This is a genomic window from Pseudomonas sp. Marseille-P9899 (genome assembly GCF_903166565.1).
Classification (GTDB): domain Bacteria; phylum Pseudomonadota; class Gammaproteobacteria; order Pseudomonadales; family Pseudomonadaceae; genus Aquipseudomonas; species Aquipseudomonas huaxiensis.
This window is the reverse complement of the sequence record NZ_CAESCG010000009.1, coordinates 57,672-169,359: the sequence shown is the minus strand read 5'-3', so window position 1 is coordinate 169,359 and position 111,688 is coordinate 57,672. Positions and strand designations below refer to the sequence as shown.

At 62.2% G+C, this 111,688-nt stretch carries 106 protein-coding genes, 13 tRNA genes and 1 pseudogene (2 of these 120 only partly in view); 87 read left to right on the top strand and 33 right to left on the bottom strand.

Translation table 11 applies throughout. From position 1 onward, the window contains the following. The 6 genes from HWV67_RS28785 to HWV67_RS28760 form a co-directional block, all read left to right on the top strand. Window positions 1–406, top strand: partial view of an LTA synthase family protein gene (locus HWV67_RS28785; protein WP_175653682.1) — the 3' end only. Its footprint begins 1,679 nt before the window's first position; only the last 406 of its 2,085 coding nucleotides appear in the window; its start codon lies off the left edge, out of view; its stop codon occupies window positions 404–406. Between the two features lie 159 nt (window positions 407–565). After that, window positions 566–802, top strand: coding sequence for a hypothetical protein (locus HWV67_RS28780; RefSeq protein WP_175653681.1), 237 nt, complete (start codon window positions 566–568; stop codon window positions 800–802). 207 nt (window positions 803–1,009) lie between these two features. Next, window positions 1,010–1,339, top strand: a complete 330-nt coding sequence (locus HWV67_RS28775) for a ribonuclease E inhibitor RraB (RefSeq protein WP_175653680.1) — start codon at window positions 1,010–1,012, stop codon at window positions 1,337–1,339. 200 nt (window positions 1,340–1,539) lie between these two features. After that, window positions 1,540–2,949, top strand: coding sequence for a circularly permuted type 2 ATP-grasp protein (locus HWV67_RS28770; RefSeq protein WP_095155560.1), 1,410 nt, complete (start codon window positions 1,540–1,542; stop codon window positions 2,947–2,949). A 3-nt stretch (window positions 2,950–2,952) separates the two neighbouring features. Beyond that, window positions 2,953–3,903, top strand: coding sequence for an alpha-E domain-containing protein (locus tag HWV67_RS28765; RefSeq protein ID WP_095155561.1), 951 nt, complete (start codon window positions 2,953–2,955; stop codon window positions 3,901–3,903). Then, window positions 3,900–4,694 (top strand): transglutaminase family protein, encoded by a 795-nt coding sequence (locus HWV67_RS28760; RefSeq protein ID WP_110969325.1) that lies wholly within the window; start codon window positions 3,900–3,902, stop codon window positions 4,692–4,694. Before HWV67_RS28765 ends, HWV67_RS28760 begins: the two co-directional genes overlap by 4 nt. A gap of 3 nt (window positions 4,695–4,697) precedes the next feature. Here the strand turns inward: HWV67_RS28760 and HWV67_RS28755 are convergent, their stop codons facing one another. Next, window positions 4,698–5,498: a cytochrome c gene (locus HWV67_RS28755; protein ID WP_175653679.1), complete on the bottom strand. Its 801-nt coding sequence runs from the start codon at window positions 5,496–5,498 to the stop codon at window positions 4,698–4,700. Between the two features lie 534 nt (window positions 5,499–6,032). Here HWV67_RS28755 and HWV67_RS28750 point away from each other — a divergent pair. After that, window positions 6,033–6,761, top strand: a complete 729-nt coding sequence (locus HWV67_RS28750; protein ID WP_175653678.1) for an amidotransferase — start codon at window positions 6,033–6,035, stop codon at window positions 6,759–6,761. Here HWV67_RS28750 and corA read toward each other — a convergent pair. From corA to HWV67_RS28735, 3 genes are all read right to left on the bottom strand, one after another. After that, on the bottom strand, window positions 6,739–7,710 hold the full coding sequence (gene corA / locus HWV67_RS28745; protein WP_175653677.1) for a magnesium/cobalt transporter CorA: 972 nt from the start codon (window positions 7,708–7,710) through the stop codon (window positions 6,739–6,741). The genes HWV67_RS28750 and corA overlap by 23 nt on opposite strands. A 66-nt stretch (window positions 7,711–7,776) precedes the next feature. Beyond that, a complete protein-coding gene (locus HWV67_RS28740) occupies window positions 7,777–8,499 on the bottom strand; it encodes a lysophospholipid acyltransferase family protein (protein WP_095155566.1) in 723 nt (240 codons plus the stop codon). Window positions 8,500–8,623: 124 nt separating this feature from the next. After that, window positions 8,624–9,313, bottom strand: a complete 690-nt coding sequence (locus HWV67_RS28735; RefSeq protein WP_175653676.1) for a crotonase/enoyl-CoA hydratase family protein — start codon at window positions 9,311–9,313, stop codon at window positions 8,624–8,626. 289 nt (window positions 9,314–9,602) lie between these two features. Here HWV67_RS28735 and HWV67_RS28730 point away from each other — a divergent pair. Further along, window positions 9,603–9,692: transfer RNA gene (locus tag HWV67_RS28730), tRNA-Ser, on the top strand. A gap of 265 nt (window positions 9,693–9,957) precedes the next feature. Continuing rightward, the gene (locus tag HWV67_RS28725; RefSeq protein ID WP_175653675.1) at window positions 9,958–10,311 is read left to right on the top strand and encodes a hypothetical protein; all 354 of its coding nucleotides are present in this window, start codon (window positions 9,958–9,960) and stop codon (window positions 10,309–10,311) included. Between the two features lie 49 nt (window positions 10,312–10,360). Here HWV67_RS28725 and HWV67_RS28720 read toward each other — a convergent pair whose 3' ends face one another. The 3 genes from HWV67_RS28720 to HWV67_RS28710 all read right to left on the bottom strand — a co-directional run bounded on the left by HWV67_RS28720 (window position 10,361) and on the right by HWV67_RS28710 (window position 14,423). Beyond that, complete coding sequence (locus HWV67_RS28720) at window positions 10,361–12,514, bottom strand: TonB-dependent siderophore receptor (RefSeq protein ID WP_175653674.1); 2,154 nt, start codon at window positions 12,512–12,514, stop codon at window positions 10,361–10,363. A gap of 241 nt (window positions 12,515–12,755) precedes the next feature. After that, a complete protein-coding gene (locus HWV67_RS28715) occupies window positions 12,756–13,139 on the bottom strand; it encodes a hypothetical protein (RefSeq protein ID WP_110969332.1) in 384 nt (127 codons plus the stop codon). Window positions 13,140–13,235: 96 nt separating this feature from the next. After that, the gene (locus tag HWV67_RS28710; RefSeq protein WP_175653673.1) at window positions 13,236–14,423 is read right to left on the bottom strand and encodes an MFS transporter; all 1,188 of its coding nucleotides are present in this window, start codon (window positions 14,421–14,423) and stop codon (window positions 13,236–13,238) included. Window positions 14,424–14,530: 107 nt separating this feature from the next. On the opposite strand from HWV67_RS28710, the gene HWV67_RS28705 reads away from it, so the two are divergent. Then, complete coding sequence (locus HWV67_RS28705; RefSeq protein WP_175653672.1) at window positions 14,531–15,418, top strand: LysR family transcriptional regulator; 888 nt, start codon at window positions 14,531–14,533, stop codon at window positions 15,416–15,418. A gap of 4 nt (window positions 15,419–15,422) precedes the next feature. Here HWV67_RS28705 and HWV67_RS28700 read toward each other — a convergent pair whose 3' ends face one another. Continuing rightward, window positions 15,423–16,172, bottom strand: a complete 750-nt coding sequence (locus tag HWV67_RS28700) for a 3-oxoacyl-ACP reductase family protein (protein WP_175653671.1) — start codon at window positions 16,170–16,172, stop codon at window positions 15,423–15,425. A 123-nt stretch (window positions 16,173–16,295) separates the two neighbouring features. On the opposite strand from HWV67_RS28700, the gene HWV67_RS28695 reads away from it, so the two are divergent. Further along, the gene (locus HWV67_RS28695) at window positions 16,296–17,222 is read left to right on the top strand and encodes a LysR family transcriptional regulator (RefSeq protein ID WP_175653670.1); all 927 of its coding nucleotides are present in this window, start codon (window positions 16,296–16,298) and stop codon (window positions 17,220–17,222) included. A gap of 3 nt (window positions 17,223–17,225) precedes the next feature. On the opposite strand, the gene HWV67_RS28690 is transcribed toward HWV67_RS28695, so the two are convergent. Beyond that, window positions 17,226–17,708 (bottom strand): GreA/GreB family elongation factor, encoded by a 483-nt coding sequence (locus HWV67_RS28690; RefSeq protein WP_175653669.1) that lies wholly within the window; start codon window positions 17,706–17,708, stop codon window positions 17,226–17,228. 1 nt (window position 17,709) lies between these two features. Further along, complete coding sequence (locus HWV67_RS28685; RefSeq protein ID WP_175653668.1) at window positions 17,710–18,147, bottom strand: hypothetical protein; 438 nt, start codon at window positions 18,145–18,147, stop codon at window positions 17,710–17,712. A gap of 279 nt (window positions 18,148–18,426) precedes the next feature. Between HWV67_RS28685 and earP the strand changes: the two genes are divergently transcribed. Beyond that, window positions 18,427–19,554 (top strand): elongation factor P maturation arginine rhamnosyltransferase EarP, encoded by a 1,128-nt coding sequence (gene earP, locus HWV67_RS28680; RefSeq protein WP_175653667.1) that lies wholly within the window; start codon window positions 18,427–18,429, stop codon window positions 19,552–19,554. Window positions 19,555–19,602: 48 nt separating this feature from the next. Beyond that, window positions 19,603–20,172 carry an elongation factor P gene (locus tag HWV67_RS28675; RefSeq protein ID WP_095155577.1) on the top strand — a complete coding sequence of 190 codons (570 nt, stop codon included), beginning with the start codon at window positions 19,603–19,605 and terminating at the stop codon, window positions 20,170–20,172. Between the two features lie 60 nt (window positions 20,173–20,232). On the opposite strand, the gene HWV67_RS28670 is transcribed toward HWV67_RS28675, so the two are convergent. The 3 genes from HWV67_RS28670 to HWV67_RS28660 all read right to left on the bottom strand — a co-directional run bounded on the left by HWV67_RS28670 (window position 20,233) and on the right by HWV67_RS28660 (window position 22,293). Beyond that, on the bottom strand, window positions 20,233–20,652 hold the full coding sequence (locus HWV67_RS28670) for an organic hydroperoxide resistance protein (RefSeq protein WP_110969338.1): 420 nt from the start codon (window positions 20,650–20,652) through the stop codon (window positions 20,233–20,235). A gap of 169 nt (window positions 20,653–20,821) precedes the next feature. Further along, window positions 20,822–21,283: a MarR family winged helix-turn-helix transcriptional regulator gene (locus HWV67_RS28665; RefSeq protein ID WP_095155579.1), complete on the bottom strand. Its 462-nt coding sequence runs from the start codon at window positions 21,281–21,283 to the stop codon at window positions 20,822–20,824. A gap of 47 nt (window positions 21,284–21,330) precedes the next feature. Next, entirely contained in the window at window positions 21,331–22,293 is a 963-nt protein-coding gene (locus tag HWV67_RS28660; RefSeq protein WP_175653666.1) for a LysR family transcriptional regulator, read from the bottom strand. A 110-nt stretch (window positions 22,294–22,403) separates the two neighbouring features. Here HWV67_RS28660 and HWV67_RS28655 point away from each other — a divergent pair, with 110 nt between their 5' ends. Then, window positions 22,404–23,153, top strand: a complete 750-nt coding sequence (locus HWV67_RS28655) for a sulfite exporter TauE/SafE family protein (RefSeq protein ID WP_110969340.1) — start codon at window positions 22,404–22,406, stop codon at window positions 23,151–23,153. An 80-nt stretch (window positions 23,154–23,233) separates the two neighbouring features. Continuing rightward, entirely contained in the window at window positions 23,234–24,475 is a 1,242-nt protein-coding gene (locus HWV67_RS28650) for a winged helix-turn-helix domain-containing protein (RefSeq protein WP_175653665.1), read from the top strand. Here the strand turns inward: HWV67_RS28650 and HWV67_RS28645 are convergent. Continuing rightward, window positions 24,456–25,802 (bottom strand): class II 3-deoxy-7-phosphoheptulonate synthase, encoded by a 1,347-nt coding sequence (locus tag HWV67_RS28645; RefSeq protein WP_095155583.1) that lies wholly within the window; start codon window positions 25,800–25,802, stop codon window positions 24,456–24,458. The genes HWV67_RS28650 and HWV67_RS28645 overlap by 20 nt on opposite strands. Window positions 25,803–25,940: 138 nt before the next feature. Here HWV67_RS28645 and HWV67_RS28640 point away from each other — a divergent pair, with 138 nt between their 5' ends. Together HWV67_RS28640 and HWV67_RS28635 are read left to right on the top strand one after the other, a co-directional pair. Beyond that, window positions 25,941–26,693: a spermidine synthase gene (locus HWV67_RS28640; RefSeq protein WP_175653664.1), complete on the top strand. Its 753-nt coding sequence runs from the start codon at window positions 25,941–25,943 to the stop codon at window positions 26,691–26,693. A 320-nt stretch (window positions 26,694–27,013) separates the two neighbouring features. Further along, window positions 27,014–28,709: pseudogene (locus tag HWV67_RS28635) on the top strand (DEAD/DEAH box helicase). Window positions 28,710–28,785: 76 nt separating this feature from the next. Here the strand turns inward: HWV67_RS28635 and HWV67_RS28630 are convergent. Continuing rightward, entirely contained in the window at window positions 28,786–29,553 is a 768-nt protein-coding gene (locus tag HWV67_RS28630) for a DODA-type extradiol aromatic ring-opening family dioxygenase (protein ID WP_175653663.1), read from the bottom strand. A 104-nt stretch (window positions 29,554–29,657) separates the two neighbouring features. On the opposite strand from HWV67_RS28630, the gene HWV67_RS28625 reads away from it, so the two are divergent. Further along, a complete protein-coding gene (locus tag HWV67_RS28625; protein WP_175653662.1) occupies window positions 29,658–30,311 on the top strand; it encodes a thiopurine S-methyltransferase in 654 nt (217 codons plus the stop codon). A 55-nt stretch (window positions 30,312–30,366) separates the two neighbouring features. On the opposite strand, the gene htpX is transcribed toward HWV67_RS28625, so the two are convergent. Together htpX and HWV67_RS28615 are read right to left on the bottom strand one after the other, a co-directional pair. Beyond that, window positions 30,367–31,254 carry a protease HtpX gene (gene htpX / locus HWV67_RS28620; protein ID WP_175653661.1) on the bottom strand — a complete coding sequence of 296 codons (888 nt, stop codon included), beginning with the start codon at window positions 31,252–31,254 and terminating at the stop codon, window positions 30,367–30,369. Window positions 31,255–31,467: 213 nt separating this feature from the next. Beyond that, window positions 31,468–32,679 (bottom strand): pyridoxal phosphate-dependent aminotransferase, encoded by a 1,212-nt coding sequence (locus HWV67_RS28615; protein WP_175653660.1) that lies wholly within the window; start codon window positions 32,677–32,679, stop codon window positions 31,468–31,470. Between the two features lie 167 nt (window positions 32,680–32,846). Between HWV67_RS28615 and msrB the strand changes: the two genes are divergently transcribed. After that, window positions 32,847–33,239: a peptide-methionine (R)-S-oxide reductase MsrB gene (gene msrB, locus HWV67_RS28610; RefSeq protein ID WP_175653659.1), complete on the top strand. Its 393-nt coding sequence runs from the start codon at window positions 32,847–32,849 to the stop codon at window positions 33,237–33,239. 32 nt (window positions 33,240–33,271) lie between these two features. Then, window positions 33,272–33,757, top strand: coding sequence for a glutathione peroxidase (locus tag HWV67_RS28605; RefSeq protein WP_175653658.1), 486 nt, complete (start codon window positions 33,272–33,274; stop codon window positions 33,755–33,757). Here the strand turns inward: HWV67_RS28605 and HWV67_RS28600 are convergent. Further along, window positions 33,750–36,068 (bottom strand): hybrid sensor histidine kinase/response regulator, encoded by a 2,319-nt coding sequence (locus HWV67_RS28600; RefSeq protein ID WP_175653657.1) that lies wholly within the window; start codon window positions 36,066–36,068, stop codon window positions 33,750–33,752. The two genes, HWV67_RS28605 and HWV67_RS28600, sit on opposite strands and share 8 nt — an antisense overlap. A 124-nt stretch (window positions 36,069–36,192) precedes the next feature. On the opposite strand from HWV67_RS28600, the gene HWV67_RS28595 reads away from it, so the two are divergent. Together HWV67_RS28595 and HWV67_RS28590 are read left to right on the top strand one after the other, a co-directional pair. Next, on the top strand, window positions 36,193–37,083 hold the full coding sequence (locus HWV67_RS28595) for an ATP-binding protein (protein WP_175653656.1): 891 nt from the start codon (window positions 36,193–36,195) through the stop codon (window positions 37,081–37,083). Further along, a complete protein-coding gene (locus HWV67_RS28590) occupies window positions 37,080–37,562 on the top strand; it encodes a GAF domain-containing protein (protein WP_175653655.1) in 483 nt (160 codons plus the stop codon). Before HWV67_RS28595 ends, HWV67_RS28590 begins: the two co-directional genes overlap by 4 nt. A gap of 63 nt (window positions 37,563–37,625) precedes the next feature. Here the strand turns inward: HWV67_RS28590 and HWV67_RS28585 are convergent, their stop codons facing one another. Further along, window positions 37,626–38,393, bottom strand: coding sequence for a hypothetical protein (locus HWV67_RS28585; RefSeq protein ID WP_095155594.1), 768 nt, complete (start codon window positions 38,391–38,393; stop codon window positions 37,626–37,628). A gap of 332 nt (window positions 38,394–38,725) precedes the next feature. Here HWV67_RS28585 and HWV67_RS28580 point away from each other — a divergent pair. From HWV67_RS28580 to HWV67_RS28565, 4 genes are all read left to right on the top strand, one after another. Next, a tRNA-Glu gene (locus HWV67_RS28580) sits at window positions 38,726–38,801 on the top strand. A gap of 2 nt (window positions 38,802–38,803) precedes the next feature. After that, window positions 38,804–38,876, top strand: a tRNA-Gly gene (locus HWV67_RS28575). Window positions 38,877–38,985: 109 nt separating this feature from the next. Beyond that, a tRNA-Glu gene (locus tag HWV67_RS28570) sits at window positions 38,986–39,061 on the top strand. Window positions 39,062–39,065: 4 nt separating this feature from the next. Next, a tRNA-Gly gene (locus HWV67_RS28565) sits at window positions 39,066–39,141 on the top strand. Between the two features lie 178 nt (window positions 39,142–39,319). On the opposite strand, the gene HWV67_RS28560 is transcribed toward HWV67_RS28565, so the two are convergent. Together HWV67_RS28560 and HWV67_RS28555 are read right to left on the bottom strand one after the other, a co-directional pair. Then, entirely contained in the window at window positions 39,320–39,730 is a 411-nt protein-coding gene (locus HWV67_RS28560; protein WP_095155595.1) for a PA2817 family protein, read from the bottom strand. Between the two features lie 76 nt (window positions 39,731–39,806). Next, the gene (locus HWV67_RS28555) at window positions 39,807–42,254 is read right to left on the bottom strand and encodes an acyl-CoA dehydrogenase (protein WP_175653654.1); all 2,448 of its coding nucleotides are present in this window, start codon (window positions 42,252–42,254) and stop codon (window positions 39,807–39,809) included. Window positions 42,255–42,440: 186 nt separating this feature from the next. On the opposite strand from HWV67_RS28555, the gene HWV67_RS28550 reads away from it, so the two are divergent. From HWV67_RS28550 to HWV67_RS28540, 3 genes are all read left to right on the top strand, one after another. Then, window positions 42,441–43,064, top strand: a complete 624-nt coding sequence (locus HWV67_RS28550; protein WP_175653653.1) for a glutathione S-transferase family protein — start codon at window positions 42,441–42,443, stop codon at window positions 43,062–43,064. 145 nt (window positions 43,065–43,209) lie between these two features. Further along, window positions 43,210–44,142, top strand: a complete 933-nt coding sequence (locus HWV67_RS28545) for an ABC transporter ATP-binding protein (protein ID WP_175653652.1) — start codon at window positions 43,210–43,212, stop codon at window positions 44,140–44,142. Then, on the top strand, window positions 44,139–44,918 hold the full coding sequence (locus HWV67_RS28540; protein ID WP_095155599.1) for an ABC transporter permease: 780 nt from the start codon (window positions 44,139–44,141) through the stop codon (window positions 44,916–44,918). Before HWV67_RS28545 ends, HWV67_RS28540 begins: the two co-directional genes overlap by 4 nt. Here the strand turns inward: HWV67_RS28540 and HWV67_RS28535 are convergent. Continuing rightward, entirely contained in the window at window positions 44,886–45,425 is a 540-nt protein-coding gene (locus HWV67_RS28535; RefSeq protein ID WP_175653651.1) for a DUF2062 domain-containing protein, read from the bottom strand. The genes HWV67_RS28540 and HWV67_RS28535 overlap by 33 nt on opposite strands. A 155-nt stretch (window positions 45,426–45,580) precedes the next feature. Here HWV67_RS28535 and HWV67_RS28530 point away from each other — a divergent pair, with 155 nt between their 5' ends. The 8 genes from HWV67_RS28530 to murB all read left to right on the top strand — a co-directional run bounded on the left by HWV67_RS28530 (window position 45,581) and on the right by murB (window position 52,394). Next, window positions 45,581–47,791 carry a DNA internalization-related competence protein ComEC/Rec2 gene (locus HWV67_RS28530; protein WP_175653650.1) on the top strand — a complete coding sequence of 737 codons (2,211 nt, stop codon included), beginning with the start codon at window positions 45,581–45,583 and terminating at the stop codon, window positions 47,789–47,791. A 64-nt stretch (window positions 47,792–47,855) separates the two neighbouring features. Continuing rightward, a complete protein-coding gene (locus tag HWV67_RS28525) occupies window positions 47,856–48,494 on the top strand; it encodes a MotA/TolQ/ExbB proton channel family protein (RefSeq protein WP_175653649.1) in 639 nt (212 codons plus the stop codon). Further along, window positions 48,491–48,922, top strand: a complete 432-nt coding sequence (locus HWV67_RS28520; protein WP_175653648.1) for an ExbD/TolR family protein — start codon at window positions 48,491–48,493, stop codon at window positions 48,920–48,922. The genes HWV67_RS28525 and HWV67_RS28520 overlap by 4 nt, the downstream gene beginning before the upstream one ends. Further along, window positions 48,922–49,929: a tetraacyldisaccharide 4'-kinase gene (lpxK, locus tag HWV67_RS28515; protein WP_175653647.1), complete on the top strand. Its 1,008-nt coding sequence runs from the start codon at window positions 48,922–48,924 to the stop codon at window positions 49,927–49,929. The genes HWV67_RS28520 and lpxK overlap by 1 nt, the downstream gene beginning before the upstream one ends. A 38-nt stretch (window positions 49,930–49,967) precedes the next feature. Beyond that, a complete protein-coding gene (locus HWV67_RS28510) occupies window positions 49,968–50,153 on the top strand; it encodes a Trm112 family protein (RefSeq protein ID WP_028633616.1) in 186 nt (61 codons plus the stop codon). After that, window positions 50,150–50,914 (top strand): 3-deoxy-manno-octulosonate cytidylyltransferase, encoded by a 765-nt coding sequence (kdsB, locus tag HWV67_RS28505; protein WP_175653646.1) that lies wholly within the window; start codon window positions 50,150–50,152, stop codon window positions 50,912–50,914. The genes HWV67_RS28510 and kdsB overlap by 4 nt, the downstream gene beginning before the upstream one ends. Further along, the gene (locus HWV67_RS28500) at window positions 50,914–51,378 is read left to right on the top strand and encodes a low molecular weight protein-tyrosine-phosphatase (protein ID WP_175653645.1); all 465 of its coding nucleotides are present in this window, start codon (window positions 50,914–50,916) and stop codon (window positions 51,376–51,378) included. The genes kdsB and HWV67_RS28500 overlap by 1 nt, the downstream gene beginning before the upstream one ends. After that, on the top strand, window positions 51,375–52,394 hold the full coding sequence (gene murB / locus HWV67_RS28495) for a UDP-N-acetylmuramate dehydrogenase (RefSeq protein ID WP_175653644.1): 1,020 nt from the start codon (window positions 51,375–51,377) through the stop codon (window positions 52,392–52,394). Before HWV67_RS28500 ends, murB begins: the two co-directional genes overlap by 4 nt. A gap of 99 nt (window positions 52,395–52,493) precedes the next feature. Here the strand turns inward: murB and rne are convergent, their stop codons facing one another. After that, window positions 52,494–55,712, bottom strand: coding sequence for a ribonuclease E (rne, locus tag HWV67_RS28490; RefSeq protein ID WP_175653643.1), 3,219 nt, complete (start codon window positions 55,710–55,712; stop codon window positions 52,494–52,496). A 740-nt stretch (window positions 55,713–56,452) separates the two neighbouring features. Here rne and rluC point away from each other — a divergent pair. The 3 genes from rluC to HWV67_RS28475 are packed head-to-tail and all read left to right on the top strand — an operon-like array spanning window position 56,453 to window position 59,065. Next, window positions 56,453–57,409 carry a 23S rRNA pseudouridine(955/2504/2580) synthase RluC gene (gene rluC, locus HWV67_RS28485; protein ID WP_095155725.1) on the top strand — a complete coding sequence of 319 codons (957 nt, stop codon included), beginning with the start codon at window positions 56,453–56,455 and terminating at the stop codon, window positions 57,407–57,409. After that, on the top strand, window positions 57,399–58,079 hold the full coding sequence (locus HWV67_RS28480; RefSeq protein WP_175653642.1) for an HAD-IA family hydrolase: 681 nt from the start codon (window positions 57,399–57,401) through the stop codon (window positions 58,077–58,079). The genes rluC and HWV67_RS28480 overlap by 11 nt, the downstream gene beginning before the upstream one ends. Window positions 58,080–58,081: 2 nt before the next feature. Then, on the top strand, window positions 58,082–59,065 hold the full coding sequence (locus HWV67_RS28475) for a S49 family peptidase (protein ID WP_175653641.1): 984 nt from the start codon (window positions 58,082–58,084) through the stop codon (window positions 59,063–59,065). Between the two features lie 50 nt (window positions 59,066–59,115). Here HWV67_RS28475 and HWV67_RS28470 read toward each other — a convergent pair whose 3' ends face one another. Further along, window positions 59,116–59,694, bottom strand: a complete 579-nt coding sequence (locus HWV67_RS28470) for a Maf family protein (RefSeq protein ID WP_175653640.1) — start codon at window positions 59,692–59,694, stop codon at window positions 59,116–59,118. A 238-nt stretch (window positions 59,695–59,932) separates the two neighbouring features. On the opposite strand from HWV67_RS28470, the gene HWV67_RS28465 reads away from it, so the two are divergent. The 12 genes from HWV67_RS28465 to HWV67_RS28410 all read left to right on the top strand — a co-directional run bounded on the left by HWV67_RS28465 (window position 59,933) and on the right by HWV67_RS28410 (window position 69,667). Further along, window positions 59,933–60,460, top strand: coding sequence for a YceD family protein (locus HWV67_RS28465; protein WP_095155612.1), 528 nt, complete (start codon window positions 59,933–59,935; stop codon window positions 60,458–60,460). A gap of 13 nt (window positions 60,461–60,473) precedes the next feature. After that, entirely contained in the window at window positions 60,474–60,656 is a 183-nt protein-coding gene (gene rpmF, locus HWV67_RS28460) for a 50S ribosomal protein L32 (RefSeq protein ID WP_010447173.1), read from the top strand. 3 nt (window positions 60,657–60,659) lie between these two features. Beyond that, window positions 60,660–61,670, top strand: a complete 1,011-nt coding sequence (gene plsX / locus HWV67_RS28455; RefSeq protein ID WP_175653639.1) for a phosphate acyltransferase PlsX — start codon at window positions 60,660–60,662, stop codon at window positions 61,668–61,670. 125 nt (window positions 61,671–61,795) lie between these two features. Further along, window positions 61,796–62,734 (top strand): ACP S-malonyltransferase, encoded by a 939-nt coding sequence (fabD, locus tag HWV67_RS28450; RefSeq protein WP_175653638.1) that lies wholly within the window; start codon window positions 61,796–61,798, stop codon window positions 62,732–62,734. A gap of 15 nt (window positions 62,735–62,749) precedes the next feature. After that, window positions 62,750–63,490, top strand: coding sequence for a 3-oxoacyl-ACP reductase FabG (gene fabG / locus HWV67_RS28445; RefSeq protein WP_095155615.1), 741 nt, complete (start codon window positions 62,750–62,752; stop codon window positions 63,488–63,490). 195 nt (window positions 63,491–63,685) lie between these two features. Next, window positions 63,686–63,922, top strand: a complete 237-nt coding sequence (acpP, locus tag HWV67_RS28440; RefSeq protein ID WP_010223225.1) for an acyl carrier protein — start codon at window positions 63,686–63,688, stop codon at window positions 63,920–63,922. A 105-nt stretch (window positions 63,923–64,027) separates the two neighbouring features. Further along, window positions 64,028–65,272 (top strand): beta-ketoacyl-ACP synthase II, encoded by a 1,245-nt coding sequence (fabF, locus tag HWV67_RS28435; RefSeq protein WP_175653637.1) that lies wholly within the window; start codon window positions 64,028–64,030, stop codon window positions 65,270–65,272. Continuing rightward, window positions 65,272–66,087 (top strand): aminodeoxychorismate lyase, encoded by an 816-nt coding sequence (gene pabC / locus HWV67_RS28430; RefSeq protein ID WP_175653636.1) that lies wholly within the window; start codon window positions 65,272–65,274, stop codon window positions 66,085–66,087. Before fabF ends, pabC begins: the two co-directional genes overlap by 1 nt. 3 nt (window positions 66,088–66,090) lie before the next feature. Further along, complete coding sequence (mltG, locus tag HWV67_RS28425; protein ID WP_175653635.1) at window positions 66,091–67,206, top strand: endolytic transglycosylase MltG; 1,116 nt, start codon at window positions 66,091–66,093, stop codon at window positions 67,204–67,206. 19 nt (window positions 67,207–67,225) lie between these two features. Beyond that, a complete protein-coding gene (tmk, locus tag HWV67_RS28420; protein WP_095155619.1) occupies window positions 67,226–67,858 on the top strand; it encodes a dTMP kinase in 633 nt (210 codons plus the stop codon). Then, window positions 67,851–68,837 carry a DNA polymerase III subunit delta' gene (locus HWV67_RS28415; protein WP_175653634.1) on the top strand — a complete coding sequence of 329 codons (987 nt, stop codon included), beginning with the start codon at window positions 67,851–67,853 and terminating at the stop codon, window positions 68,835–68,837. Before tmk ends, HWV67_RS28415 begins: the two co-directional genes overlap by 8 nt. A gap of 41 nt (window positions 68,838–68,878) precedes the next feature. Next, a complete protein-coding gene (locus tag HWV67_RS28410; protein WP_095155621.1) occupies window positions 68,879–69,667 on the top strand; it encodes a TatD family hydrolase in 789 nt (262 codons plus the stop codon). Window positions 69,668–69,890: 223 nt separating this feature from the next. Here the strand turns inward: HWV67_RS28410 and HWV67_RS28405 are convergent, their stop codons facing one another. Then, entirely contained in the window at window positions 69,891–71,024 is a 1,134-nt protein-coding gene (locus HWV67_RS28405; RefSeq protein WP_175653633.1) for an aminotransferase class V-fold PLP-dependent enzyme, read from the bottom strand. A gap of 72 nt (window positions 71,025–71,096) precedes the next feature. Between HWV67_RS28405 and HWV67_RS28400 the strand changes: the two genes are divergently transcribed. The 4 genes from HWV67_RS28400 to HWV67_RS28385 all read left to right on the top strand — a co-directional run bounded on the left by HWV67_RS28400 (window position 71,097) and on the right by HWV67_RS28385 (window position 74,079). After that, window positions 71,097–71,735 (top strand): TetR/AcrR family transcriptional regulator, encoded by a 639-nt coding sequence (locus HWV67_RS28400; protein WP_042122274.1) that lies wholly within the window; start codon window positions 71,097–71,099, stop codon window positions 71,733–71,735. Window positions 71,736–71,861: 126 nt separating this feature from the next. After that, window positions 71,862–72,830, top strand: coding sequence for a GTP 3',8-cyclase MoaA (locus HWV67_RS28395; RefSeq protein WP_095155623.1), 969 nt, complete (start codon window positions 71,862–71,864; stop codon window positions 72,828–72,830). A 73-nt stretch (window positions 72,831–72,903) separates the two neighbouring features. Beyond that, on the top strand, window positions 72,904–73,506 hold the full coding sequence (locus HWV67_RS28390; RefSeq protein ID WP_175653632.1) for a DUF4823 domain-containing protein: 603 nt from the start codon (window positions 72,904–72,906) through the stop codon (window positions 73,504–73,506). A gap of 12 nt (window positions 73,507–73,518) precedes the next feature. After that, window positions 73,519–74,079 (top strand): DUF1285 domain-containing protein, encoded by a 561-nt coding sequence (locus tag HWV67_RS28385; protein ID WP_175653631.1) that lies wholly within the window; start codon window positions 73,519–73,521, stop codon window positions 74,077–74,079. Window positions 74,080–74,185: 106 nt separating this feature from the next. On the opposite strand, the gene HWV67_RS28380 is transcribed toward HWV67_RS28385, so the two are convergent. After that, window positions 74,186–74,261 (bottom strand) — tRNA-Asn (locus tag HWV67_RS28380). A gap of 64 nt (window positions 74,262–74,325) precedes the next feature. Further along, a complete protein-coding gene (locus tag HWV67_RS28375) occupies window positions 74,326–75,522 on the bottom strand; it encodes an amino acid aminotransferase (protein WP_175653630.1) in 1,197 nt (398 codons plus the stop codon). Between the two features lie 296 nt (window positions 75,523–75,818). Here HWV67_RS28375 and uvrB point away from each other — a divergent pair, with 296 nt between their 5' ends. Next, window positions 75,819–77,834 carry an excinuclease ABC subunit UvrB gene (uvrB, locus tag HWV67_RS28370; protein WP_095155627.1) on the top strand — a complete coding sequence of 672 codons (2,016 nt, stop codon included), beginning with the start codon at window positions 75,819–75,821 and terminating at the stop codon, window positions 77,832–77,834. Between the two features lie 63 nt (window positions 77,835–77,897). Here the strand turns inward: uvrB and HWV67_RS28365 are convergent, their stop codons facing one another. Then, window positions 77,898–79,388, bottom strand: a complete 1,491-nt coding sequence (locus HWV67_RS28365) for an MDR family MFS transporter (protein WP_175653738.1) — start codon at window positions 79,386–79,388, stop codon at window positions 77,898–77,900. 49 nt (window positions 79,389–79,437) lie between these two features. Continuing rightward, window positions 79,438–80,478: an HlyD family secretion protein gene (locus tag HWV67_RS28360; RefSeq protein ID WP_175653629.1), complete on the bottom strand. Its 1,041-nt coding sequence runs from the start codon at window positions 80,476–80,478 to the stop codon at window positions 79,438–79,440. Between the two features lie 143 nt (window positions 80,479–80,621). Between HWV67_RS28360 and gltX the strand changes: the two genes are divergently transcribed. From gltX to HWV67_RS28315, 9 genes are all read left to right on the top strand, one after another. Beyond that, complete coding sequence (gene gltX, locus HWV67_RS28355) at window positions 80,622–82,103, top strand: glutamate--tRNA ligase (protein ID WP_095155630.1); 1,482 nt, start codon at window positions 80,622–80,624, stop codon at window positions 82,101–82,103. Window positions 82,104–82,401: 298 nt separating this feature from the next. Then, window positions 82,402–82,477 (top strand) — tRNA-Ala (locus HWV67_RS28350). A gap of 77 nt (window positions 82,478–82,554) precedes the next feature. After that, window positions 82,555–82,630, top strand: a tRNA-Glu gene (locus HWV67_RS28345). A 53-nt stretch (window positions 82,631–82,683) separates the two neighbouring features. Next, a tRNA-Ala gene (locus tag HWV67_RS28340) sits at window positions 82,684–82,759 on the top strand. A gap of 44 nt (window positions 82,760–82,803) precedes the next feature. Then, a tRNA-Glu gene (locus HWV67_RS28335) sits at window positions 82,804–82,879 on the top strand. A gap of 168 nt (window positions 82,880–83,047) precedes the next feature. Continuing rightward, window positions 83,048–83,587 (top strand): TetR/AcrR family transcriptional regulator, encoded by a 540-nt coding sequence (locus tag HWV67_RS28330; protein ID WP_175653628.1) that lies wholly within the window; start codon window positions 83,048–83,050, stop codon window positions 83,585–83,587. A 22-nt stretch (window positions 83,588–83,609) separates the two neighbouring features. After that, window positions 83,610–84,443 carry an alpha/beta hydrolase gene (locus HWV67_RS28325; protein WP_175653627.1) on the top strand — a complete coding sequence of 278 codons (834 nt, stop codon included), beginning with the start codon at window positions 83,610–83,612 and terminating at the stop codon, window positions 84,441–84,443. A 43-nt stretch (window positions 84,444–84,486) separates the two neighbouring features. After that, complete coding sequence (locus HWV67_RS28320) at window positions 84,487–84,927, top strand: acyl-CoA thioesterase (protein ID WP_175653626.1); 441 nt, start codon at window positions 84,487–84,489, stop codon at window positions 84,925–84,927. Beyond that, window positions 84,924–85,367: a GNAT family N-acetyltransferase gene (locus HWV67_RS28315; protein WP_175653625.1), complete on the top strand. Its 444-nt coding sequence runs from the start codon at window positions 84,924–84,926 to the stop codon at window positions 85,365–85,367. The genes HWV67_RS28320 and HWV67_RS28315 overlap by 4 nt, the downstream gene beginning before the upstream one ends. Here HWV67_RS28315 and HWV67_RS28310 read toward each other — a convergent pair. After that, entirely contained in the window at window positions 85,345–85,554 is a 210-nt protein-coding gene (locus HWV67_RS28310; protein ID WP_175653624.1) for a hypothetical protein, read from the bottom strand. The genes HWV67_RS28315 and HWV67_RS28310 overlap by 23 nt on opposite strands. Before the next feature lie 274 nt (window positions 85,555–85,828). On the opposite strand from HWV67_RS28310, the gene HWV67_RS28305 reads away from it, so the two are divergent. Together HWV67_RS28305 and HWV67_RS28300 are read left to right on the top strand one after the other, a co-directional pair. Continuing rightward, a complete protein-coding gene (locus HWV67_RS28305; protein ID WP_175653623.1) occupies window positions 85,829–86,791 on the top strand; it encodes a tRNA dihydrouridine synthase in 963 nt (320 codons plus the stop codon). 114 nt (window positions 86,792–86,905) lie between these two features. Beyond that, window positions 86,906–87,349 carry an Hsp20 family protein gene (locus HWV67_RS28300; protein WP_095155636.1) on the top strand — a complete coding sequence of 148 codons (444 nt, stop codon included), beginning with the start codon at window positions 86,906–86,908 and terminating at the stop codon, window positions 87,347–87,349. Between the two features lie 67 nt (window positions 87,350–87,416). Here HWV67_RS28300 and HWV67_RS28295 read toward each other — a convergent pair whose 3' ends face one another. Both HWV67_RS28295 and HWV67_RS28290 read right to left on the bottom strand, forming a co-directional pair. After that, window positions 87,417–90,710: a PAS domain S-box protein gene (locus tag HWV67_RS28295; RefSeq protein ID WP_175653622.1), complete on the bottom strand. Its 3,294-nt coding sequence runs from the start codon at window positions 90,708–90,710 to the stop codon at window positions 87,417–87,419. A 62-nt stretch (window positions 90,711–90,772) separates the two neighbouring features. Next, entirely contained in the window at window positions 90,773–91,651 is an 879-nt protein-coding gene (locus HWV67_RS28290) for a LysR family transcriptional regulator (protein ID WP_110972200.1), read from the bottom strand. Window positions 91,652–91,781: 130 nt separating this feature from the next. Here HWV67_RS28290 and leuC point away from each other — a divergent pair, with 130 nt between their 5' ends. From leuC to HWV67_RS28195, 19 genes are all read left to right on the top strand, one after another. After that, window positions 91,782–93,215: a 3-isopropylmalate dehydratase large subunit gene (gene leuC, locus HWV67_RS28285; protein WP_175653621.1), complete on the top strand. Its 1,434-nt coding sequence runs from the start codon at window positions 91,782–91,784 to the stop codon at window positions 93,213–93,215. Beyond that, the gene (leuD, locus tag HWV67_RS28280) at window positions 93,212–93,859 is read left to right on the top strand and encodes a 3-isopropylmalate dehydratase small subunit (protein ID WP_175653620.1); all 648 of its coding nucleotides are present in this window, start codon (window positions 93,212–93,214) and stop codon (window positions 93,857–93,859) included. Before leuC ends, leuD begins: the two co-directional genes overlap by 4 nt. Window positions 93,860–93,912: 53 nt before the next feature. Further along, complete coding sequence (locus tag HWV67_RS28275) at window positions 93,913–94,677, top strand: methyltransferase domain-containing protein (RefSeq protein WP_175653619.1); 765 nt, start codon at window positions 93,913–93,915, stop codon at window positions 94,675–94,677. A gap of 63 nt (window positions 94,678–94,740) precedes the next feature. After that, entirely contained in the window at window positions 94,741–95,823 is a 1,083-nt protein-coding gene (leuB, locus tag HWV67_RS28270; protein WP_095155642.1) for a 3-isopropylmalate dehydrogenase, read from the top strand. Window positions 95,824–95,890: 67 nt separating this feature from the next. Then, window positions 95,891–97,003 carry an aspartate-semialdehyde dehydrogenase gene (gene asd, locus HWV67_RS28265; RefSeq protein WP_095155643.1) on the top strand — a complete coding sequence of 371 codons (1,113 nt, stop codon included), beginning with the start codon at window positions 95,891–95,893 and terminating at the stop codon, window positions 97,001–97,003. Window positions 97,004–97,221: 218 nt separating this feature from the next. After that, window positions 97,222–98,232, top strand: coding sequence for an aspartate-semialdehyde dehydrogenase (locus HWV67_RS28260; RefSeq protein ID WP_175653618.1), 1,011 nt, complete (start codon window positions 97,222–97,224; stop codon window positions 98,230–98,232). A 311-nt stretch (window positions 98,233–98,543) separates the two neighbouring features. Continuing rightward, the gene (locus tag HWV67_RS28255) at window positions 98,544–101,576 is read left to right on the top strand and encodes a FimV/HubP family polar landmark protein (RefSeq protein WP_175653617.1); all 3,033 of its coding nucleotides are present in this window, start codon (window positions 98,544–98,546) and stop codon (window positions 101,574–101,576) included. A 120-nt stretch (window positions 101,577–101,696) separates the two neighbouring features. Continuing rightward, window positions 101,697–102,539: a tRNA pseudouridine(38-40) synthase TruA gene (gene truA / locus HWV67_RS28250; protein WP_095155726.1), complete on the top strand. Its 843-nt coding sequence runs from the start codon at window positions 101,697–101,699 to the stop codon at window positions 102,537–102,539. Window positions 102,540–102,577: 38 nt separating this feature from the next. Next, window positions 102,578–103,198 (top strand): phosphoribosylanthranilate isomerase, encoded by a 621-nt coding sequence (locus HWV67_RS28245; RefSeq protein WP_175653616.1) that lies wholly within the window; start codon window positions 102,578–102,580, stop codon window positions 103,196–103,198. Window positions 103,199–103,473: 275 nt separating this feature from the next. Next, on the top strand, window positions 103,474–104,394 hold the full coding sequence (gene accD / locus HWV67_RS28240; RefSeq protein ID WP_095155647.1) for an acetyl-CoA carboxylase, carboxyltransferase subunit beta: 921 nt from the start codon (window positions 103,474–103,476) through the stop codon (window positions 104,392–104,394). Then, complete coding sequence (folC, locus tag HWV67_RS28235) at window positions 104,391–105,698, top strand: bifunctional tetrahydrofolate synthase/dihydrofolate synthase (protein ID WP_175653615.1); 1,308 nt, start codon at window positions 104,391–104,393, stop codon at window positions 105,696–105,698. Before accD ends, folC begins: the two co-directional genes overlap by 4 nt. Beyond that, a complete protein-coding gene (locus HWV67_RS28230; RefSeq protein ID WP_175653614.1) occupies window positions 105,682–106,359 on the top strand; it encodes an SPOR domain-containing protein in 678 nt (225 codons plus the stop codon). Before folC ends, HWV67_RS28230 begins: the two co-directional genes overlap by 17 nt. Before the next feature lie 98 nt (window positions 106,360–106,457). Further along, complete coding sequence (locus HWV67_RS28225; protein ID WP_095155650.1) at window positions 106,458–107,012, top strand: CvpA family protein; 555 nt, start codon at window positions 106,458–106,460, stop codon at window positions 107,010–107,012. A 41-nt stretch (window positions 107,013–107,053) separates the two neighbouring features. Further along, complete coding sequence (purF, locus tag HWV67_RS28220; protein ID WP_095155651.1) at window positions 107,054–108,559, top strand: amidophosphoribosyltransferase; 1,506 nt, start codon at window positions 107,054–107,056, stop codon at window positions 108,557–108,559. Window positions 108,560–108,575: 16 nt separating this feature from the next. Next, on the top strand, window positions 108,576–109,787 hold the full coding sequence (locus tag HWV67_RS28215; RefSeq protein ID WP_175653613.1) for an O-succinylhomoserine sulfhydrylase: 1,212 nt from the start codon (window positions 108,576–108,578) through the stop codon (window positions 109,785–109,787). Next, complete coding sequence (locus HWV67_RS28210; RefSeq protein WP_110972188.1) at window positions 109,784–110,557, top strand: SDR family oxidoreductase; 774 nt, start codon at window positions 109,784–109,786, stop codon at window positions 110,555–110,557. Before HWV67_RS28215 ends, HWV67_RS28210 begins: the two co-directional genes overlap by 4 nt. Window positions 110,558–110,755: 198 nt before the next feature. Beyond that, window positions 110,756–110,831: transfer RNA gene (locus HWV67_RS28205), tRNA-Val, on the top strand. A 79-nt stretch (window positions 110,832–110,910) separates the two neighbouring features. Then, a tRNA-Asp gene (locus HWV67_RS28200) sits at window positions 110,911–110,987 on the top strand. Between the two features lie 99 nt (window positions 110,988–111,086). Further along, a tRNA-Asp gene (locus HWV67_RS28195) sits at window positions 111,087–111,163 on the top strand. A 484-nt stretch (window positions 111,164–111,647) separates the two neighbouring features. Here HWV67_RS28195 and HWV67_RS28190 read toward each other — a convergent pair. Beyond that, a protein-coding gene (locus HWV67_RS28190) for a hypothetical protein (RefSeq protein WP_175653612.1) crosses the window boundary here: on the bottom strand, window positions 111,648–111,688 show its end. 460 nt of this gene lie beyond the right edge of the window; only the last 41 of its 501 coding nucleotides appear in the window; its start codon lies off the right edge, out of view; the stop codon is at window positions 111,648–111,650.

Sequence of the window (111,688 nt, the reverse complement as noted above, 5' to 3'; positions counted from 1 at the left end):
GATCGCACCGGGCATCCAGGACAAGTTCGGCAAGCGCAATCACACCGTCGGCACCCAGATCGACATCGTGCCGACCGTCATGGGCCGCCTGGGTGGCGAAACCCGTCACCAGTGCTGGGGGCGTGACTTGCTCAACCTGCCGGAAGGCGACCAGGGCATCGGCATGATCAAGCCTTCGGGCAGCGAGCAGATCGTCGGTCTGATCCAGGGTGATCGCGTGCTGATCGAGTCCAAGGACATGTCGCCGCGCCTGTACCGTTATCAGTTGGGCAGCGAGTTCAAGGCTGAGTTGATCGAGCATCCGGAGCAGGACGCCATGCTCAAGAAACTCGAATCCTTCATCCAGACCGCAACCAAGAGCCTGCTGGACAATACCGCCGGTGTTGTCCACGGCATCCCGGACTGATCGCCCTGGCGTAATCCGTTCGTTGCACAAGACCCCGGCCTGGCCGGGGTTTTTTATGGGGGCGCCGCCGGGCCAACCGACTTGAACAATGTCCGCAGGCGAGGGTCAACGGAAGACAGGCTGGAAACACTCCTGTACCTGCCATCGAGGACACGCCAGATGAAAGAGTGGGAAATCACTTTTGTGGACCAGAAGGGCGAACGCACTTCGTTGTTGCTTGCCGCCGCGGACCGCCCGAGCATTGAAGACGCAGCGCGGCGGATCAGGGGCCACCTGTTCCCGGTCATGGATGAACTCGACCTCAATGATTTCCAGGACCGTGCCGACTGTCCGACCGCGAAATGGCTGAAGGAACAGAACGGGGTGGAGATCACCGACATCACTGAACGGAGCTGAATCCACAGGCTGGCTGGCGTTGTGCCTCACCAGCCGCTACGCTGCATGCAGGGCCGTCGGTTATTGCGCCGGCCCTTGTCTCCCATTACCGCTACATTCATTACCGCAACATTGCTGCATTCGCTCGAGAACCCCACCCGCGTCCCGCGCCAGGGGTAAGTGCGCAAGCACTGAAAGTCTATCCATCGTGATTGAGGAGGACGATTCATGAGCAACTTGTACGAGGACATCAGCAGCACGGTATTGCGCCGCATGAAAGAAGGCGGTTTCAACTTCGCACAAATCCATCCAATCGAGTTCTATGCGGTATTCCCGGACGAGGAACGGGCGCGCAGGGCTGCAGGAAAGTTCCGGGGAGAGTCGTTGTGTGCCCAGGTGCATGAAAGTGACGATGGCTGGCAACTGGAACTGAGCAAGATCATGTACGCCACGTATGGTGGCATCGACGAATTCGAACAGGATTTCGAAGCCGTGGTCGTGCCACTGGGCGGTGAAGCTCAGGGCTGGGGAGTGAAGCAGGAGCGCGCGGTAACCTGAAATGCACCCCGGGGCGGCCAGGCCGTCCCGGGAACCCACACGCTTCGCAATGAAGCGCGTGCCCCATTCGCGTGGGGCTGGCTGCACAAGTCTGGTGCGGCGTCTTTTCCTGAATTCCCCAACCCGTTGATTGAAAAGGATTAATTCCGCTGGCACGGGCTTTGCGACAGTGCCTGTGCACGGGTGACAAGGAGTTCGGCATGATTCGCACGTTCTATGATGAGATGTACGCCGCCGACGGTCAGCTCCGTCCGCATTATCGGGAATTCGCCCGCTGGCTGGCGCAGACGCCGCCTGAGCAAGTGGCGCAACGCCGCCGCGAGGCGGACCTGCTGTTCCACCGCGCCGGCATCACCTTCACGCTGTACGGGGACGAGCAGGGCACTGAGCGCCTGATCCCTTTCGACACCATTCCGCGGGCCATCCCGGCCAGCGAATGGCGGGTGGTAGAGCGCGGCTGCATCCAGCGCGTCAAGGCGCTGAACATGTTTCTCGCCGACCTCTACCATGACCAGCGCATCCTGCGCGCCGGGATCATTCCCGCCGAGCAGGTGCTGGCCAACGATCAATACCAACTGGCAATGCAGGGCCTGAACCTGCACCGCGACATCTACGCGCACATTTCCGGGGTCGACCTGGTTCGCGACAGCGACGGCAGCTATTACGTCCTCGAAGACAACCTGCGCACGCCCAGCGGTGTCAGCTACATGCTCGAAGACCGCAAGATGATGATGCGGCTGTTTCCCGAACTGTTCGCCGCCCAGCGCATCGCACCGATCGACCACTACCCGAACCTGTTGCTCGACACCCTGAAAAGCTCCAGTCCGCTGGATAACCCCAGCGTTGTGGTGCTGACCCCGGGGCGGTTCAACAGCGCGTTCTTCGAACACGCCTTTCTCGCTCGCGAGATGGGTGTGGAACTGGTGGAAGGCGCGGACCTGTTCGTTCGCGACGAGCGGGTATTCATGCGCACCACCGACGGCCCCAAGCCGGTCGACGTGATCTATCGCCGGCTGGACGACGCCTTCCTCGATCCGCTGGCATTCAACCCCGACTCCATGCTCGGCGTGCCCGGCCTGCTGTCGGCCTACCGCTGCGGCAACGTGGTGCTGGCCAACGCCATCGGCACCGGGGTGGCCGACGACAAGTCGGTCTATCCCTACGTCACCGAGATGATCCGTTTCTACCTGGACGAAGAACCGATCCTGAAGAATGTGCCGACCTGGCAATGCCGCAAGCCGGAAGAGCTTTCCCACGTGCTGGCCAACCTGCCGGACCTGGTGGTCAAGGAAACCCAGGGCTCTGGCGGCTACGGCATGCTGGTGGGGCCGGCGTCGACCAAGGCGGAAATCGCCGCTTTCGCCGAACGCATCAAGGCCCGTCCGGCCGCCTATATCGCCCAGCCGACCCTGTCGCTGTCGACCTGCCCGACCTTCGTCGAGAACGGCATTGCGCCACGGCACATCGACCTGCGTCCGTTCGTCCTGGCCGGCCGGGAGACCCGCGTGGTGCCCGGCGGCCTGACGCGGGTGGCGCTGCGCGAGGGCTCGCTGGTGGTGAACTCGTCCCAGGGGGGCGGTACCAAGGACACCTGGGTGGTCGAGGATTGAATCATGCTCAGTAGAACGGCTTCGGACCTGTATTGGATGTCCCGTTATCTGGAGCGGGCGGAAAACCTCGCGCGGATGCTCGATGTCAGTTATTCGCTGTCGCTGATGCCGCAGGACGGTCGCGGCGATGGCCTGGACGAAATGGCGCTGGCGCTGCGCATCACCGGCACCCTGGACGATTACCTGGGCCGGCATGGGCAACTGCACGCCGAGCGTCTGTTGCACTTTTTTGCCCTCGACCCGGAAAACCCGGCCAGCATCTACAGCTGCCTGGGCGCCGCGCGGGCCAGCGCCCATGCGGTGCGTGGGCGGATTACCGCGGACATGTGGGAAAACATCAACGCCACCTGGCTGGAGATTCGCGGCATCGCCGAGCAAGGCCTGGGACGCTATGGCATGAGTCGCTTCTGCGAGTGGATCAAGGAGCGCTCGCACCTGTTCCGCGGCGCCACCTACGGCACCATCATGCGCAACGACGCTTTCCGCTTCATTCGCCTGGGCACCTTCATCGAGCGGGCCGACAACACCCTGCGCCTGCTCGACGCCCGCTACGAGATGTTCGGCGAGGACGCCGAAACCGTCAGCGACAGCTCTGCCCGCGGTTATTACCAGTGGAGCGCCTTGCTCCGCGCGCTGTCCTCGTTCGAGGCCTATACCGAGATCTACCGCGACGCTCCCACGGGGCGCCATGTTGCCGAACTCTTGCTCCTGCGTGCCGATGTCCCCCGTTCCCTGCGTGCCTGCACGGAAGAAATCGACCAGATCCTCGCCAGCCTGCCCGGCGCCAACGGCCGTCCGGCCCAGCGCCTGGCTGCGGAAGTGGATGCCCGTCTGCGCTATACCGGCATCGACGAAATCCTTTCGCAAGGGCTGCATCCCTGGTTGAACCACTACATTCCGCTGGTGCGTGAGTTGGGCAACGCCATTCACAGCGCTTACCTGGAGGTCGTATGAGACTGACCATTAGCCACGAAACCGCCTACCACTACGAAGACCAGGTGCGGACCAGCATCCAGTACCTGCGCCTGACGCCCCCGGACAACGAGCGCCAGCAGGTGCTGCAATGGGAACTGGACCTGCCGCGTCCCGCGCAGGCCCGGCGCGATCCGTTCGGCAATATCCTGCATGTGCTCAGCCTGGAAGAACCGCATGCCGACCTGCTGATCGCCGCGCGCGGTGAAGTCGAGATCGACCCGACCCGCGAAGCCGAGCACGAATCGCAGTCACCCTTGCCGTTCCTGCGCTTCACCCGCCTGACCGAGGCCGACGAGGCGCTGCGTGGGTTTGCCGGCCAGCAGTGCGGGCAACGCCGTGATCGCAGCGCGCTGATCGAGATGATGGGGGCGCTGCATGAGCGCATGGCCTATCGCCCCGGTGCCACTGCGGTGGATACCAGCGCCGCCCAGGCCTTCGCCGGTGGTGCGGGGGTCTGCCAGGACCACGCCCACGCCTTTATCGCCTGCGCCCGCAGCCTGCTGGTGCCGGCGCGTTATGTGTCCGGCTACCTGTTCGACAATGACAGCCAGCACATGGCCAGCCACGCCTGGGCCGAGGCCTGGCTGGACGGCGCCTGGTACAGCTTCGATGTGACCAACCAGCTTGCGGTACCCGAGCGCCATCTGAAGCTGGCGGTGGGCCTGGATTACCTCGACGCCTGCCCGGTACGCGGCATGCGCCGGGGCGGCGGGTACGAGCAGATGCACGCTAACGTGCTGGTGACATCCGGGTTTTCGGCGCAGCAGTAAGCGTCAGAGTTTGCGTTTGGCCATGTGGCCGAGGTAGGCGAGCAGGGCGTCGAGGTCGGCGTCCGGCAGTATGCTTGCGCTGAAGCCGGGCATCCGCGCTTGCGGCCACTGGCGCAGACTCTGCGGGTCGCGGATATAGCGACGGAGAAACTCGGGTCGGAAGTATTCGGTGGGGTTGTAGGGCAGGTTCAGGTCCGGACCGAACTGGGCATCGCCGGCGCCGTTGAGGCGGTGGCAGGCCAGGCAGTTCTTCTGGAACAGGGCGAAGCCGCGGCTCACCGGGTCATTCGCTGCCAGGCCGGGTGCCGGGAGCAGGGCGGGAAACCGCTCGGCCACCGGCGGCAGGCGACGGATGCTGGCGACCTGGAAGGGCCATTGCTCGGGGCTGATATTACCGGCCTCGGGGTGCGTCCAGACCAGATAGAAGGGACCGGCGCCGGGTTTGTCCTTGGCCAGTGGCGGCCACGGGTGAGCCGGGTCTTCCACCGCCAGCCAGGCTTGTGCCGGTCCTTGCTTGAGCAACGCGGCGGCGGGCATTTCGGCAGCGAAGCCATCGAGGGCCACGGCCTGCAGATGGTCATCCGGCTTGATCCCTTCCAGCAGGACCGCCAAAGGCACCGCGCGATACGTCATGGGCTTCTTGTACGACACATCCTGCTCGATACGGATGTCCCGGGCCTGCGGGTGCTGGAGCAGCTCCGCGGTTTGCCATTGCTTGTCGCTGTCGCCGAGTTGGAGGGTCAATTGCGCCGCGTGCAACGGCAGGCTCAGCACGCTGAGCAGGAGGGCGAAGCGAAGGCGCATGGACGGTCTCCAACCAGTGAGGGTCGGCAGCATATACCAGAGCGCAGGAACGCTGAGAATACCGGGCGCGATCAGCCGAACAGGCGCGTGAGGTTCGGCAGGATCAGCAGCAGTGTGGTGGCGAACAGAATGAGTCCGGCCTGACGTACTTTGTGTTGTTTGAACATGGCTGACTGCCTTCTTGTTGTTATTCCTGAGAGCGAGAGACATCCTTTTCCAGGGTCCGCTGGCCACGAAATGCACGGGATTTCCCGTACCGGCTACAAACCTGCTGGATATCGGTATACAACCAACCTTAGGGGCAACGTTACCGCTGTTTTAGATCGGTTTCGTCTCGACTTTAGTGTTGTTAATGTTTTTTCTTATGAGGCTTTATGCCATATGCGTAAGACGTGCCCGACTAGACGCGTGCGCGGGATACACACACGCTTTGCAATGAAATGACCGTTCGTCCGAGGCAATGCTTGCCTGTCGCCCATATTCGCGGCAGGCTCTACCGGTCTTTTTTCACCACTGTCGTTCAGGGCCAAGTCTATGTCGTTACGCATCTGCATCCTGGAAACCGACGTCCTGCGACCTGAGCTGGTCGAGCAGTATCAGGGCTATGGACGGATGTTCGAGCAACTGTTTACCCGCCAGCCGATCGCCGCCGAATTCACGGTCTACAACGTGATGAACGGTGAGTACCCGCCCGATGACGAGGTCTTTGATGCCTACCTCGTGACGGGCAGCAAGGCCGACTCCTTCGGCGACGATCCGTGGATCCAGACGCTCAAGACCTTTTTGCTGGAGCATTACCGCCGCGGCGACAAGCTGCTGGGTGTGTGCTTCGGCCATCAGTTGCTGGCGCTGCTGCTGGGCGGCAAGAGCGAGCGCGCCACCCAGGGCTGGGGCGTCGGCACCCATCGCTATGTGATGGCCGCCAAGGCGCCGTGGATGAGTCCGCAGGTTGAAGAGCTGACCTTGCTGATCAGCCACCAGGATCAGGTCACCGCGCTACCGGAAAACGCCACCGTGATTGCCTCCAGTGATTTCTGCCCTTACGCGGCGTATCACATTGGCGATCAGGTGCTGTGTTTCCAGGGTCACCCGGAATTTATCCACGACTACTCCCGCGCGCTGCTGGAGCTGCGTCAGGAGCATCTGGGGCAGGAGGTGTACCGCAAGGGCGTCGACAGCCTGGGCGTGGATCACCAGGGCCAGACTGTCGCGGAATGGATGATGCGGTTCGTGGCGCAGCCTAAAGCCAGCCAGAACGCTTGAAACTGCTGTACAGCGCGGTGCAACCCACCGCGATCACCCCCAGTACGGCGAAGTAGCCGTACTGCCAGCTCAGCTCCGGCATGTTCTGAAAGTTCATGCCGTAGATGCCCGCCACTGCCGTGGGAAACGCCAGGATCGCCGCCCAGGCGGCGAACTTGCGTTGCACGATGCTCTGCCGTGACGACTCCAGCAGCATGCCGATCTCGATGGTCTGGCTGGCGATATCGCGGATACCCGCCAGGTCTTCCATCTGCCGTGTGACGTGAATCTGCACGTCGCGAAAGTACGGGCGCATGTTCTTGTCGATGAAGGGGAAGGTCAGGCGCTGCAGTTCCTCGCTGACCTCGACCATCGGCGCCACATAGCGGCGCAGGCGCAGGATGTCGCGGCGCAGGCCGTGGATGCGACGGATGTCTTCTTCGTTCAGCGAGCCGCTGAGCACGCTCTGTTCCAGCTCTTCGATCTCGCCGTGAATGGCTTCGCTGACCGGCTGGTAGTTCTCGGTGACGAAGTCGAGCAGGGCGTAGAGCACGAAGTCCTCGCCGTGCTCCAGCAACAGCGGCCGCGCCTCACAGCGCTGACGGACCAGCGCGTAGGACTTCGAGTGACCGTTACGGCAGGTGATGATGTAGCCATTGCCGGCGAAGATGTGGGTTTCGATGAACTCCAGCTTGCCTTCATGGCGCACCGGCGAGTAGGTGACGATGAACAGCGCGTCGCCGAAGGTTTCCAGCTTGGGCCGGCTGTGCTTTTCCAGGGCGTCTTCGATGGCCAGCTCGTGCAGGTTGAACTGCCGTTGCAGGTTGGCCAGTTCCTGGGCGTTGGGCTCTTCCAGGCCGATCCAGACGAAGTGCCCCGGCTTTCTCGCCCATTCCGCGCCTTCGTCGAGGCTGATATTGGTGACTTTCCTGCCGGCGCTGTACACCGCCGCTGCAACGACTCGACCCATGGTTGTCCATTTCTCTGCGTTAACGTGACTGACAGCTTGGTCTGACCCTGGCGAATCGGCAAATGCTCAGCCGCGTCCGACCTCGCGCTCCATCAGATCGATGCAGTTTTGCATCTGCGTGCGGCATTGCTCCACCAGGGCCGCGACGTCCTGCTGGCTCAGGCCGGCGGTGGCAATCGGCGGCAGCGAGCGGATGATGACCCGCTGGCGGCGCCAGCCATTGATGCTCAAGCGCCGCGCATAGCGGCTGACACACACCGGGACGATGGGCACGCCGGCGTCGATGGCCATGTGGAAGGCGCCTTTCTTGAAGGGGCGCAACTGATCGTCCGGGTTACGCGTGCCTTCCGGGAACACCCAGATCGAGGTGTGGTTTTCCCGCAGGGTGCGGGTGGTGGTCTGGATGGCACGGCGGGCCTGGAAGGCGTTGCCACGGTCGACCAGAACGTTGCCGCCGAGCCAGAACAACTGACCGAACAGCGGAATCCAGCCCAGGCTCTTCTTGCCGATGCACACGGTGCGCGGCGGCACTACGTTGCCGAGCACGAACAGGTCGAAGTTGGACTGGTGGTTGGCGATGATCACGCAACCGGGTGGCTGGTCGAACAGCGGGCCGACTTCCGCCTCGATCTTCAGCCGCAGCAGCCAGCTCGAAGGCCAGGCATACACGCGGGCATATAGCCGGCTGTTATCGGGATTGAAGGGGCGGCACAGACCAATGATCACGCCGATCACGCCCGCCAGGATGAAATGGACACCCAGCAGGAGCATGCGAGGAAGGAAGAGCATCGTACGACTCACTCGATAAAACACGGCTCAGTGTACGGTTGTGCACTGATGGCGGCAAACGCCCTGTTCCATCGGGCAAATGGACAAGGGCCAAACGCGGCTGCGTCTGGCCTGGTGGCTGGATTCAGCCGAGATGTTCCTGGTCGCGGATGATCGCGTCGTCGAGCAGTTCCAGCAGTGCTTTGCGCACCTTGAGCTTGGTGTGCTTGTGCGCGTTCATATTGATCTTCTTCAACTGTCGCGCTGCGGTCAGGGCCGCCTCGGTCAGTTGCTCGGCAGGTACCACCTTGTCGAGGAAGCCGGCATCCACGGCGCTGACCGGATCGAACATCTCGGCGTTGATCACCGAACGGTGGAACGCCGCACGGCGCAGGCGATCGCGGGCCAGCTCGATACCGGCGTGGTGCATGGTCATGCCGATCTGGACTTCATTCAGGCCGATGCTGAACGGGCCTTCGACGCCGATGCGGTAATCGGCCGACAGCAGCAGGAACGCGCCCTTGGCCACGGCATGGCCGGGGCAGGCAACGATGATCGGGAACGGGTGAGAGAGCATGCGCCGGGCCAGGGTCGAGCCGGCGGTGACCAGGGACACAGCGGCCTGCGGGCTGGCGGTCATTACCTTGAGGTCGTAGCCGCCGGAGAGAATGCCCGGCTGGCCGGTGACGATTACCACCGCCCGGTCCTGGGTAGCGCGGTCCAGCGCCTGATTGAAGGCGGCGATCACATCGGGCGAAATGGCGTTGACCTTGCCGTTGTTCAGGGTCAGGGTCGCGATACCGTCGTCCAGTTGGTAGGTAATCAGCTCACTCATGGCGGTGTTCCTTTATAAGAAGTGGCAAAGACGTTACCCAGCCGCCGCAGTCAGGTAAAGCACGATGACTGACCGGTGGGTCACCGTATCGCCTGCCGTCCTTGCTCGACGGGGCTCGCCTGGCCCGGACTGGCAAAGCACTCCACAGATTGGCCAAATTGCCATTGCCACCCGCCATTTTTCGCGGATTGGCTTAAACGCATGAAAAATCTGAAAAAAACCTTTGCCATCGATAAACCTTTCGACTACATTAGCGCGCCTCGACAGGCTGAACTGCTTGAAGAGATCCGGTGAAGTGTCCGAGTGGCTGAAGGAGCACGCCTGGAAAGTGTGTATACAGGAAACTGTATCAAGGGTTCGAATCCCTTCTTCACCGCCACTTTCAAACGCCTCGCAAGTCATTGACTTGCCGGGCGCAAAGAACGGCGATTTGTAGGTCAACCCTGCAAATCGCCGTTTTTTATTGCCCGCGATTTTATCTCCTGGCCGTCCTGGTCATTTTGCTCCGCATTTTTCTCGACCCGCTGAACTCACTCCAAAAAGCACGGTCTTTGTATGCCTTCGTTGAAATTATGGCGCATTGCCATAATCCGCTGCATTCAAACGGATGGAGCCGGCGGCATGAACCTACAGGAGTACTTCGCGTGTTCGACAACAAGTATCGGGACCAGCGTGGCAAGTCGCACAACAGTGAGCAGGATGCCGAGCACGCCAACTCATCCTATTTGCGCGAGGAGGACAAACTCAACGAAGGCAATCTGTGCCGCGCCGACATTTTCATCGTCCTCGGGCTGCTGATTCTCTCGATGGGGATATTCGTTGCCATTCCCAAGGCGCTCTCCCAGGACAAGGTGTTCATGGCCTTCCAGATGCTCCTGCTGCTGGTGGGCAGTTGGGGGTTGTGGGGCCTGGGGGTCTGGAAAATCCCGGTCGCCTTCCGTGGGCCGCTGTATTTCGTTATTTTCATCGGCGGCTTGTTCTACCTGGGTTCGCGATAACTGCCCCGGCAGTCGATTGCGGGCCGCCTCCGGCCCGCAATCGGCGCGATCAGAAGTTCACCGACGCCGAGACCCGCGCCGTCCGCGGCGCGCCCTGGAACAGGTAGTTGTCCCCCAGGTACTCGCCGACATCCCGCCAGTAGCGGCGGTCGAACAGGTTATCCACAGTCAGCCGCAAGGTCGTGTCGTAGCCGGCGATTCGCGTGCGATAACGCGTTCCCACATCGAACACCGTATAACCCCCGGCTTCCACCGTGCCCGCGTAGTTGGCGTACTTGCTGGCGCTGTAGCGCATGCCGCCGAGCAGGGCCAAGCCAGGAACCGGCAGGCTGTAGTCGGCCTGCAGCGAGGCGCGCAGCCGCGGCACATTGAGCGCCTGGTGATCGTCGTAGGCCTCGGTGCCGCTGCCCTTGACCCGGGCGCGGATCGCCGCGGCGCTGGCGTTGATCTGCAGGTCGGAGGTCAGCCAGCCGCTGGCGGACAGTTCCAGGCCGATGTTCTTCTGCTGGCCCTGTTGCACATAGACGAAATCACTGCCGTCCGGTTTTGCGTACTGGTAAGCCTGGCGCAGTTGGAACAGCGCGGCGCCGAAGCTCATGCGCTGCCAGTCACGCTTGATGCCGAGTTCGATCTGGTGCGAGGTGGTCGGGGCGAGGATGTCTTCGTTATTGAGCGCGAACCACGGCGCCACGCCGCCAGACGACAGGCCTTTGCTGTAGCTGGCGAATAGCGAGATATCCGGCCGCGGTTTGTAGATCAATGCGGCGTTGGGCAGCAGTTCGTACTGGCGGGTCTGCCGGCGCAGGCTGCCATCTTCACCGAAGGCTTTTTCGTCAAGACGCACCACGCGGGAGCCGAGTACGGTCTGCCAGTGTTCGTCGAAGGTGATCCGGTCGCTGAAGAACACGCCGTACTGGCGGCTGTCGAGCCGGCGTTCGCTGTGGCCCGGCGTGCCTGGCGCTGGATCGACGGCGGGGGTGTCCTGATAGATGTTGCCGGTGCCGACCCACTCGTTGAAGGTCGGACGCTGATCGACGGTGCGCCGTTGCGCGCTGCTGCCGACGGTCAGTTCGTGGTCAACGCCGAGCGCGGCGAAGCGACCGGTCAACGTTGCCTGCGCTTCATCGGTGCGGCGGGTGTCGTCAGGGCTGCGGAAGTCATAGATGTCGTAGTCGCCTTCCGGGCTGAAGTAGTTGGGCACGGCGTCGGCGCCGCAACTGGCCGAACCGTAGCAACCCCAGGCAAACGAACTGTAGTCATCGATCACCACCCGGCTGTGCGACGCGCTGAGCGCTCCGGTCCAGGCTTCGTTGAAGCGGTATTCAAAGCGTCCGCCGAGGTTCAGCGAATTGCTCTTCACCGGCTTGGCCCAGTCCTGCCAGGCCAGGCGGTCTTTCGGGTCGATGCCGTGGGGCAGGCTGGTGTTGCCCAGCAACTGGTAACCCGGCACCGAGTATTGCTCGCGGATCTGGTATTCGACGTCCAGTTGCAGCAGCGCATCGGGGTTCATCTGCCAGTCGAAGGCCAGGGAGGCGAAGTCGCGCTTGCCGTCGGCATGGTCGACGTAGCTGCGGATATCTTCATGGGCGAGGTTGGCGCGCAGGCCGAACTGGCGCTCGCTGCCGAACCAGCCACCAAGATCAGTGGCGATATAGCGCTCGCCTTGCTCGTTGCTCGACACCGTCACCGAGCGCACGTCTTCCGGCCGCTTGGTCACATAGTTGATCACGCCGCCGGGCTCGGACACGCCGCTTTGCAGGCCTGACAGCCCCTTGAGCAATTCGACCTGCTGCTTGTTTTCCAGCGCTACGTTCTGTTCGCCGGTGATGGTCTGGCCGTTGATCGTGTAGCTATGGGCCGCGTCCAGGCTGAAGCCGCGCACGGTGAAGTTCTCGTAGTAGCCGATCGGTGCGTAGCTTTCGCCCACCGACGCGTCGCTTTGCAGCACCTGGCTGAGCAGGCGTACCTGGCGGTCCTTCAACAGTTGCTCGGTGAACACCGACACCGAGGCCGGGGTGTCCAGCAGCGGCGTCGACGAGAAGCCGGCGACCTGAGCCTGGCGTGGCTGGTAACCATCGTTCTGGGTGTCGGAAATGTTCACCGGGGCGAGGGTCACATTGTCTTGGGCGAGGGCAGTCGAGGTGCTCAGGGCCAGGCTGAGGCTCAGCAGGCTGAGGGGCAGGCGGGGACGTTGCAGGGACATGCGGCAAAACTCCTTGAGGGCCGGCAGCGGGCGCGCCGTTATGACTCGGCGACTACCGATGACTGAAAGCCCGGTACGGCGACAGGAAGGCGCAAAAGGGCGCGCAAGTGCGAAAGGCTACTGGCATTGCGCCAGTGGGCGCCGGAGCGCGGGCGCAATCTTAGCAGGGGCGACCGCGTTGCGGTGCCCCGAATTGCCGTGAGTCTTTCTTCTGCGGGAAACGAATGGAGACGGGATTTATTCAGTGACGGGCGGGCGGTTGCGTGTGCTGGCGGCGCCAGGTCCCGTCCAGTTTCGACCAGGTCTTGCTGTCGGTGACGGCCAACAGCTTGCGCCCATCCTTGAAGGTGGCCAGGAAGGTCACCTCCTCATCCTTGCCGCCAAGCCAGAGCCCGGCGAGCAGTCCGAAGGGGCCTGCCACCAGTGCACCGGCCATACCCCAGCCGATGGCGCTGCCGATATTGCGGCTGGACTCCTGATTGGCGACTTGCATGTCCTTGATGCGCGAGAGTGCGATTTTTTCACCCGGTGAGGGGCTTGTGGCGGTCTTGAGTGTGAGCGATCCATTGCGGTACTCGCCTTCACCTTGCAAGAAATCGCCGGACTGAACCGTGAGTCTTGTCATAGGGGTATCCAGGTTGAGAGGGCTGTTGACCAATCCCTACTGAGCGCTCCGGATACCGCCAAGTCAATCGTCAGGCGACGGAGGGTAATGCGTCTGTCAGACAGTACTGACGTGCATCACCCGCCGCCCGGCGACACCCCATACCAGCAGTGCCAACGCGCCGATACCCAACCCCGCGATGACGATGCCATTCCAGCCGTAGGCCTGGAACAACTGGGTGCCGAGCAGCGAGCCCACGGCGCCGCCAATGAAGTAGCAGGTGATGTAGCCGGCGTTCAACCGGTTACGGGCTTCCGGGTGCAGGGCGATCACCGCGTTCTGGTTGCTGACGTGCACCAGTTGCACCGCGAGGTCCAGCAGCAGGACACCGGCCAGCAGCGCCGCCAGTGAAGTCGGGGCGAAGGCCAGCGGCACCCATGACAGCAACTGGATAAGCAGGCCGAAGGTCGTGCCTTGCGCGCCCTTGCCCTTGTCGGCCAGGCGTCCGCCCAGGTTGGCGGCAAGCGCGCCGGCAGCACCGGCCAGGCCGAAAAGTCCGATGACGCCATCGGAATACTGATAAGGCTCGGCCTTCAGCAGAAACGCCAGCGGCGTCCAGAACAAGGCGAACAGGCAGAAGGAAAAGGCCCCCAGCAACGAGCGCAAACGCAGCACCGGCTCCTCGGCGAACAGGCGGAATACCGACCCGATCAGCGCCGGGTAGGCGAGCCCGGCATGTTGCCGGCGCTGCGGTAATGCGCGGGCGAGGGCGATGGCGCTGACGGCCATCAAGCCGGCGGCGAGCAGGTAAATGCTGCGCCAGTCACCGAGGGTAGCCATGAACCCGGCGGCGGTACGCGCCAGCAGAATGCCCAACAGCAGGCCGCCCATCAACGTACCCACCACCCGGCCGCGTTCGCCCGGTTCGCTCAGGCCGGCGGCCATGGGCACCAGTACTTGCGCCACCACCGAGAACAGGCCGGTCAGCGTGGTACCCACCAACAGCCACGGCAGGCTGGGGGAAAATGCACTTATCAACAGGCCGATTGTGCTGATGGCGATCATGCTGACGATCAGCCGCCGTTGTTCGAACATGTCGCCGAGCGGCGCCAGCAGCAGCAAGCCGGCGCCATAGCTCAGTTGCGCGGCAATGACGATGCCGCCAGCGCTGGCGGTGCTCAGACCGAAGTGCTCGGCAATGCTGTGCAGCAGCGGCTGCGCGTAATAGTTGCTGGCGACCGCCAGGCCGGTGGCGGTCGCCATCAGCAGAATCAGTGCACGACTGAGTGGGGCTGTGGAGGTCATGGACCGTCTCGCTATCCGTAGGTGAAGGTGGGCAGTATCGAAAATGCGCTAGCATGACGCCAATGTATCGTTTTCATTCGATCAATCTTGAAACCAGATAGATGGGCATGAACCTTAAACAGATCGAGTACGCCTTGGCGGTGGCTGATACCGGCAGCTTCACCCGCGCGGCTGAACGCTGTCACGTGGTGCAGTCGGCGTTGAGCCATCAGATCGCCCGGCTGGAAGAACAACTGGGTGCGCAACTGTTCGAGCGGACCTCGCGCTGGGTGCGCCTGACGCCGGCCGGCGAGGCGTTCGTGCCGAGTGCCCGCACCGCGCTGGAGGCGGCGCGGCGGATTGGCGACGAGGTGGCTGCCGCCTGTGGCGAAGTGCGCGGGCGCCTGTCCATCGGCGAGATCAGTTCGCTGACCGAACTGGACCTGGTGGACCTGCTGGCCGGCTTCCACCATCAGTACCCGCGCGTGGATATCCGCTGGCTGATGGGCAAGAGCGAATTGATGATTGCCGATGTCCGCGAGCGTCGCCTGGATGTGGCGTTTATCGGGGTGTGGCCGGGGGAATCGCTGGAAGGGGTGGAGTGGCGCCTGCTGGCAAAGGAAGAACTGGTGGCGGTGCTGCCGCCCGATCATCCGCTGGCGGCTGACGAACGGTTGTGCCTGGCGCAACTGGAAGACCAGCCGCTGGCCGACTTCCAGGCCGGAACCGGGGCCCGCCGGCAAACCGACGAGGCGTTTGCCGCTGCCGGTTTGCGTCATCGGGTGCAGTTCGAGGTGGGTACCACCAGCCTGATCGAGCGCTTCGTCCAGCGCGGGCTGGCCGTTGGCCTGGTGCCCGCGCGGATCGCTGCCGGCTTTCAGGCCGTGGTGGCCTTGCCGGTCAGCGATGCGCCGATTCGTCATCTGTATGCCATCTGGTCGAAGTCGCCGACCCCGGCCGCCAGTGCGTTCATCCAGTTGCTGGAACAAACCCTGGCCGCCCGAGCTGCCGACTGAGGTATCAGGCGGCAAAGCCACCGTCGATGGTCAGGCTGGCACCGGTGATGTAGGCCGCTTCCGGGCCGGCGAGGTAGGCGACGAAGCTGGCGATTTCCTCCACCCGGCCATAACGACCTACCGCCATCAGACCCATCAGGCTCTCGGCAAACTCGCCTTCGGCGGGGTTCATGTCGGTGTCCACCGGGCCCGGCTGAACGTTGTTGATGGTGATGCCGCGCGGGCCCAGGTCCCGGGCGAGGCCGCGGGTCAGGCCGACCAGCGCTGCCTTGCTCATGGCGTAGGGGCCGCCGCCGGCGAAAGGCATGCGTTCGGCGTTGGTGCTGCCGATATTGATGATCCGGCCACCTTCACCCATGTGCCGGGCCGCGGCCTGGGTGGCGACGAACACGCTGCGCACGTTCACGGCGAGGGTGCGGTCGAAGTCTTCCAGGCTGAAGTCGTCCAGCGGACCGACCGCCAGCACGCCGGCATTGTTGACCAGGATATCGATGCGCCCGAACTGCTCGACGGTCAGTGCCACGGCCTGTTGCACTGCCGCCGCGTCAGCGCTGTCGGCCTTGAGCGCCAGGGCCTGGCCGCCGTTGTTGCGGATCAGCTGTTGCAGGTCGTCGGCCACGGCCTGCGAACTGACGTAGGTGAAGGCGACTGCCGCGCCCTGTTCGGCCAGGCGCTTGACGATGGCTGCGCCGATGCCGCGTGAGCCGCCCTGGACCAGTGCTACTTTGCCGCTGAGGCTGGATTGATTCGACATGATGATGCTCCCGAAAGGACAAGGCTGAATGCCTTGTTGATGGGCTCAGTATCGGCGCTGGATTACCCTCTGATAATCCACTAATCGCTATAGTCTGAATAAACCACGGGTTTAGAGTGCGCCATGGAAACCTTCACCAGTATTGAATGCTTCATTCGCAGCGCCGAGGTGGGCAGCTTCGCCGAAGCCGCGCGCCGCCTGAGCCTGACACCCGCCGCCGTGGGCAAGAACGTCGCCGGCCTGGAAGCCCGGCTTGGGGTTCGTCTGTTTCAGCGCAGCACCCGCAGCCTGACCCTGACCGAGTCCGGCCAGCGTTTTCTTGCCGAGGTACGCGACAGCTTCCAGACCATCCAGCACGCCGTGGCCAACCTGGCCAGCGCCGAGGGGCAGCCGGCGGGCACCTTGAAGGTCAGTATGGGCACGGTGTTCGGACGCCTGTACATTTTGCCGCTATTGGGGGAGTTCCTTCGGCGATTTCCGGCAATCACGCCGGATTGGCACTTTGATAATCGCCAGATCGATCTGATTGCCCAGGGCTTCGATGCGGCCATCGGCGGCGGCTTCGACCTGCCGCCGGGCGTGGTGGCCCGCAAGCTGGCACCCGCGCACCGGGTGCTGGTGGCATCTGCTGATTATCTGGACAAGTGCGGGGCCGTTCGCGAGCCGGATGACCTGGACAAGGCGGATGGCATCCTGATTCGCTCGCCGCAGACCGGCCGCGTGCGCTCCTGGCCGCTGACCAGTCGTAGCCAGGATCACTCGCCGCTGACGCTACGCCCGCGCATGACCATGACCGACTCGGAGGCGGCCTGCGCTGCGGCCGAGCAGGGGCTGGGTATCGCGTTGGTGAGCATGCCGTTCGCCGTGCCCTATCTGCAGCGCGGCAGTCTGCTGCGGGTGTTGCCCGACTGGTACGTGGATGACGGCAATATTTCGCTGTATTACGCCCAGCACAAACTGCTGCCGGGCAAGACCCGGGCGTTTGTCGATTTCATCCTGGAACAGTTTGTCGAACAGGGGCTGGCGCGGCGGTTCGACGCGCTGGCCTGAGTGTTACCAGGCGCTGACGACTTCCTGAACCTGCCGGCCATTGCCCAGCACCAGGGTGATTTCATCGCCTTCGAACTTGCCCAGCAACTGCTGGCCCAGCGGCGAGCGCGGGGTGATCACGGTGACTTTCGATGGCCCCGTGCCGATCTGCAATCCGGCCGCTTCCGGCCCGAGAAACAGCAATTGCTGATTGCCCTGAGCGTCTTCCAGTTGCACCAGATTGCTGATCTGGATGCCACGTTCGGGGTCGTAATCACGCATCGTCAGTTGCTGATACGCCTTGCACGCCTGACGAATCTCTTCCATGCGTCGGGCCTGGCCGGTGGCCAAGTAGGAGGCTTCCAGGCTCAGGGTGTCGTACTTGTTTTCGGCAATGTTTTCTTCCGCCGTGGCCGTTTCATAGGCGGTCTGGGCGGCGCGCTGGATCATGTCCAGGTCAATCTCCAGACGCTCGATGATGGATTTCAGCAAATCGGTCTTGTTCATTTCAGCGGCAGAACTCAAGGACATTGGCCCGGCTTTTCTCGTTAGGGGCGGTGCGGTCCTGTTGCAGCCAGAACTGGCACCTGGGGTTGGACAGGTTGCGCGGGTTTTCCTCGGCATGCCTCTGCGCATCATCGACCTGCTGGGTGCGCAGGGCTTGCTGGTACTGGTCGAACATCTGGTTCTGTTCCGGCGATTGTTCCTGCGCGCCCGGCAGGCGGGCTGGTGCTGGCAAACGGGCGGGCGCGGCGGGGGGGGGTGCCACGGGCTGGCTGATCACTGCGGCCAGCGGCTCGTGCAGGGACGGCACGAATTGCCAGGCGGCCCACAGGGTAAGGCCGATAGCGACAACGCCGAGCCACAGGCCCAAGGCCACGCCGAGGGCAAGCGGCAGGATCTTGTGGGAAATTTTCAGTTCGCGACGACGTGCTCGGTAGGACATTGCAGCCTCCTGGCCAGGACAGGGAAGGGATTGTCGCACGACACATCGTAGGTTCTGCACGAAATGCATCCGAGCTCGGCCATGCTGCGTTGAAAACAGGCTCGGAATGCTCATTGACAACCAGTCAACTCCGCTTCCTCGCCTGTTTTCGCCTTGCCTGGCCTTCGCTCGAATACATTTCGTGCAGAAGCTGGTTTCCGTTGCCGGCAACACTTTTGTCTGCGCTCGAATATCAGGACAATCGGCGATTATTCGTTTGCGGTGCAAGAGGTGCCTGATATGAAGCCGAGCTGGGATATCTTCTGCTGCGTCGTCGACAACTATGGTGACATCGGCGTCACCTGGCGCCTGGCCCGACAACTGGTGGCCGAACATGGGCTGAAGGTGCGGCTGTGGGTCGATGAGCTGAACGCGTTCGCCCGCCTGTGTCCGGAGGCCGATCCGCAGGCGGAGCGGCAGGTTTGGGAGGGCGTGGAGGTTTGTCGCTGGGATGCCGAGTGGCAGCCGGTGGCGGTGGCCGATGTGGTGATCGGGGCGTTTGCCTGTCAGATTCCGCAGCCTTACATCGATGCGATGGTCCAGCGGGACAAGCCTGCATTGTGGTTGAACCTCGATTACCTCAGTGCCGAGGACTGGGTCGAAGGCTGTCATGGTCTGCCGTCGCCTCAGCCGAATGGCCTGCGCAAGGTGTTCTTCTTCCCCGGTTTCACCCCGCGCACCGGTGGTCTGCTGCGCGAAGCCGGCTTGCTGGAGCGGCGCGAGGCGTTCGAACAGGACGAGCGCGAGGCGTTCTTGCAGCGGTTGGGCATCGCGCCTGAGCCGGGGGCACGTCTGTTGTCGCTGTTCGCTTATGAAAGTCCGGGGCTGGCGAGTTGGCTGCAGGTGTTGTCCGGAGACAGCCGGCCCAATCACGTGCTGGTGCCGGAAGGGCGGGTGCTGGGCGATGTGCGCAACTGGCTGGGGCTGGACGAACTGGGGGTTGGCGAGGTTCATCGCCGTGGGGCGCTGACCGTGCAGATCCTGCCGTTCGTGCGCCAGGACGACTACGACCGGCTGCTCTGGAGCTGCGACTTCAACGCGGTGCGGGGCGAGGACTCCTTCGTCCGTGCGCAATGGGCGGGGCGGCCGCTGCTCTGGCATATCTATGTGCAGGAGGAGTACGCGCATTGGGAGAAGCTCGAAGCATTTCTCGATCTCTACACGCCGGGTTTGTCGGCCCCCGCGGCGGTGGCGCTGGTCGAGTTGTGGCGCGCCTGGAACATGGATCGCGATATGGGCGAGGCGTGGAAAGCGCTGTTGCAACACTGGGACGAACTGGCCGCTCATGCCCGTAAATGGTGCTCGGAACAGGCCGCTGGACCGGACCTTGCCACGACGCTGGTACAGTTTTACCGAAATTGGATATGATACGCGGCCTCGATTTTTATAAATCCATCCAAATTCGGATACTTCGTAATGAAAACTGGTAAAGAGCTGAAACCCGGTACCGTACTGCGGATCGACAACGACCCGTGGCTGGTGCAAAAAGCTGAGTTCACCAAATCGGGCCGTAACAGCGCGATCATGAAGACCAAGCTGAAGAACCTGCTGACCGGCTACAAGACTGAAACCGTCTACTCTGCCGACGACAAGCTGGACGACGTGATCCTGGATCGCAAAGAAGCGACCCTGTCGTTCATCAGCGGTGACACCTACACCTTCATGGACACCACCGACTACACCATGTACGAGCTGAACGCCGAAGACATCGAGGCCGTTCTGCCGTTCATCGAAGAAGGCATGACCGACGTCTGTGAAGCCGTGTTCTTCGAAGACCGTCTGGTTTCGGTTGAACTGCCGACCACCATCGTTCGTCAGGTTGACTACACCGAAGGTTCTGCCCGTGGCGACACCTCCGGCAAGGTCATGAAACCTGCCAAGCTGAAGAACGGTACCGAATTGAGCGTTGCTGATTTCATCGAAATCGGCGACCTGATCGAGATCGACACCCGCGAAGGTGGTTCCTACAAGGGCCGCGCCAAGTAAGACTGGCGGCTTCGCAAAAAACCCGGCCTTGGCCGGGTTTTTTTATGCCTGGAAAACGCTTCAGACACTGACGTGCAAGCGCACATCGACATTGCCGCGAGTGGCGTTGGAGTACGGGCACACCTTGTGCGCGGCGTCCACCAGGGCCTGAGCGTCGGCTTGTTCCAGGCCGGGCAGGCTGATGCGCAGGTCAATGTCGAGGCCGAACCCGCCTTCGATCTGGCCGATGCCTACTTCTGCAGTAATCGCAGCATCTGCTGGCAGTTGGCGTTTGCCCTGGGCAGCAACGAACTTCAGTGCGCCGATGAAGCAGGCCGAGTAACCGGCGGCAAACAGTTGCTCGGGGTTGGTTGCTGCGCCGCCGGCACCGCCGAGTTCCTTGGGCGTGGCCAGTTTCACGTCGAGGATACCGTCGTTGGAAACGGCACGGCCGTCGCGGCCACCGGTGGAGGTTACGTGTGCGATGTAGAGCGATTTCATGGAGGTGTCCTCTAACGTTGATCGTGTGTGGCGTCCTGCATGGCGCCGTCTGGATACGGAGATAAAGTTAGTTCACAAATATTTAGTGCGCAAGATAAATTTCCGAATTTTTCCCAACGGTCTTTGCGACGGGGCTGGTCATCAGGCCAGAAACCCCGTCGCAGAGCGGTCAGAGACTTTTTTGCAGATTGTCGCGCAGCTCCAGCAATTGCGCCTGCAGGGCCTTTAGGCGTTCGACCGACTGACCGCTGGCGCCGAGAATGCAGTGCGGCACGCGGCGGGCCTGTTCCTGCAAGGCCCGCCCGGCATCGGTGAGTTCGACGATCACCACGCGCTCGTCTTCGCGGCTGCGGGTGCGCTTGAGCAGGCCCTCGGCTTCCAGGCGCTTGAGCAGCGGGGTGAGGGAGCCGGGATCGGTGAGCAGGCGATGGCTGATTTCGCCGACGGTCAACGCGTCCTGTTCCCACAGCACCAACATGGCCAGGTACTGTGGATAAGTCAGTCCCAGCTCGTTCAGCAGTGGCTTGTAGACCTTGGTCATCAACAAGGAGGTGGAGTGCAGGGCGAAGCACACCTGATTGTCGAGCAGCAACTCGTCGCAGTTGTCGGAGGCTTTGGTGTCAGCGTTCATGCAAATCCTTTTCTTCGGTGGACCCTTGGATGTTAGCACGCAAGATTTTAGTGCGATCGCCAGCTCAGTTCGCTCTGTAGGGCCAGATCCCAGGGCGGAACCGGGCTGAAGCGGCTCTTGAGGAATTCGAGCAGCAAACGGCTCCGAGAGTTCGTTTCATGTTCCAGGCGCAGTGCGTAGATGCCACTGGTTTCGGCCTGCGGCAGGCCGTTTTCGCAGAACAGCGGCAGCAATTCGCCGCGCAGCAGGTACTCGCTGACCAGCCAGGTGGGCAAGTGGGCGATGCCGAGGCCGGCGAGGGCGCCGAACAACAGGGTTTCCGCGTTGTTGGCGGTCATGCGCATGCGCGAGGGGCGGAACACCCGCATCTGGCCGTCCACCTCGAAGCGCCAGGCAAACGGCGGGGCCAGGCCGTCCCAGTCCAGGCCGTCGTGTTGTACCAGTTCGACCGGGCTGGCCGGCACGCCGCGTTGACGCAGGTAGGCCGGGCTGGCGCAGGCGATGCGCACCATGTACGCCAGCGGCGTGGCCACCAGCCGGGTGTCGGCCAGCGGGCCGGCGCGCAACACCAGGTCCACCTCGCCCAAGTGGGAACCGTGCATATCGACGAAGCTGTCGATCAGGCGCAATTGCACGTCCAGCCCCGGATAGGCGACCAGGAAATCAGCAATCGCCGGCGCCAGGTGTCGGCGTCCGAAGGCTGCGGGGGCGTCCATGCGGATCAGGCCTTCCGGCGCATTGCTGAGCGATACCGCTTCGGCCCGGGCCAGCCGCAGTTCTTCGACGATGCGCCGGGCCCGCTCGGCGAAGGCGACACCGGCCGGGGTCGGGCGTACCGCGTGAGTGCTGCGCACGAACAGGCGACTGCCCACTGAGTTTTCCAGGTTGTCGATGCGTCGCGCTACTGCCGACGGCGTCAATGGATGGCGGCGGGAGGCGGCGGAAAAACTGCTGGTTTCCAGTACATCGAGGAACAGATTGAGCTGTTCGGTCAGAGCATCGGGATTCATCGGTGGGCTCGCTTATGCGAAATCGGCAAAGCCATTGTGCGTTGCTGTGCGTTTCCCCGCTAGACCGGTCCCGGTAGCATGCCGCGATTGGTTATTGAATCGAGGCCGGCATGATCGAGTGGTTGATGTATATCGTCCTGGGCGCAGCCCTGGGCACGGTGGGAGGGTTGTTCGGCATTGGTGGTGGTCTGATCGCGATTCCGGCGCTGGGCGTGTTGTTCGGACTGGATCAGCAACTCGCCCAAGGCACGGCGTTGGTGATGGTGGTGCCCAATGTGATGCTGGCGCTGTGGCGCTATCACCAGCGCAACCGCATCGAGTTGCGCCACGCGTTGCCGCTGGCCGCCGCCGGTTTTGTCTTCGCCTGGCTCGGGTCGATCTGGGCGGTGGGGCTGGACGCCAGGGCGATGCGCATTGGTTTCGTAGCGTTTCTGGTCGCGCTGGCAGCCTGGAATCTGCTGCGGATGTTCCTGCGCAGCAAGCCGGCGTCCAGTGAACTGCGCCATCCGTGGCCATGGCTGGGCGTGCTCGGCAGTTTTTCCGGGGTGATGGGCGGCCTGTTCGGCGTGGGTGGCGCAGTGGTGGCGACGCCGGTGCTGACCAGCGTTTTCGGCACCACTCAGGTGGTCGCTCAAGGCCTGTCGCTGGCGCTGGCACTGCCGAGTACCGCCGTGACCCTGTTCACCTACGGCGTGCACCAGCATGTCGACTGGGCCATGGGCATTCCGCTGGCGGCAGGCGGCCTGCTCAGCATCAGTTGGGGCGTGAAGCTGGCTCACGCCATGCCGGAAAAAGTCCTGCGATCGCTGTTCTGCGGTTTCCTGGTGGTCTGCGCGCTGATGCTCGCGTTCAAGATCTGATCGCTGCTGCTGCAAGAAAATGAGTCGCCGCCCCGGTGTTCCGCGGCTACTGTAGTGGGCCTGTTCACAAGGAGTCAGGCATGCCCACCGCACAGTCCTTTTCGCTGAGCCAGGCGCGACGCCTGGCACTCACCGCCCAGGGATTCTCCCGCCCGCCGCTCGGCCAACCGCCGGGCACCGCGCAACTGGCGCGCATGCTGCGGCGTTTGAGCGTGGTGCAGATCGATTCGGTCAACGCGCTGGTGCGCTCCCACTACCTGCCGCTGTTTTCCCGCCTGGGCGATTATTCCTCCGAAACCTTCGATCAATTGGCCTGGGGCCGTGGCCGTCAGCGCAAGCTGTTCGAGTATTGGGGGCATGAAGCGTCGTTGCTGCCGCTGGAACTGTATCCGCTGCTGCGCTGGCGCATGCAGCGCTCGCGGCAGGGGCAGGGCATCTATCGGCAACTGGCGGAATTCGGTCATGAACAGCAGGCGACCATTGCCCGGGTGCTCGCCGCGGTAACCGAGCAGGGCGCGCTGGGCGCCGGCAGCCTGTCGACCCGCCAGGAGCGCGCCGGGCCATGGTGGGACTGGAGCGCTGAAAAGCTCGCGCTGGAATGGCTGTTCGCCGCTGGCGAGGTCACCGTCGCCGGCCGTCGCGGCTTCGAGCGGCTTTACGATCTGCCGGAACGGGTGCTGCCGGCGTCGTTGCTCGCGCAGCCGGTTCCCGATGAAGCCGAGGCCCAGCGCGGTTTGCTGTTGCACGCGGCACAAGCGCTGGGCGTGGCGACCGAGAAAGACCTGCGTGACTACTTCCGCCTTTCGCCCGCCGACAGCCGTCAGCGTCTGCACGAACTGGTCGAAGACGGCCGCTTGCAGCGTTGCCAGGTTCAGGGCTGGTCCCAGCCGGCTTACTGCCTCGATCGCCCGCGCATACCGCGCAAGGTCGAAACCAGTGCCTTGCTGTCGCCTTTCGATTCGTTGGTGTGGGAGCGTGACCGCACCGAACGGCTATTCGATTTCCGCTACCGACTGGAAATCTACACGCCGGCGCACAAGCGCGTTTACGGCTATTACGTGTTGCCGTTCCTGCACCACGAACGGATTGCCGCGCGGGTCGATTTGCGCGCCGAACGTGCGCACCAGCGCCTGGCTGTGCACGCGTTGCACGAGGAACAACAGGGGCTGGATGAACAGGGGATAGAGGCCCTGGCCGTCAGTCTCTGGCGACTGGCGGGCTGGCTGGGCCTGGAGCGGGTGCAGATCAATTGCGCCCGGACCGGCACCGCGCGTTTGCGCGCAGCGCTGGCCCGGGTCGAACTCAGCGGCGAACCTGCTTGAGGGTTTCGGCGATGAGGAATGCCAGCTCCAGCGACTGATCGGCGTTCATCCGCGGGTCGCAATGGGTGTGGTAGCGGTCGGACAGGGCATCTTCGGTGATCGGCCGGGCGCCGCCGATGCATTCGGTGACGTTTTGCCCGGTCATCTCGATGTGGATGCCGCCAGCATGGGTGCCCTCGGCCTGGTGCACCTGGAAGAACTGCTTCACCTCGCTGAGAATCTGCGCGAAGTCGCGGGTCTTGTAGCCGCTGCTGGCCTTGATCGTGTTGCCGTGCATCGGGTCCGAGCTCCACAGTACCTGGCGACCTTCGCGCTCGACACTGCGGATCAGCCCCGGCAGGTGATCGCCGACCTTTTCTGCGCCCATGCGTACGATCAGGTTCAGTCGGCCCGGGTCGTTGCTGGGGTTGAGAATGTCGATCAGGCGGATCAGGTCTTCGGTGTTCATGCTCGGGCCGACCTTGACCCCGATCGGGTTGTTCACCCCGCGCAGGAACTCGACATGGGCACCGTCCAGCTGACGCGTGCGGTCGCCGATCCAGAGCATGTGCGCCGAGCAGTCAAACCAGTCGCCGGTGAGGCTGTCCTGGCGCACGAAGGCCTCTTCGTAATTCAGCAGCAGCGCTTCGTGGGCGGTGAAGAAACTGGTTTCGCGCAGTTGCGGCGAGCTGTCCATGCCGCAGGCGCGCATGAAGGCCAGGGTTTCGTCGATGCGGTCGGCCAGTTGGCTGTATTTCTCGGCCAAGGCCGAGTTGGCGATGAAGTCCAGGTTCCACTTGTGCACCTGGTGCAGGTCGGCGAAACCGCCCTGGGCAAAGGCGCGCAGCAGGTTGAGGGTGGCGGTGGCCTGGTGGTAGGCCTGCAGCAGACGCTCGGGATCGGGCACCCGGCTCGGCTCGTCGAAGGCGATGCCGTTGACGATGTCGCCGCGGTAGGCGGGCAGGGTGATGCCGTTGATGGTTTCGTCATTGGCCGAGCGCGGCTTGGCGAATTGTCCGGCCATGCGCCCGACTTTCACCACCGGGCAGCCGGCGGCGAAGGTCATGACGATCGCCATCTGTAGCAGCACCTTGAAGGTGTCGCGGATTTTCGCCGCCGAAAACTCGGCAAAACTCTCCGCGCAGTCACCGCCTTGCAGCAGGAAGGCCCGGCCCTGAGTGACTTCGGCGAACTGCCGGCGCAGCTCGCGGGCTTCCCCGGCGAAGACCAGCGGCGGGTAGCTGGCCAGGGTCTGTTCGACCTTGAGCAGGCGCGCGGCGTCGGGGTAGGTCGGTTGTTGCTGGATCGGCAAGGCGCGCCAGCTATCGGGACTCCAGGGTTGGCTCATCACAGGCTCTGTCTTGTTATCGCAAAGAAGCGGAAAGGTCTGCCGCCATGCTATCACCCGGCACACGCCTTGTTGCACTGGGCACATTGACGGACAATGGCGCCTTTTGCTTGGGCACGCAGGTTGCCGGGAGACAGCATGACAGACCGGGAAGAGCGGCTGCTGGCGCAGGTCCACGATCAATTCGGCACCATCAGTGTGTTCGAGGTCGAGGACTACCGCTTTCTCGAATTCGGCGAAGCGATCGAGCAGAGCTGCGTCTTTACCGCTGACCCGAGCTGGCTGGAATACGACTACACCCGCGCCATGTTCATTGGCGCGCTGTGCCATGAACTGCCGGAAAGTGCGCTGTTCCTCGGTCTCGGTGCCGGCACGCTGACCCAGGCCTGCCTGAAGTTCCTGCCGCTGGAGGACGTCGAGGCCATCGAACTGCGCCCCGACGTGCCGCGCCTCGCCATCGAATACCTCGGTCTGGATGACGACCCGCGTCTGTATATCCGCGTCGGTGATGCGATGGAACTGCTGCCAACTGCGGAAATGGCTGACCTGATTTTCGTTGATCTCTACACCGACCACGGCCCGGGCGTCGCGCATCTGGCCTGGAGCTTCCTGGAGAACTGTCAGAAACATCTGAATCCGGGCGGCTGGCTGGTGATCAACCAGTGGGCCGGCGATGACGGCAAGCCGCTGGGCGCGGCACTCCTGCGCGGGCTCTACCATCGCCATTACTGGGAGCTGCCGGTAAAGGAGGGCAATGTGATCCTGCTGGTGCCGGCCGACCTCGACCAGACCCTTGACCAGACCGGCCTGCGGGCCCGCGCCGAGGCCCTGGCGCCGCGCCTGGGCTACTCGCTGCAACCGTTGATCGAGGTGATTCGTCTGGCATCCTGAATAAAACGTTTCAGCTATCAGCCCCAGTGTCAGGCACTCCTGGGGCCTTGGAGTTCGGCAAGGCTTGTCGTTCCAAGGCTTGCGCTCGTCGTTTTCCGAAAAAAGGTCTCACGGAGGCGACAAAATCGGGTATAGTGCGCGCCGGTCTTTCAACGGACCTCGTTTAAGTCGTGCAATTCCCCGAAGCCAGCTTCGGCTGCGCGTCCGCACTGCGGACTCTTCTTAGACGTTCTTTTATCTTCAATCGTTTTCGCAAATCCCCGCCGACAAAGCTGCCAGGGTGACCTTCGGGTCTTACAAGGCATGTGCAGCTTTGGAGCATGGGTCTTTGCGGATGCACTTAGAGGCAGACCCATGACCCAGGAAATCGGCGGCTTCGCCGCTCTCAATCTTCACCCAAGTATTGTTGCCGCCGTAATCGCTACTGGCTACGAAGAGCCTTCGGCCATTCAGCAACAATCCATCCCGATCATTCTCGCCGGTCATGACATGATCGGCCAGGCGCAGACCGGTACCGGCAAAACCGCCGCTTTCGCTCTGCCCATCCTGAATCGTATCGACCCGAGCAAGCGCGAGCCGCAAGCCCTGATCCTGGCGCCAACCCGTGAGTTGGCGCTGCAAGTAGCCACCGCTTTTGAAACCTACGCCAAGCAGATGCCGGGCGTTACCGTGGTGGCTGTATATGGTGGTGCCCCGATGGGCCCACAACTCAAAGCAATCCGCAACGGCGCGCAAATCGTCGTCGCTACCCCTGGCCGTCTGTGCGACCACCTGCGTCGCGACGAGAAAGTCCTGGCGACCGTGAACCACCTGGTTCTCGACGAAGCCGACGAAATGCTGAAACTGGGCTTCATGGATGACCTGGAAGTCATCTTCAAGGCCATGCCGGAAAGCCGTCAGACCGTTCTGTTCTCGGCCACCCTGCCTGCCTCGATCCGTGCCATCGCCGAGCGCCACCTGCGCGAGCCGAAGCACGTCAAGATCCAGACCAAGACCCAGACCGTAACTGCCATCGAGCAGGCACACCTGATGGTCCACGCCGACCAGAAGGTTTCCGCCGTCCTGCGTCTGCTGGAAGTCGAGGAATTCGACGCGCTGATCGCTTTCGTGCGCACCAAGCAGGCCACCCTGGATCTGGCGAGCGCCCTTGAAGCCAAAGGCTACAAGGCTGCTGCACTGAACGGTGACATCGCCCAGAACCAGCGTGAGCGCGTCATCGACTCGCTCAAGGATGGTCGCCTGGACATCGTCGTCGCTACCGACGTCGCTGCCCGTGGTCTGGACGTACCGCGCATCACTCACGTGTTCAACGTTGACATGCCGTACGACCCGGAATCCTACGTTCACCGTATCGGCCGTACTGGCCGTGCCGGTCGCGAAGGCCGTGCCCTGCTGCTGGTCACTCCACGTGAGCGCCGCATGCTGCAGGTTATCGAGCGTGTTACCGGTCAGAAAGTTGCCGAAGTTCGCCTGCCGAATGGTCAGGCCGTTCTTGATGCCCGCATCAAGAAACTGACCAACAGCCTGGCGCCGCTGGTTGCTGACGCTGAATCGACCCACGGTGATCTGCTGGATCGCCTGACCGCCGATATCGGTTGCAGCCCACGTGCCCTGGCCGCTGCGCTGCTGCGCAAGGCCACCAACGGTCAGGCCCTGACCCTGGAAGCTGTCGAGAAAGAGCAGCCGCTGGTTCCGACCTCCGCTCCGCGCGAGCGTACCGGTGAGCGTTCGGAGCGTGGCGAGCGTGAGCGTCGTGCGCCGATCCCGCTGGGTGAAGGCCGTGCGCGTTGCCGTACCGCTCTGGGTGCTCGCGACGGTATCGCCGCGAAGAACCTGCTGGGCGCGATCCTCAACGAAGGCGGCCTGGCCCGTGAAGCTATCGGTCGCATCCAGGTGCGCGACAGCTTCAGCCTGGTTGAACTGCCGGAAGATGGTCTGGAGCGTCTGCTGACCAAGCTCAAGGACACCCGCGTTGCCGGCAAGCAGCTGAAACTGCGCCGTTATCGCGAAGACTGATCCGCGAGTAAATAAAAAATCCCCGACTGGTTCGGGGATTTTTTTTGCCTGTGAGATGGCAGAAGGCGGGGCAAGGTCAATCGAAGCGGTAGATGTCCATTCCCAGCGCACCCAGCGTAAAGCCTTGGTGCTCGATGCCGAATCGCTCACCCGCGGCCCGGGCGAAGTACAACGGCAGCAGGTGCTCATCGCTTGGATGGTTGCGCACGGCGAAGGGCGCCTGACGCCGATAGTCGAGCAGGGCAGCGCTATCGTTGGCCGTCAGTTTTTCCACCATCCAGTCACGAAAGCTCAGGGCCCAGGGTGCGGCGCTGCTATCCCTGGCACGCCAGTTCAGCTCGCCGAGGTTATGGGTGATGCTGCCGGAGCCGATCAACAACACGCCTTCTGCCCGCAGCGGGGCCAGGGCACGGCCTACGCGCTCCTGAAAGGTCGGGCCAAGTGTGCTGGGCAGGGAAACCTGCACCACCGGAATATCGGCTGCCGGGTACATCAGCGACAGCGGTACCCAGGCACCGTGGTCCAGAGGACGTTTGGGGTCGAGGTCAGTGGGCAGGCCGGCTTCGGTGAGCATCGCGGCCAGGCGCTCGGCCAGTGCGGGTTCGCCGGGCGCCGGGTACTGCACGGCGTACAGCGCTTGCGGGAAACCGCCGAAGTCATGCCAGGTGGCGGGTTTGGGGGCGCTGGTCACCAAGAGGTCATGGCTTTCCCAATGCGCCGACACCACGACGATGGCTTTGGGGCGCGGCAGTTCTGCGGCCAGCCGGGCGAGGGCCGGGCCGCTTTCGCCCGGTTCCAGGGCCAGCATGGGGGATCCGTGGGAAATGAACAGGCTGGGGAGCATCTCGGAAGTCCTGAGGGTTATGATGGCCACCATCTTCAGGCAGATCATTGATCTAAATCTAATATAAGTTTTCGCAGTATTTGATCGAATTATTCGAGGTCAGCATGCAAGCGGATTTTTGGCACAAGCGCTGGGAGCGCAATCAGATCGGTTTCCACCAGGAGCAGGTCAATTCCTATCTGGCGCAGTACTGGCCTTCGTTGGGCATCGACGCCGGTGGGCGGGTGCTGGTGCCACTGTGTGGCAAAAGCCTGGATCTGGTCTGGCTGGCGGGGCAGGGGCTGCGGGTGCTGGGGGTGGAGTTGTCGCAGCGTGCCGTGGAGGACTTTTTTGCCGAGCAGCAACTGGAGCCTGAGCGCTTCGAGCATGGCGCCTTCACGTGTTATCGCAGTGAAGGCATCGAGCTCTGGTGCGGAGACTTCTTCGAGCTGAACGCCGCCGATGTGGCCGATTGCGTCGGTCTGTACGACCGCGCCGCGCTGATCGCCCTGCCGCCAGAGATGCGTGAGCGTTATGCCGCTCATCTGGCGACGATCCTGCCCGCCGGTTGCGGGGCCGTGCTGGTGACCATGGACTACGATCAGTCGCAGTTGGACGGGCCTCCGTTCGCCGTCACCGATGAGGAGGTGCGGAGACTGTACACGCCGCGCTGGCAGATCCTCGCCGAGGACGAGCAGGACATTCTCGGTCAGAGCTGGAAGTTTCTGCAGGCGGGTGTCAGCCGTTTGCTTGAGCGGGTTTACGTGCTGCGGGGCTGAATCGGCAGTGAAAAAGGGCGACCCCTGTGGTCGCCCTTTTTCGTTGCGGTGTCGCTTAGCCGCGACGGCGCAGTGCTTCGATGCGTTCTTCCAGCGGCGGGTGGCTCATCAGCAGGCCAGCCAGGCCCTGCTTCAGGCCGCCGTTGATGCCGAAGGCATTCAAGGTGCTCGGCATCTGCACCGGTATGCCCTGTTCCGAGCGCAGGCGCTGCAGTGCGCTGATCATTGCGCCAGTACCGGCGAGGCGGGCACCTGCGTCGTCGGCGCGGTACTCGCGTTTGCGCGAGAACCACATGACGATGATGCTGGCGAGGATGCCCAGGATCAGTTCGGCAACGATGGTTGCGACATAGTAGGCAATGCCCTGGCCTTCTTCGTTCTTGAAGATCACTTTGTCGACGAAATTGCCGATGATCCGTGCAAAGAACATCACGAAGGTGTTCACCACGCCTTGCACCAGTGCCATGGTCACCATGTCGCCGTTGGCGACGTGGCCGATCTCGTGGGCCAGAACCGCACGTACTTCATCCCGCGAGAAGCGCTCCAGCAGGCCCTGGCTGACCGCGACCAGCGCGTCGTTGCGGTTCCAGCCGGTGGCGAAGGCGTTGGCCTCGTAGGCCGGGAAGACACCGACTTCCGGCATCTTGATGCCGGCATTGCGCGACAGTTCCGCGACGGTCTCCATCAGCCATTGCTCATGGTGGGTGCGCGGCTGGGTGATGATCTGGGTACCGGTGCTTATCTTCGCCATCCACTTGGAAATGAACAGCGAGATCAGCGAGCCGGCGAAGCCGAACACCGCACAGAACACCAGCAGTTGATCGAGCTTGAGGTCAACCCCGTTTGCCGCCATGAACCCATTGAAGCCGAACAGGCTCAGGGTGATGCTGGCGACCAACACGACCGCAAGGTTAGTGGCCACAAACAGCAAAATGCGCATCATGGTTGTTACGTTCTCCTGACGGATAGATATGTAGCGTATGCGGGTATATAAGGTGCGCGCCTTTGGGATTCAACCGAGCGACTATTTCAAACTGTGTACATGTCAGGGAGACGGACACACCAATCCAACCCGCGGTCCAGAGCCGCAGGTAGGAAAGGGGGAAGTGATAGGGGAAAGTACCTGCGCCTTTTCAGACACAGGTATGACTGTAGGCTACTGCTGATAAGTCTTCAGGAAATTTCCGATGCGACCGATGGCCTGCTCAAGATCGTCGACGCGCGGCAAGGTCACCACGCGGAAGTGATCCGGCCACGGCCAGTTGAAGGCGGTGCCTTGGACGATCAACAGTTTTTCCGAGAGCAGCAGGTCGAGGGCGAATTTCTCGTCGTTCAGGATCGGGCAGACTTTCGGGTCGATCCGCGGGAACGCATAAAGCGCACCCATCGGCTTGACGCAACTGACGCCCGGGATGTCGTTGAGCAGTTCCCAGGTGCGGTTGCGCTGTTCCAGAAGGCGGCCTTGCGGCAGGACCCGGTCGTTGATGCTCTGGTAACCGCCAAGGGCGGTCTGGATGGCGTGCTGGGACGGCACGTTGGCGCACAGGCGCATATTGGCCAGGATGTCGAGGCCTTCGATGTAGCTCTGGGCGTGTTGCTTGGGCCCGGAGATGATCAGCCAGCCGGAGCGGAAACCGGCGACGCGGTAGGACTTGGACAGGCCGTTGAAGGTCAGGCAGAGCAGGTCAGGCGCCAGGGATGCGCTGCTGATGTGTATGGCTTCGTCGTAGAGGATCTTGTCGTAGATCTCGTCGGAGAACACCACCAGGTTGTGCTGGCGCGCCAGCTCAAGCATGCCCAGCAGCACTTCGCGCGAGTACACGGAGCCGGTGGGGTTGTTCGGGTTGATGATCACCATGGCCTTGGTGTTGGGGGTGATCTTGGCCTTGATGTCTTCCAGGTCAGGGAACCAGTCGGCCTGCTCGTCGCACAGGTAATGCACCGGCCGGCCGCCGGCCAGGCTGACTGCGGCGGTCCACAGCGGGTAGTCCGGCGCTGGGATCAGCACTTCGTCGCCATTGTTGAGCAGGGCCTGCATCGACATCACGATCAGTTCGGAAACGCCGTTACCGAGGTAGATGTCCTCGATGCCGACGCCTTCGATCTGCTTCTGCTGGCAGTACTGCATGACCGCCTTGCGGGCGCTGAACAGGCCTTTGGAGTCGCTGTAGCCCTGGGCGGTTGGCAGATTGCGGATCACATCCTGGAGAATTTCCTCGGGCGCCTCGAAGCCAAAGGGCGCGGGGTTGCCGATATTCAGCTTGAGGATGCGATGGCCTTCCTCCTCCAGTCGCTTGGCGTGCTTGAGCACCGGGCCGCGAATGTCATAGCAGACGTTGGCGAGCTTGTTCGATTTGCTGACCTGCATGATGTGATCCCGTTTGGAAAAGATCGCCGCGCACTGCGCTTTGAAAAGGTTTGAAATGCGAGTAACGCGGGTGCCAGACTGACGCCTGAATTGAGGCGCAATAATACGTGCCACCCGTACAGACGAAAAGAAGCTGCACGGGCTTTTTGATTTGCCGAGGCCTGCACATGCAAAAGTTAGAGAAAACCCTTGAAGAATGGCGTGCGATGCTCGACCCCGACCAGTATCAGGTTTGCCGCCTGAAAGGTACCGAGCGCCCGTTCAGCGGCAAGTACAATGCGACCCGGACCGATGGCGTCTACCATTGCATCTGCTGCCAGGCCCCGCTGTTCGATTCGAAGGCAAAATTCGACTCCGGCTGTGGCTGGCCCAGCTTCTACGAGCCGATCGAAGACAGCGCGATGATCGAGATACGCGATACCTCCCACGGGATGATCCGTACCGAAGTCACCTGTGCCCAGTGTGATGCCCATTTGGGTCATGTATTCCCCGACGGACCCCCACCCACCGGCCTGCGTTACTGCATCAACTCGGTGTGCCTGGAATTGGTACCACGCTGAAAACGGGTTCATTCAATTAAGGAGCGATGTGAATGGCTGGCGAATTGCTGAATATCCCCTGCACCACCATCAAGGGTGAGCAGAAGACCCTGGCGGACTTTCCGGCCAAGGCGCTGTTGGTCGTCAATACTGCCAGCCAGTGCGGTTTCACACCCCAGTACAAAGGGCTCGAGGCGCTTTGGCAGCACTATCGCGAGCAGGGTTTGGTGGTGCTGGGTTTCCCCTGCAATCAGTTCGGCAAACAGGAGCCGGATGACGAGACGGCGATTTCGCAGTTCTGTGAGTTGAACTTCGGTGTCAGCTTCCCGCTGTTCAGGAAGGTCGACGTCAACGGCGCCGATGCCCATCCGCTGTTCGTCGAGTTGAAAAAGCGCGCCCCCGGCCTGCTGGGCTCGCAAGGGATCAAGTGGAACTTCACCAAGTTCCTCTTCGATCCGCGAACCGGAAAGGTCTCGCGTTATGCGCCCACCACCAAGCCGGATGCCTTGAGCGCCGATATCGAAGCGCTGCTCAAATAATCACCGGCGGCACCCAATGGTCGATCAGGGCCAGTAGCTCCTCGCGGCGGAACGGCTTCGCCAGATAGTCGTTCATCCCCGCCGCCCGGCAACGCTCGCGCTCTTCGGGCATGGCGTTGGCGGTCAGGGCCACGATCGGCAGGTTCGGCCAGCGTCCGCTCTGGCGGATCCGCCGGCTGGCTTCGTAGCCATCCATCACCGGCATGTTGCAGTCCATCAATACCAGATCAAAACTCCCGTGTTCCAGTTGCTCCAGGGCGTCGGCGCCGTGTGCGGCGACGCTCACCTCGCAGCCGAGCTTACCCAGCATGCCCTTGGCCACCAGTTGGTTGACCGGGTTGTCCTCGACCAGCAGGATCCGCGCCCGGCGCACGCTGGCGGGTTTTTCGGCTTGTTTAGCAGGCGCGCCTTCATCGACGCGCGAAAGCACCCGGCGCAGTGCCTGATACAGCGCGCTCCGTGCCAGGGGGCGGGCCTGTTGCTGTAGCGGGGCGAGGCTGGTGGCCTGGTCGCCGGGCAGGAAATTGCCGTAAGCGGTGATCAGCAGGATCGGCGCTTTGATGGTCGGGCGCAGGGCCATCAGGCTGTCCAGATCATCGGTAATCAGCAGGTCCGGGTTGCTGTCGCCAAGCTCGCCGATACGATCATGCCGCTGATAATTCACGCCCCAGCGCGGCAGCAGGGTTTGCAGCAACTCGGCCAGCCCGCTGTTGGCGCTGCTGAGGGCGATCACGTTGCCGTGGAGGCGCTCGTAGGTGACGGCGCCGGTATGGCTTGGCAGTGGCAGTTCGGCGCTGAACTGGCTGCCGAAACCGCTTTCGGAACTGATGCTCAGGTGTCCCTGCATGGCTTCGCAGAGGTTGTTGGTCAGGGTCAGGCCCAGGCCTGTGCCGCCGTATTGGCGGGTGATCCCGGCGGCGGCCTGGATAAAAGGCTGGAAAATCCTGGTCTGGGCTTCCTGGGCGATGCCGATGCCGGTATCGCAGACATCGATGCGCACGCCGCCGTTGTAGGTGCTCAGGCGCACATCCACGCGTCCGAACCGGGTGAACTTGAGTGCGTTGGACAGCAGGTTGCTGACGATCTGCCTGACCCGGGTCGGATCGCCGAGCACCATGGCGGGGAATGTCGGGTCGATCAGGCACGTCAGTTCGACGTTGGGTGCGGTGTTTTGCGACAGCAGGTTGGCGGTGTCTTCCACCAGGGCGCCGAGGTCGAAGGGGATTCGCTCCAGTTCAAGCTGGCCGGCGTCGAACTTGGACAGATCAAGAATATCGTTGAGCAACTCCACCAGCACCTTGCCCGAGTCATGGGCGATGGCCAGTTGTTGGCGTTGTTCGGCGTTGAGCGGACTGTCCAGCGACAGCGCGATCATGCCGAGCAGGCCGTTCAGCGGTGTGCGGATTTCATGGCTCATATTGGCCAGGAACGCGGCGCGGGCCTGGGCCATGTCCAGAGCGCGTCGTCGCGCGTCCTCAAGCTCCTCATTGGACTGGCTCAGGCGCGTGTTGCTGGCCTTCAGCTCGTCGGTGCGGGCGGAAACAATGTTTTCCAGCTCGTTGAGGTATTCGGTCAGGCGGTTCTCGGCGTTGCGCCGCTGCTTGATCTCGGTGGCCATGGTGACGAACTGCTGGTTGGCGACCTTGACCAGCACGCCGATCTCATCATGCTCATGGCCGACGGGGAAGGGCAGCTTGCCCTGGTTGGGGTCGTGCGGGTCACTGCTGCTCAGGGAGCTGATCACCCGCACCAAGGGCTTGGTCAGCATCATATAGAAGAGCGCGAGGAGAATGCCGGTCAGCACCAGGCTGCGCACGAAGCCGTTGAGCAGCGTCACTTCGGCCCGTTTGAGGAAGCGGCTGCCGAAGGCGAAGGTGTCGACATCCAGGTACAGCGTGCCGAGGTATTCGTCCGGCATGTGGCTGAGGTACAGGCGATTCTTGAACTGGCGGTTGTTGCCGAAGAGGAAGTCGCTGAGGACGCGGTACGCGCTTTCCTGGCGAGGGCGCTGCATGTCGGCGAGCACCGTGTCGTTGTTGTCGACCAGTTGGGCGCGGATGATGGCGGGTGATTGCAGCAGGCCGAGGGTCAGTTCCTGGGCCAGCTCGGCGTCGATGTTGTAGGCGATGCGCGAAGCGGTGTTGTGGCTGATATCCAGCAATGCCTGCATCTCGCGGTTGATGGAGGCGTCTTCGCTGGCATAATCGATCCCGATCTGGATGAAACTGAGCAATGTCCCCAGGATGAAGCCGACGAGGACTGTCAACCGGGCTTGCTTGTACGACAGGCGATTGGTGAACTTGATATCCATGGTCCCGAGCCAGTTCCACATTCCATGCGCTGCGCAAGCATAGCCGATCAACCCCGGCTGCTGGCATGTACTGTCGCACATTCAGCTTGTTCCTTTTCGCCTGAATATGACTTGAGGAATTCTCGTGGACCCTCGTTTGACCGCATTTCTCGAACGTGCCGAAAGTGTCCTGGCCCGCCTCGAACCACTGTTGCCGGCGCTGCGCCCGGAAATCGACTGGAGCCGCTGCCTGGCGGCGCGTTGGCAGCGCGATGGGCGCAGCGGTTACCTGTCGCCGCTGGAAGTGAGCCTGGACATTCGGTTGTCTGACCTGATCGGCGTCGATCAGCAGCGCGACCAGCTCGGGCGCAACACCCGCCAGTTCCTCGATGGCGTGCCCGCCAACCACGCGCTGCTGTGGGGTTCGCGGGGCACCGGTAAATCTTCGTTGGTCCGTGCGCTGCTGGCCGAGCACGCCGACGCCGGTTTGCGTCTGATCGAGATCGAGCGTGATCACCTGGCTGACCTGCCGCGGGTGGTGGAGCAATTGCACAAGTTGCCGCAGCGTTTCGTGCTGTTCTGCGACGACCTGTCGTTCGAGGCCGGCGAGGGCGATTACCGGGTGCTCAAGAGCGTGCTGGACGGCTCGCTCGAACAGGCCCCGGATAATGTGCTGCTGTACGCCACCTCCAACCGCCGGCACCTGGTGCCGGAGAAACAGAGCGACAACGAAAACTGGAAGATGGTGGATGGCGAACTGCACCCCAGCGAGGCGGTGGAAGACAAGATCGCCTTGTCTGACCGTTTCGGCCTGTGGTTGTCGTTCTATCCGTTTACCCAGGAGCATTTCCTCAATGTGGTCGAGCACTGGATCCGCGAACTGGCCAAGGGGCCGGGGCTGGTCTGGGCGCGCGACGAGGAGCTGGAAAAGGCCGCAATTCGCTGGGCAACCGGTCGCGGTAATCGAAATGGCCGCTGTGCCTACCAGTTCGCCCGCTACTGGGTCGGACTCAAACTGCTGGAGCAACACAAATGATCGACTTGAATGCGGCGGGAGCGGGGCTTGGCGGCTACGCGCTGCTGGCGGCGCAATTGGAAGCCTTGCTCTCGGGCGAGCGTGATTTCATCGCCAATGCCGCACAGTTTTCCGCCTTCCTCTATAACCAGGTCGATGACCTGAACTGGGCGGGCTTCTACCTCAATCGCGATGGCGAACTGGTGCTGGGGCCTTTCCAGGGTCAGGTCGCCTGTGTGCGAATCGCTTTCGGCCGGGGTGTGTGCGGCGCCGCCGCTGCCAGTCTGCAGACCCAACGGGTCGAGGATGTCCATGCGTTTCCCGGGCACATCGCTTGCGACAGTGCCTCGAACAGTGAGTTGGTGATTCCTCTGGTCAAGGACGGGCACCTGATTGGCGTGCTGGATCTGGACAGTCCGAAGCTCGCACGCTTTAGCGTCGAGGATCAGGCGGGGCTGGAGCAGCTGGCGGGGATTTTCCTGCAGGCGACCGATTGCTGATTGGCGATTGGCGGAAACAGAAGAGGGGCCATTGCGGCCCCTCTTTCTTTGTATCTGGTGTTCTCAGTCGTAGATGACTTTCTTCTTCCAGTTTTCTTCTTCGTCCGTCTTCAGGCCTTCGGTCAGTGCGTTGACGTCGCTCTCGGTCGGCTCGATGGTGTCCAGCACCATGGCATTGGCGCGGGCCAGAAGCTTTTCCATGTATTCCAGTTGTTCGCGGTACTGCGCAGGCTCCGGCTGCTTGCGCAGGTATTGCACGCCGCGTTCGAAAGCGAGGCGGGCATGCCCGGGCTGGTTTTGCTGCAACGCGGCCTGGCCCAGGTTATTGAAGAACTCGATATGCAGCTTGACCAGGATGTGGCGGATTTCCTTGACCCAGTACTTGGCTTCGTTGGTGGCCAGGAAGCCTTCCTGGCAGGCACGGACGACCTGGCTGTGCAGAGCTTCCAGAAGGAAGCGGATATCCTTGGCGCGAGCTTCGGTCTGGATCGGGCCGGGCGGGTTGCTGACCGGCAGCGATTCGCCCTGGGCGATCAGGGCTTCCAGCTCGGCGATACGGCTCTGGATATTGCTGTTGTGCTTGTCCAGCGACAGTTGGCGCTGGTTGAGGTTGAGTTCAAGGCGAGTCAGCAGCAGCTTGAGCGCCGGCGTCATCAACTGGCCCGGGAACGTTTCGGTGATCTCGCCACAACGCCGCAAGCGTTCGGCCAGCTCGACTTTCAGTCGCGCCCGCTCCAGCTTGTTGTTCTCGACTACGTTATTCAGATAGCCGATCACGATGAGTAAGGCGATACCCGCCACGATAAGCAGGGTAATCAATAGTGGTGTCACCGTTCACGCCTCGTCAGTCAGGGTTACCGATTGAGTGTAGTGGCTTCCCTATTGCCCGGATAGAGCAGTTTGGCGGAAGCCGGAGGAGGATTGATGGCAATTTGCCCTGTGTCACACTTGGGCAATTGTTTTACCGTCCTTTCCTCTATCGGCAGCGACGGCTGGAAGAATAGGGCGGGCGGCTTGCCCGGGCGGTCCTAAACACGGCGAAGTCATTGATTTAAATAAATTTCTAATTGGGGGTTGACGACCTTTCAAAGCATCCCTAGAATGCGCGCCACTTGCAGCGTAAAGCACACAGCGAAACGCGGCAGGGAGTGAAGTTGTAGCGTGTCCCCTTCGTCTAGTGGCCTAGGACACCGCCCTTTCACGGCGGTAACAGGGGTTCGAGTCCCCTAGGGGACGCCAATGCGGGAATAGCTCAGTTGGTAGAGCACGACCTTGCCAAGGTCGGGGTCGCGAGTTCGAGTCTCGTTTCCCGCTCCCGTTTACAAAGGCTTTGCTTAACGGCAGGGCTTGTAAAGAAATCCAGGGGTCAATCTTCAGGATTAAACTCTGGTCACTAAAACATGCGATGCATGTTTTGGGCAGAGTCCCCTTCGTCTAGTGGCCTAGGACACCGCCCTTTCACGGCGGTAACAGGGGTTCGAGTCCCCTAGGGGACGCCAATATGCGGGAATAGCTCAGTTGGTAGAGCACGACCTTGCCAAGGTCGGGGTCGCGAGTTCGAGTCTCGTTTCCCGCTCCAAATATGGTGCTACCGGATTCAATCGAGTCCTGTAGCCAAGAAAAAAGGACCTTCGGGTCCTTTTTTCGTTTCTGCGGAAAAATCCATTCACGTCCAGCGGGCCCGAAAGCGGGCTTCGTCGTTGTGCGGCATCAAACATTCATGCAAAAAAACGCCGCTTCAATGAGCGGCGTCTTTATCAATGCTTGCTGTCGTTGAGCGACATGCTCAGCAGTTGTTTTTCCTGGTTCCAGTCAAACGGCTCTTCATTCTGTTCGGCATCGTAGCGGCGTTCTTCGAGGGCCTGGTACAGGTCCAGTTCGTCATCCGGCATGAAATGCAGGCAGTCACCGCCGAAGAACCACAGCAGGTCGCGCGGTACCAGGTGGGCGATCTGTGGATAACGTTGAATGACCTGGCACATCAGGTCCTGGCCCAGGTACTGGCTTTCCAGCGGATCGTGGGGCAGTTGCTCCAGCAGATCGTCGAAGCGCTCGAGGAACAGGCCGTGACTTTCCTCCGGCACTTGTTCGGCTTCGCCCAGGGCGACGAGGATGCTGCGCAGGTGGTTGAGCAGGGCGAGATGGTAGTCCAGGTGTGCATTGGCCATGCTGGCGATCCTCTAAAGCAAAAACGGGCGCGGGAGTATACGGCTCCCGACGCCCGATGTCCCGGTCGGATTGTGCTCAGCGCACCTTGCCTTCGACAGGCAACAATTCCTCCTTGGTGAAGGCATCGACATCAATGACGCGTCTGCGCGCGGTTTCGGCGGCGTGCAACTGACTGGCTTGCTCGGCATCAAGGACGCCCGCTCGCACGGCCGCGTCGATCAACGGTTCGCCGGCCTCCACGGTCAGTTCGCCATTTTTCAGGGCATGGCGTAACTGTTTGTGCAATGCGGCGCTGTCGGCCAGCAGTTGGCTGGCGTGCTGCAGGGCACCGACCGGGTCCTGCGCATCGGTCGGGCGATAACAGCCGGCGAGCAAGGCTTCCAGGGCCGGATCGCCGGCGGCGCGGCCGATCAGTGCGGCGATTTCCGCGTCCAGTTCATCGCCGGGACCGGTGTGGCGCCGGCCGAAGGGGAACACGATCAGTCGCAAGGCGCCGCCGAGCAGGCGGCTCGGGAAGTTATCAAGCAGGCGGTCCAGAGCTTTCTCCGCCTGGCCGAGGCTTTCTTCCATGGCCCAGCGCAGCAGCGGTTGCAGATGTTCCGGTGAGTTCAGGTCGTGATAACGCTTGAGCGCCGCCGAACTCAGGTACAGATGACTGAGGACATCGCCCAGCCGTGCGGACAACCGTTCACGCCGCTTCAGCTCGCCGCCCAGCAGCATCATGCACAGATCCGCCAGCAGGGCGAAGGCCGCGGCCTGGCGATTGAGTGCGCGAAAATAGCCCTGGCTGAGGGCGTCACCCGGGGCTTTTTCAAAATGCCCCAGCCCAAGCCCGAGTACCAGCGTGCTGGCAGCATTGCCCACGGCGAAACCGATATGGCGCAACAGCAAGGTGTCGAATTCCTTGAGTGTCTGCTCATGGTCTTCCCGTCCCGCCAGCGCCATTTCCTTGAGAACGAAGGGATGGCAGCGGATTGCGCCCTGGCCGAAGATCATCAGGTTGCGCGAGAGAATATTGGCGCCTTCGACCGTGATGAAAATCGGCGCGCCCTGCCAACTGCGCCCCAGGTAATTGTTCGGGCCCATGATGATGCCCTTGCCGCCGTGGATATCCATGGCGTGCTGGATGCATTCGCGGCCGCGCTCAGTCAGGTGGTACTTGAGGATTGCCGAGAGTACCGACGGCTTCTCGCCAAGGTCCACGGCTTTGGCGGTCAGGATTCGCGCGCTGTCCATCAGCCAGGCGTTACCGCCGATGCGTGCCAGGGATTCCTGGATGCCTTCGAAGGCTGCCAGCGGCACATTGAACTGTTCCCGAATCTGCGCGTATTGGCCGCTGACCAGGCTGGTGAATTTGGCTGCGCCGGTGCCTACCGCCGGCAGGGAAATCGAGCGTCCCACCGACAGGCAGTTCATCAACATCATCCAGCCTTTGCCGAGCATTTCCTGGCCGCCAATCAGGAAGTCCAGCGGCACGAACACGTCCTTGCCGGCGTTGGGGCCGTTCATGAATGCCGCGCCCAGCGGGTGGTGACGCTTGCCGATGTCGACACCGGGGGTGTCGGTCGGAATCAGCGCCAGGCTGATGCCCAGCTCTTCCTTGTCACTCAACAGATGGTCAGGGTCATAAGCCTTGAAGGCGAGGCCCAGCAGAGTGGCGACCGGTCCGAGGGTGATGTAGCGCTTTTCCCAGTTCAGGCGCAGACCCAGGACTTCCTGCCCTTGCCACTGTCCTTTGCAAATGATGCCGGTGTCGGGCATGGCACCGGCATCGGACCCGGCGAGGGGACCTGTGAGGGCGAAGCAGGGGATTTCCTCGCCACGGGCGAGGCGGGGCAGGTAGTGGTTACGTTGTTCATCGGTGCCGTAGTGCAGCAGCAACTCCGCGGGACCGAGGGAGTTGGGCACCATCACGGTGGAGGCGAGGTCACCGCTGCGGGTGGCCAGTTTCATCGCCACCTGCGAGTGGGCGTAGGCGGAAAAGCCCTTGCCGCCGTATTCCTTGGGAATGATCAGGGCGAAGAAACCATGTGCCTTGATATGCGCCCAGGCTTCGGCGGGCAGGTCCATGTCCTGGCCGATCTGCCAGTCGCTGACCATGGCGCAGAGTTCTTCGGTGGGGCCGTCGATGAATGCCTGTTCCTCGGCGCTCAGTTCGGCCTTTGGATAACTCAGCAGCGTGTTCCAGTCCGGGCGACCGCTGAACAGTTCGCCGTCCCACCACACGGTGCCGGCGTCGATCGCTTCGCGCTCGGTGGTCGACATGGGCGGCAGGGTGCGCTGGAACCAGTTGAACATCGGCGCGGTAAACAGCTTGCGGCGCAGGTCCGGGAACAGCAGAGGCGCGGCGATAGCGGCCACCACCAGCAGGAGCAGGACGGTCAGCCAGCCAGGCGCCCGCGAAAAGATACCCATCGCCAGCACGTAGGCCGCGATGAGCGCCAGGGCCGGCAACGCCGGTGTCCGTCGGTGCGCCAGCCAGGCCGAGCCCAGCACGAGCACCACTAACCACAACAGCAACATAGTCTTTCCTCCTGGAAACCTTGCACGTGTCAGTACGTCCCACAGAGCGTAGCCGGCCTCTGCCGAACGGCATTGTCTGAACAGTGACAGGTTGTTGGCGGTGGAGTTCGCCGGGACTGCTCGGCGATTGCCTGGGCGTCACGCTGGAGTAGACTGGGCGTCCCTTGCAGATATCAGGATGTCGTCATGCTCAAGATCTGGGGCCGGAAGAATTCCAGCAACGTCAGGAAAGTGTTGTGGTGCGCACAGGAACTGGGGCTGGATTTCCAGTCTGTGGACGCCGGTGGTGCGTTCGGGCTGGTCAATGAACCGCACTATCGCGCACTCAACCCCAATGGTCTGGTGCCGATGATCGAAGATGATGGCCTGGTGCTCTGGGAGTCCAATGCCATCGTCCGCTATCTGGGCGCGAAACATGCACCGGGCACCGCCTGGTATCCGGAGGATCCAGTCGAGCGCGCCGAGGCCGACAAGTGGATGGACTGGACCACGTCGTCGCTGGCTACGCCATTCCGCCCCTTGTTCTGGGGCATCCTGCGCACGCCGGAAGACCAGCGTGACTGGGTGGCGATCAATGCCGCGCACAAGACCTGCGCGCAACTGCTGTCGATTGCCGACGAGACGCTGGCGTCGCAACCCTTCCTTTCCGGCCAAGAGCCGGGCATGGGGGATATCCCCCTGGGCTGTTTCGCCTACGCCTGGTTCGAGATGCCCATCGAGCGACCGGAGATGCGTCACCTGCGCGCCTGGTACGAGCGTCTGCGCGAGCGTCCGGCCTATCAGGCGGCGGTCATGACCGCGCTGACCTGAAAGCTTCGCTCAATGCGATAGTTATTATCGATAGGCTTGACTGTACTTGTGTGGCCGGGGCTTGCACCATGGCCCGCATTAATGCGACGGGTGCGCCCGTTCGCCGCCTGACTCACGAACAATTCCAACGGTGCAAAAAACCGCTATGAGTTCTGCTCTGTCCATTCGGCAGCTAACCAAGACCTACGGCAACGGCTTCCAGGCCCTCAAGGGCATTGATCTGGACGTCGCCGAAGGTGACTTCTTCGCGTTGCTCGGCCCCAACGGCGCCGGCAAGTCCACAACCATCGGCATTCTCTCGACCCTGGTGAACAAGACCAGCGGCAGCGTCAGTGTCTTCGGTCACGACCTGGACCGCCAGCCCGCCGCGCTCAAGCGCAGCATCGGTGTGGTGCCTCAGGAGTTCAACTTCAACCAGTTCGAAAAGACCTTCGACATCGTCGTCACCCAGGCCGGCTACTACGGTATTCCGCCGAAGGTTGCCAACGAGCGCGCCGAGCAATATCTGACGCAACTGGGGCTGTGGGACAAGCGCGATGTGCCGTCTCGTTCGCTGTCCGGCGGCATGAAGCGCCGGCTGATGATCGCCCGCGCGCTGATCCATGAGCCTCGCCTGCTGATCCTCGATGAGCCGACTGCGGGTGTGGATATCGAGCTGCGCCGTTCGATGTGGGGCTTCCTCACCGAACTGAACCAGCAGGGCATCACCATCATCCTCACCACGCACTACCTGGAAGAGGCTGAACAGTTGTGCCGCAACATCGGCATCATTGATCACGGCACCATTGTCGAAAACACCAGCATGCGCCAGTTGCTGGGCAAGCTGCATGTCGAAACCTTCGTGCTCGACCTGAAGCATGACCTGGCGCAGACGCCGCAACTGGCCGGTTATCCCTGCCGCCTGATCAATCCGCACACCCTGGAAGTCCAGGTCGACAAGGAAGTGGGCATCACCGCGCTGTTCGGCCAACTGGCCTTGCAGAACATCGAAGTGATCAGCCTGCGCAACAAGACCAATCGTCTCGAGGAGTTGTTCGTGTCCCTGGTTGAAAAGAATCTCTCCAAGGTGGCGATATGAGCTCGGAGCTGCGCGCCAATCTGGTCGCCCTCAACACCATCGTCTACCGCGAAGTACGCCGTTTCACCCGGATCTGGCCGCAGACCCTTCTGCCGCCGGCGATCACCATGGTTCTGTACTTCGTCATCTTCGGTAACCTTATCGGCCGGCAGATCGGTGACATGGGTGGCTTCACCTACATGGAGTACATCGTGCCGGGGCTGATCATGATGTCGGTGATCACCAACTCCTACGGCAACGTGGTGTCGAGTTTCTTCGGCAGCAAGTTCCAGCGTTCCATCGAAGAACTGATGGTTTCACCGGTCTCGCCGCACACCATTCTGATCGGCTACACCCTTGGCGGTGTGCTGCGCGGGCTGGCGGTAGGGGTGATCGTGACCTTGCTGTCGCTGTTCTTCACCCATCTGCAGGTGCATCACCTGGGGGTGACGGTGCTGGTGGTGTTGTTGACCGCGACGATCTTCTCGCTGCTGGGCTTCATCAACGCGGTCTTTGCACGCAACTTCGACGATATCTCGATTATTCCGACATTCGTCCTGACGCCCCTGACCTACCTCGGCGGGGTGTTCTATTCGATCAACCTGCTGCCGCCGTTCTGGCAGACCGTGTCGATGGCCAACCCGGTGCTGCACATGGTCAACTCGTTCCGCTACGGCATTCTCGGCGTGTCGGATATCCGTATCGGCGTTGCCATCACCTTCATGCTGGTCGCCACCGCGGTGCTGTATTTCGGGTGTGTTCGCCTACTGATCAGCGGACGTGGAATGCGCAGCTGATTTCGCCTTGCGCCGGCGCCACTGCCGGCCTACCCACCAGCGCCAGTAGAGCATGGTCAGGCAGTAGGCCAGGGCGCCGAGCAGCACGCCGCACACTACCGAACCGAGAAGGAAGGGTTGCCACAATGTGGATAACTGGTCGGTGATCCATTCGAAGGTGATTTCTTCCGGCAGCGTGCGGGCCGGAATCTGCATCAACCAAGCGCCCATCTGATAGGTGCAATAGAACACCGGCGGCATGGTGATCGGATTGGTCAGCCAGACCAGGCTGACGGCGATCGGCATGTTGCCGCGCACCAGGATCGACAGGCTGGCGGCCGCCAACATCTGCATCGGAATCGGAATGAAGGCGGCGAAAATACCAACTGCCATGGCCCGGGCCACCGAGTGACGGTTGAGGTGCCAGAGGTTGGCGTCATGCAGCAGCCGACCGAGGAATCGTAAGGACTTGTGTTCCCGGATGCTCGTCGGATCGGGCATGTAGCGTTTGAAAAGTCGACGCGGCATGTGGGGTCTCGGCGGTCGGAAGTGGGCAAGTATGCACGTATTACAACTAGTGACTATTCAGACTTTGTGACAATTAATAAGTGAGCGTTGGCCCGTGTTGATCTAAGCCTGCGGAGGGGTTTTGTTCAATCGGAGTACAAATGACGCGCACAGGGATGTTGTCGCTCGCGCTCGGGCTGTTGTGCCTGAGATTCATGCCGGAGCTGCCGTCCGTCGGTTGGCTGGTCACCTTCGCGTTGTTGGGGCTGGTTTGCCTCTGGCGGCGCGCCTTCCCGTTGGCGTTTTTCCTGTTTGGCCTGTGTTGGGCTTGTCTGTGCGCCCAGAGCGCGCTGAATGATCGTCTGGCGCGGGATCTGGATGGCCGCACGCTGTGGCTCGAAGGGCGGGTGGTCGGGTTGCCGGAGCAAGGCGAGCGTGGCGTCCGTTTCGAACTGGCCGAGGCGCAGTCCCGCCGCGCTGAGCTACCGCATCTGCTGCGTTTGAGCTGGCCGGAAGGGCCGCCAGTCAGAAGTGGCGAGCGCTGGCGCCTGGCGGTGAGCCTCAAAAGTCCACACGGTTTGCTCAATCCTCATGCGACCGATCCGCAGGCGGTGTTGCTGGCCAGACGCATCGGCGCGCTGGGGACGGTCAAGGCCGGCGAGCGGTTGGAGCCTGCCAGTGCGGCGTGGCGTGATGGCATTCGCCAGCGCCTGCTGGCGGTCGATGCCGATGGCCGCGAACAAGCACTGATTGCCTTGGTGCTCGGTGATGGCGCAGGGCTTGAGCGGGAGGACTGGAAGACCTTGCAGGCCACCGGCACGGTCCACCTGTTGGTGATTTCCGGGCAGCATATCGGCTTGCTCGCGGGGCTGGTCTACGCGCTGGTCAGTGGCTTGGCGCGACTGGGCTGGTGGCCGCGGCGCCTGCCGTGGTTGCCGTGGGCCTGCGGGCTGGCCTTCGCCGCTGCGCTCGGCTATGGCTTGCTGGCCGGTTTCCAGGTGCCCGTGCAGCGGGCCTGCATCATGCTCGCGGTGGTGCTGGCCTGGCGCTTGCGCTACCGGCACCTCGGCATCGCCTGGCCGTTGCTGATTGCCCTCAATGGCGTGCTGTTGTTCGAACCCCTTGCCAGTCTGTTGCCCGGTTTCTGGTTGTCGTTCGCGGCGGTGGCGGTGCTGTTGCTGATTTTCAGCGGCCGCCTCGGTGCCTGGTCGGCGTGGCTGGCCTGGGGGCGGGCGCAGTGGTTTATCGCGATTGGATTGCTGCCGGTGTTGCTTGCGCTTGGGCTGCCGGTCAGCCTCAGTGCGCCGCTGGCCAATCTGTTCGCTGTGCCGTGGCTAAGTATCCTGGTGTTGCCGCTGGCACTGCTGGGTACGCTGTTTCTGCCGCTGCCAATCATCGGCGAAAGCCTGCTCTGGCTGGCCGGTGCATTGCTCAACGTCCTTTTCGATCTGCTCGCTTGGCTGGCCGCCTGGCAACCGGCCTGGATCGCCCCGCAATTACCGCTGTGGAGCTGGCTCCTGGTGGCTGTCGGGGCGTTTTTGTTACTGCTGCCCAGTGGGCTGCCTATGCGCGTGCTCGGCTGGCCGTTGTTGTTGCTGGCGGGCTTCACTCCGCGAGAGGGGATTCCCGAAGGGCAGGTGGAAGTCTGGCAACTGGATGTAGGGCAGGGGCAGGCGTACGTCTTGCTCACCCGTCAGCACGCAATGCTCTTTGATGCAGGCCCGACGCGGGCCGAGGTGGACCTTGGCGAGTTGGTGGTGCTGCCGACCCTGCACAAGCTGGGAGTGAAGGCCCTGGACCTGATGGTGCTCAGTCACGCCCATGCTGATCACGCCGGTGGCGCGCTCGCGGTGCAGCGTGGCTTGCCAGTGCGGCGGGTGCTCGGTGGCGAGCCGGACGAGATGGCCGAAGCGCTGCAGGCCGAACCGTGTAGCAGCGCAGAGCAATGGGAGTGGGATGGCGTGCGGTTTTCACTTTGGCAGTGGGCGCAGGCCACTGACAGCAACCAGCATTCCTGCACCCTTCGCGTAGAGGCCGGGGGCGAAACGTTGTTGCTGGCCGGCGATATCGACCGCCATGCCGAGCAGGCGTGGCTGGAGGGATTTCAGGCTGGCCCGGTGGACTGGCTGCAGTCGCCGCATCACGGCAGCAAGAGTTCTTCCAGCTCGCGTTTCCTCAGAACCCTGGCGCCTGGCGGCGTGCTGATCTCTCGCGGACGTCACAACGGTTTCGGTCATCCCGCGCCGCTGGTCATGGCGCGGTACGCGGCATTGGGCATCGCCACCTATGACAGCGCGCTGCTGGGTGCGGTGCGCCTGCGCCTGGGCAGTTTCGGCGCGCCCCATGGCCTGCGCGAGCAGCGCCGTTTCTGGCGCGAACCGACGTGACAGTCTTCGGCAGCCACGGCCCCCTATGGTAGAGTGCAGAACTTTTTCCGAGGGGGTCCTTAAAGTGTGGGAATTGGTCAAGTCCGGTGGTTGGATGATGCTGCCGATCATTCTGAGTTCCATCGCTGCCATGGCTATCGTTGCCGAACGTCTGTGGACCCTGCGCGCCAGTCGCGTCACACCGCCACACCTGCTGGGGCAGGTCTGGCGCTGGATCAAGGACAAGCAGCTCAACACTGAAAAGCTCAAGGCGCTGCGTGCCGATTCGCCGTTGGGCGAGATCCTCGCCGCAGGCCTGGCCAACTCCCGTCATGGTCGCGAGATCATGAAAGAGTGCATTGAGGAGGCTGCTGCCCGGGTCATCCATGAGCTGGAGCGCTACATCAACGCCCTCGGCACCATCGCCGCGATGGCGCCGTTGCTGGGTCTGCTCGGCACCGTGCTGGGCATGATCGATATCTTCAGTTCGTTCATGGGCTCCGGCATGACCACCAATGCCGCGGTGCTCGCTGGCGGTATCTCCAAGGCACTGATCACCACGGCTGCGGGCCTGATGGTCGGTATTCCTGCGGTGTTCTTCCACCGTTTCCTGCAGCGCCGGATCGATGAACTGGTGGTCGGGATGGAGCAGGAGGCGATCAAGCTGGTCGAGGTGGTGCAGGGCGACCGTGACGTTGATCTGGCTGCCGGGAGCAAGGCGTGAAATTTCGGCGCAAGCAACGCGAGAACGTTGATATCAACCTGGCTTCGTTGATCGATGTGGTCTTCATCCTGTTGCTGTTCTTCGTCGTCACGACCACCTTCACCCGCGAAACCCAGTTGCGCGTGGAACTGCCAGAGGCCGCGAGCGGCGCGCCGGTGCCGGACTCCGAGCAGAAGCTGGTGGAAATCAGCATCAGCGCCGACGGCGTTTATTCGGTGAACAACCATCTGCTGCCCAAGAGCGACCTGGCCACCCTGACCGAGGCGCTGCAAAAGGAAGCGGGCGGTGACACCAAGCTGCCGCTGGCGATCAGCGCTGACGGCAAGACACCGCACCAGGCCGTGGTGACTGCAATGGACGCGGCCGGCAAGCTCGGCTTCAGCCACCTGCGCATGACCACGGTCGAGGCTGCGCCGGGGACGCCCTGATGGCTTTCGCCGATCGCCTGCTGGAGGCCTGGTATAAAGGCCATCCGCTGCTTGCGCTGTTGTCCCCGCTGGAAGCGCTGTACCGCAAGGTGGTGCGCGGCAAGCGCGAGCGCTTTCTGGCGGGGCAGGGTGATATCTATCGCGCGCCCGTGCCGGTGCTGGTGGTGGGCAACATCACCGTAGGCGGCACCGGCAAGACCCCGCTGATTCTCTTTCTGATCGAACATTGTCGCCAGCGCGGCCTGCGCGTTGGCGTGGTTAGTCGTGGCTATGGCGCCACCCCGCCACAGTTACCCTGGCGGGTACGCGCCGACCAGCCGGCCAGCCAGGCCGGTGACGAGCCACTGTTGATCGTCCAGCGCAGCGGCGTGCCGTTGATGATTGATCCGGACCGTTCGCAAGCGGTGCGTGCGCTGCTTGAGGCCGAACCGCTGGATCTGATTCTCTGCGACGACGGTCTGCAGCACTATCGCCTGGCTCGCGACCTGGAACTGGTGCTGATCGATGCCGCCCGCGGACTCGGTAATCGCCGTTGCCTGCCTGCGGGGCCATTGCGTGAACCTGCCGAGCGTCTGCAAGAGGTCGATGCGCTGCTCTACAACGGGGCTGCGGCCGATCGCGAAGACGGTTTCGCGTTCACCCTCCAGCCCACCGCGCTGGTCAACCTGAGCAGCGGCGAGCGCCGCCCGCTGGATCACTTCCCCGCTGGCCAGGCGTTGCATGCCGTGGCTGGCATCGGTAACCCGCAACGTTTCTTCAATACCTTGCAGGGACTAAACTGGCAGCCTGTGCCGCATCCCTTCGCCGATCACGCCGCCTTCAGCCCGCAAGCCCTGAGCTTCAGCCCGGTGCTGCCGGTGGTGATGACCGAGAAGGATGCTGTGAAATGCCGCAGTTTCGCCGCGCCGGACTGGTGGTACCTTGCCGTCGACGCACAGCCGTCGCCGGCTTTCGTGCGTTGGCTCGATGAGCAACTGACGCGCCTGCTGCCGGCCCGGCAGCCCTGATTCTTTTCTGTTTCCGGCCACACGCCTGAGGACTTTCCATGGACACCAAACTGCTCGATATCCTCGCTTGCCCGATCACCAAAGGCCCGCTCAAGCTCAGCGCCGACAAGACCGAGCTGATCAGCAAGGGCGCCGGCCTGGCCTATCCGGTTCGGGACGGCATTCCGGTGATGCTGGAAAGCGAAGCCCGTACCCTTACTGATGACGAGCGCCTGGACAAATGAGCGTTGCCTTCACTGTCGTGATCCCGGCCCGCCTGCGCTCGACACGCCTGCCAGGCAAGCCGTTGCTGCCCATCGCCGGCAAGCCGATGGTCCAGCATGTCTGGGAGCAAGCGCGCAAAAGCAGTGCTACCCGGGTGGTCATCGCCACCGATGATCCCGGCATCGTCGAGGCCTGCAAGGCCTTCGGTGCCGAGGTGCTGCTGACCCGTGAAGACCATGAATCCGGCACCGACCGCCTGGCCGAAGTGGCTGCTGCCCTGGGCCTGGCGGCCGATGCCATCGTGGTCAACGTTCAGGGTGACGAGCCGCTGATCCCGCCCTCGATCATCGACCAGGTGGCGGCCAACCTGGCCGAGCATCCGGAGGCAGGCATCGCCACCCTCGGCGAGCCTATCGAAGACGTCGAGTCGCTGTTCAATCCCAATGTGGTCAAGGTAGTCGCCGACTGCAACGGCCTGGCCCTGACCTTCAGTCGGGCGCCGTTGCCCTGGGCTCGCGATGCTTTCGCCAAAAGCCGTGACCGCTTGCCTGAAGGCGTGCCTTATCGTCGCCACATCGGCATGTACGCCTACCGCGCGGGTTTCTTGCAGGACTTCGTGGGTTGGGGCCCATGCTGGCTGGAGAAGGCCGAGGCGCTGGAGCAACTGCGGGCACTTTGGCATGGCGTGCGGATTCATGTGGCCGATGCCCTGGAAGCGCCGCCCGTCGGCGTTGATACCCCGGAAGACCTTGAGCGCGTGCGGCGCTTGCTGGAGGCTTGATGCGCGTTCTGTTCGTTTGCCTGGGCAATATCTGCCGCTCGCCGACCGCCGAAGGTGTACTGCGTCATCAATTGACGAAAGCCGGGCTCGCCGATGTGATCGAGGTTGCTTCGGCCGGGACCGGTGACTGGCATGTCGGCAAGCAGCCCGACAGCCGCACCCGGCGTGCCGCGCAACTGCGCGGTTATGACCTGTCGAGCCAGCGCGCGCAGCAGGTCCGCGTCGAGCATTTCAACGAGTACGACCTGATCCTGGCGATGGACAAGAGCAATCTTGCCAACCTGCAGAGCCTGCGGCCTGGGCACGCGAGTGCTGAGCTGGACCTGTTTCTGCGTCGTTACGAAGGCGCAATCGATGAAGTTCCGGACCCTTACTACGGCGGCGAACAGGGCTTCGAGCAGGTGCTCGACCTGATCGAGGCGGCGTGCCGCGGGCTGGTTATCGAATTGAAGGGGCGTCTATGAGCGCGGCCGTGCAATCTCAGGTCTCCCTCAAACCGTTCAACAGCTTCGGTATCGAGGTGACGGCGCGTTACTTCGCCCAGGCCCGCAGCGATGACGACGTTCGTGGTTTGCTGGCCTATGCCGGCGAGCACCAATTGCCCGTGATGGTGATTGGCGGCGGCAGTAACCTGCTGCTGACCCAGGACATTCCAGCGCTGGTGGTGCGGATGGACAGCTCCGGTATCCGGCTGCTGTCCGACGATGCCGGGCGGGTGGTGGTTGAGGCGGAAGCGGGCGAGCCCTGGCATCCGTTCGTGCAGTGGACGCTGGCGCATGGTCTGGTCGGGCTGGAGAATTTGAGCCTGATTCCGGGGACCGTGGGTGCGGCGCCGATGCAGAACATTGGCGCCTATGGCGTCGAAATCAAGGATGTCTTCGCCGGCCTGACCGCGCTGGATCGCCAGACCGGCGAGTTGCGCGACTTCAGTCTGGAAGAGTGCGACTTCGCCTATCGCGACAGCTTCTTCAAGCGTAACCCGGGGCGCTGGGTGATTTTGCGGGTGCGTTTCGCGCTGGGTCGCAATGCCCCGCTGCATCTGGACTACGGGCCTGTGCGCCAGCGTCTCAGCGAGCACGGCATCGAACAGCCGAGCGCGCAGCAGGTCAGCGACGCGATCTGCAGCATTCGCCGGGAGAAACTGCCGGATCCGGCGCAGTTGGGCAACGCCGGAAGCTTTTTCAAGAACCCGGTGATCAGTGCTGAACTGGCGGCGCGTATTCGTCTGGATCAACCGAGCCTGGTGGCTTATCCACAGGCTGACGGCCAGGTGAAGCTGGCTGCGGGCTGGCTGATCGAAACGGCGGGCTGGAAGGGGTATCGCGATGGCGATGCTGGCGTGCACCAGTTGCAGGCGCTGGTGCTGGTCAATCATGGTCAGGCCAGCGGCTCGCAGTTGCATGAGCTGGCCCGGAAGATCCAGGCTGATATCTTCAAGCGCTTCGGCGTCGAGCTGGAGATGGAGCCGAATCTGTATTGAGGCTTTTGGGCGCGGAGGCCTTGATGCTCCGCGCTTTTTCAAGGCTGAATAAAAAAGCCCCGCCAGCTTTCACTGGCGGGGCTTTTTATTGCCTTGGCGTTAGAACAGTGGCTTCTGTTCTTCCGTGGTTTCCAGGGCCTTTGGAGCTGGCGCTTCAACGGCTTCGGCAGGCGCTTCTTCCTGCTGGACCGGAGCCTCGACAACCGGTTCGGCCTCGGCAACAACTACCTCGGTAGTGACCGCTGCGCTGGCTGCGGCAGCAGCGGCTGCTTCGGCTTCACGCTTGCGGCGACGCACTTCACGAGGGTCGTTAGGTGCACGGCCATTCGCCAGGGTTGCTACCGGTGCTTCGGTTTCGGCTGGCTGTTCTACCGGCGCTTCCTCGGCAACAACGGCTGGCGCCGCTGGAGCTGGGGTTTCTACCGGAGCGGGTTCAGCAGCAACCGGCTCGACCACCACCACTGGTTCCTGAACTTCAGGTTGCGCAGCGGCGACTGGCTCGGCCTCGACAGGTGCAGGCACCTCGACAGGGGCTTCGACTGGCTGTGGTGCAGCTTCGACGACCTCAACAACCGGAGCGGCAGTCGGCTCGACAACTTCGACTACGGCGGCGGGTTGCTCGACGACCGGCGCGATGTTGGTTTCGACCGCTTCGGCAGCAGGCTGGACCGCTTCGGCAACTTCTGCGATTTCAGTTTGCAGGGAGGTTGCTTCGACTGGCTTGACCGCTTCTTCAACTACAGCAGTAGCGCGCTCGGCTTGCTCGTTGGCTTGCGCCTCGGCGTTGGCGCTGATGTTGCTGGTCGCTACCGCGGCCGTTACGGCCAGGCCGGCAGCCAGTTCGGCGCCGGTAGGCTCCAGGTCTTCGTCGGTGCCGTCTTCGCTGCCTTCCACGACGTTGCCATTGGCATCGCGCTGGCGCTCACGACGGTTGCTGCGACGACGCTGACCGCGGGAGCGGCGACGTGGACGTTCGCCTTCGGCGCCTTCCTGGTTGTCGTCCTGCAGCAGTTCTTCGTTTGGCAGTTGCTCTTCAGCAGCCTCTTCTACCTGCTCGGCAGGGCGTGGCTGACGCTCTTCACGCGGTGGACGCGGCTGGCGCTCCTCACGTGGTGCGCGTTCTTCGCGGGGAGCGCGTTCTTCACGAGGTGCACGCTCTTCACGTGGAGCGCGTTCCTCGCGAGGTGCACGCTCTTCGCGCGGTGCGCGCTCTTCACGTGGAGCACGTTCTTCGCGCGGCTGGCGCTCTTCGCGTGGCGCACGCTCAGGACGTTCTTCGCGAACGGCAGGGGCGGCATCCAGTGGCTCGCGCAGTTCGCGGACCGGACGGTCTTCGCGAGGACGACGCTCTTCACGCGGCGGACGCGGCTGGCGTTCTTCGCGTGGAGCACGAGGAGCACGCTCTTCGCGGTTCTGCACTTCCTCGCGAGGCTGGCGCTCTTCACGTGGGGCGCGTTCCGCGCGCTCTTCGCGTGGCTTGCGATCTTCGTCGCGACGACCGTTGCGGTTGCGGCTCTGCTGGCGACCGTTGCGACGCTCTTCGTTGCGCTGCGGGCGCTCGGCGGCAGGCTTCTCGGCAGCAGCAGGTGCGCTGACAGGCTCATCCTTGCCGGCGAACAGGCTGACCAGCGATTTCACCAGGCCCTTGAACAGGCTTGGTTCCGGTGCGACATGCACAGGAGCCGGAGCAGGTTGCTCGTCGGCGACCGGTACCGGGGCGTTGGCGCGGGCCGGGGCAGTCTTGACCGCAGCTTCCTGGCGAACCAGGGTGCGGGTCGCGGCGGCAGGCTGAACTTCTTCAACCTCGGCAGCGGCGATTTCGTAGCTGGACTGGCCGGTCAGGGCTTCCGGGTTGTCATCGCGCAGACGCTGGACTTCGAAGTGCGGCGTCTCGAGGTGATCGTTCGGCAGGATGATGATGCGGGCGCGAGTACGCAGTTCGATCTTGGTGATCGAGTTGCGTTTTTCGTTGAGCAGGAAGGCGGCGACCGGAATCGGGACCTGGGCGCGGACTTCGGCGGTGCGGTCCTTCAGGGCTTCTTCTTCGATCAGGCGCAGGATGGCCAGCGACAGGGATTCGACGTCACGGATGATGCCGGTGCCACTGCAGCGTGGGCAAACGATGCCGCTGCTCTCGCCGAGGGACGGGCGCAGACGCTGACGGGACATTTCCAGCAAGCCGAAGCGCGAGATGCGACCGACCTGAACGCGAGCACGGTCGGCTTCGAGGCATTCGCGGACTTTTTCTTCGACAGCACGCTGGTTCTTGGCCGGCGTCATGTCGATGAAGTCGATGACGATCAGACCGCCGATGTCACGCAGACGCAGTTGGCGGGCGATTTCCTCGGCCGCTTCCAGGTTGGTCTGCAGTGCGGTTTCCTCGATGTCGCTGCCCTTGGTGGCGCGCGCCGAGTTGATGTCGATGGAAACCAGGGCTTCGGTCGGGTCGATCACGATCGAGCCACCGGACGGCAGGTCGACTACGCGCTGGAAGGCGGTTTCGATCTGGCTTTCGATCTGGAAGCGGTTGAACAGCGGAACGCTGTCTTCGTACAGCTTGATCTTGCTGGCGTACTGCGGCATGACCTGGCGGATGAAGGTCAAGGCTTCTTCCTGGGCATCGATGCTGTCGATCAGCACTTCGCCGATGTCCTGGCGCAGGTAGTCGCGGATGGCGCGGATGATGACGTTGCTTTCCTGGTAGATCAGGAATGGCGCGGAGCGGTCTTGCGAGGCTTCCTTGATCGCGGTCCAGAGTTGCAGCAGGTAATCCAGGTCCCATTGCATCTCTTCGCTGCTGCGGCCAAGGCCGGCGGTGCGAACGATCAGGCCCATGTCGGCAGGGGCTACCAGGCCGTTGAGGGCCTCGCGCAGTTCATTGCGCTCTTCGCCTTCGATGCGGCGGGAGATACCGCCGGCACGCGGGTTGTTCGGCATCAGGACCAGGTAGCGGCCAGCGAGGCTGATGAAGGTGGTCAGGGCGGCGCCCTTGTTGCCACGCTCTTCTTTCTCGACCTGGACGATGACTTCCTGGCCTTCGCTCAGCACTTCCTTGATGTTCACCCGGCCTTCGGGCGACTTCTTGAAGTACTCGCGGGAAATTTCTTTCAGGGGCAGGAAACCATGACGCTCGGAGCCGAAGTCGACGAAAGCGGCTTCGAGGCTGGGTTCGATACGGGTAATCCGGCCTTTGTAGATGTTGGCCTTCTTCTGCTCGCGGGCACCGGACTCGATGTCCAGGTCGTAGAGGCGTTGGCCGTCTACCAGAGCAACGCGCAACTCTTCGGGTTGAGTCGCGTTAATCAGCATTCTTTTCATGTAATACCGTCGGTTTCCGGGCTGCCGGAAACGGCGTTCGGCACACACGACTTCTTCACGGTCGGTGTCAGGTGCGTCAGGGGTGGCGAACCATCCCGTGTCCAGCGGTATTCGGTCGACTGATATCCAGTGCTCACGAAACCGCGACGACGCTTCCTGCTTGCTGTGGTGTCATGCACTCAGTCAGGAGGAGGAATCAGCCTTCGGCCATGGACGCCCGGGGGCATCTCGATCAAGACCAGGTCCTGTCGCGGAGCCAGGGGCCCGCGGGTTGGACGCGGTACTACACGGTCCGACGGTTGTGCATCTCCACCCTACACGTATCCCTGAAAGTCGGGTGCTGCCGCGCGCTGAATCCGCAACGGGTTGCATTTATCGCCGGCTCAATTCGGGAGCCCGCGCATTTTCATGGCTAAGGCTGGTATTTCCGAAGTATCCGCCATGACTGCGTGGAAGCGTTGGCACTGAAGGAGTGGCATCGAAAAAAACGGGGTGGGAGGGTCAAATACCGCTCTTATTGTTTTTTATCGGTCTTCTCTCATCGGTGCTGGTGGCGATTCCAGGCATTTCTGTAAACTGGCGAAAGCCCCGTCGGACGGCCTCGCGTCCTCAAGAATTGCGTAGGTCAGGGCAGGCTTGAAGCCATTGGTCCGCTGGCCAGCCGCTTTTGGCGGCGTTCGCGACTATAGCAGCAATCATTAAGTGCTTCAAATCCATAAAAAATTGTTATGATCCCGCAAATGACGACCAATACCCCCCCGGCTTCCAGTGTTCAACTGATTGAAGTCGCGCCGGAACTTGCCGGCCAGCGCATCGATAATTTCCTCATCAACGTCCTCAAGGGCGTTCCCAAGACCTTGATTTACCGCATTGTGCGTAAAGGCGAAGTGCGGGTTAACAAAGGTCGGATCAAGCCTGAATACAAGCTGCAGGCCGGCGATGTTGTCCGCGTCCCGCCCGTTCGTCTGCCTGAGCGCGACGCACCGGTTCCGGTAGCCCAGGGCCTGTTGCAGCGACTGGAAGCCGCCATTGTCTACGAAGACAAGGCGCTGATCGTACTCAACAAGCCGGCCGGCATCGCCGTGCATGGTGGTAGCGGCCTGAACTTTGGCGTGATCGAAGCATTCCGGCAGTTGCGTCCGGACACCAAGGAGCTGGAGCTGGTCCATCGCCTGGACCGTGACACCTCCGGCCTGTTGATGATCGCCAAGAAGCGCAGCATGTTGCGCCATCTGCATACTGCGTTGCGCGGCGACGGCATCGACAAACGGTATATGGCGCTGGTTCGCGGACACTGGGCGACCGCCAAGAAGCAGGTCAATGCTCCGTTGCTCAAGAGCAACCTGCGCTCCGGGGAGCGGATGGTCGAGGTCAATGAAGAAGGCAAGGAGGCGCTGACGATCTTCCGCGTCCTGCGCCGTTTCGGTGATTTCGCAACCATGGTCGAGGCTCGTCCTATCACAGGAAGGACCCACCAGATCCGCGTGCATGCCTTGCACGCCGGGCACTGCATCGCTGGCGACAGCAAATACGGCGACGAAGACTTCACGCGGGAAATCCGCGAGCTGGGTGGCAAGCGTCTGTTCCTGCATGCTTATGCCCTGACCGTGCCGCTGCCGGATGGTGGTGAGCTGAAGCTTGAGGCGCCGGTGGATGAAATGTGGTCCCAGACCGTGGAGCGACTGAGTGCGGCGTGATTACGATCTGCTGATTTTCGATTGGGACGGCACGCTGGCCGACTCGATCGGTCGCATTGTCGAGGCGATGCACGCTGCCGCGCGGCGTGCGGGCTATCCATTGTGCGAGGACGACGCGGTCAAGGGCATCATTGGTCTGGCCTTGCCTGAGGCGATCAGTACGCTGTACCCCGAGTTGGTGGAGGCCGAAGTCATGGCCTTCCGTCAGCACTACGCCGATATCTACATGGCTCTGGATGACCAGCCTTCGCCGCTGTTTCCCGGTGTTATCGAGGCGCTGGACGCTTTTCGCGCCGAGGGCTACCGTCTGGCAGTGGCTACCGGCAAGGCCCGGCGGGGGCTGGATCGAGTGCTGCGGGCCAATGGCTGGGAGGATTTCTTCGATATCACCCGTGCTGCCGATGAGAGTCGGGGCAAGCCTGATCCGTTGATGCTGCAGGAGATTCTCGATCATTGCCGAGTCCCTGCGTCCCGTGCCTTGATGGTCGGGGATTCTTCGTTCGACCTGCTCATGGCGCAAAACGCCGGGATGCACTCGGTGGCGGTGGGTTATGGGGCAATGTCGCTGGAAGCGCTGAGCGTTTATGAACCGCAGTTGTCTATCGAACACTTCTCACAGTTGCAGGCCTGGCTTGGTCGGGTTGCTGCACCGGAACTCCAGGGTAGGTAAGCATGGTCGATGAGTGGAAGGCGCCTCGCGAAGAGCAGAGCGAAGATGGCAAAAGCTGGAAGTTGCTGGAGAAAACCCTGCTGGCCGGTGTGCAAGAGCAGCGCCGGGCGCGGCGTTGGGGGATATTTTTCAAGCTGCTGACCTTTCTCTACCTGTTCGGCCTCCTGTTCCTGCTGACGCCGTTGATGGATATGGAGAAGGGGGCGGTTGGTGGTTCCGGGCATACCGCGCTGGTGGAACTGCGTGGTGTGATTGCCGACCAGGAAGAGGCTAGCGCCGATAACATCATTGCCAGCCTGCGCGCGGCCTTCAAGGATCCCAAGACCAAGGCTGTGGTCATGCGCATCAACAGTCCTGGTGGTAGCCCGGTACAGTCCGGCTATGTCTACGACGAGATTCGTCGCCTACGCGGCGAGTATCCCGATATCAAGCTCTATGCGGTCATCACCGACCTGGGTGCCTCCGGGGCCTACTACATCGCCAGCGCAGCTGATCAGATCTATGCCGACAAGGCCAGTCTCGTCGGTTCGATTGGTGTGACGGCTGCCGGTTACGGGTTTGTCGGGACCATGGAAAAGCTCGGCGTCGAGCGGCGGACTTACACGGCAGGGGAGCACAAGGCGTTCCTTGACCCGTTCCAGCCGCAGAAGCCCGAAGAGACGGCGTTCTGGCAGAGTGTGCTGGAAACCACTCACAAACAGTTCATTGCCAGCGTGAAGCAGGGCCGTGGCGAGCGCCTGAAAGACAAGGAGCACCCTGAGCTGTTCAGCGGGTTGATCTGGTCTGGCGAGCAGGCCGTAGGTCTGGGCCTGGTAGATGCCTTGGGTAGTGCGGGCTATGTGGCGCGGGATGTCGTGGGCGAAAAGGATCTGGTGGACTTTACCGTCAAGGAGTCGCCGTTTGATCGCTTTTCCAAGCGTCTGGGTGCCAGCGTTGCTGAGCACCTGGCCATGTGGATGGGCTTCCAGGGTCCGACGCTGCGCTGATTGTTGGTGCGATGAAAAAGCCGGTCCTGAGGGGCCGGCTTTTTATTGGGTCAAGGGATGCTGAAGCCTTCTTTTATAAGCATGTCCACCAGGCGGATCAGCGGCAGGCCGATCAGGCTGGTGGCGTCGCTGCCGTGGGTGCTCTGGAACAGGCTCACGCCCAGGCCTTCGCACTTGAAGCTTCCTGCGCAATCGTAGGGTGTCTCGATGTGCAGGTAGCGCTCGATGCGCGCCAGGTCAAGCTCGCGCATGTGCACGGTGAAAGGCACGCAGTCGACCTGGCATTCCCCGCTATCGCTGTTGAGCAGGGCGACGCCGGTCAGGAAGGTGACATGGTTGCCGCTCGCGGCAAGCAGTTGTTCGCAGGCTTTGTCGAAGGTGTGCGGCTTGCCGAGGATCTGTTCGCCGAGGACCGCCACTTGGTCGGAGCCGATGATCAGGTGTGCAGGGTGGCGCTGGGCCAGGGCGTGTGCCTTTTCCCGGGCGAGGCGCTTGACCAGCTCAACGGCGGGCTCTTCGTCCAGGCGGCGCTCGTCGATGTCTGGCGAGGCCCAGTCGAAGGGCAGTTGCAGGCGCGCCAGCAATTCGCGCCTGTAGGGGGAGCTGGAAGCCAGTATCAAGGGCAGCATGAGTTACTCCAGTGCAGGTTGGCCGATTCAAGGCTCTGTACGAAATGCATCCGAACTCGCCCATGCTGCGTTGAAAACAGGCTCGGAATGCTCATTGACAACCAGTCAACTCCGCTTCCTCGCCTGTTTTCGCCTTGCCTGGCCTTCGCTCGAATACATTTCGTACAAAGCCTAACATGTTGAACTGGGCTGAATTTCCTTTGACAGGGGCGGGGGGCATCCCTAGAATGCTGCGCCTATGTTGAATGACCCGATTCCACCTCACGTTGACCCGCGCAAATTGGCCGATCGTGGCGTTTCCATCCAAGGAAACGTAACGCTTGCCAGTTTGGAGAGACTCTGCGACCCGCTTTCCGACAATGTCGGTACGGTGCAGGCCAAATTCGATTTTGAACGAGACGAGCAGAACTCGGTGGTTGTACACACCGACCTGAACGTCGAGGTCAAGATGGTTTGCCAGCGTTGTCTTGAGCTGGTCACCCTGCCGATCCACAGCGAATGTACTTACGTTGTGGTGAAGGAGGGTGCGAATACCCAGTCGTTGCCGAAAGGTTATGACGTGCTGGAACTGGGCGAGGATCCTTTGGATCTGCAGGCATTGATCGAGGAAGAGCTTCTGCTCGCCTTGCCCATTGTGCCTGCTCATCATCCGGAAGAATGCCAGCAGCCGGCGGGCGCCGATGAGCCCGAATCGAGCGAGGACGAGGTAACGCGGTCCAACCCGTTCAGTGTATTGGCGCAGTTAAAGCGTGACCCAAACGTTTAGGAGTTAATCAATTATGGCTGTTCAGCAGAACAAAAAATCCCGCTCTGCCCGTGACATGCGCCGTTCGCACGACGCCCTCGAGGCCAGCGCACTGTCCGTAGAAAAAACCACCGGTGAAGTTCACCTGCGCCACCACGTTTCGCCAGAAGGCGTATACCGTGGTCGTAAAGTGATCGACAAGGGCGCTGACGAGTAATCCTTGTCCGCTCAGATCATTGCGGTTGATGCAATGGGCGGGGACTTCGGTCCCCGCAGCATTGTTCAGGCGAGTCTCGCTTGCCTTTCTGCTACACCCTCGCTTCATCTGACCCTCGTCGGTCAACTCTCCCTTCTTGAAGACCTGATCGTTGGCCAGCCGGCTGCGGATCGCGCGCGTCTGCAAATCGTTGCGGCAAGCGAAGTGATCGGCATGGACGAGCGTCCCTCGCAGGCATTGCGTGGCAAGCCTGACTCATCAATGCGCGTGGCCCTCGAATTATTGCGCGATGGCAAGGTGCAGGCCTGTGTCAGTGCCGGCAATACCGGTGCGCTGATGGCGCTTTCACGGTACGTGCTTAAAACGTTGCCGGGTATTGATCGCCCGGCGATGGTGGCGGCGATCCCGACCCAGACGGGTTATTGCCAGTTGCTCGATCTGGGAGCCAATGTCGACTGCAGTGCCGAGCACCTTTATCAGTTCGCGGTAATGGGTTCGGTGGCGGCTCAGGCGTTGGGTATCAGCCGGCCGCGCGTGGCGTTGCTCAATATCGGTACGGAAGACATCAAGGGCAACCAGCAGGTCAAGCTTGCGGCGAGCCTTTTGCAGCAGGCGCGCGGCCTCAACTACATCGGTTTTGTCGAGGGTGACGGCCTGTATCGTGGTGAGGCGGATGTGGTGGTGTGTGACGGTTTTGTGGGCAATATTCTGCTCAAGTCCAGCGAGGGGTTGGCGACCATGATCGCCGCGCGTATCGAGGCCCTGTTTCGCGGCGGGATCGCCACGCGATTGGTGGGGGCGATGGCCATGCCACTGCTCAAGCGCCTGCAGGCCGACCTCGCTCCGGCGCGGCATAATGGCGCAAGTTTTCTCGGGCTGCAGGGTATCGTCATCAAGAGCCACGGCTCGGCCGGCGTCCAGGGCTTTCAAAGTGCGATCCAGCGCGCACTGATCGAAATCCAGGAGAACCTGCCGCAACGTTTGCACGGGCGTCTCGAAGATCTGTTGCTTTAGGCATTCGCAAGGAAGTGGTTAAATGTGACCGCTTGGTTCTCGTTACCATCCAACGTTCAGTTTCTTGTGTCCAGCTACGGCTGGACACTTAATTTTCGACGACAAGATCACTAGGGGCTTGTTCAATGTCTGCATCCCTCGCATTCGTCTTTCCTGGTCAAGGTTCGCAGTCGCTCGGCATGCTTGCCGAGCTGGGCGCCCAGCACCCGCTGGTCATCGACACCTTCCGTGAGGCCTCCGAGGCTCTGGGCTACGATCTCTGGGCTTTGATCCAGAACGGCCCGGAAGAGCAACTCAATCAAACCGACAAAACCCAGCCCGCCATCCTGACCGCCTCTATCGCCCTGTGGCGTCTGTGGCTGGCTGAAGGTGGCGCGCGTCCTGCTTTTGTCGCGGGCCACAGCCTGGGTGAATACAGTGCCCTGGTCGCCGCCGGCAGCCTGACTCTGGCTGACGCGGTCAGGCTGGTCGAGCGTCGCGGTCAACTGATGCAGGAGGCCGTTCCGGCCGGGCAAGGCGCCATGGCGGCGATTCTTGGTCTGGACGATGCTGATGTTGTCGCCATTTGTGCCGAAGCGGCCCAGGGCGAAGTGGTCAGCGCCGTCAATTTCAACTCGCCAGGCCAGGTTGTCATCGCCGGTGCAAAGGCTGCGGTCGAGCGTGCCATCGAGGGCTGCAAGGCTCGCGGCGCCAAGCGTGCGCTGCCGCTTCCGGTCAGCGTTCCATCGCACTGTGAGCTGATGCGTCCGGCTGCCGAGCGCTTTGCCGAATCGGTCAACGCGATCGAGTGGAAAGCTCCCGAGATTCCGGTTGTCCAGAACGTCAGTGCTGGCGTGGCGGCCGATCTGGATACCCTCAAGCGTGATCTGCTGGAACAACTCTACAAACCGGTCCGCTGGGTCGAGTGCGTACAGGCGCTGGCCGGCAAGGGCGCGGTGCAATTGGTCGAGTGTGGCCCGGGCAAGGTTCTGGCCGGCCTGAACAAGCGGTGCGCCGATGGCGTAACCACTTACAACCTCAATACCCCGGATGCCGTCGCCGCCGCCCGTGCGGCGCTGGCCTGAATTAGGAGAGCTTGCATGAGTCTGCAAGGTAAAGTTGCATTGGTCACCGGCGCCAGCCGTGGTATTGGTCAAGCCATCGCACTGGAGCTGGGGCGCCAGGGCGCAACCGTCATCGGTACCGCCACTTCCGCTTCGGGTGCAGAGCGCATTGCTGCCACCCTGAAGGAGCACGGCATCACGGGTACCGGGCTGGAACTCAATGTCACCAGCGATGAATCTGTCAGCTCGGTTCTGGCTGCCATTCAGGCGCAGTTCGGTGCACCGACCATTCTGGTGAACAACGCCGGTATCACCCGCGACAACCTGATGATGCGGATGAAGGACGACGAGTGGTTCGATGTCATCGACACCAACCTCAACAGCCTCTACCGTTTGTCCAAGGGCGTTCTGCGCGGCATGACCAAGGCACGTTGGGGTCGTATCATCAGCATCGGCTCGGTGGTGGGTGCCATGGGTAATGCTGGCCAGGTGAACTATGCTGCGGCCAAGGCCGGCCTGGAAGGCTTCAGCCGTGCGCTGGCTCGCGAAGTCGGTTCCCGCGCTGTTACCGTCAACTCGGTGGCTCCCGGCTTTATCGATACCGACATGACCCGCGAGTTGCCGGAAGCTCAGCGCGAAGCGCTGCAGACGCAAATTCCGCTGGGTCGTCTGGGGCAGGCTGATGAAATCGCGAAAGTGGTTTCGTTCCTGGCATCCGACGGCGCGGCATACGTGACTGGTGCAACCATTCCAGTCAACGGCGGGATGTACATGTAGTCAAATGTGACGGATTGCTTTAAAAAAATGTCATACGAGCTGACTAAAATCCGTTATAAAGCTGCAATCAAATTCTAGGCAGCCGGCAGGTGTCATGTTCGAAGGGCGCTTTACGCTTGAAAAGCAGGCGTCTTTCTATAAACTTACACACCGGCCAGCTGCCTGACATATGTCCATTAGGAGTGAAAACAAGGTATGAGCACCATCGAAGAACGCGTCAAGAAAATCGTCGCCGAGCAACTGGGCGTTAAAGAAGAAGAAGTGAAAAACGAATCTTCTTTCGTAGAAGATCTGGGTGCCGATTCCCTTGATACCGTTGAGCTGGTGATGGCTCTGGAAGAGGAATTCGAGACCGAGATTCCTGACGAAGAAGCTGAAAAGATCACTACTGTTCAAGCTGCTATCGACTACGTCAACAGCCACCAGGCTTAAGACTTTGTAGTCGTTGCTTCTTGTCAGGGAAAAACCGCACTGCCTTTGCTGGCGTGCGGTTTTTTCTTTGCGAGAAATGTAGACATCCAGAATAAGGAGAGTGCTGTGTCGCGTAGACGCGTCGTGGTCACCGGTATGGGTATGCTGTCGCCATTGGGTACCGATGTACCGAGCAGTTGGCAGGGCATTCTGGCTGGCCGCAGTGGCATTGGTCTGATCGAGCATACAGACCTTTCTGCCTACTCCACCCGTTTTGGCGGCTCGGTAAAGGGCTTCGAGGTTGAGCAGTATCTGTCGCTCAAGGAAGCTCGCAAGCTCGATTTGTTCATTCAGTACGGTCTGGCTGCCGGTTTTCAGGCGGTTCGTAACGCCGGCCTGGAAGTTACCGATGCAAACCGTGAGCGTATCGGCGTGGCCATGGGTTCAGGCATCGGTGGCCTGACCAACATCGAAGAAACCAGTCGTACCTTGCATGATCAGGGCCCGCGGCGTATTTCGCCGTTCTTCGTGCCTGGTTCGATCATCAACATGATTTCCGGTTTCCTGTCCATCCACCTGGGTGTGCAGGGGCCTAACTACGCCATTGCCACGGCTTGTACCACGGGTACCCATTGCATTGGCATGGCGGCGCGCAACATCGCTTTCGGCGAAGCTGATGTGATGATTGCCGGCGGTGCCGAGATGGCTGCCTGCGGCCTTGGCATGGGCGGCTTTGGTGCTTCGCGCGCACTGTCGACCCGCAATGACGAGCCGACTCGCGCCAGTCGTCCTTGGGACAAAGGCCGCGACGGTTTCGTACTGTCCGACGGTGCCGGCGCCCTGGTGTTGGAAGAGCTGGAACACGCCAAGGCTCGAGGCGCAACCATTTACGCCGAGCTGGTCGGTTTCGGCATGAGCGGTGACGCCTACCACATGACTTCGCCGCCCGAAGACGGCGCCGGCGCGGCTCGCTGCATGGCCAACGCCTTGCGTGATGCACGTGTCGCCCCGGCCCAGGTCAATTACATCAACGCCCACGGCACGTCGACGCCGGCGGGTGACCTGGCGGAAGTTGCTGCGGTCAAGTCGGTGTTCGGCGAGCACGCTTACAAGCTGGCAGTCAGCTCGACCAAGTCGATGACCGGTCACTTGCTGGGGGCTGCGGGTGCTGTCGAGGCGATCTTCAGTGTCCTGGCGATCAACGGGCAGGTGGCGCCACCGACCATCAACCTGGACGAGCCCGATGTGGGTTGTGACCTGGATTTCGTTCCGCATGAGGCGCGCAACATGCCCATCGATGTGGTCCTGTCCAACTCGTTCGGCTTTGGCGGTACCAACGGTTCGCTGGTGTTCCGCCGGTTCGCGGGCTGATGCAAGCCTGGGTCGATGGTCACAGTGCCGATTCCCTGGCGCTGCACAACCGCGGCCTGGCTTATGGCGATGGTCTGTTCGAGACCATCGCTGTCATCGCAGGGCGACCGTCCCTGCTCGAGTATCACTTCGACCGCCTGGCGCTGGGTTGCCAGCGCCTGGCGATCGAGGCTGATCACGCGCTGATTCGTGATGAGCTGTGTCGATACGCCGCCTTGCTTGGCAATGGCGTGCTCAAGCTCATTCTCACCCGGGGTGATAGCCAGCGAGGCTACGCCGCCGCCGCAGGTGCGATACCGCGCCGTATCCTCCAGGGCAATCCTGCCCCCGCATATCCCATCGAGCATGCCGAGCAGGGGGTCCGCCTCTTTGCCTGTCGTACCCGATTGGCCGAGCAGCCTTTGTTGGCGGGTCTCAAGCATCTCAATCGCCTGGAACAGGTACTGGCTCGTGCTGAATGGCAGGGCGCCGAGTACGCAGAAGGATTGATGCTTGATGTGTCGGGGCGGGTGATCGAAGGGGTCTACAGCAACCTGTTCCTGGTGCGCAACAATGCCCTGCTGACCGCTGACCTGAGTCGCTGCGGTGTCGCTGGGGTGATGCGTGCCGCCTTGCTGGAGGCTGCGGCCGGGGAGGGCGTCGCGGTGAGCGTCACCGACCTGTCGATGGCAGACCTTGAGCAGGCCGATGAAGTGTTCGTCTGCAACAGTGTCTACGGCATCTGGCCGGTGCGTTCATTTGCATCGCTGAACTGGTCGCCGGGGCCTCTCACCCGTAAACTGCAGGCCATTGCCCGTACGCTACTGGATGCCTGATTCGTGAGACGTAAATTGTTGCTGTTGCTGGAGATCGGTCTGATCCTGGCCGGCCTGGTGCTTGGGTATTCCGCCTGGAAAGTCAGTTCAGCGGTGAAGCAGCCGCTGCACCTGTCCGGCGAGCAGTTGCTGGATGTCCCCACGGGCACCAACCCCAATCGCATGTTCTATCGCATGGAAAACAGCGGCCTGATCGATGACGCGTTCTGGTTGCGCCTTTACTGGCGCTTCAACATGGCGGGCGTGCCGCTGCATACCGGTGAATACCGGATGACACCCGGCATGACGGTCAGCGACCTCTTCGAAGACTGGCGGCGTGGCGACGTCGTGCAATACAACCTGACCCTGGTCGAGGGCTGGACCTTCCGTCAGGTGCGCTCCGCGCTGGCAAAGCATGACAAGATCAAGCACACCCTCGACGGTCTGAGTGACAGCGAAGTGATGGATCGCCTGGGGCATCCCGCTGTTTTCCCTGAAGGCCGGTTCTTCCCGGATACCTATAAATTCGTTCGCGGCATGACGGACGAAGAGCTGCTGCAGCAGGCCTACGCCCGCCTGGAAGAAGTCCTGGCGAAGGAGTGGGCCGAGCGTCCCGCTGATCTGCCTTATCGCGATCCCTATCAGGCGCTGATCATGGCATCGCTGGTTGAGAAGGAAACCGGCGTTGCGCAGGAGCGCGGGCAGATTGCCGGTGTGTTTGTCCGGCGGATGCGCATCGGCATGCTGCTGCAGACCGATCCGACAGTCATCTACGGCATGGGTGAGCGCTATAACGGCAAGATCACCCGTGCCGACCTGCGTGAATCCACGCCCTACAACACCTATGTGATTCCCGGGCTGCCGCCGACGCCGATCGCCATGGTCGGCCGCGAGGCGATTCATGCGGCGCTCAATCCCGCGTCGGGAAGTAGCCTGTACTTTGTTGCCCGTGGCGATGGCAGTCATGTGTTCTCCGATGATCTGGATGCGCACAATTCGGCGGTCCGCGAGTATCAGCTCAAGCGTCGCGCGGACTATCGCTCCAGCCCGGCACCTCAGCCGGCAAATGGCAACGAGCAGTCGGATGCCCCGGCGGCACCGGTCGAGGCGCCTGCCACTGGCGAATCTCCTTCGCAATGAACACTAACGAGGACGGCTTGTGAGCGGTTTGTTTATTACCCTGGAAGGTCCGGAAGGCGCGGGCAAGAGCACCAACCGTGACTATCTGGCCGGGCACCTGCGCGACCAGGGTCTGGATGTGGTGCTGACCCGTGAGCCTGGCGGCACGCCACTGGCCGAGCGGATTCGCGAGCTGTTGCTGGCCCCCAGCGACGAGAAAATGAACGCCGATACCGAGCTGTTGCTGGTGTTTGCCGCCCGGGCCCAGCATCTGGCCGAGGTGATTCGTCCGGCGTTGGCGCGTGGCGCCGTTGTTCTGTGCGATCGCTTTACCGATGCCACCTATGCCTACCAGGGCGGCGGGCGCGGTCTGAGCGTCGAGCGCATCGCGATGCTGGAACAGTTTGTCCAGGGTGGCTTGCAGCCGGACCTGACCCTGTTGTTCGACCTGCCGGTGGAAGTGGGTCTGTCCCGTGCTGCCGCACGGGGACGTCTGGACCGTTTCGAGCAGGAAGGGCAGGACTTTTTCCAGGCAGTGCGTCAGGCCTATCTCGATCGTGCCAAGGCGGATCCTCAGCGTTATCGCCTGATCGACGCGGCGCAGCCGCTGGTTCAGGTTCAGCAGTCGCTGGATGGCCTGGTCGGGCAGATCGTGGAGCGTTGCCGTGGCTGAGGCCTACCCGTGGCAGGCGACGCTCTGGCAGCAGCTTGCCGGACGCAGCCGTCATGCCCACGCCTATCTGCTGCATGGCCCGCAGGGTATTGGCAAGCGCGCGCTGGCCGAGCGCCTGATGGCGCTGCTGTTGTGCCAGCGGCCGGAGGCGTTGCAGGCCTGTGGACAGTGCAAGTCTTGCATGTTGCTGGCCGCGGGTAGCCATCCGGACAACTACGTGTTGGAGCCGGAAGAGGCGGACAAGCCTATCAAGGTGGATCAGGTTCGTGACCTGGTCGGTTTCGTCACCCAGACCGCCCAATTGGGCGGACGCAAGCTGGTGCTGATCGAGCCGGTCGAAGCGATGAACGTGAATGCCGCCAATGCCTTGCTCAAGAGCCTCGAAGAACCTTCGGGCAATACCGTGCTGTTGCTGGTCACTCATCAGCCAAGCCGCCTGCTGCCTACGATCAAGAGTCGCTGCCAGCAAGTGGCGTGCCCCCAGCCGGGCGAAGCGCAGAGCCTCGCGTGGCTGGCCTCGGCGCTACCGGATTGCGATGAGCAGGAGCGCGCCGAGCTGCTGAGCCTGGCCGCTGGCTCCCCGTTGATGGCCGTCAACCTGCAGGCGCAGGGTGTGCGTGAGCATCGGGCGCAGGTGGTCGAAGGGGTGAAGAAGCTGCTCAAGCAACAGCAATCCCCGACCCAGCTTGCCGAATCCTGGAATGCCATTTCCCTGCTGCATCTTTTTGACTGGTTCTGCGACTGGTCGAACCTGATCCTGCGCTATCAGTTGACCCAGGATGAAGACGGCCTTGGCTTGGCCGATATGCGCAAAGTGGTGCAGTACATGGCGCAGAAGAGTTCGCAGGCCAAGGTGCTGGACATTCAGGACTGGATTCTCGCCCAGCGGCAGAAAGTCCTGTCCAAAGCCAACCTCAATCGCGTGCTGTTGCTCGAAGCGCTGCTGGCCTCCTGGGCCATGCTGCCGGGTCAGCGCTGATCAGCCGCGTTTCCAATCCCTTTCAGTGTTGTCATTTCGCCATGCTCGTAGATTCCCATTGTCACCTCGATCGCCTTGACCTTTCCGCCCATGACGGCTCCCTGGATGCCGCGCTGGCCGCCGCGCGGGCCCGTGGGGTGGGGCATTTTCTCTGTATCGGGGTGAGTGCCGACAACGCGGCCCAGGTCAAGGCACTGGCAGAGCGCTATGAGGATGTCGATTGTTCGGTGGGTATCCATCCGCTGGACCTGGCGCCGGGGGAGGCGCCGGCACTGGACTGGCTGTTGCAGGAGCTGAACCACCCCAATGTTGTCGCGATTGGCGAGACCGGGCTGGATTATCACTACGAGCCGGAGGCGGCCGAGTTGCAGCAAGCGTCGTTCCGACTGCATCTGGACGCCGCACGCATCACCGGCAAACCGGTAGTTATTCACACCCGCGCAGCGCGGGCGGACACCTTGGCACTGCTGCGCGAGGCGGCACTGCCACAGGCCGGAGTGCTGCACTGTTTCACCGAGGATTGGGAGATGGCACGTGCGGCGCTGGACCTGGGCTATTACATCTCGTTGTCGGGGATTGTCACGTTCCGTAATGCCGACGCTTTGCGGGATGTGGCTCGCCAGGTGCCTGCCGATCGCCTGCTGGTGGAAACCGACTCGCCCTACCTGGCGCCCATTCCGCATCGGGGCAAGCCAAACCTGCCGGAATACGTCCGGGATGTTGCCGAGTTTATCGCCCTGGTTCGCGGTGAGCGTTATGAGCAATTGGCCGCCCAGACCACCGAGAATTTCCGTCGGCTGTTCCCGCTGGCCCGGGTGCGGCAGGGCTGAGCCCGGCGCGCGGGCAAAAAAAACCCGGGTTCTGGGGGGGGAATCCGGGTTAAGACCATTAGGAGTAAACAAAGGCGAACACTCCATGATCACCTTTATCGGTGCGACACTTGGGGGGATGTGCCACACCGACAGTTCAAGTATTAATCAGGATTGATAGGCTTCCAGCAGCAACTGCTCGTTTTTTAAACAGATTTGGAATACGCCCGTCGCTGCTGAGCACTCATCGCTCTGCAATTTCTCGAACTATTGCCAATGTTTCGTCGATTACGCGGCGTTCGGTGTAGAAATGTGGGGAAAAACGCACCCCCATGCCGCGCGGGATACAGACCACCTGATTTTCCTTCAATTGCCGATGAACCTCCGCGTTATCCACGCCATCGATGCTGAAAGACACGATGCCGGCGCGGCGAGCCGGATCTTGCGGGCTGTGCAAGCGCACGCCGGGGATCGCGCCGAGCCCGTCGTGCAGCCAGCGCACGCGTTCTGCGATAGCGGCAGCGACCTGTTCCATACCGACTTCTTCAAGCAATGAAAGGCTGGCTTCGAGCGCTGCGGCGCCGAGCATGTTCGGACTGCCGCATTCGAAACGCCGGGCGCTTTGAGCGGGTTCCCAGGTGGTGCGGTTGTAGTCGCCCATGTGTTCCAGCATGTGCCAGCCATATTCGCTGAGCTTCAGTTGCGGGCGAACCTCGGCCCGGCAGTAGAACATCCCCAGGCCTTCCGGGCCGAGCATCCATTTGTGGCCATCGGCCATGGCGAAGTCGCACTGGCAGGCCTGCGCATCGAAGGGCAGGGCGCCGATCTGCTGGATGGCGTCGACACAAAACAGCACGCCGCGCTCGCGGCAGCCCTGGCCGAGGCGCACCAGGTCCATGCGCAGACCGCTGGCGAACTGCACCGAGCTGATCGACATCAGTCGGGTTCGTGGGCCGCAGGCCGCCAGCAATGCAGCTTCCGGATCGTCACCCTTGAGATCGGCCTGGACCACTTCGACGCCCTGGCTCGCCAAGGCCTCCCAGACGATGCGGTTGGACGGGAATTCTTCGTTGCTGATGACGATCTGGTCGCCTGGCTGCCAGTCCAGTCCAAAGGCCACGAAGGACAAGGCCTCGGAGGTGTTCTTGACCAGTGCGATGTCGTCCGTGGACGGTGCGTTGATCAGGCGCTGCAGGCGCTCGCGCAGACGCTGCTCCATGAGCATCCACTCCGGGTAGTCGCGGGCGCCCAGCCAAACGTTTTCCCGGGCGAAGCGGCTGACCGCCTCGCTGGCGCGTTTCGGCCAGGGTGCGACGGCCGCGTGATTCAGGTAGCGCAGGCCCGGGGCCTGCTCGAACTCTTCAGGAAACGTAGACATGGTTGGATGATCCGTGCATTTTGGCGCAAGTTAGGCATAATACTTGGCTTCGATTTTGATCCAGTCCTTCTTATGCAGAAAGAACCTCGTAAGGTCCGTGAGTTTCGTCGCCGTGAGCAAGAAATTCTCGATACCGCACTCAAGCTGTTTCTCGAACAGGGTGAAGACAGCGTCACCGTCGAGATGATCGCTGATGCAGTGGGTATCGGCAAAGGCACGATCTACAAGCACTTCAAATCCAAGGCGGAGATCTACCTGCGCCTGATGCTCGACTATGAGCGCGATTTGAACCAATTGCTGCACTCCGCCGACGTCGACCGTGACAAGGAAGCCTTGTCGCGCGCCTATTTCGAATTCCGCATGCGTGATCCGCAACGCTACCGGTTGTTCGATCGCCTTGAAGAAAAAGTGGTCAAGGGGCATCAGGTTCCGGACATGGTCGAGGAGTTGCACAAGATCCGTGCCTCGAACTTCGATCGACTGACCCTGCTGATCAAGGGGCGCATCAGCGAAGGCAAGCTTGAAGATGTACCGCCGTACTTCCACTACTGCGCCGCCTGGGCGCTGGTGCACGGTGCCGTGGCGCTCTACCACTCGCCGTTCTGGAGCAACGTCCTGGAAGATCAGGAAGGTTTCTTCCAGTTCCTCATGGATATCGGCGTGCGCATGGGCAACAAGCGCAAACGCGATCCGGAGCCTTCCGCTAGCTGATAGCCGTTTGCGACACAACGCTACTGGGCGCGACAGGGCGGGAATATACTTTGGGTGTGAGGCTTGCAAAAACCTGATTTTTGAGTCAGGTTTCGCGAGCCCGATTCATCCATGCCGGAGTTTTCCATGATCGTCGACCGTCAAGGCAGGCGTTTTCGCAATTTGCGTGTCAGCCTTACCGCCGCCTGCAATTACGCGTGCACCTATTGCGTGCCTGACGGGAAACGACTGGTCGCCGCCCAGGACGAGCTGTCTGCCGAGGCCTTGGCCCGCGGCGTGGCTTACCTGATCGAGGCCGCTGGCATCGAGCGTCTTCGGGTAACCGGTGGCGAGCCACTGGTCAGCCCCAAGCTGGAAGCCTTCCTCAAGACGGTCGCCGGATTCGGCCTGGACGACATCAGCCTCACCACAAACGGCCAGCTCCTGGCGCGCAAGCTTCCCCTGCTTTGCGAAACCGGCATCCGCCGGCTCAATGTCTCCCTCGATACCCTCGACGCTAGTGCCTTCCGGAGCATCTCCCGTGGTGGTGACCTGGCCAGCGTGCTGGATGGCATGGCCCAGGCGGCGGCGACTGGCATGAAGATCAAGGTCAACATGGTGCCGCTGCGCGGACAGAACCTCGATCAGGTCTTGCCGCTGCTGGATTTCTGCCTGGAGCATGGCTACGAACTGCGCTTCATCGAACTGATGCGGATGGGCCACCTGGCCAAGGACAACAATATGTTCCTGCAGCAGTTCGTCGGCCTTGAGCAACTGCTGCAAATCATAGGCGAGCGCTACGAGTACGCCCAGGCCGAGGCGCCGATCGATGCCACCGCGCTGCGTTATCGGGTTCCGGGGCGGGGCGTCTTCGGTGTGATCGCCAATGAAAGCGTGCCGTTCTGCCGGACCTGCTCGCGGCTGCGCCTGTCCTCCACCGGTTGGCTTCATGGTTGCCTGTCGTCGAGCAATCGACATTTCATTGGCGACCTGCTCGACCAGCCGCGCCACCAGGCCCTGCCGGCGTTGCAAGGGCTGTTGGTCAAGGCGCTGGGCGACAAGCAGAGCGTGGCCTTCTCCGGTGGTGCCACAGTGATGAAAATCATCGGCGGCTAGCTCGGCAAGCTGGCGCAAAATCTGCATCAGCGGGCTGTTCGCCGGTTTTCCGTCGCCGGCTCCTGGAGGAAAGATGCGTAGCCTGGTTCTGCTGATAGCGCTGATGGCGCTGGGTGGCTGCATGAATGTCAGCGACATGGGTGAGGGCGCCCGTTACCACATGAGCGACGCCGGTCTGCTCGATCACAGCGATACCCAGCGTTCGATGTCGCTGCGTTTGCAACCTGACTCGTTCATTTTCATCGCCCAGGGCGCATTCGTCCCGCCGGGTGGTGCCTATCCGCGGCCAAACGTGGTGGCGGAGGAGGCCTTCAAGGGCTTCATCGAATATTTCCCGCTGGTGCGCCGCGCCCAGGGCCCGATCGGCCTCGAACAGGCGCTGACCGAGGCGCGTGCGGTGGGAGCGCATTATCTGCTCTACACCCGCTTCGCCAAGGCGGACAACCGTATCGGCAACGGCGACGAATGGTATGACGAGCAGGCGGTCGACCGCCTCGGTGTCGATACCGGTGTAGTGCAGATGATGCTTATCGAGACCAGCACCCGCTACTTGATCGATACCACGCGGATTCGCAGTCGCGGCGGATTGCTGACGTTCCACGACAACAAGCCGGAAGATTTGCTCGGCCCGCCGCTCGAGAACTACGCTCGCTCGCTTCTGGGCCTGGGTCGCTGAGGACTACGAACAATGGCTGACACGGGCAAGGCCAACGACCTGTTGGCGCAGATTCCCAAGGCGGAAAAGGGCTTGCCGCCCGTCCACCTGTGGAATCCGGACTTCTGCGGCGATATCGACATGCGCATCGCCCGCGACGGTACCTGGTTCTACCTGGGGACGCCCATTGGCCGAAAACCCATGGTGCGGCTGTTTTCCACCATCATTCGCCGGGACGGTGACGATTATTTCCTGGTGACGCCGGTGGAAAAGGTGGGCATCACGGTGGATGACGCGCCGTTCGTCGCGGTAAGCCTCGAGGTGCAAGGTAGCGGTGAGCAGCAGGTGCTGTGTTTCACCAGCAATGTCGAGGACCGGGTCGAGGCCGGCCCCGAGCATCCGTTGCGCTTCGTCATCGATCCTGTAACTCAGGAGCCTTCGCCCTACGTGCACATGCGCGCCAATCTCGAGGCGCTGATCCATCGCAATGTGTTTTATGAGCTGGTGGATCTGGCGGTCACCCGGGAAATCGACGGCGAGGCGTGGCTGGGTGTATGGAGTTCAGGGGTGTTCTATCCCATCGGCAAGGAATGAGTCTGGGTGGGCGTCTGCGGTGGCGGGCGCCAGGCATGCCAATAAAACTTTTCGGCCGGAAATGAAAAAACCTCCAGTGCTTGCGCATCTGGAGGTTTTTAGTATTTGGCTCCACGACCTGGACTCGAACCAGGGACCCAATGATTAACAGTCATTTGCTCTACCAACTGAGCTATCGCGGAATCTGTGGCGTATCTTACTGATTGCTAAAGGGAAGTCAAGCCTCCCTTTGGCAATCAGTGATTTTTACAGAACTTCGACAATCGCCTTGGTGACGACGTGAATATTGCTCTGGTTCAGCGTGGCAACGCAGATGCGGCCAGTGTCCAGCGCGTAGATGCCGTACTCGTCCTTCAGACGGGTAACCTGCTCAACGCTCAGGCCGGAGTAGGAGAACATGCCGCGTTGGCGACCGACGAAGCTGAAGTCACGCTTGGCGCCGTATTCAGCCAGCAGTTCGACCATCTGCTTGCGCATGCCGTGGATGCGGCCGCGCATTTCACCCAGCTCGGTTTCCCACATCTGACGCAGCTCGGCGCTGTTCAGTACCGCGGCGACGATGCTGGCACCGTGGGTTGGCGGGTTGGAGTAGGTGGTGCGGATCACGCGTTTGACCTGGGACAGCACGCGAGTGCTTTCTTCCTTGGCGCTGGTGACGATCGACAGGGCACCGACACGCTCGCCATACAGCGAGAACGACTTGGAGAACGAGCTGGAAACGAAGAAGTCCAGGCCCGACTCAGCGAACAGGCGTACCGCGAAGGCGTCTTCGGCAATGCCGTCGCCAAAGCCCTGGTAAGCCATGTCCAGGAACGGAACGTGACCCTTGGCCTTGATGACTTCCAGGACGTTTTTCCAGTCCGCCAGGCTCAGGTCCACACCGGTCGGGTTATGGCAGCAAGCGTGGAGGACGATGATCGAACCGGCTGGCAGTTCGTTCAGGTCTTCCAGCATGCCGGAGCGGTTGACGTCGTTGCTCGGTGCGTCGTAGTAGCGATAGTTCTTCACCGGGAAACCAGCGGTTTCGAACAGGGCGCGGTGGTTTTCCCAGCTCGGGTCGCTGATGGCGACGACGGCGTTCGGCGACAGCTGCTTGAGGAAGTCGGCACCAATTTTCAGCGCGCCAGTACCGCCGACGGCTTGAACGGTCACCACACGGCCTTCGGCCAGCAGTGGAGACTCGGCACCGAACAGCAGTTTCTGAACAGCCTGGTCGTAGGCAGCGATACCGTCGATTGGCAGGTAACCGCGGGAAGCGTGCTGTGCAGCACGTTGGGTTTCGGCTTCGATGACCGCACGCAGCAGTGGGATGCGTCCTTCTTCGTTGCAGTAGACGCCTACGCCCAGGTTGACCTTGTTGGTACGTGGATCGGCGTTGAATGCTTCGTTGAGGCCCAGAATGGGATCGCGTGGTGCCAGCTCGACAGCGGAAAACAGGCTCATTATTACCTTGGCTCTGAATTGGAGGGTGAGTAGGGTTTGCACGCTCCAGCCGAATGCACTAGAGCGGTGCACAAACGGGGAGTCAGTATAGTGATACCGACCGGTCACGGCGACAGTCTGCCGCAGCTTTTCCTGCTGTTTGTGGGAATATTTTTCGACCGTTAGTCGAATCCTTCAGTCAACAGTAGGAAATGCACTGCGCGCTGGGTTGAAACTGGCGTAGGGCGCCTTCAATTGGGTATAAGTACTGTCTAAAAATACAGTTACCTGTATTCGCACTTAACCAGGGGTTCGTCATGTCCGAGTTTCAGCTCGTCACCCGTTTCCAGCCGGCCGGCGACCAGCCGGAAGCCATCCGCCTGATGGTCGAGGGCATCGAAGCCGGGCTGGCGCACCAGACCCTGCTGGGTGTGACCGGTTCGGGCAAGACCTTCAGCATCGCCAACGTGATCGCCCAGGTGCAGCGCCCGACCCTGGTGCTGGCGCCGAACAAGACCCTGGCGGCGCAGCTCTACGGCGAGTTCAAGGCGTTCTTCCCGAACAACTCGGTGGAGTATTTCGTCTCCTACTACGACTACTACCAGCCGGAAGCCTACGTACCGTCGTCCGACACCTTCATCGAGAAGGACGCCTCGATCAACGATCACATCGAGCAGATGCGACTGTCGGCGACCAAGGCGTTGCTGGAGCGGCGCGATGCGATCATCGTCACCACCGTTTCCTGCATCTACGGTCTGGGCAGCCCGGAAACCTACCTGAAGATGGTCCTGCACGTGGACCGTGGCGACAAACTCGACCAGCGTGCCCTGTTGCGCCGTCTGGCCGACCTGCAATACACCCGCAACGAGATGGATTTTGCCCGTGCGACCTTCCGGGTCCGCGGCGATGTGATCGATGTGTATCCCGCCGAATCCGATCTGGAGGCGATCCGCATCGAGCTGTTCGACGATGAAGTGGAAAGCCTCTCCGCCTTCGATCCGTTGACCGGCGAGGTGATCCGCAAGCTGGCGCGATTCACCTTCTATCCGAAAAGCCACTACGTCACTCCGCGGGAAACCCTGCTCGGCGCGGTGGAGGGGATCAAGGAAGAACTCAAGGACCGCCTGGAATACCTGCACAAGGCCAACAAGCTGGTGGAAGCCCAGCGCCTGGAGCAGCGGACCCGTTTCGACCTGGAGATGATCCTCGAACTGGGCTACTGCAACGGCATCGAAAACTACTCGCGCTACCTCTCCGGGCGTCCGGCCGGGGCGCCGCCGCCAACCCTCTACGACTACCTGCCGCCCGATGCCTTGCTGGTAATCGACGAATCCCACGTCAGCGTTCCGCAGGTCGGGGCGATGTACAAAGGCGACCGCTCGCGCAAGGAAACCCTGGTGGAGTACGGCTTCCGCCTGCCGTCGGCGCTGGACAACCGGCCCATGCGCTTCGATGAGTGGGAGAGCGTCAGCCCACAGACCATCTTTGTTTCCGCCACGCCCGGGGTGTACGAGGCCGAGCATGCCGGTCGGGTGGTGGAGCAGGTGGTGCGGCCGACCGGCCTGGTCGACCCGCAGGTGGAAATTCGCCCGGCGCTGACCCAGGTCGACGATCTGCTGTCGGAGATCCGCAAGCGGGTAGCCGTGGAAGAGCGGGTGCTGGTCACCACCCTGACCAAGCGCATGGCCGAGGATTTGACTGACTACCTGGCCGACCACGATGTGCGGGTGCGCTACCTGCACTCGGATATCGACACGGTGGAGCGCGTTGAAATCATCCGCGACCTGCGCCTCGGCACCTTCGATGTGCTGGTGGGGATCAACCTGCTGCGTGAGGGCCTGGACATGCCGGAGGTGTCGCTGGTGGCGATCCTGGACGCCGACAAAGAGGGCTTCCTGCGGTCCGAGCGCTCGCTGATCCAGACCATCGGTCGGGCGGCGCGTAACCTCAATGGCCGGGCGATTCTGTACGCCGACCGCATGACCGGCTCGATGCAGCGCGCGATCGATGAGACGGAGCGCCGCCGCGAGAAGCAGGTCGCTTTCAACCTGGCCAACGGCATCGTGCCCAAAGGCGTGGTCAAGGACATCACTGACATCCTCGAAGGCGCCAATGTGCCGGGCTCGCGCAGCAAGAAGCGCAAAGGCATGGCCAAGGCCGCGGAGGAGAGCGCTCGCTACGAAGCCGAGCTGCGTTCGCCGGGCGAGATCGCCAAGCGAATCAAGCAGCTTGAAGAGAAGATGTACCAGTTGGCACGGGACCTGGAGTTCGAGGCGGCGGCGCAGATGCGGGATGAGATCACCCAGTTGCGTGAGCGCTTGCTTACCGTGTGATGTTTCTGTCGCTTATGACGGCCAAATCGCTGGCAAGCGGTGCTCCGCTTGCCAGCGATCAGGTCAGTGCGCTTCTCCCGCCTTCAAGCCCTGCGGCAATTTCCGGGTCAATACGACCGCCACCATGCTGATCGCCAGACCGATCCCAACGAAATGGAAGGCATCGTTGTAGGCCATGATCAGCGCTTGCTGATGGACGATTTCGCTCAGCTTGCCCAGTGCTGCAGCCTCGCTGCCCAGCTTCTCTGTCAGCAATGCCAGCCGTTCCGCGACTTGCGGGTTGGTCGGCACCACCGATTCCCGCAAATAGTCGAAATAGGTCTTGGCCCGGGCGTCCAGCAGGGTTGCCAGCAGGGCGATGCCGATGGCGCCGCCCAGGTTGCGCAGAATGTTGAACAGGCTCGACGCCGAGCCGGCGTCCTGCGGCTGGATGTACGCCGTGGCAATCAGCGAGATGGTCACCATGATCATCGGCTGGCCAAGGGCGCGGATGATCTGGATATGGTTGAACTGGCTGCCGGCGAAATCCGGATTGAGTACCCCGGAGCTGAAGCTGGCCAGGCCAAAGAGACCAAAGCCCAGGGCGCAGAGGATCTTCGGCGAAATCACCTTCATCAATTGCGGCACCAGCGGAATCAGGAACAACTGCGGGATGCCCATCCACATGATCACTTCGCCGATCTGCAGCGCGTTGTAGTTCTGGATCTGCGCCAGATACAGCGGCAGCAGATAGATCGAGCCATACAGCCCCACGCCCATCCCCAGGCTGGCAATGCTCGACAGGCCGAAATTACGGTTCTTGAGGATGCGCAGGTTGATCAGCGGGTTCGGCTTGGACAACTGCAGGATCACGAAGGTGATCAGGCTGACCACGGCGATGCTGCCCAGGCCGACGATCAGGCTCGATTCCAGCCAGTCCTTGCGATGCCCTTCTTCAAGAAACACCTGCAGGCAACCCAGGCCCACGCCGAGGGTGACGATGCCGGCGTAGTCGGTGCTTTTCAGCAGCTCCCAGTGGGCTTCTTTCTTTTCCAGGCCATACAGCAAGCCGGCGATCATGATCAGGCCGGGTGGGATGTTGATGTAGAAGATGTACTCCCAGCCCCAGTTTTCTGTCAGCCAACCTCCCAGAGTCGGCCCGATCGAGGGCGCGAATGTCGCGGTCATGGCAAACATCGCCATGCCCTTGGCGCGATGGTGCTCGGGCAGCTTGATCAGGGTCAGGGTGAAGGCCAGCGGGATCAACGCCCCGCCGGTAAAGCCCTGCATGGCGCGGAAGATGATCATGCTCTCGAGGTTCCAGGCCATCGAGCACAACAGCGAGGAAGCCAGGAAACCAAGGGACACCCACACCGCCAGTCGTCGGGCCGAGAGTAACTGCACCAGCCAGGCGGTGAGCGGAATCATGATGATTTCGGCTACAAGGTACGAGGTCGAAATCCACGAGCCTTCTTCCAGCGTCGCTGACAGCGCGCCTTGAATGTCCTTGAGCGACGAGTTGGTGATCTGGATGTCCAGCACCGCCATGAAGGCGCCAAGCATCACGCTCATCACGGCAATCCAGTCGCGCCGGCTCGGTTCGCCGACGGGACGGATCAGTTGATCACCGGCCATCGCTACGCAGATCGACGGTGGCGGTGACCGACATGCCCGGGCAGATACGGCCATGCAGCGGGTTATCGGCGGCGAAGGTCAGTTTTACCGGAATACGCTGTACGACCTTGGTGAAGTTACCGGTGGCGTTGTCTGGCGGCAGCAGGCTGAACTGCGCGCCGGAAGCGGCGAACAGACTGTCCACGCGGCCTTCGATCGGCGTGTCCGGGTAGCTGTCGAACACCAGTTCGGCGCGCAGGCCGGGCTGCATCCTGCCGATCTGGGTTTCCTTGAAGTTGGCCTGGACCCAGATGTCTTCGTCGGGAACGATCGACAGCAGGTAAGCGCCGGCCTGCACGTACTGGCCGTCGCGCGCGGAACGCTGGCCGACCATGCCGCTGATGGGCGCGTGGATTTCGCTGCGGGTCAGGTTCAGTTCGGCCTGGGCCAGGTCGGTGCGGGCGGTGGCGATCTGCGCATCGAGGCGCTTGAGCTCGGCTTCCAGTGCGCTGACCTGCTGGCGCTGGCCCTGCAGATCGGCCTGGGCCTTGCTCACCTGGGAGCGGGCGACGTTGCTTTCGGCGGAAAGGGTGGTCACCCGTTCCTCGGACACGAAGCCCGGCTTGCGCAGGGCCTGGGCGCGGTTCAAGTCCAGTTGCGTGCGGCCCAGGGTGGCCTGGTTGGCGGAGACCTGCGCCTGGCCGGCGGCGATCAGGCTGGATTGCTGGGTCAGCCGGCTGTCGGCTTGCAGGCGTTCGGCCTCGCGGGTGGCGAGGGTGGCGCGGGCGCGCTCGACGGCAAACTGGAAATCGTCGCCTTCCAGGCGAACCAGCAGGTCGCCCTTGTTCACGTGCTGGTTGTCCTGCACCAGGACAGCGTCGATACGGGCGCCGAGCTGGCTGGAGACCCGGGTGATCTCGCCCTGGACATAGGCGTTGTCAGTGCTTTCGTAGAAGCGGCCTTTGAAATACCACTGGGCGAAGAACGCGAGGGAAATCAGCAGGACCAGAAGAAGAAAAATCAGCAGGCGGCGCTTGAGTTGGGCTGGCATGGGGACGATCGTTCCGAAAATGTAAGCAAATTTAACAAGTTTTGGATCCAGCCGCACAAGTGGCGATCACGCCCATTACTGGAGCCCGGCGCCTGCTCCCTGTTAACATCCCGGCTTTGTTTCATCTCTTGTTCGAGACTCTCATGACCACCGTTCGCACGCGCATCGCGCCTTCGCCGACTGGCGATCCCCACGTCGGCACCGCTTACATCGCCCTGTTCAACTACTGCTTTGCCAAGCAGCACGGCGGCGAGTTCATCCTGCGTATCGAAGATACCGACCAACTGCGTTCGACCCGCGAATCCGAACAACAGATTTTCGACGCGTTGCGCTGGTTGGGCATCGAGTGGAGCGAAGGCCCGGACGTCGGTGGCCCGCATGGCCCGTACCGCCAGAGCGAGCGGGGCGATATCTACAAGCAGTACGCCCAGCAACTGGTCGACCTGGGGCACGCGTTCCCGTGCTTCTGCACCGCTGAAGAGCTGGACCAGATGCGCGCCGAGCAGACGGCCCGCGGCGAGACCCCGCGCTACGACGGTCGCGCGCTGCTGCTGTCCCAAGAGGAAGTCCAGCGCCGCCTGGCGGCGGGCGAGCCACACGTGATCCGCATGAAGGTGCCAAGTGAAGGCGTCTGCGTGGTTCCGGACATGCTCCGTGGCGACGTCGAGATCCCGTGGGATCGCATGGACATGCAAGTGCTGATGAAGACCGATGGTCTGCCGACATACTTCCTGGCGAACGTGGTCGACGACCATCTGATGGGCATCACCCACGTCCTGCGCGGCGAAGAGTGGCTGCCGTCGGCGCCAAAACTGATCAAGCTGTACGAATACTTCGGTTGGGAACAGCCCAAGCTGTGCTACATGCCGCTGCTGCGTAACCCGGACAAGAGCAAGCTGTCCAAGCGCAAGAACCCGACGTCGGTCACCTTCTACGAGCGCATGGGCTTTATGCCGGAAGCCATGCTCAACTACCTGGGCCGCATGGGCTGGTCGATGCCCGACGAGCGCGAGAAGTTCTCCCTGAGCGAAATGGTCGAGCACTTCGACCTGTCGCGGGTATCGCTGGGAGGGCCGATCTTCGATATCGAGAAGCTGTCCTGGCTCAACGGCCAGTGGCTGCGCGATCTGCCGGTGGAAGAGTTTGCCGCGCGGGTGCAGAAGTGGGCATTCAACAGCGACTACATGATGAAGATCGCGCCGCACGTGCAGGGCAGGGTGGAGACGTTCAGCCAGGTCGCACCGCTGGGTGGCTTCTTCTTCGAAGGCGCGCTGCGTCTCGATGCCAAGCTGTTCGAGCACAAGAAGCTGTCGCCGGACCAGGTGCGCCAGGTGCTGCAACTGATCCTGTGGAAGCTGGAAAGCCTGCGTCAGTGGGAAAAAGACCGCATCACCGGCTGCATCCAGGCGGTGGTCGAAGCCCTGGAACTGAAACTGCGCGACGCGATGCCGCTGATGTTCGCCGCGATCACCGGCCAGGCCAGTTCGGTTTCGGTACTCGATGCCATGGAGATCCTCGGCCCTGACCTGACGCGCTATCGCCTGCGCCAGGCGCTGGAACTGCTGGGCGGCGTTTCGAAGAAAGAAAACAAGGAATGGGAGAAGCTGCTGGGCACTATCGCCTGACCGCTGCCGCATCCTTTTTTCGCGGGGCGAACCTGCTTTCATCGGTGTATTGCCGGGGAAGCGGGTTCGCCCCGCGATGCTTTGCGCCCTTGTGCGCAGTGCCATTCCCCCGAAAACACGGGACTTTTTCCGCTCGAGGAAGGTAAGTGATTGTTATCTAGGAAAAAGTTTTTGAATTTTATTGAAAATATATTTGACAGGTCTTTGATCCGAACTTAATATGCGCCCCGTCCACAGCGATGAACGAAAACGAAACGCGAAGCACCCAGCCAAGCGATTCAGTTCAAAGCGACATTGTGGGGCTATAGCTCAGCTGGGAGAGCGCCTGCATGGCATGCAGGAGGTCAGCGGTTCGATCCCGCTTAGCTCCACCAATTTCCAGCTTGGCAGTCAATTCCAGCGACTGCCGGCATGATCGGTTCGAAGAGTCGGTCGATGGTAGAAGGGTTGCGTCCCCTTCGTCTAGTGGCCTAGGACACCGCCCTTTCACGGCGGTAACAGGGGTTCGAGTCCCCTAGGGGACGCCAGTTTTACACAAGCGATGTCGAAAGAGGTCGCTGGGCCGCGAGGCTAGAAATCTGGGGCTATAGCTCAGCTGGGAGAGCGCCTGCATGGCATGCAGGAGGTCAGCGGTTCGATCCCGCTTAGCTCCACCAATTCCGCCAGGATTCGTGAAAACGGATCTTTACGAAGGTTTAAAGTCCCCTTCGTCTAGTGGCCTAGGACACCGCCCTTTCACGGCGGTAACAGGGGTTCGAGTCCCCTAGGGGACGCCATTTTACCCGCTTTGCGGGATTTCAAGGCTCATTCGCTTATTGAATGAGCCTTTTGTTTTTTCCCTCGAAAAAAGTTTTTGCCCCGTGCGCGACAAGCGGCGGGGCAAAAGGCTTGCTTTTAAATATTATGAGCATAATATTTCAACCATAATATTTTGGAGGCGAGCCATGAACGACAAGAAAGCCAAGACCCGCGAACGCATCCTCGATGCCGCGCGTCACGCGCTGATCCAGCAAGGGCCCGCCGATCCCAGCGTCAATCAGGTAATGGGTGCTGCCGGCCTGACCGTTGGTGGTTTCTACGCCCATTTCGACAGCAAGGAAGCCTTGATGCTTGAGGCGTTCAGCCAGTTGCTTGGCGAGCGTCGTGCCTTGTTGTCCCAGGTTGATCCGGCGTTGGATGGCCAAGCCCGGCGGGCGCTGGTGGCCGCGTTCTATCTGTCGCGCAAGCACCGTGACTCCACCGGGGATGCCTGCCCGCTGCCTACGTCCCTGAGTGAAATGACCCGGCTGCCCGATGCCTTCCGCGACGTACTCGCCGAACACATCGAGATGATGACCGCGCAGCTGGTCGACAGCCCCGATGAGGCTGACAAATTCCTCGCCGACCTTGCGCTGATGGTCGGCGGCCTTGCCCTGGCGCGAGCCCTGGGCACCAGCGATCTGTCTGATCGCATCCTGCGTGCCGCCAAAACGGCGGTGATTTGAGCGACCCCTCTGGAGCAAAGCGATGAATACCTTGAGCTGGATTCGCGGCGTGAACGGCACCTTGGGGCGTCTGGTCCCTGGGCATATCGCCAGCAAGATGCACCGCGCCTTCTTGACGCCCTACACCCGCCCACCGCGAGACTGGGAGTTGCCCGTGCTGGAGCGGGCTGAGCGTATCACTCTGCGTTTTGGTCTGTCGGCACTGCGCTGGGGCCAAGGGCCGACCGTCCTGTTGATGCACGGCTGGGAAGGGCGTCCGACCCAATTCGCCAAGATCATCGAAACCTTGGTGGACGCCGGTTACACCGCAGTCGCGCTGGACGGTCCGGCCCATGGCCGCTCGCCGGGTGACGAGGCGCATGTTGGCCTGTTTGCCCGCGCCGTGCTGGAGGCCGCAGCCGAATTGCCGCCGCTCAAGGCGGTGATCGGCCACTCCATGGGCGCCGCCAGTGTGCTCTTGGCGATGCAACTGGGTCTGCGTGCCGAAGCGGTGGTGAGTATCGCCGGGCCGGCGCGGTTGCTGGGCGTACTGCGCGGTTTCGCCCGGCACCTGAACCTGCCGCCTCGGGCGCGGGCAGCCTTCATTCGCAAGGTGGAACGGGATGTCGGTTTGCCGGTAGCGAAGCTGGATGTCAGTGGTTACCAACTGGAAGTGCCGGGCCTGATCGTGCACGCCGAGGACGACCGGCTGGTCCCGGCCAGCGAAGCCCAGGTGATCCACGACGCCTGGTTCGACAGTCGCCTGTTGATGCTGGAGCAAGGCGGTCATCAGCGCGTATTGGCCGATCCGCGAGTGGTTGCCGGCGTTCTCGACCTGCTCAAGCGAAGTGACATGCCGCTGCGCCAATCGGCGTAAGCATCCGTTACACTCTGCCCGTTCATCACATACGGGAGCGGGCATGAGCTGGGATCTGGCAACGCCATTCGTCATCGACCTTCGCGTCGGTGCCGAGGATATCGACGGACTGGGGCATGCCAACAATGCCGTTTACGTTTCCTGGCTGGAGCGCTGCGCCTGGCGTCATTCGCAGCGTCTCGGCCTGGACCTGACGGAGTATCGTCGGCTGGACCGGGCCATGGCGGTGGTCCGTCACGAGATCGACTACCTTGCCAGCGCCTACGAAGACGACGAATTGCAGTTGGCGACCTGGATCATCGATTGGGATCAGCGCCTGAAAATGACCCGGCGCTTCCAACTGGTACGCCCCAGCGACGGCGTCACACTACTTCGCGCGCAAACCACCTTCGTCTGCATCGAGTTGTCCACAGGGCGACCCAAGCGCATGCCACCTGAATTCCTCGAAGGCTACGGCCAGGCCCTGCTGAGCAACCCGACGTGATTCGCCTGGCTGAGGCTGCGGACGGCGTTGCCGTTCGCGGCGTCGTGGACGCGGCCTATCTGCCTTACGTCGCCAGCATCGGCGTGCGTCCCGGTCCGCTGGATGACGATTACGACGACCTGATCCGCCAGCAGCAGGTCTGGCTGGTGGAGCAGGGCGGTGATGTCTGCGCCATTCTCGTGCTGTGCCATGAGGCGGAGGCGATGCTGCTCTCCAATGTCGCGGTCAATCCCGCCTTCCAAGGCCAGGGTCATGGCCGTCGCCTGATCGACTTCGCCGAGGCTCGTGCCCTGGAAGCCGGCTTTTCCCTGATTCGGCTCTACACCAACGCCGCGATGCAGACGAATGTGGCGCTGTACGAGCGGTTGGGCTATCGCGAGACTCATCGGGGCGCCGAGCACGGCTTCAATCGGGTGTTCATGGAGAAGCGGCTGGTTTGAACCAGCGTGAAAGCACTGACCGTATTCGCCGGAAAAAGCCAGGGTGTTCAAGCGTGTTTCGATAGCCTTCAAGCGGGCCGTGCACGTCGCTGGCGAGCGAAGAAACGGGTTGCTCCTTCACGGTTTCCGCCCTTCGCCGCTCATGGTCGAAGTTGAGGATGTCGTAATTGCTCTTTTTGATGTGCATGTCCCGTTCCTTGTTGTGCGGCGCGTCGAGGGTTGCGGCGAGCAAGCGGCTCAAAGAACGTGAACATTTGTGATATCTCCGAATAGGGAAGGATTGCCCGCTGATTCGGGCACCTGAAACTCTCAAACAAGAAAGCGCTGGCGTCACGCAGGCCTTTTCCTCGAAGCCTGTAAGACGCAGCCCTTTTCGACCAAGCGTCTACCCGAGACCCGCGGCCCTTCCATTTGCCCAATCCCCGTTTACTATGTGCGCAATTTTTCCGAGGTCTTCCCCCATGCAAATTGCCCTGGCCCCGATGGAGGGGCTGGTCGACAACATCCTGCGCGACGTTCTGACCCGGGTCGGCGGTATCGATTGGTGTGTCACCGAGTTCATTCGCGTCTGCGACCGGGTGCTGCCCGCTGCCACGTTCCACAAAATGGCACCGGAGCTGGAGCAGGGCGCGCGGACGGCCGCAGGAGTACCGATGCGTGTGCAATTGCTCGGCTCCGATCCGGTTTGCCTGGCGGACAACGCCGCGCTGGCCTGCGAGCTGGGCGCGCCGGTGATTGACCTGAACTTCGGCTGCCCGGCCAAGACGGTGAACAAGTCTCGCGGTGGGGCGGTGCTGCTCAAGGAGCCGGAATTGCTGTTCCGGATCGTCAGCGAGGTGCGCAAGGCGGTGCCGGCGCATATTCCGGTGACTTCGAAGATGCGCCTGGGCTTCGAAAGCCCGGACGGCGCGCTGGACTGCGGCCGGGCCCTGGCCGACGGTGGTTCGGCGCATCTGGTGGTGCACGCGCGGACCAAGGTCGAGGGCTACAAGCCGCCGGCCCATTGGGAATGGGTGGCGAAGGTGCAGGACGTGGTCAAGGTGCCGGTGTTCGCCAACGGCGAGGTCTGGACGCTGGACGACTGGCGGCGCTGCCGCGAGGTCAGTGGCGTGAAGGACATCATGCTCGGCCGTGGCCTGGTGTCACGGCCGGACCTGGCCCGACAGATCGCCGCGGTGCGCGATGGCGTGGATTTCCAGCCGCTGGACTGGCAATCGCTGTTGCCGCTGATCCAGGTGTTCTGGCTGCGGGTTCGCGAAGAGATGACCCCTCGCCAGGCGCCGGGCCGTCTCAAACAGTGGGTGGCGATGCTGACCCGTACCTACCCCGAAGCGGTCGCACTGTTCAATGAACTGCGTCGCGAGACCGACTGTGATCGGGTCGGCCTGCTGATCGATGTACCTCCGCCCGTCGCTGCGGCGTAGGAAAATTTTCTCGACAGCGCTTGAAATAATTCTGGTGGTCCCTATCTAGGGAGTACGCGATGCCGAAGTCGGGTCGCGTTAATCCCAACTCGCTGATATTTCAGGAGATGTACCATGACCACCGCTTTTTCTCTGGCTCCACTGTTCCGCCATTCCGTTGGTTTCGACCGTTTCAACGACCTGTTCGAATCTGCGGCGCGTAATGAGTCGGGTAGCAGCTACCCACCCTACAACGTCGAAAAACATGGCGATGACCACTATCGAATCGTTGTTGCCGCCGCTGGCTTCCAGGAGCAGGACCTTGACCTGCAAGTGGAGAAAGGTGTGCTGACCGTCACTGGCGGCAAACGCGACAGCAGCAACGAAAGCGTCACCTACCTGCACCAGGGCATTGCCCAACGTGCGTTCAAGCTGTCGTTCCGTCTGGCTGACCATATCGAGGTCAAGTCGGCGGCACTGGCCAACGGGCTGCTCAGCGTCGACCTGCTGCGGGTCGTGCCGGAAGAAGCCAAGGCCAAACGTATCCCGATCAACGGGGACAAGCCTGCTCTGAACTAAGTGGGTGAGCTGTGAAAAAGGGCGCCGTAATGGCGCCCTTTTTTGTGGCTGCGAGAAAACCGGAAAATCAGTAGTCCGCCGGCGTTTCCAGCAGCATCGCGCGAAACGCGCTGAGGGGCAGCGGCCGGCTGTGCAGGTAGCCCTGATACAGGAAGCAGCCCTGGCGCAGCAGAAAGTCCAGTTGCTCGGACAACTCCACCCCTTCGGCGATCACCGTCAGCTCCAGGCTACGGGCCATGGCGACAATGGCGCGGACGATTTCCGCGTCGTTGGAGTCCACCGGCGCATCGCGCACAAACGACTGGTCGATCTTCAGCGTATCCACCGGCAGGCGCTTGAGGTACGTCAGCGAGGAATAGCCGGTGCCGAAGTCGTCCATGGCGAAGCTCACCCCCAGCGCTTTCAGCTCACGCATCTTGCTGATGGTGTCTTCCAGGTTCTGGATGACGATGCCTTCGGTGATCTCCAGCTTGAGCATGTGGTAGGGCAGGCGATAGTCGTCGAGGCTGCGGCGGACCCGCTCGACGAAGTCGTTCTGACGGAACTGCCGCGGGCTGATGTTCACGCACAGGCTGAAATCCTCGGCATCGATCAGGCGGTCCTGGAGCATGCGTGAGCAGGCGTCGCAGGCTTCATCGAGGATCCAGTTGCCGACTTCGAGGATCATGCCGCTTTCTTCCAGCACCTGGATGAACTGGCTGGGCTGTTGTTGGCCGAGCAGCGGATGGTGCCAGCGCAGCAGCACTTCGGCGCCGACGATGCGGTTGTCGCGGGCATCCACCTGGGGCTGGAAATGCAGCGCCAGCTCGCCGCGGGTTAGCGCCATGCGCAGGTCGCTTTCCATGCGCAGGCGCTCGCTGGCCGCCTTCTGCATGGTGGTATGGAACAGTTGCGTGGTGTTGCGGCCGGAGTCTTTGGCCCGGTACAGCGCAATGTCGGCACGCTTGAGCAGGTCGGCCGGGGTCGAACCATGGTCGGGAATCAGCGCTACGCCGATGCTCGGGGTCACTTGCAGGCGCTGACCGTCCAGCGACATCGGTTCGGCGAGCAGTTCGCGCAGGGTGTCGGCCAGTTCGCGCACCTTGTCCGTGACTTCCTCGCGGCTGCCTTCCAGGCCGCTGAGCAGCACCACGAATTCGTCGCCGCCAAGGCGCGCCACGGTGTCTTCCATGCGCACGCTGGCTTCGAGGCGCGCGGTGATGATCTTCAATACCGTGTCGCCCACTGGGTGACCCAGCGAATCGTTGATGTGCTTGAAGTGGTCGAGGTCGAGGAACAGCAGCGCGCCGCGCAGGTTGTGGCGTTTGAGCAAGGCAATCTGCTGGCTCAGGCGGTCCATCAGCAATGCGCGGTTGGGCAGGTTGGTCAGGGGGTCGTGATAGGCCAGGTGGCGGATCTGGGCCTGGGCGTTCTTTAACTGGCTGACGTCGCGAGCGGTCAGCAGCAGGCAGTCGGTTTCATTGAGGGTAATCGGCTCGACCGAGACTTCCAGGGTCAGCAGCTCGCCGCGCTTGCTGCGCCCGAGCATCTCGCGGTGATTGACCCGGCCGCGCTCCTGCACTTCGGCCACCAGCATCGTGTGCTGTTTGTCATCGGCCCAGACGCCAACTTCGTGGGCACTGCGCCCGAGCACTTCGCTGGCGCTGTAGCCGGTCAGCCGGCAGAAACCGTCGTTGACTTCGACATAGCGTCCCGTGTCGCGCTCGCTGATGGTGATGGCGTCAGGGCTGGAATGAAACGCCTTGGCGAATTTCTCTTCACTGGCCTTGAGCGCCGCTTCGGCGCGCTGTTGCTGGGTGATGTCGCGCAGGGTGGTGACGCTGCAGGTCTGCTCCTCCACCTTGATCAGGCGGCTGGAGATCACGCAGGTCAGCGGATGGCCGTCCTTGTGGTTGACCACCACGGCGACATTGTTCAGCGCCTGGTCGCGGATCACCTGTTCGATCCGTTTGGCGCGCTCGGCCGACTCGGCCCACAGGCCGATTTCCGCGGCATTGCGCCCCAGCACCTGTTCGGCGGTCCAGCCGAAGGTCTGGGTGAAGGCCGGGTTGACCTCGATGAACTGGCCGCTGTCCTGGCGGGTGACGCAAATCGGATCGGGGCTGACCTGGAACAGTCCGGCGAATTTCTCTTCCGAACTGATCAGGCGCTGCTCACGCTCAACCTGATCAGTGATGTCCAGCAAGGTGCCGGCCATGCGCAGCGGGTTGCCATGCTCGTCGCGGTACAGGCGGGCGCGGCTTTCGAGGAAGCGCGAGCTGCCGTTTTCCAACTGGATGCGGTATGTGATCTGATAATTGCCCGCCGGCCCTTCGCGCAGGCTGCGGTAGGCCTGGCGCATGCTGCTGCGGTCGGACTCCGGCACGCCGTCGAAAAATGCGTCGAAGGACTCATGGAACGGCACCGGGTCCAGCCCGTGCAACTGCGCGGCGCGGGCCGAGCCATAGAGCATGCCGCTGGGGATATGCCAGTCCCAGGTGCCCAGTTGCGCCGAGTCGAGGGCCAGGTCCAGGCGTTCCTGGCTGTCCTTGAGGGCTTGTTCGGCGCGTTTGCGCTCGCTGGTATCGATAAAGGTGCTGAGCAGGTAGGCCACGCCCTCCAGCTCGATGGTCTGGGTACAGAGAATACCGTCGTGAATCTGCCCGCTGCTGGAGCAAAACTGCACCTCGAGAATCACCGGGCCATTGTTGTCGCGGGTTGCCTCCAGCACCTGGTAACGCTGCGGGGCATGGGCCCACAGGCCCAGCTCGATGGTGGTCTTGCCGATGACCTCCTGCGCCGGCCAGCCCAGGGTTTTCTCGAAATGCTGGTTGACCTCGTGAATCAGCCCGTCGGACCGACGGCTCAGCAGCACCACGTTGGGGCTGAGCTGGAACAGCGTGGCAAAGCGCTTTTCCGAGTTGATCAGCGCCGCCTCGCGTTCGCGCTGGCGGGTGATTTCGCGGATGACGCCGATCATCTGCGGTCGGCCGCTCTTGTCCTTGCTCAGGCTGCCGTTGATTTCCAGCCAGTGCAGGCTGCCGTCGGGCCAGCGGATGCGGTGGCGCATCGCCTGTTCCAGCGGTTCGCCGGCCAGCACCGAATGAAACGCCTGCAGGGTGCGGGCGCGGTCTTCGGCGGGCAGCAGGTCGAGGTAGTCCAGGTCCTGGGGCAGCGGCACGTCCGGATCGTAGCCGAACAGAGCCTGGGTGCCCCGGGACCAACTGATCTTGCCGGTCTCGACATCCCAGAACCAGGCACCGAGGCGAGCGCCATTGAGGGCAGCCAGCAATTGCGGTGCATTTTCCCAGGTCTGCTCGGACTCCTGGGGATCCGCCGCGTGGATGCGCGGCAGGTGTGGAAAACGGTGTGATTTGGACATCGATACCAGACCTTTGGCGGATACGCTTCCTTGGTACAGGCCTTCCAGGGCTACCGGCGGCCTCAGGGTTGTCTCGCTTGGCTGTCGAGCAGTGCCATAAAGGCTCTGGCTGCGTTCGATAACGTTCGTTCCGTGTGCAGAATGTAGCCTAGCTGGCGAGACAGCTGAATGCCCGGAAGAGTGACGGGAACTACCTGCTCATCGAGCATTGTTCGCGGCAGAACACTCCAGGCGAGGCCGATGGAAACCATCATCTTTATGGTTTCCAGATAGTTGGTGCTCATGGCGATGTTCGGCACCAGCCCTTGTGCTTCGAACAAACGCTGGACGATATGGTGGGTAAAGGTGTTTCCGCCGGGAAAAACCGCCGGGTGGTGGGCGATATCGGCGAGGCTGACCACGTCTTTGCAGGCCAGCGGATGCTCCGGCGCCACCACGAAATCCAGCGGGTCATCCCACACCGACACGGCGCGGACCAGGCTGTGAGGTTCTGGCGCCAGGGTAATGACGGCGATTTCAGCGCGACCATGGAGGATTTCTTCGTAGGCTACTTCCGAATCGAGGAACTGGATGTCCAGGGCGACGGCCGGATATTGCCGGGTGAACGTCCGCAACAAGGGCGGCAAGCGATGCAGGCCGATGTGATGGCTGGTGGCCAGAGTCAGTCGGCCGCTGACTTCGCCGGTGAGGTTGGTCAGGGCGCGACGGGTGTCGTCCAGCACGTTGAGAATCTGATAGGCGCGCGGCAACAGGGCGCGTCCGGCCTCGGTCAGACTGACCTCGCGGCCGAGGCGATCAAACAACCGTACGTCGAGTTGTTGTTCGAGGCCGGCGATGCGTTTGCTGATGGCGGGCTGGGTCAGGTGCAGCCGTTCTCCGGCCCCGGAGAAGCTACCAGTCTCGGCGATGGCGATAAAAGCATTGAGGTTTGCCAGATCCACGTTTTCAGATTCCCTTTGGTAATCCAAAGCATAAAAATTATGAATTTGAGTTATTCAATCTAACGCCATAGCATCAGCCGTACAAGCCAAGTGGTTATTGGCATAGAAAGACGCTGATGAGGAAAGCCTGATGGCCGGCAAAACGCTCTACGACAAGCTCTGGGATTCGCATTTGGTCAAACAGCGCGACGATGGTTCGGCGCTGATCTATATCGACCGTCACATCATCCATGAAGTGACCTCGCCGCAAGCCTTCGAAGGCCTGCGTCTGGCAGATCGCAAACCTTGGCGTATCGATGCCAACATCGCCACCCCGGACCACAACGTACCGACCACGCCTGAGCGCAAGGGCGGGATCGAGGCCATCGCTGACCAGGTGTCGCGTCTGCAGGTGCAGACCCTCGATGAAAACTGTGACGAGTATGGCATCACCGAATTCAAGATGAATGATGTGCGTCAGGGCATCGTCCACGTCATCAGCCCGGAGCAGGGCGCCACCTTGCCTGGTATGACTGTGGTCTGCGGTGACTCGCACACCTCGACCCACGGCGCGTTCGGCGCATTGGCCCACGGCATCGGTACCTCCGAAGTGGAGCACGTGCTGGCCACCCAGTGCCTGGTCGCCAAGAAAATGAAGAACATGCTGGTGCGCGTCGAAGGCCAGTTGCAGTTCGGCGTGACCGCCAAGGACATCGTTCTCGTCGTGATCGGCAAGATCGGCACCGCCGGCGGCAACGGCCATGCCATGGAGTTCGCCGGCAGCGCGATCCGCGACCTGTCCGTCGAAGGCCGCATGACCATCTGCAACATGTCCATCGAAGCCGGCGCCCGCGTTGGCCTGGTGGCCACCGACGCCAAGACCGTCGACTACGTCAAGGGCCGCCCATACGCGCCGAAAGGCGAGCAGTGGGATCTGGCGGTGGAAACCTGGAAAGACCTGGTCTCCGACGCCGACGCCGTGTTCGACACCGTGGTTGAACTGGACGCCGCCGAAATCAAGCCACAGGTCAGCTGGGGCACCTCGCCGGAAATGGTGCTGGCCGTCGATCAGCGCGTGCCGGATCCGGCTGCCGAGAGCGATCTGGTCAAGCGTGGCTCCATCGAGCGCGCCTTGAAGTACATGGGCTTGAACGCCAACCAGGCGATCACCGACATCCAGCTCGACCGCGTCTTTATCGGTTCCTGCACCAACTCGCGCATCGAAGACCTGCGCGCCGCCGCAGAAATCGCCAAGGGCCGCAAGGTCGCCGCGACCATCAAGCAGGCCATCGTGGTGCCGGGCTCTGGCCTGGTGAAAGCGCAGGCCGAGCGCGAAGGTCTGGACAAGATCTTCCTCGAAGCCGGCTTCGAATGGCGTGAACCGGGCTGCTCGATGTGCCTGGCGATGAACCCGGACCGCCTGGAGAGCGGCGAGCATTGCGCGTCCACCTCCAACCGGAACTTCGAAGGCCGTCAGGGCGCCGGTGGTCGTACCCACCTGGTGAGCCCGGCCATGGCCGCCGCCGCCGCCGTCACCGGCCGTTTCATCGATGTACGCGAGTTGATCCAAGGGAGCGCAGCATGAAAGCCTTTACCCAACACACCGGCCTTGTCGCTCCGCTCGACCGTGCCAACGTCGACACCGACCAGATCATTCCCAAGCAATTCCTGAAGTCGATCAAGCGCACCGGTTTCGGTCCGAACCTGTTCGACGAATGGCGTTACCTGGATGTCGGCCAGCCGTACCAGGACAACAGCAAGCGTCCGGTCAACCGCGACTTCGTCCTCAACCACGACCGCTATCAAGGTGCCAGCGTGTTGCTGGCCCGCGAAAACTTCGGTTGCGGTTCGAGCCGCGAGCACGCCCCGTGGGCGCTGGAAGAGTACGGTTTCCGCAGCATCATCGCGCCGAGCTACGCCGACATCTTCTTCAACAACAGCTTCAAGAACGGCCTGTTGCCGATCATCCTCAGCGACGAAGAAGTCGATGAGCTGTTCAAGCAAGTTGAAGCTGATCCGGGTTATCAACTGAGCATCGACCTGCAGGCACAGACCGTCACCCGTCCGGATGGCAAAGTGCTCGGCTTCGAGATCGATGCGTTCCGCAAGCACTGCCTGCTCAACGGCCTGGACGATATCGGCCTGACCCTGCAGGACGCCGATGCCATTGCGGCCTTTGAAACCAGACATCGTGCCAGCCAGCCGTGGTTGTTCCGCGACGCCAAATAATGTGTTGACCCTATCGCTGGCTTGCCAGCGATGGCGGCCTTCGGAGACAGAAGATGACCAGCAGCAGCCACAAGGACGTTGTCCAGCGCCAGTTTGGCGAACAGGCCAGCGCCTACCTGAGCAGTGCCGTACATGCTCAGGGCACCGAGTTTGCCTTGCTCCAGACCGCGCTGGCCGGGCATGAAAACGCCCGTGTTCTGGACCTCGGTTGCGGCGCCGGCCATGTGAGTTTCCATGTGGCGCCGCTGGTCGCCGAAGTGGTGGCCTACGACCTGTCGCAGCAGATGCTCGATGTGGTCGCCGCCAGTGCCGCCGAGCGCGGCTTTGGCAATATCGTCACCGAGCGCGGTGCCGCCGAACGCCTGCCGTTCGCCGATGCTTCGTTCGATTTCGTCTTCAGCCGTTACTCGGCGCACCACTGGAGCGACCTGGGCGTGGCCCTGCGCGAAGTTCGCCGGGTACTCAAGCCGGGCGGCGTGGCGGCCTTCATCGATGTGATGTCGCCGGGCAGCCCGCTGCTGGACACCTACCTGCAAAGCGTTGAAGTGCTGCGCGATACCAGCCATGTGCGCGATTATTCCGCTGCCGAGTGGCTGCGCCAGGTCAGCGAGGCCGGGCTGTTCGTTCGCAGTCACACCCGCCAGGGCCTGCGTCTGGAGTGGACCTCCTGGGTCGAGCGGATGCGTACCCCCGAGCCGATGCGCGCCGCCATCCTCCAATTGCAGCAGGCCATGGGCGAAGAAGTGCGGCAGTATTACCAGATCGAGGCCGACGGCTCCTTCAGCACCGATGTCCTGGTGTTGTGGGCCGAGCGCTGAAATCACACTGAATTTTCCGGCGCGCCACGTGGGCGCGCCGCTTGAATTGAAATAGAGGAAAGCATGAGCAAGCAGATTCTGATTCTCCCGGGTGATGGCATTGGTCCGGAAATCATGGCCGAGGCCGTCAAGGTGCTGGAACTGGCCAACGACAAGTTCCAGCTCGGCTTCAGCCTCGAGCACGACGTGATCGGCGGCGCAGCCATCGACAAGCACGGCGTGCCGCTGGCCGACGAAACCCTGGAGCGTGCGCGCAAGGCCGATGCCGTGCTGCTGGGCGCCGTGGGCGGCCCGAAATGGGACAAGATCGAGCGTGACATCCGTCCTGAGCGCGGCCTGCTGAAGATACGTTCGCAACTGGGCCTGTTCGCCAACCTGCGTCCGGCGATCCTCTACCCGCAACTGGCCGATGCCTCCTCGCTCAAGCGTGAAATCGTTTCCGGCCTGGACATCCTGATCGTTCGCGAACTGACCGGCGGCATCTACTTCGGTGCACCGCGTGGCACCCGCGAGCTGGAAGGCGGCGAGCGCCAGTCCTACGACACCCTGCCGTACAGCGAGAGCGAAATCCGCCGTATCGCCCGTGTCGGCTTCGACATGGCCCGCGTGCGTGGCAAGAAACTCTGCTCGGTGGACAAGGCCAACGTGCTGGCGTCCAGCCAACTGTGGCGCGAAGTGGTCGAGGAAGTCGCCAAGGACTACCCGGACGTCGAACTGAGCCACATGTACGTCGACAACGCCGCCATGCAACTGGTGCGCGCGCCGAAGCAATTCGACGTGATGGTCACCGACAACATGTTCGGCGACATCCTCTCGGATGAAGCGTCCATGCTCACCGGCTCCATCGGCATGCTGCCGTCGGCCTCGCTGGATGCCGACAACAAGGGCATGTACGAGCCTTGCCACGGTTCGGCCCCGGACATCGCCGGCCAAGGCATCGCCAACCCGCTGGCGACCATCCTCTCGGTGTCGATGATGCTGCGTTACAGCTTCAACCAGCAGGCCGCCGCCGAGGCGATCGAGAAGGCTGTCAGCCTCGTGCTGGATCAAGGGCTGCGTACCGGCGACATCTGGTCGGACGGTTGCAGCAAGGTGGGAACGCAGGAAATGGGCGACGCAGTAGTCGCAGCGCTGCGGAATCTGTAATCTCTCTGGCCCGCTGTCGAAATCACAACCAAGACAGCGGCCCACTTTTAGCGAAGGTGTAGTTGCGATGAAACGTGTAGGTCTGATCGGTTGGCGTGGAATGGTCGGTTCCGTGCTCATGCAGCGGATGCTTGAAGAGCAGGATTTCGATCTTATCGAACCGGTGTTCTTCACCACTTCCAACGTCGGTGGCCAAGGCCCGGCAGTGGGCAAGGACATTGCTCCGCTGAAGGATGCCTACAGCATCGACGAGCTCAAGACCCTGGATGTGATCCTGACCTGTCAGGGTGGCGACTACACCAACGAGGTTTTCCCGAAGCTGCGTGAAGCCGGCTGGCAGGGTTACTGGATCGACGCCGCTTCGTCCCTGCGCATGCAGGATGACGCGGTCATCGTTCTGGATCCGGTCAACCGCAAGGTCATCGACCAGCAACTGGACGCCGGCACCAAGAACTACATCGGTGGCAACTGCACCGTCAGCCTGATGCTGATGGGTCTGGGCGGCTTGTTCGAAGCCGGCCTGGTCGAGTGGATGAGCGCCATGACGTATCAAGCGGCTTCCGGCGCCGGCGCGCAGAACATGCGCGAGCTGATCCGCCAGATGGGCGCTACCAATGCGGCCGTCGCCGATGAACTGGCCAATCCGGCCAGCGCCATCCTCGACATCGACCGCAAGGTCGCCGAAGCCATGCGCAGCGACAGCTACCCGACTGAGAACTTCGGCGTACCGCTGGCCGGCAGCCTGATCCCGTGGATCGACAAGGAACTGCCGAACGGCCAGAGCCGTGAAGAGTGGAAGGCCCAGGCCGAGACCAACAAGATCCTCGGTCGCTTCAAGAGCCCGATCCCGGTCGATGGCATCTGCGTGCGCATCGGCGCCATGCGTTGCCACAGCCAGGCGCTGACCATCAAGCTGAACAAGGATGTGCCGCTCGCCGACATCGAAGGCATGATCAGCCAGCACAACCCTTGGGTGAAACTGGTGCCGAACCAGCGCGAGATCAGCATGCAAGAGCTGACCCCGACCAACGTGACCGGCACCCTGAACATCCCGGTCGGTCGTCTGCGCAAGCTGAACATGGGTTCGCAGTACCTGGGCGCCTTCACCGTAGGCGACCAGCTGCTGTGGGGCGCGGCCGAGCCGCTGCGCCGCATGCTGCGGATCCTGCTGGAGCGTTGATCGCTTCGCGGTAAAGTCGAAACCCGCGCTGGAGACAGCGCGGGTTTTTTGTTTTTTGTGGGATCGAATCCAAGTAAAGTGCCGCTCCCGCATAATCCGGGACTGCTTTTGCAGCCTTTCGCGAGCAAGCTCGCTCCTACAGAAGTTCCGCGAACTCGTAGGCGCGAGCTTGCTCGCGATAGGTAGCACGGCAACCCAACCGGCCAGAGAGACCCCAAATGACCCAGCCCATCGATATCGCCGTCATCGGCGCCACCGGCACCGTCGGTGAAACCCTTGTGCAGATCCTCGAAGAACGCGACTTCCCGGTGGGCACTCTGTACCTGTTGGCGAGCAACGAATCGGCCGGCAGTTCCGTGGCCTTTCGCGGCAAGAACCTGCGTACCCGCGATGTCGATGACTTCGATTTCAGCAAGGTCCGCCTGGTCTTTTTCGCTGCCGGCCCGGCCGTCACTCTGAGCTTCGCGCCGCGTGCGCAAGCCGCCGGTTGCGCGGTGATCGACCTCACCGGCGCGCTGCCTGCCGATCAAGCCCCGGCCGTGGTGCCGGAAGCCAACCCGCAGGTGCTGGACAACCTGAAAGCACCGCTGCAATTGCACAGCCCGAGCTCCGCCGCGGTAGCCCTGGCCGTGGTGCTGGCGCCGTTGAAAAACCTGATCAGCCTGGAACGTGTGCACGTCACCGCCTGCCAGGCCATCTCCGCCCAAGGCCGCGAAGCCGTCAGCGAACTGGCCCGGCAAACCGCCGAGTTGCTCAATGCCCGTCCGCTGGAACCGCGCTTCTTCGACCGGCAAGTAGCCTTCAATCTGCTGCCTCAGGTCGGTGCCAGCGACGAGCAAGGTCATGGCCTGCTGGAGCGTCGTCTGGTGCGCGAGTTGCGCGAATTACTGGACCTGCCTTTACTCAGCATTTCAGTGACCTGCATTCAAGTCCCGGTGTTTTTCGGCGATAGCTACACTGTGACCTTGAACACGCGCGAGGCGGTGGATCTGCCTGCCGTGAATGCGGCGCTGGAAGCGGCTGAAAGTATCGAACTGGTGGAGGCGGGGGATTATCCGACGCCGGTGGGTGATGCAGTAGGCCAGGATGTGGTGTATGTGGGCCGCGTTCGCAGCGGTATCGACGAGGCACAACAACTCAATCTCTGGCTGACAACCGATAACGTGCGCAAAGGCGCGGGTTTGAACGCCGTACAGGTGGCTGAATTGTTGATAAAAGACCTTGTGTAAAAGATACTTGGCGACACTTTGCACACTGAGCGTTAAATGCCGGAAATAACTTTGCTCCGGCACTTAGGGTCTGTATGAAAAGCCTTGAGACGAAGGTCAGGCAAGGCGGAAACAGCCGAGGAAGCGGAGTTTACGGGTTGTAAATGAGCATTCCGAGGCTGTTTTCAACGCAGCATCACCGAGTATCAAGGTTTTTCATACAGAGCCTAGCAACAGTTCGAACATGGCAATGGTCATGTCGGTACCAAGCCTCAAGGCGGTTCTTCACTTCTTCTCGGTGCCCGGGGAAGTTTCAAACAAAGGATGAGGTCATGCTTCGAATTCGCAAACTGGTGTTAGCAATAGCCGCAGCGTCGGCGCTGTCTTCCGGTATGGCGCATGCCCTCGGGTTGGGCGAATTGACCCTCAAGTCGGCGCAGAACCAGCCGTTGGACGCCGAGATCGAACTGCTCGATGTACGTGACCTCACTGCCGCCGAGGTCAAGCCGAGCCTGGCGCCGGCAGAAGAATTCAGCAAGGCCGGCGTCGCACGCCAGACCTTCCTCAATGACCTGACCTTCACCCCGGTGATCAACCCGGCGGGCAAGAGTGTCCTGAAAGTGACCTCCAGCCAGCCGCTGCCAGAGCCGATGGTCAAATTCCTGGTCCAGGTGCTGTGGCCCCAGGGCCGTCTGCTGCGCGACTACAGCGTACTGATCGACCCGTCCAAGTTTTCCCCTGAAGCCGCCAAGGCCGCCGGCGTGACCCCGGCGGTCAGCGCGCCGGGCAACTACACCACCATGCGCCGCGACACCTTGTGGGAAATCGCCTCGCGGGCGCGTCAGGGTGGCTCGGTGCACCAGACCATGCTGGCGATCCAGGCGCTCAACCCGGATGCCTTCATCAACGGCAACATCAACCAGCTCAAGACTGGCCAGGTCCTGCGTATGCCGGACCAGCAACAGATCCAGAACATTCCCCAAGGCCAGGCGGTAAAAGAAGTCAACGAGCAGTACGCCGCCTGGCGTCAGGGCCGTCGTCTTGGGCCGCAGGCGCGGCAACTGGATGCCACCCGGCGCAACACGGCGCAGCCTGCGCCGGCACGTGTTGCCGAACAGGACAACCTCAAACTGGTCGCTCCCGCAGGCAAGGGTGCTGCCGGTGACAAGGCGTTGAGCGACAAACTGGCGACGACCCAGGAAAACCTCGACGCCAGCCGCCGCGAAGGCGACGAGCTGAAAAGTCGCATGACCGATCTGCAGAGCCAACTGGACAAACTGCAGCGGCTGATCGAACTGAAAAACGACCAACTGGCCCGCCTCGAAGCCCAGAGTGGCATTCCTGTGCCAGCTCCGGCTCCTGCTCCGGCAGAAGCGGCGGTGGCGACCGCGCCGGTTATCGACGCCCAGTTGCAGCCGGCCCCGGCAGAACCGGTGGTAGCACCGGCACCCGCTGCGGTCGATACCGCGCCGGCTGACGCGGCCGCCAGCGAAGTCGCCCCGGAAAACAACGATAGCGGCCTGGACAGCATTCTCGGCAACCCGCTGCTGCTGGCGCTGATTGCAGGTTCTGCACTGTTGGCGTTGCTGCTGCTCCTGTTGCTGATGGCGCGCAAGCGCAAGGCCCAGCAGGAAGCGGAAAAACACCTGCGCATGGCGCGCGCGCTGGCCGAGGAAACCGAACTCGGTCCCGACCTGGAACTGCCATCGAGCAGCTTCGAAGGCCTGGACATGGCGCCGCCGACCGTCAAGCTGGCCCCCGCCGTGGTCGCAGCCTCCGCTGCCGCCGCGACTGCAGCCGAACAAGTCAGCGAGCCGCGTGTGGCGCCGGTCGCCGAGCCGGTGGTCGATCCACTGCTGGCAGAAGTCGATGAGAGCATCGCCAACGGCCGCCTTAATCACGCCGCCAACCTGCTGGAACCCGCAGTGGAGAAGGCGCCACAGCGTAGCGATCTGCGCCTGAAACTGATGGACGTCTATGCTCGCCAGGGTGATCGCGACGCGTTTGTCGGCCAGGAGCGGCAGTTGCAGGCCAACCCGCAGAACCTCGCTGCCGTCGACGGCCTCAAGAGCCAATATCCGGCCATGGTCACACTGGCCGCTGCCGGTGCGGTCGCGGCAACGGCGCTGGACGAAGAGTTTGTTCAGGGGCTGCTGTCCGAAGAGCCAAAACCGGAAGACGACCTGCCTGGTGATGACGAACTGGACAGTGCCTTTGACCTGAGCCTGGACGACCTGGACGGGCTAGAGCTGGAAACGCCGGCGGATATCGCCGCGGTCAAGGCCAGCGAAGCCGCTGCACCGGAGCCGTCCCTCGACGATCTGGACTTCGACAGCCTGCTGCAAGACAACCCAGAAGCTCAGCCGGCACCCGCACCGCAAGACGCACCTGAGCCTGTTGCTGATCTGGACGACCTGGATTTCGACACGCTGCTGCAAGAGCAGACCGCAGCGCAGGCGGCTCCAGAGCCAGAGCCTGAAGTCGCTCCGGCGCTGGATGACCTGGATTTCGACAGCCTGCTGCAGGAACACACCGCCGCCCAGGCGCAGCCTGAAGTGGAAGTCGAGCCCGAGCCTGCTCCAGCGCTGGACGACCTGGATTTCGACAGCCTGCTGCAAGAACACACCGCCGCCCAGGCGCAGCCTGAAGTGGAAGTCGAGCCCGAGCCTGCCCCGGCGCTGGACGACCTGGACTTCGACAGCCTGCTGCAGGAGCACACCGCAGCGCAGGCGCAGCCAGAACCAGAACCCGAGCTACAACCAGAACCTGAGCCAGAGCCGCAACCCGAGTCGGTAGCCTCCACGGCACTCGACGACATGGACTTCGACGCCCTGTTCGAAGATGCCGACAAGGCACTGGCGGCCCAGCCGGACGATCTGGCCGACTTCGATCTGGACGTTACCGACGACGCTCCGGTGACTGCGCCTGAAGCCAGGCCACCGCTGGATATCGAGGCGGAGCTGGCGGCATTCGACAACGACCTGGGCCTGGAAGCCGACCTGCCGGATCTTGATTTGCCGGAGGACTTCGACCTGTCCCTGCCGGGCGAGTCGGATGCGGCGGCGAAGAACTTTGCCGCGGAACTGGATGACGTCAACGCCGAGCTCGACAAGCTGTCGCAGAGCCTGGAGCAGCCGCCACTCGAGCCGCACTTCACCGCTGAAGATGCAGCGGCGTTGCCGGACGATGCGGAGTTCGACTACCTGTCCGGTGCCGACGAAGTGGCGACCAAGCTTGATCTCGCCCGTGCCTACATCGACATGGGTGACCATGACGGCGCCCGCGACATCCTCGACGAGGTCAACAAGGAGGGTGACCAGGCCCAGCGCCGCGAAGCCAACGAGCTGCGTTCGAAACTGGCCTGACCGTCCGCCCCGCAAGTCCAACGGCAGCCCGGGTGGCTGCCGTTGTCGTTATAATTCCCGCCATTGTGTAAATCGACAGGCTTTATCCTCTTGGAAATCATCGACAACTCGGCCGCCGAAATGGCGGCCGAAGGCTTTTTCAGAATCGCCCTGGGCGTGGAATACAAAGGCTCCCGCTATCGTGGCTGGCAGCGCCAAAGCAATGCTGTGAGTGTTCAGCAGACCCTTGAAGAAGCGCTGTCGAGGGTGGCCGATTCGCCGGTGGCGCTGCATTGCGCCGGGCGCACCGATGCCGGCGTGCACGCCTGCGGTCAGGTGGTGCATTTCGATACCCGCGCGGTGCGCAGCTCCAGGGCCTGGACCATGGGCGCCAATATCAATCTGCCCCATGACGTCAGCGTCTCCTGGGCGAAGGAGATGCCGGCGCATTTCCATGCCCGCTACAAGGCGTGTGCGCGGCGCTACCGCTACGTCATCTACAACGACGATATTCGCCCGGCGCACCTGGGTGATCAGGTCACCTGGAACCATCGGCCGCTGGATGTCGAGCGTATGGCCGAAGCCGCCGCTCAATTGGTCGGCACCCACGATTTCAGCGCCTTCCGCGCCGGCCAATGCCAGGCCAAGTCGCCGATCAAGACCCTCCACCACCTGCGCGTTACCCGCCACGGCAAGATGATCGTGCTGGATCTGCGTGCCAGCGCGTTTCTCCACCACATGGTGCGCAACATCGCTGGCGTACTGATGGCCATCGGTGCCGGCGAGCGTTCGCCGGAGTGGGCAGGGCAGGTGCTGACCAGCCTCGACCGGCGTGCTGGCGGCGTCACCGCGCATCCGTTCGGCCTGTATCTGGTGCAGGTCGAGTACCCGGAAGAGTTCGCCTTGCCCGCGCGTTTCATCGGTCCGCATTTCCTCACCGGTTTCGAGTCACTGGCGGCTGACGACCCGGCGGTCATTTGCTAACATCCGGGACTTTCGGGTTCAGTCGAGGTTCGCTGGCTATGTCTGCCGTTCGCAGCAAGATCTGCGGTATTACTCGCGTGGAAGACGCGCTGGCCGCGGCTGAAGCGGGGGCTGACGCCATTGGCCTGGTGTTCTACGCCAAGAGCCCGCGCGCGGTGACCGTGCAGCAGGCGCGGGAAATCATCGCCGCCTTGCCGCCGTTCGTGACTACCGTGGGCCTGTTCGTCAACGCCAGCCGCTGCGAACTGAGCGAAATCCTCGAAGCCGTGCCGCTGGATCTGCTGCAATTCCACGGCGATGAAACCCCGGCCGATTGCGAGGGCTACAACCGTCCCTGGATCAAGGCGCTGCGGGTCCGCCCCGGTGATGACCTAGAGGCGAGCTGCAAGCTGTACGCCAAGGCCAGCGGCATTCTCCTCGACACCTACGTGGCCGGCGTGCCCGGCGGGACGGGCGAAGCGTTCGACTGGTCGCTGGTGCCGGATCGCCTGAGCAAGCCGATCATCCTCGCTGGCGGGCTGTCCCCGGACAACGTCGCCGCGGCCATCGCTCAGGTCCGGCCGTATGCGGTGGACGTCAGCGGCGGGGTAGAGCAGTCCAAGGGCATCAAGGATGCGGCGCGCATCGAAGCGTTCATCAATGCGGTGCGCCGCGGTTGAGGCGCTTCGATGTGACGGCTATCGGTGCCGCATCGTCCATAGCTTTCGCAGCCTATTGCTGCCTGACCAGGCCCGCGGGCCGGTCGAAATTGTCGGTCGGTGCCGTAGGCATCGCCCATACAGGTTGACGATGAGTCGCACTTCCAAAGGGCTTGCGCTGAATGCGCGCCACCGGATGCGGCTGATCTTCGCGACATACACGAATTGAAGCTCAAGGGCATACGCGCGACCCGGCACCCATTGCCTGCCGGCCGCCGCTACTGGAGAAATAAAGCATGAGCAACTGGTTAGTAGACAAACTGATCCCATCGATCATGCGTTCCGAGGTGAAGAAGAGTTCGGTTCCTGAAGGTCTGTGGCACAAGTGCCCGTCCTGCGAAGCCGTGCTGTATCGCCCGGAACTGGAAAAGACCCTGGACGTCTGCCCCAAGTGCAACCACCACATGCGTATCGGCGCCCGCGCGCGCCTGAACATCTTCCTCGATCCGGAAGGCCGTAACGAGCTGGGCGCCGACCTGGAGCCAGTCGACCGCCTGAAATTCCGCGACGGCAAGAAGTACAAGGACCGCCTGGTCGCTGCACAGAAGCAGACCGGCGAAAAAGACGCCCTGATTTCCATGAGCGGTACCCTGCTGGGCATGCCGATCGTGGTCAGCGCCTTCGAGTTCTCCTTCATGGGCGGCTCGATGGGTGCCATCGTCGGTGAGCGCTTTGTTCGCGCCGCCAACTACGCGCTGGAAAACCGCTGCCCGATGGTCTGCTTCTCCGCTTCCGGCGGTGCGCGCATGCAGGAAGCGCTGATCTCCCTGATGCAGATGGCCAAGACCTCCGCCGCCCTGGCGCGCCTGCGTGAAGAAGGCATCCCGTTCATCTCCGTCCTGACCGACCCGGTCTACGGCGGCGTTTCTGCCAGCCTGGCGATGCTCGGCGACGTTATCGTCGGTGAGCCGAAAGCCCTGATCGGCTTCGCCGGCCCGCGCGTCATCGAGCAGACCGTGCGCGAAAAACTGCCGGAAGGCTTCCAGCGCAGCGAGTTCCTGCTGGAGCACGGCGCCATCGACATGATCGTTCACCGTCAGGAACTGCGTGCGCGCCTGGGTAACCTGCTGGCGCAGATGATGGGCCTGCCGACGCCGAAGTTCGTGCCTTCGGCCATGGACGCGGTTGTCGTGCCACCGGCGCCTGCCACCGTATGACCCAACGTACCCTTGGCGACTGGCTCGCCTATCTCGAGCAGTTGCACCCGTCGGCCATCGACATGGGCCTTGAACGTTCCCAGCAGGTTGCAGCACGGCTCGGGCTGGGCAAACCAGCGCCTCGGGTGGTGACCGTTACCGGCACCAATGGCAAGGGTTCCACCTGCGCCTTCATCGCTGCGCTGCTCAAGGCGCAGGGGCTGAAGGTCGGCGTCTACAGCTCGCCGCACCTCTTGCGCTACAACGAGCGGGTGCAGATCGATGGCCTCGAAGCCAGCGACGAGCAACTCTGCGAAGCCTTCGCCGCGGTGCAAGCCGCTCGCGGCGAAATCTCCCTGACCTACTTCGAAATGGGCACCCTGGCGGCGTTCTGGCTATTCAGCCGTGCGGCACTGGACGCGGTGGTCCTGGAAGTCGGTCTGGGCGGGCGGCTGGATGCGGTCAACCTGATCGACGCCGACCTCGCCGTGGTCACCAGCATCGGCGTCGACCATGCCGACTGGCTGGGCGACACCCGCGAATCGGTAGCCTTCGAGAAAGCCGGCATCTTCCGCCAGGGCAAGGCTGCGCTGTGCGGTGATCTCAATCCGCCGCAGCCGTTGCTGGACAAGGTTCGCGAGCTGAGTTGCCCATTCTTCCTGCGCGGCCGTGACTTCGATCTGGCCAACACCGACCAGAACTGGCAGTGGCGGGGCGTTGACGCCCGTGGCGAGGTGGTCGAGCTGCGCGATCTGCCGTTGCTCGATTTGCCGATGGAAAACGCTGCGTTGGCCCTGCAGGCCTACCTGCTGCTCGACCTGCCGTGGGATGCCGGGCAGATCGCCCAGGCGCTGGTCGATGCGCGTATCGTCGGCCGTCTCGACCGTCGCCAGTTTGTCTGGAAGGGCAAGCAGTTGAATATCCTGCTGGATGTCGGGCACAACCCGCATGCCGCAGAATACCTGGCCGAGCGCCTGGCCTCGCGGCCGGTGGCGGGCAAGCGCCTGGCGGTGTTCGGCCTGCTGGCCGACAAGGACCTGCCGGGTGTGATCCAGCCGCTGTCCCGTCAGGTCGCGCATTGGGCGGTCACCGCCCTGGACACACCGCGCAGCCGTTCGGCGGCGCAGTTGCAGGCAGCACTGGAGAACCTTGGCGCTTCGGTGCAGTCTTACTCCAGCGTTGCACAGGCTCTGGAAGGGCAGTGCGCGCAGGCGACGGCGGATGATGAAATCCTGCTGTTCGGATCATTTTTCTGTGTTGGCGAGGCCCTGCAGTGGCTGAGCCGGCAGACCCAGGGGGAAGGGGCCAATGGCGGGGCTGGATAAAGTCATCAAGCAACGGATGGTCGGTGCGCTGGTGCTGGTAGCACTGGCGGTGATTTTCCTGCCGATGCTGTTCACCAAGGAAGACGAGTTGCGCCAGGTTCGTGTCGAGGCGCCGGAAGCCCCGGCGGTACCGGCCTTGCCGCAGGTTCAGGTGGAGCCGGTGCAGGTTCCTGAGCCGCAGGTGATCCCGGACAGCAGCGTCGCGGCCCAGCCGCAGACGCCGCCTTCCACGCCGATTGCGCCAGCGCCTTCGACAGTGACGGTCACGGCACCCACGGCGGAAGCCCCGGCCAAGCCAGCGGCGCCGGCTCCGGTCAGCAAACCGGCGGCAACGCCCGCGCCAACTGTCGCTACCGCGCCAGCCCCGGCCAAGCCGGCTGCCCAGGCGCCGGCGTCGACCAACAAGGTCGACGGCAATGGCTTGCCGGTCAGCTGGTCGGTGCAACTGGCCAGCCTGTCCAACCGCGCCGGCGCCGACAGCCTGCAGAAAACCCTGCGTAGCCAGGGCTATAACGCTTATATCCGCTCGTCCGACGGGATGAACCGGGTCTTCGTCGGACCGGTGATCGAGCGTGCCGAAGCCGAGCGCCTGCGTGATGTCATCAGTCGCCAGCAGAAACTCAAGGGTTTCGTGGTGCGCTTCCAGCCAGAACGAAGCTGAACTCCGCCGTCCGGCCCTGTCCGGACGGCAAATCACCGCTTACCCCCGGCCCGCCGCTCTGGTAAAATGCGCCGCCTCAACTGTTTGCAGGCCGCACCGTGGCATTTACCTGGGTCGACTGGGCGATTCTCGCGATCGTCGCCATCTCTTCGCTGATCAGTCTCAAGCGCGGCTTCGTCAAGGAAGCCTTGTCACTGCTCACCTGGATCATCGCTGGCGCCGTCGCCTGGATGTTCGGGGGCGCCGCGTCGCAGTACCTCGAAAGCTATATCCAGACGCCTTCCGCCCGTGTGATTGCCGGATGCGCGATTATTTTCGTCGCCACCCTGCTGGTGGGGGCAATGATCAACTTTCTCATCGGCGAACTGATTCGCGTCACCGGGTTGTCCGGGACCGATCGCTTCCTCGGCATGGCCTTTGGCGCCGCGCGGGGAGCCTTGCTGGTGGTGGTAGCGGTCGGGCTGCTGAGCCTGGGACCGGTACAACAGGATTCGTGGTGGCAAGAGTCGCGGCTCTTGCCCCAATTTCTATTGGTGGCTGACTGGTCGAAGAACCTCATTCTGGGGTTGACCAGCCAGTGGCTAGCCAGCGGGATCAGCGCACCGGCTGATCTCCCGTTCAAGGAACAGCTCCTGGGCCCTAAAACGCCTTGAGTGCTGTTCAGTCCAGTTTCATTAAGTAGGGGTTGCGTCGCATGTGTGGCATCGTCGGTATCGTCGGTAAGTCGAACGTCAATCAGGCGCTGTATGACGCGCTAACGGTCCTCCAGCACCGCGGCCAGGACGCTGCCGGTATTGTTACCAGCCATGATGGCCGGTTATTCCTGCGCAAGGACAACGGTCTTGTCCGTGACGTCTTCCAGCAGCGCCATATGCAGCGCCTGGTCGGTCACATGGGCATTGGCCATGTACGCTATCCAACGGCGGGCAGCTCGACCTCGGCCGAGGCCCAGCCGTTCTACGTCAACTCGCCATACGGCATCACCCTGGCGCACAACGGCAACCTGACCAACGTTGAACAGTTGGCCAAGGAGATCTACGAGTCGGACCTGCGTCACGTCAACACCAACTCCGATTCGGAAGTCCTGCTCAACGTCTTCGCCCATGAACTGGCGGTACGTGGCAAGCTGCAGCCGACCGAAGAAGACGTGTTCGCCGCGGTCACCGACGTGCACAACCGTTGCGTCGGCGGTTACGCCGTAGTGGCGATGATCACCGGTTACGGCATCGTCGGCTTCCGCGACCCGAACGGCATCCGCCCGATCGTTTTCGGCCAGCGTCACACCGACGAAGGCGTCGAGTACATGATCGCCTCCGAAAGCGTCTCCCTGGACGTGCTCGGCTTCACCCTGATCCGCGACCTGGCACCGGGCGAAGCGGTGTACATCACCGAAGACGGCAAGCTGCACACCCGTCAGTGCGCGACCAATCCGAAACTCTCCCCGTGCATCTTCGAACACGTCTACCTGGCCCGTCCTGACTCGATCATCGACGGCGTCTCGGTGTACAAGGCGCGTCTGCGCATGGGCGAGAAGCTGGCCGAGAAGATCCAGCGCGAGCGTCCGGATCACGACATCGACGTGGTCATCCCGATTCCCGACACCAGCCGTACCGCCGCTCTCGAGCTGGCCAACCACCTGGGCGTCAAGTTCCGCGAAGGCTTCGTCAAGAACCGCTACATCGGCCGTACCTTCATCATGCCGGGCCAGGCTGCGCGGAAAAAATCCGTGCGCCAGAAGCTCAACGCCATCGAACTCGAATTCCGTGGCAAGAACGTGATGCTGGTGGACGACTCCATCGTGCGCGGCACCACCTGCAAGCAGATCATCCAGATGGCCCGCGAAGCCGGCGCGAAGAACGTTTACTTCTGTTCCGCTGCCCCGGCCGTGCGTTTCCCCAACGTCTACGGCATCGATATGCCGAGCGCCCACGAGCTGATCGCTCACAACCGCAGCACCCAGGATGTCGCCGACCTGATCGGCGCCGACTGGCTGGTCTACCAGGACCTGCCTGACCTGATCGAAGCGGTTGGCGGCGGCAAGATCAAGATCGAGCACTTCGACTGCGCGGTATTCGACGGCCAGTACGTCACCGGCGACGTCGACCAGGCCTACCTGGACAAGATCGAGCAGGCCCGCAACGACCTGGCCAAGGTCAAGACCCAGGCGGTCAGCGCGATCATCGACCTCTACAACAACTGATATAGGGAGCAACGGCATGACACAGGAATGGGATGCCGGGCGCCTGGACAGCGACCTCGAAGGGGTCGCTTTCGATACGCTGGCGGTACGCGCCGGCCAGCATCGCACGCCGGAAGGTGAGCACAGCGATCCGCTGTTCTTCACCTCCAGCTACGTGTTCCGTACCGCGGCCGATGCCGCGGCGCGGTTCGCCGGCGAGGTTCCAGGCAACGTCTATTCGCGTTACACCAACCCGACCGTCCGGGCCTTCGAGGAGCGCATCGCCGCTCTGGAAAGCGCCGAGCAGGCGGTCGCCACCTCCACCGGCATGGCCGCGATCCTGTCCACGGTAATGGCGCTGTGCAGCGCCGGCGACCATGTGCTGGTCTCGCAGAGCGTGTTCGGTTCGACCATCAGCCTGTTCGAGAAGTACTTCAAGCGCTTCGGCGTGCAGGTCGACTACGTGCCGCTGGCGGACCTGTCTGCCTGGGAACAGGCGATCAAGGCGAACACCAAGTTGCTGTTCGTCGAGTCGCCGTCCAACCCGCTGGCCGAACTGGTGGATATCGCCGCGTTGGCCGAGGTCGCTCACGCCAAGGGCGCCATGCTGGTGGTGGACAACTGCTTCAGCACCCCGGCGCTGCAACAGCCGTTGAAGCTGGGCGCGGACATCGTCGTGCACTCGGCGACCAAGTTCATCGACGGCCAGGGCCGTTGCATGGGCGGCGTGGTTGCCGGTCGCAGCGAGCAGATGAAAGAAGTGGTGGGCTTCCTGCGCACCGCGGGTCCGTCGCTGAGTCCGTTCAACGCCTGGATCTTCCTCAAGGGTCTCGAAACCCTGAGCCTGCGCATGCGCGCCCACTGCGCCAACGCCCAGGCCCTGGCCGAGTGGCTGGAGCAGCAGGACGGCATCGAGAAGGTTCATTACGCCGGGCTGGAAAGCCATCCGCAGCACGAACTGGCCAAGCGCCAGATGACCGGCTTCGGCGCGGTAGTGAGCTTCGAGGTCAAGGACGGCAAGGCGGGTGCATGGCGCTTCATCGACGCTACCCGGTTGATCTCGATCACCGCCAACCTCGGTGACAGCAAGACCACCATCACCCACCCGGCCACCACCTCCCACGGCCGCCTGTCGCCGCAGGAACGTGAGGCCGCCGGTATCCGCGACAGCCTGATCCGTGTCGCCGTGGGTCTGGAAGACGTGGCCGACCTCAAGGCCGACCTCGCCCGTGGACTGGCTGCACTGTGATCGACTGGTCGGTTGCCGAGAGCAGCCATAATGGCCGCGTGGCGCTGGTCACCGGTGCCGCTCGCGGCATCGGCCTGGGTATCGCCGCGTGGTTGATCGCCGAAGGCTGGCAGGTCGTCCTGACCGACCTTGACCGCGTGCGCGGGGCCAAGGTCGCCAAGGTGCTGGGCGACAATGCCTGGTTCGTCGGCATGGATGTCGCCGACGAAAACCAGGTCACCGTCGGCGTTGCCGAAGTACTCGGCCAGTTCGGCCGCCTCGATGCACTGGTGTGCAACGCGGCGATCGCCGATCCGCACAACACCACCCTCGAAAGCCTCAGCCTCCATCACTGGAATCGCGTCCTGGCGGTCAACCTGGGCGGCCCGATGTTGCTGGCCAAGCACTGTGCGCCGTACCTGCGTGCTCATTGCGGGGCCATCGTCAATCTGGTGTCGACCCGCGCGGGCCAGTCCGAACCCGATACCGAGGCCTATGCCGCGAGCAAGGGCGGATTGTTGGCGCTGACCCATGCGCTGGCCATGAGCCTGGGCCCGGAGATTCGCGTCAACGCCGTCAGCCCTGGCTGGATCGATGCCCGTGATCCTTCCGTGCGCCGTGCCGAACCGTTGAGCGAGGCCGACCATGCGCAACATCCGGCGGGCCGGGTAGGGACCGTGGAAGATGTGGCGTCGATGGTCTCGTGGCTGTTGTCGAAGAACGCGGGGTTCATCACTGGTCAGGAGTTCGTCGTCGACGGCGGTATGACCAAGAAAATGATTTATTGCTAGCTGCAAGTTTTGAGCTGCAAGCGGCAAGAGGTACGCGGTGTGTTTTGCTTTTGCTGTTCTCTTACAGCTCCCAGCTTGAAGCTGAAAATGCCTTTTTTGAAAAAAACTTCAATGGGGGTATTGACTTAGGTTCGGCACCTGCGTAAATTTCGCGGCCTCAGCGAAGCAAACGTAACAAGGCAACACAGGTTACGAATTGGGTGATTAGCTCAGCCGGGAGAGCATCTGCCTTACAAGCAGAGGGTCGGCGGTTCGATCCCGTCATCACCCACCACTTCCTGAGATGTTCCTGGCCCGGGTCGATTCGAAAGAAGCGATCTACCAGAGAGGAACAGGACGCAAGTCCACACTGCGCAGCGGTAGTTCAGTCGGTTAGAATACCGGCCTGTCACGCCGGGGGTCGCGGGTTCGAGTCCCGTCCGCTGCGCCATTTTTCTCCAGATCGGTTTAACGACCGGTTTGAGGTCCGAAGGTCTCGAAGCCTTCAGGCCAGATCCCAGTTTCAAACGGACGAAAGTCTGTGAGATACGCAGCGGTAGTTCAGTCGGTTAGAATACCGGCCTGTCACGCCGGGGGTCGCGGGTTCGAGTCCCGTCCGCTGCGCCATACTCGCCTCGAGGCCCTTGAACTCCTCGAAGCAACGAAGAAAGCGACCTTAGGGTCGCTTTTTTCGTTTCTGTCGTTTCATTTTCTGTGGCGCGAATACCGCCTGATGAAAGTGAGCGCCGCGACGCCTTCCTTCGTAACGCCAGCGCTCTTAGCGCGCCGCATGATGTGTGATGTTGGTTCCGTAAGCCTCAGTGATGTACAGGATGTTTCCTACGAACCCATCGGAACTGAGTGGTGTATGGCGTGTGAATCTCAACTGTATTCTCTTCTGAAAACAGGGAGGGTGCATGAGAGCACTAATCACGATATTGATGTTGATGATGCTTGGCGGCTGTAGGGGCGGCGAGCTGTTTCCTAAAGGCTACGGTCAGGAACTCGCCTATCAGTGCGAGATAAATCCATATGCCCCTGATTGCTTGCAGCCACCACCTATCTTCAATGGACCTTAGCGGCAAGAGAGACTGGCTGCTGTGAAGAGTGCCTAGTCAAATTTCCACTCATGAATCTTTATGCCGTTCGGTA

Excerpts from the sequence above, each read along its gene's own strand:
- HWV67_RS28780 (WP_175653681.1), top strand. The coding sequence starts at position 566 with ATGAAAGAGTGGGAAATCACTTTTGTGGACCAGAAGGGCGAACGCACT.
- HWV67_RS28775 (WP_175653680.1), top strand. The coding sequence starts at position 1,010 with ATGAGCAACTTGTACGAGGACATCAGCAGCACGGTATTGCGCCGCATG.
- HWV67_RS28770 (WP_095155560.1), top strand. The coding sequence starts at position 1,540 with ATGATTCGCACGTTCTATGATGAGATGTACGCCGCCGACGGTCAGCTC.
- HWV67_RS28765 (WP_095155561.1), top strand. The coding sequence starts at position 2,953 with ATGCTCAGTAGAACGGCTTCGGACCTGTATTGGATGTCCCGTTATCTG.
- HWV67_RS28760 (WP_110969325.1), top strand. The coding sequence starts at position 3,900 with ATGAGACTGACCATTAGCCACGAAACCGCCTACCACTACGAAGACCAG.
- HWV67_RS28755 (WP_175653679.1), bottom strand. The coding sequence starts at position 5,498 with ATGCGCCTTCGCTTCGCCCTCCTGCTCAGCGTGCTGAGCCTGCCGTTG.
- HWV67_RS28750 (WP_175653678.1), top strand. The coding sequence starts at position 6,033 with ATGTCGTTACGCATCTGCATCCTGGAAACCGACGTCCTGCGACCTGAG.
- corA (WP_175653677.1), bottom strand. The coding sequence starts at position 7,710 with ATGGGTCGAGTCGTTGCAGCGGCGGTGTACAGCGCCGGCAGGAAAGTC.
- HWV67_RS28740 (WP_095155566.1), bottom strand. The coding sequence starts at position 8,499 with ATGCTCTTCCTTCCTCGCATGCTCCTGCTGGGTGTCCATTTCATCCTG.
- HWV67_RS28735 (WP_175653676.1), bottom strand. The coding sequence starts at position 9,313 with ATGAGTGAGCTGATTACCTACCAACTGGACGACGGTATCGCGACCCTG.
- HWV67_RS28720 (WP_175653674.1), bottom strand. The coding sequence starts at position 12,514 with ATGTCCCTGCAACGTCCCCGCCTGCCCCTCAGCCTGCTGAGCCTCAGC.
- HWV67_RS28715 (WP_110969332.1), bottom strand. The coding sequence starts at position 13,139 with ATGACAAGACTCACGGTTCAGTCCGGCGATTTCTTGCAAGGTGAAGGC.
- HWV67_RS28710 (WP_175653673.1), bottom strand. The coding sequence starts at position 14,423 with ATGACCTCCACAGCCCCACTCAGTCGTGCACTGATTCTGCTGATGGCG.
- HWV67_RS28705 (WP_175653672.1), top strand. The coding sequence starts at position 14,531 with ATGAACCTTAAACAGATCGAGTACGCCTTGGCGGTGGCTGATACCGGC.
- HWV67_RS28700 (WP_175653671.1), bottom strand. The coding sequence starts at position 16,172 with ATGTCGAATCAATCCAGCCTCAGCGGCAAAGTAGCACTGGTCCAGGGC.
- HWV67_RS28695 (WP_175653670.1), top strand. The coding sequence starts at position 16,296 with ATGGAAACCTTCACCAGTATTGAATGCTTCATTCGCAGCGCCGAGGTG.
- HWV67_RS28690 (WP_175653669.1), bottom strand. The coding sequence starts at position 17,708 with ATGAACAAGACCGATTTGCTGAAATCCATCATCGAGCGTCTGGAGATT.
- HWV67_RS28685 (WP_175653668.1), bottom strand. The coding sequence starts at position 18,147 with ATGTCCTACCGAGCACGTCGTCGCGAACTGAAAATTTCCCACAAGATC.
- earP (WP_175653667.1), top strand. The coding sequence starts at position 18,427 with ATGAAGCCGAGCTGGGATATCTTCTGCTGCGTCGTCGACAACTATGGT.
- HWV67_RS28675 (WP_095155577.1), top strand. The coding sequence starts at position 19,603 with ATGAAAACTGGTAAAGAGCTGAAACCCGGTACCGTACTGCGGATCGAC.
- HWV67_RS28670 (WP_110969338.1), bottom strand. The coding sequence starts at position 20,652 with ATGAAATCGCTCTACATCGCACACGTAACCTCCACCGGTGGCCGCGAC.
- HWV67_RS28665 (WP_095155579.1), bottom strand. The coding sequence starts at position 21,283 with ATGAACGCTGACACCAAAGCCTCCGACAACTGCGACGAGTTGCTGCTC.
- HWV67_RS28660 (WP_175653666.1), bottom strand. The coding sequence starts at position 22,293 with ATGAATCCCGATGCTCTGACCGAACAGCTCAATCTGTTCCTCGATGTA.
- HWV67_RS28655 (WP_110969340.1), top strand. The coding sequence starts at position 22,404 with ATGATCGAGTGGTTGATGTATATCGTCCTGGGCGCAGCCCTGGGCACG.
- HWV67_RS28650 (WP_175653665.1), top strand. The coding sequence starts at position 23,234 with ATGCCCACCGCACAGTCCTTTTCGCTGAGCCAGGCGCGACGCCTGGCA.
- HWV67_RS28645 (WP_095155583.1), bottom strand. The coding sequence starts at position 25,802 with ATGAGCCAACCCTGGAGTCCCGATAGCTGGCGCGCCTTGCCGATCCAG.
- HWV67_RS28640 (WP_175653664.1), top strand. The coding sequence starts at position 25,941 with ATGACAGACCGGGAAGAGCGGCTGCTGGCGCAGGTCCACGATCAATTC.
- HWV67_RS28630 (WP_175653663.1), bottom strand. The coding sequence starts at position 29,553 with ATGCTCCCCAGCCTGTTCATTTCCCACGGATCCCCCATGCTGGCCCTG.
- HWV67_RS28625 (WP_175653662.1), top strand. The coding sequence starts at position 29,658 with ATGCAAGCGGATTTTTGGCACAAGCGCTGGGAGCGCAATCAGATCGGT.
- htpX (WP_175653661.1), bottom strand. The coding sequence starts at position 31,254 with ATGATGCGCATTTTGCTGTTTGTGGCCACTAACCTTGCGGTCGTGTTG.
- HWV67_RS28615 (WP_175653660.1), bottom strand. The coding sequence starts at position 32,679 with ATGCAGGTCAGCAAATCGAACAAGCTCGCCAACGTCTGCTATGACATT.
- msrB (WP_175653659.1), top strand. The coding sequence starts at position 32,847 with ATGCAAAAGTTAGAGAAAACCCTTGAAGAATGGCGTGCGATGCTCGAC.
- HWV67_RS28605 (WP_175653658.1), top strand. The coding sequence starts at position 33,272 with ATGGCTGGCGAATTGCTGAATATCCCCTGCACCACCATCAAGGGTGAG.
- HWV67_RS28600 (WP_175653657.1), bottom strand. The coding sequence starts at position 36,068 with ATGGATATCAAGTTCACCAATCGCCTGTCGTACAAGCAAGCCCGGTTG.
- HWV67_RS28590 (WP_175653655.1), top strand. The coding sequence starts at position 37,080 with ATGATCGACTTGAATGCGGCGGGAGCGGGGCTTGGCGGCTACGCGCTG.
- HWV67_RS28560 (WP_095155595.1), bottom strand. The coding sequence starts at position 39,730 with ATGGCCAATGCACACCTGGACTACCATCTCGCCCTGCTCAACCACCTG.
- HWV67_RS28555 (WP_175653654.1), bottom strand. The coding sequence starts at position 42,254 with ATGTTGCTGTTGTGGTTAGTGGTGCTCGTGCTGGGCTCGGCCTGGCTG.
- HWV67_RS28550 (WP_175653653.1), top strand. The coding sequence starts at position 42,441 with ATGCTCAAGATCTGGGGCCGGAAGAATTCCAGCAACGTCAGGAAAGTG.
- HWV67_RS28545 (WP_175653652.1), top strand. The coding sequence starts at position 43,210 with ATGAGTTCTGCTCTGTCCATTCGGCAGCTAACCAAGACCTACGGCAAC.
- HWV67_RS28540 (WP_095155599.1), top strand. The coding sequence starts at position 44,139 with ATGAGCTCGGAGCTGCGCGCCAATCTGGTCGCCCTCAACACCATCGTC.
- HWV67_RS28535 (WP_175653651.1), bottom strand. The coding sequence starts at position 45,425 with ATGCCGCGTCGACTTTTCAAACGCTACATGCCCGATCCGACGAGCATC.
- HWV67_RS28530 (WP_175653650.1), top strand. The coding sequence starts at position 45,581 with ATGTTGTCGCTCGCGCTCGGGCTGTTGTGCCTGAGATTCATGCCGGAG.
- lpxK (WP_175653647.1), top strand. The coding sequence starts at position 48,922 with ATGGCTTTCGCCGATCGCCTGCTGGAGGCCTGGTATAAAGGCCATCCG.
- HWV67_RS28510 (WP_028633616.1), top strand. The coding sequence starts at position 49,968 with ATGGACACCAAACTGCTCGATATCCTCGCTTGCCCGATCACCAAAGGC.
- kdsB (WP_175653646.1), top strand. The coding sequence starts at position 50,150 with ATGAGCGTTGCCTTCACTGTCGTGATCCCGGCCCGCCTGCGCTCGACA.
- HWV67_RS28500 (WP_175653645.1), top strand. The coding sequence starts at position 50,914 with ATGCGCGTTCTGTTCGTTTGCCTGGGCAATATCTGCCGCTCGCCGACC.
- murB (WP_175653644.1), top strand. The coding sequence starts at position 51,375 with ATGAGCGCGGCCGTGCAATCTCAGGTCTCCCTCAAACCGTTCAACAGC.
- rne (WP_175653643.1), bottom strand. The coding sequence starts at position 55,712 with ATGAAAAGAATGCTGATTAACGCGACTCAACCCGAAGAGTTGCGCGTT.
- rluC (WP_095155725.1), top strand. The coding sequence starts at position 56,453 with ATGACGACCAATACCCCCCCGGCTTCCAGTGTTCAACTGATTGAAGTC.
- HWV67_RS28475 (WP_175653641.1), top strand. The coding sequence starts at position 58,082 with ATGGTCGATGAGTGGAAGGCGCCTCGCGAAGAGCAGAGCGAAGATGGC.
- HWV67_RS28470 (WP_175653640.1), bottom strand. The coding sequence starts at position 59,694 with ATGCTGCCCTTGATACTGGCTTCCAGCTCCCCCTACAGGCGCGAATTG.
- HWV67_RS28465 (WP_095155612.1), top strand. The coding sequence starts at position 59,933 with ATGTTGAATGACCCGATTCCACCTCACGTTGACCCGCGCAAATTGGCC.
- rpmF (WP_010447173.1), top strand. The coding sequence starts at position 60,474 with ATGGCTGTTCAGCAGAACAAAAAATCCCGCTCTGCCCGTGACATGCGC.
- fabD (WP_175653638.1), top strand. The coding sequence starts at position 61,796 with ATGTCTGCATCCCTCGCATTCGTCTTTCCTGGTCAAGGTTCGCAGTCG.
- fabG (WP_095155615.1), top strand. The coding sequence starts at position 62,750 with ATGAGTCTGCAAGGTAAAGTTGCATTGGTCACCGGCGCCAGCCGTGGT.
- acpP (WP_010223225.1), top strand. The coding sequence starts at position 63,686 with ATGAGCACCATCGAAGAACGCGTCAAGAAAATCGTCGCCGAGCAACTG.
- pabC (WP_175653636.1), top strand. The coding sequence starts at position 65,272 with ATGCAAGCCTGGGTCGATGGTCACAGTGCCGATTCCCTGGCGCTGCAC.
- HWV67_RS28410 (WP_095155621.1), top strand. The coding sequence starts at position 68,879 with ATGCTCGTAGATTCCCATTGTCACCTCGATCGCCTTGACCTTTCCGCC.
- HWV67_RS28405 (WP_175653633.1), bottom strand. The coding sequence starts at position 71,024 with ATGTCTACGTTTCCTGAAGAGTTCGAGCAGGCCCCGGGCCTGCGCTAC.
- HWV67_RS28400 (WP_042122274.1), top strand. The coding sequence starts at position 71,097 with ATGCAGAAAGAACCTCGTAAGGTCCGTGAGTTTCGTCGCCGTGAGCAA.
- HWV67_RS28395 (WP_095155623.1), top strand. The coding sequence starts at position 71,862 with ATGATCGTCGACCGTCAAGGCAGGCGTTTTCGCAATTTGCGTGTCAGC.
- HWV67_RS28390 (WP_175653632.1), top strand. The coding sequence starts at position 72,904 with ATGCGTAGCCTGGTTCTGCTGATAGCGCTGATGGCGCTGGGTGGCTGC.
- HWV67_RS28385 (WP_175653631.1), top strand. The coding sequence starts at position 73,519 with ATGGCTGACACGGGCAAGGCCAACGACCTGTTGGCGCAGATTCCCAAG.
- HWV67_RS28375 (WP_175653630.1), bottom strand. The coding sequence starts at position 75,522 with ATGAGCCTGTTTTCCGCTGTCGAGCTGGCACCACGCGATCCCATTCTG.
- uvrB (WP_095155627.1), top strand. The coding sequence starts at position 75,819 with ATGTCCGAGTTTCAGCTCGTCACCCGTTTCCAGCCGGCCGGCGACCAG.
- HWV67_RS28360 (WP_175653629.1), bottom strand. The coding sequence starts at position 80,478 with ATGCCAGCCCAACTCAAGCGCCGCCTGCTGATTTTTCTTCTTCTGGTC.
- gltX (WP_095155630.1), top strand. The coding sequence starts at position 80,622 with ATGACCACCGTTCGCACGCGCATCGCGCCTTCGCCGACTGGCGATCCC.
- HWV67_RS28330 (WP_175653628.1), top strand. The coding sequence starts at position 83,048 with ATGAACGACAAGAAAGCCAAGACCCGCGAACGCATCCTCGATGCCGCG.
- HWV67_RS28325 (WP_175653627.1), top strand. The coding sequence starts at position 83,610 with ATGAATACCTTGAGCTGGATTCGCGGCGTGAACGGCACCTTGGGGCGT.
- HWV67_RS28320 (WP_175653626.1), top strand. The coding sequence starts at position 84,487 with ATGAGCTGGGATCTGGCAACGCCATTCGTCATCGACCTTCGCGTCGGT.
- HWV67_RS28310 (WP_175653624.1), bottom strand. The coding sequence starts at position 85,554 with ATGCACATCAAAAAGAGCAATTACGACATCCTCAACTTCGACCATGAG.
- HWV67_RS28305 (WP_175653623.1), top strand. The coding sequence starts at position 85,829 with ATGCAAATTGCCCTGGCCCCGATGGAGGGGCTGGTCGACAACATCCTG.
- HWV67_RS28300 (WP_095155636.1), top strand. The coding sequence starts at position 86,906 with ATGACCACCGCTTTTTCTCTGGCTCCACTGTTCCGCCATTCCGTTGGT.
- HWV67_RS28295 (WP_175653622.1), bottom strand. The coding sequence starts at position 90,710 with ATGTCCAAATCACACCGTTTTCCACACCTGCCGCGCATCCACGCGGCG.
- leuC (WP_175653621.1), top strand. The coding sequence starts at position 91,782 with ATGGCCGGCAAAACGCTCTACGACAAGCTCTGGGATTCGCATTTGGTC.
- leuD (WP_175653620.1), top strand. The coding sequence starts at position 93,212 with ATGAAAGCCTTTACCCAACACACCGGCCTTGTCGCTCCGCTCGACCGT.
- HWV67_RS28275 (WP_175653619.1), top strand. The coding sequence starts at position 93,913 with ATGACCAGCAGCAGCCACAAGGACGTTGTCCAGCGCCAGTTTGGCGAA.
- leuB (WP_095155642.1), top strand. The coding sequence starts at position 94,741 with ATGAGCAAGCAGATTCTGATTCTCCCGGGTGATGGCATTGGTCCGGAA.
- asd (WP_095155643.1), top strand. The coding sequence starts at position 95,891 with ATGAAACGTGTAGGTCTGATCGGTTGGCGTGGAATGGTCGGTTCCGTG.
- HWV67_RS28260 (WP_175653618.1), top strand. The coding sequence starts at position 97,222 with ATGACCCAGCCCATCGATATCGCCGTCATCGGCGCCACCGGCACCGTC.
- HWV67_RS28255 (WP_175653617.1), top strand. The coding sequence starts at position 98,544 with ATGCTTCGAATTCGCAAACTGGTGTTAGCAATAGCCGCAGCGTCGGCG.
- truA (WP_095155726.1), top strand. The coding sequence starts at position 101,697 with ATGGCGGCCGAAGGCTTTTTCAGAATCGCCCTGGGCGTGGAATACAAA.
- HWV67_RS28245 (WP_175653616.1), top strand. The coding sequence starts at position 102,578 with ATGTCTGCCGTTCGCAGCAAGATCTGCGGTATTACTCGCGTGGAAGAC.
- accD (WP_095155647.1), top strand. The coding sequence starts at position 103,474 with ATGAGCAACTGGTTAGTAGACAAACTGATCCCATCGATCATGCGTTCC.
- folC (WP_175653615.1), top strand. The coding sequence starts at position 104,391 with ATGACCCAACGTACCCTTGGCGACTGGCTCGCCTATCTCGAGCAGTTG.
- HWV67_RS28230 (WP_175653614.1), top strand. The coding sequence starts at position 105,682 with ATGGCGGGGCTGGATAAAGTCATCAAGCAACGGATGGTCGGTGCGCTG.
- purF (WP_095155651.1), top strand. The coding sequence starts at position 107,054 with ATGTGTGGCATCGTCGGTATCGTCGGTAAGTCGAACGTCAATCAGGCG.
- HWV67_RS28215 (WP_175653613.1), top strand. The coding sequence starts at position 108,576 with ATGACACAGGAATGGGATGCCGGGCGCCTGGACAGCGACCTCGAAGGG.